Below are 110,827 nucleotides of genomic sequence, written 5' to 3' on the forward strand. Positions count from 1 at the left end.
TCGAAGTGAACCTCGCGGAGGGTGCCGGCGCAACGGTACCCTCCGTCATGGTTCCCGGATCTTCGTAACCGCAAACCGTCGGCGGCTATGCGCCAAACGGCGATCATCGTTGCGCACCCGGGCCGATTGAATCGCGAGCAAGCTCGCTCCTACAACTCCTCCGGCACGCCACCAGGGCCCGTCTGGCGGTGTAGGAGCGAGCTTGCTCGCGATCGCTTGATGGTGCCGTGGGACTCAATCACGGCACCGCCTCCGCTCCGCAACAAAACCGCCCCCCCCGTCATCGACGAGATCCGCCGGAACGGATCACATGTGGACGTAGAGGTCGTTCCCGTGGACGGAGACCTCGAAAGTCTTCGCCTTCATCTTCGGATCGGCCAACGCCTCGCCCGTACGGATATCGAACTCCCAGCCGTGCCACGCACAGCGGACCAGTTCGTTGCGACGCCCGTACTCGATACCGAAATCGCCGCCGTTCACGGCGGTCCCGCACTGCGGTCCTTCACAGAGCTGCCCGCCGCGGTGCGGGCAGATGTTCAGCATCGCGTGGTACTCGCCGTCGCCGATCTCGAAGATGCCGATCGGCATGTTGTTGATCCGGACAATCTTCTGCTGCCCGGGTGCGACATCGCTCGCCTTGCAGGCGTGAATACCCTGTCCATTCATCATCGATCTCCCCGCGGTCTCAGGCGGTTTCCACGGCGGCCGTCGTGTTGACGCCGGCGTTCTGAAGGCGCCGATACACCTGCATGGCGTTGTTGCCCAGAACGTCGCCCCGCCACTCCGGCGGGATGTGCAGCTTCTGCACATCGTCGTAATCCCAGTGCGGGTAGTCGGACGCGAACATCAGCGTCTCGCGGCCGTACATCGCATCGAGGATGCTCCACAGGTGCTCGACACCGGTCTCCGGCTGTTCCAGCGGCTGGGTCGTGAAGCGGATGTTGCGGCGGAAGTACTCGCTCGGGAGCATCTTCAGCCACGGCGTTTCCTTGCGCAGTGCCTTGTAGTCGGCGTCGAGCCGCCACAGGATCGGCGCCGCCCAGGCCACGCCACACTCGATCACGATGAAGTACAGCTCCGGCCACTTCTCGAACACGCCCTCGGCGATCATGCTGGCGACATGCGTCTGCGCCGACTGGCCGAGCAACGCGTGCGTCTCCCAGAAGTAGCGTGTAGGGCCGGCCGCGATCGGGTTGGTGTTGATGCCGCCCTGCCCGCCGAGATGGATCGCGAACGGCAGGCCAACCTCGGCACAGGCCTCGAAGATCGGGTGGTAGAACGGATTGCCGTAGGGGCGCTCCGTACCGTGCGAGGCGAGCACCTGCACCATGTCGCTGCGGTGGCCCAGCCGACGGATTTCCTGCGCCGCGAGGTCCGGGGCCTGCGGGGCGATCATGATCGAGCCCTTGAGCCGGCTGTCACGGGACAGCCACTCATCGATAAGCCAGTCGTTGTACGCCTTGACGAGCGCATGGGCATAAAACGGGTTCGCGATCGTGGACGCTTCCATCGCCTCGTCACCGGTCATGATGGCGTAGTCGATGTTGTACGCATCGAGATGCTTCTCTTTCATGATCCGGTACTGCTCGTCCTGGGTTTCCGGATTGATGTCCATCCGCTTGAACCCTTCCGGATGCAGCCACGGCCGGTTCGCATTCGGGAACGAACCGCGTGGGCCCGGCTGCTCGCCGCGCGTGAAATAGTCGCGGTGGTACTCGTCGAGGTACGGCAGCAGTACTTCCGCCGAACTCCAGTAGTTGTGGCAATCGCAGTCGACGATCACGGTTGATTCCTCCCGATTCGTGGGGTGTCCGGCGCGTCGCGGCCCCGGATGTGCGGGCTCGTCCCTTTGCGGGACTGTTCGCAGGTTAGGCGTGTGAGGTAGATCGGACAAACGAATGTGATGGCGTTATTGATCGGATTTTGCGATTGGGAGAAGAAACCGGGAAAGGCGGTCCATATAGGGGTCGGGGCCGGCAGTATCTGCCGACGTAGCCCGGATGGAGTGGAACGGAATCCGGGGAGTACGGGGAAAGGCGACAGCGGAGTTCTGGGCCGTGGGTCACGGAGGGATCGGTGTGGCGAGGGATTGATGGCGGCCTTCCATGGCCGCCACCCCTTCGGGGCGCCTCCCGTTGGTCGGCGTCCAAATCGGCTTTCCTGCCGATTTGTCGAACCGGGAGGGTTCGGCCCACCTCTCTCTCCGCCATGCATAAAAAAAGCCCCGCGATTGCGGGGCTTTTTTTATGCATGGCGGAGAGAGAGGGATTCGAACCCTCGAAGGGGCTATCAACCCCTTACTCCCTTAGCAGGGGAGCGCCTTCGACCACTCGGCCATCTCTCCGTTCTATCCGCTCGCGATCCGCTGAGCGGATCGGGAGCTTACAGACTATAGGGGCCCTCGGGCAACCGGGTGGCCCCTGGGATCATTCTCCGGGTACGGGATCCTGCTCGTTCTTGATGCGCTCGTAAATCTCTTCGCGATGTACGGCCACATCTTTCGGGGCATTCACTCCCAGTCGGACCTGGTTTCCCTTGACCCCCAGCACGGTCACGGACACTTCGTCCCCGACCATAAGGGTCTCGCCTACGCGGCGCGTAAGGATCAGCATGATTTCATACTCCTGTCAGTCTTCACCTCGAATCGGCAGGGACCCGACCTCCCAATCGGCCCCCATTCCGTTGCCCGCGCCGCCCCCTCTTCACGGGGGACTGATTGTTGTTCTCTGGCGCCAGGTAGCCCACCAGTGGCTAATTCAATTCTCCCACGGCCTTCGGCGGAGCGTCCAGCCCGAAAGCGGCATGCAGCGCCCGCACCCCAAGCTCCAGGTACTTCTCGTCAACCACGACCGAGATCTTGATCTCCGACGTCGAGATCATGTGGATATTGATCCCTTCATTCCCCAGCGCCTCGAACATCCGGGTCGCGATACCGGCATGGGAGCGCATCCCCACGCCCACGAGCGAGATCTTGACGATACTCTCGTCCCCGTCGACCCGTTCCGCCCCGATTTCCTCGGTGATGCCCCGGACCAGCTCCAGTGCCTGCTGGTAGTCGTTCCGGTGCACCGTGAACGTGAAGTTGGCGGTGCCGCCATCCGAGGCCACGTTCTGCAGGATCATGTCCACTTCGATATTGGCATCGGAGACCGCGCCGATGATCCGGCGGGCGATACCCGGCTGGTCCGGCGCGCCCGCGACGCGAATCTGCGCCTCGTCACGGTTGAAGGCGATGCCGGAAATGACGGCGTCTTCCATTTCGGGCTCCTCATAGGTAATCAGGGTGCCGGCGTTCTCCTGGAAGCTGGAGAGGACGCGCAGCGGCACATTGTACTTGCCGGCGAATTCGACCGAGCGGATCTGCAGCACCTTCGCGCCGAGACTCGCGAGCTCGAGCATCTCCTCGAACGTGATCCGATCGAGACGGCGAGCCCGGGGTTCGATCCGCGGGTCGGTCGTATAGATGCCGTCGACATCCGTGAAGATCTGGCACTCGTCGGCCTTGAGGGCGGCCGCCAGGGCGACCGCCGAGGTATCCGAACCGCCACGCCCGAGCGTGGTGATATTGCCGGCGGCATCGACGCCCTGGAATCCGGCCACGACCACCACGCGCCCGGCCGCGAGGTCGGAATCGATGCGTTCGCGGCCCACGTTCTTGATCCGCGCCTTGTTGTGCGTCTCGTCGGTCTGCACCGCCACCTGCCCGCCCGTATACGAGCGGGCCGGACAGCCGCGTTTCTCCAGGGCCATCGCGAGCAGGGCAATCGTGACCTGTTCCCCGGTCGACATCAGCACATCGAGTTCACGCGGCGTCGGCTTCGGCATCACCTGTTTCGCGAGATCGATCAGGCGATTCGTCTCACCGCTCATGGCGGAGACGACCACGACCACATCATCCCCCTGGTCACGCGACGCCTTCACCAGGTCGGCTACATGCTCGATCCGTTCGATGGTGCCGACGGACGTACCGCCAAATTTCTTTACATACAGGCTCATACCGCGGCGCGAACTCCCGTTTCAGCGGTTTCTGGGCTATCGAGGATAGATGGTTTTCGAGGCAACGGCGACGGTCAGCCCAGTTGTTCCCGGACCCAGCGGGCGACATCGGCCAGACCGTCGTCCAGTCCGGCGGGGTCATTCCCCCCGGCCTGTGCCATATCCGGACGGCCGCCGCCCTTGCCACCGACGAAGCCGGCGACGTGGTTCACGAGATCACCGGCGCGGATGCGGCCGGTCTCGCCGTTGGTGACACCGGCGACCAGCTGGACCTTGCCGTTCGCCACCGTGCCGAGTACGACGGCTGCGGCGCCCAGCCGCCCCTTCAGCCCATCCACGGTGTCTCGAAGGGTTTTGGAATCGGCGTCATCGAGTCGGGCCGCCAGCACGTGCAGGCCATCGATCTCGACCGCCTGGGCCGCAAGATCGCCGCCCGCCTGACTGGCCAGCCGCGCCTTGGCCTGTTCCAGTTCCTTTTCCAGCCGGCGGCTGCGGTCCGCGACCTGCTCGACCCGCTGCTCGACTTCATCGAGGCCGGCATTGACGGTCTCCGCGATGCGGCGCAGGCGCTCGTCCTGGGACTGCAGCGATTCGATCGCCTTCGCCCCGGTGACCGCCTCGATCCGGCGTACGCCGGCGGCCACGCCGGTCTCGGAGAGAATCCGGCACAGCCCGATGTCCCCGGTCCGATCGACGTGGGTGCCGCCACACAGTTCCAGGGACTCCGGCCCGATCCGCAGGACCCGCACCTGGTCGCCGTATTTTTCCCCGAAAAGCGCCATCGCGCCCTCGGCGACCGCATCTTCCATGCGCATCTCGCGCACCTCGGCCGGGCTGTTGCGGCGAATCTCGGCGTTGACGAAACGCTCGATCTCGGCGAGCTGGGCACGCGTAACCGGCTCGAAGTGCGAGAAATCGAAGCGCAGATAATCGGGATGGACCAGCGAGCCCTTCTGCTGAACATGCGTACCAAGCACGTGGCGCAGCGCTGCGTGCAGCAGATGGGTCGCCGAGTGATTGCGCCGCGTATCATTGCGCCGGTCGGCGTCGATGCCGGCCTGCACGGGCGTACCAATGGCGACTCGACCGGCAAGTACACGGCCGATGTGGGCACTGGCCTGCCCTTTCCTGCGGGTGTCCTCCACTTCGAACACCGTATCGCCTGCAGTAAGCCGGCCGCGATCACCGACCTGCCCACCCGCCTCGGCATAGAAAGGCGTGTTGTCCAGGAACACCATGCCGGCCTCGCCGGCCTCCAGCGCCTCGACTGCCTCGTTGTCGCGGTAGAGTGCGATGACCCGCCCTTCGTCCGCGTCGCGCTCGTAACCACTGAACGTGCTGTCCATGTTGACCTGGACATCCGACGACAGATCCGCGCCAAAACGACTCGCCGCGCGGGAGCGACGCTGCTGTTCTTCCATGCAGCGGTTGAAGCCGTCGCGGTCGACCCGCAAACCGTGCTCGCGTGCGATATCGGCGGTCAGATCCCAGGGGAAACCATAGGTGTCGTACAGACCGAACGCGACGTCCCCGGGTATGGTGGAGGCCGGATCCAGGGGCGTGTTTTCGTCGTCTTCGTCCGGCGGGGTCTCGCGATAATCTGCACGCGGCGTCAGGCCGGACATGGCATCGTCGAGCAGTTTCATGCCCTGCGAGAGCGTTTCCTGGAAACGACGCTCTTCCTTGAGCAGCATCCGCTCGACCAGTTCCCGCTTCTCGACCAGTTCGGGGAACGCGTCGCCCATCTCGTGGATCAACGGTTCCACAAGGCGATGAAAGAACGGCTCGCGCAGCCCCAGCTGGTAACCGTGGCGCGCGGCCCGGCGGATGATCCGGCGCAGCACGTAGCCGCGCCCCTCGTTCGACGGCAGAACGCCATCGACGATCAGGAACGCGCAGGACCGGATATGATCGGCGATCACCCGCAGCGAGGCGTTGTCGCGCTCCCCCGTCTGGGCCAGATCGGCGACCGCATCCAGCAGACGCCGGAACAGATCGATCTCGTAGTTGTCATGCACGCCCTGCATGACCGCGGCGATCCTCTCCAAACCCATGCCGGTATCGACACAGGGCGCGGGCAACGGGTTCATCGTCCCGTCCGCGTCCCGGTCGTACTGCATGAAGACGAGGTTCCAGATCTCGACGTAACGATCCCCGTCCTCTTCCGGCGTGCCCGGGGGACCGCCCTCAATGCCGGGGCCGTGGTCGTAGAAGATCTCGCTGCACGGGCCGCAGGGGCCGGTATCGCCCATCTGCCAGAAGTTGTCACTCCCCGAAATCCGGGCAAAGCGCTCTTCCGGAATCCCGATATGGTTCAGCCACAGATCGGCGGCTTCATCGTCGTCGACGTAGACCGTCACCCACAGACGCTCGGGGGGCAATCCGAACTCTTTGGTCAGCAGCCCCCAGGCATATTCGATCGCTTCCTTCTTGAAATAGTCGCCGAAACTGAAGTTGCCGAGCATTTCAAAGAAGGTGTGATGCCGCGCGGTGTAGCCGACATTCTCGAGATCGTTGTGCTTGCCGCCGGCGCGCACGCAGCGCTGGCTGGTGACCGCCCGCTTGTAGTCGCGTTCCTCCTTGCCGAGGAATACGTCCTTGAACTGCACCATACCGGCGTTGGTGAACAGCAGTGTCGGGTCGTTCGCGGGCACGAGCGATGCGGACGGCACGATGCGATGACCACGCTGTTCAAAGTACTCATGGAACCGTCGCCGCAGTTCGGCGCTGCCCATCCAGTTCCCGTCGTCACGGATCTCGGCATCTGCCACGTTCATGCCCCCGTCGCGGAATCGTCACTCATCCGCGTTGTCGTAATCGGTAACCCGCCGGACGATACCGGCGGGGAAGCCGCGTCCCTGCAGGAAACGCATCCGTTTTGACAGTTCAGCTCGGGTCGCCGGGGCGGAAACGCCAAAGCGCCGCTCCAGCGCCTCACGCGCGAGCGAGGTCCACTCCTCCTCGAAAGGCAGCAGCGCAGCGTCGATGATCTGACGATCGACCCCTCGCTCCCCCAGCGCCGAGCGGAGTTTGAGCGGCCCGTCACCGCGGGCCACCCGCTGCTCGACGAACAGGTTCGCGAACCGCTCGTCGCTCTGCAGCCCCTCGGCGGCGAGCCGCTCGATCTCGGCGTCGATCGCGGCGCGCCCGTAACCGCGCTGTTCGAGTTTCAGCGCCAGCTCGCCGGCCGCGTGCTCGCGCCGCGCAAGCAGTCGAATGGCCGCCTCATGCAGCTCGGGATCGCGCTCGTTATCCCTCTCCGGATCCGGCAGCTTCTGTCTCCTCGGCTTCTTTACCGGGCTTCGCCGGCTTGGTCAGGAGCAGTTCGCGCAGTTTCTGCTCGATCTCCTGCGCTGTGTCCGGGTGCTCTTTCAGATAGTTGCGGACATTCTCCTTGCCCTGCCCGATGCGCGTACCATTGTAGCTGTACCAGGCACCCGATTTGTCGACGATCGAGTTCTTCACCCCGAGGTCGATCAGTTCGCCCTCGACGGATACCCCCTCGCCATAGAGGATCTCGAACTCGGCCTGGCGGAACGGGGGCGCCATCTTGTTCTTGACGACCTTCACCCGGGTCTCGTTGCCGATCACCTCTTCGCCCTTCTTGATCGAGCCGATCCGGCGGATATCGAGGCGCACGGAGCTGTAGAACTTGAGCGCATTGCCGCCGGTGGTGGTCTCCGGGCTGCCAAACATGACGCCGATCTTCATCCGGATCTGGTTGATGAAGCAGACCATCGTGCCCGAGCGCTGGATATTGGCGGTCAGCTTGCGCAGGGCCTGCGACATCAGGCGGGCGTGCAGGCCGACATGGGAATCCCCCATCTCGCCCTCGATCTCCGCCTTCGGCGTCAGCGCGGCGACCGAGTCGACCACGACCATGTCGATCGCGCCGGAACGCACGAGCATGTCGGCGATCTCGAGTGCCTGATCGCCCGTGTCGGGCTGCGAGACCAGCAGCTCATCGACGTCGACCCCGAGCTTCTCCGCGTAGGTCGGATCGAGTGCGTGCTCGGCGTCGATGAAGGCACAGGTGCCGCCGTCCTTCTGACACTCGGCGATGACCTGGAGCATCATGGTGGTCTTACCGGAAGATTCCGGGCCATAGATTTCCACGACCCGCCCGCGGGGCAGCCCGCCGACTCCCAGCGCCACATCCAGCGACAGGGAGCCCGTGGAGACCACGGATACGTTGCGCACGGCGGAGTCGTCGCCCATGCGCATGACGGCGCCCTTGCCGAACTGCTTCTCGATCTGGCCGAGCGCTGCGTTCAGCGCCTTTTTGCGATCCTGATCCACGCGCAAACCTCCATCAACGTCCGGTCCCGGACCACGCCCGGGGCATCCGCCGGATTATCCCACACCGAGCGCCTCCATCGAACCCCGCATCGCCCATCGTTCCCGAGCGTGCGGGCCTCGGATCGGGGCTGAAAAGAACCGCGAATGAACTGGCCGGATAAGAACCACGAATGAACACGAATGGACACGAATAGGTCCTGGGGCTTCGAGCGGCTTCTGGAGCTTCGCTGTTGGACCTCGGGCGCTTCAACCGGATACTGAAGAACCACAGATAAACACATATGAACACAGATAAAACCGGGTCTGTGGAAGCGGGTACGGCGGGGTGATCGCTCCGATGGTCGAGTCGCCCGGACGGCGATCATTTTTGTCTTTATCCGTGTCTATCTGTGTTCATCCGTGGTTCCGCCTTTCCCGCACCGGGTGGCAACAAGGCGTCAGCGAAGCTCCTCAAGCGTGTGGCTGCCCCGGGACCCATTCGTGTCCATTCGTGTTCATTCGTGGTTCTTCCATGGCCAGCCCCGGCGGCCTGCCTAGCCGATCCCTACGTCCTCGAGTTCTTCGCCGTCGGCGGCGTCGGAGCGGGCGCCTTCGCCGCGGAGGAGTTCGAGCTGGCGGAGGTACTGGGGATTGACGTCGCCGGTGAGGTACTCGCCGGTGAAGCAGCAGCCCTCGAATTGCGTGAGCGAGGTGTTGCCGGCGCGCACGGCCTCGATCAGGTCCTCGATCGACTGGTAGATGATCCAGTCCGCCCCGATCTCGGTGCCGATCTCTTCCTCGGTGCGCTCGTGGCCGATCAGCTCGTCGGCGGCCGGCATGTCGATGCCGTAGACGTTGGGGTACCGCACGGGCGGGGCCGCCGAGGCCATGTAGACGCGCTTGGCGCCGGCATCGCGTGCCATCTGGATAATCTCGTGCGAGGTGGTGCCGCGCACGATCGAGTCGTCGACCAGCAGCACGTTCTTGCCCCGGAACTCCAGCTCGATCGCGTTCAGTTTCTGCCGCACCGATTTCCGGCGCTGTTGCTGGCCGGGCATGATGAAGGTGCGGCCGATATAGCGGTTCTTGATGAACCCCTCACGGTATTTCACGTTGAGCCGGTTGGCCATCTCCAGCGCGGCCGTGCGGCTGGTGTCGGGGATCGGGATGATGACGTCGATGTCATGTTCCGCCCACTCGCGCTGGATCTTGTCCGCCAGATGCTCGCCCATGCGCAGGCGCGACTTGTAGACGGACACGTCGTCGATGATCGAATCGGGGCGCGCGAAGTAGACATATTCGAACAGGCATGGGGCCTGGACGGTGTTCTCGGCGCAGACCCGGCTGTGGACGGTACCGTCGGACTCGATGTAGACCGCCTCCCCGGCACGCAGGTCCCGTTCGAGTTCGAAGCCCATTGCATCCAGCGCGACGCTCTCCGAGGCGATCATGTACTCGGGCCCCATGATCGTATCGCGGCGCCCGAGCACCACCGGGCGGATGCCCCAGGGGTCGCGGAACGCAAGGATACCGCGGCCGGCGATCATCGTGATCACCGCATATCCGCCCCGGGTCCGTTCGTGGACGCGCGAGACGGCGGCGAAGACATCGTCGGCCTCGAGCCGGGTCGAGGTCACGCGGTTCTGCAGTTCATGGGCGAAGACGTTGAGCAGGACTTCCGTGTCCGAGGAGGTATTGATGTGGCGCAGATCGGCTTCGAACAGCTGGCGTTTGAGTTCACCGGCGTTCGTGAGGTTGCCGTTATGGGCCATGGCGATGCCGTACGGTGAATTCACGTAGAACGGCTGGGCCTCGGCCGAGGACTGGGTGCCGGCCGTGGGATAGCGGCAGTGGCCGATTCCCATATCGCCCTGCAGGCGCATCATGTGCCGCGTATGGAAGACGTCGCGAACGAGCCCGACGCTCTTGCGCATGAACAGCTTGCCCTCGTGGCAGGTCATGATGCCGGCGGCATCCTGGCCCCGGTGCTGTTGCAGCGTCAGTCCGTCGTAGAGCGACTGATTGACCGGACCGCGACCGACGATTCCGATGATCCCGCACATTGCGTCAACCCCCTGGCGTCGCCGACCGGGCCAATCCCCGTGGGACGACACACAACCTGCAATGAAAAACTTTTCCCGTCAGTCTCCGCGACAGGCAACGCGGAAAGCGGGAATCTATGGACTCACTGTTGCGAAAGCAAGGATTCAGCCATGTCCGCGGGATAATGGGCCCGCATCCACCCTGCAACGGCGTCGAAAGAGGGCCGCAGACGCGATTCCACCCACCAGTTTTCTTCCCGCAGTGCGGTATCGCCCGCCACGAGGACCAGCAGCGCAACGATGGCCACACCGCGGAGCGCGCCGAAAACGACCCCGAGCGCCCGGTCGGTACCGGACAGCCCGGTCTTTTCGACCAGCGTGGAGATGAGGAAATTCGCCAGCCCCCCGACCAGCAGGGTCGCCATGAACAACGCCACCGCCGCCGCGCCCCAGCGCAGCGTCGGGCTCTCGAGCGATTCCGGCATCAGGAGCGCCAGCTTCGCGGCGAAGGCGAGCGCAACCCAGAAGGCGAGCACCCACGTCGCCAGCGAGATCGCTTCCTTGACGAAACCGCGGATGATGCTGATCCCGGCGGAGATCACGAGGATTCCGACGATGATCCAGTCCAGTATGGTCATGAAACGGGCCCAGCACCGCTGGCCGACAGGCGCGGACGCCCCGGCTACTCGGAATATTCCATCAGGAGCGCGTCGCTGCCCCGATGGTCCTCGATTCGTCTCTCCAGTGCTTCACCGGCCTCGCGCTCGCCAACCGGGCCGAGCCAGACCCGCCACAGTGTGCCATTATCGCCCGTGACCTGCTCGACGTTGGCATCGAAACCGTCCTCGCGGAGCCGATCGCGCAACACGATGGCGTTGGTCTCGCGCTGGAAACTCCCGACCTGGACGACCCAACCCGAAGACGGCGCCGGGTCGGCGTCCGCGTTATCCGCGGCATCGGCAGCGGTCGAGCCCTGGTCACTGCCGGACTCCTCCTCCGGGGCCGGCGCGTCGGCGCCCGCCTGCGGCTCCGTCTCGCGCTCGGGCTCGGTATCCACTTGCTCCCCGGCATCCGCGCCGCTGTCCGCCGCGCCGCTGAAATCATCGGTCGCGAGGGTTGCCGTCGTGGCATCGACATCATCGCCGGCACCGCTCTGCGACCCGGATCCGTTCTGCTGCAATCGGGATTCCGGGGCTTCGGGCTGCTCCGGGATGGCGATGTCCTCGTTCAGGCGCTCGCGGGCGCCGGAACCGTCGAGCAGCATCGGGAGGAAGATCACGGCCAGCGCCACCAGGACTACGGCACCGACCAGTCGCTGTTTCAGGCCTGAATCCAAGAGAAAAATGTCCCTGCGCGTGCCACCGCCACCGTTCGCGGTGGGGCGACGATTATAGGAAAAGCCCGCTCACCGGCGCCACAGTGGCGAACGAACCGAGAACGACGATCCGGTCGTCGGGCTCGGCCTCGGCCAGCGCCGCGCGGTACCCCGCGATCGGGTCGATGGCCGTGGTAGCGGTCTGTGCGTTCTCACCATGCAGCAAGCCGGCCAGTTCGTCACCTGGCAACCCACGCGGCAGCGGCAGCCCCACCGGGTACCAGCGATCCACGCGCGGCCCCAGCGCGGCAATGACCTCGCCGATCTCCTTGTCGCGGTACATGCCAAGTACCGCCAGTGTCCGCCCCCGGCGAGGCCGCTCGTCCAGCGCCGCCGCGAGCGTCTTGGCGGCGGCGGGATTGTGGGCGACATCGAGGACAACTTCCACACCGTTTACGTCGTGGCACTCGAATCGGCCCCGAACCGTCGCGGAGCGCACGCCATCCGCGATCACGGTCGTCGCCGGCAACCGGTCGATCGCGGCGAGTGCCGCCAGGGCGAGCGCGGCGTTGTCACGCTGATAGCCACCGGTCAAAGCGGGCGCCGGCAGCATCGGCCGGGTCTGGCCGAAGCCCTGCCATGTCCAGCAGCTCGGGTCCCCCTCGGGCCAGGCATCGAATCCCGCGCCCCGGCAGCACAGCTCGGCGCCGATCTCCCCGGCCCGTGCATGGAGGCCGGCGGGCGGCTCGCGCATGCCACACACGAGCGGGCGCCCCGGGCGCGCGATCCCGGCCTTCTCGCGGGCAATGCCGTCGATATCCGAACCGAGCCATTCCATGTGGTCCCGGGCAATCGAGGCGACCACCGATACATCGGCGTCGATGATATTGGTCGCATCGAGACGTCCACCCAGCCCGACCTCGAGCACGAGGATATCGGCGGCCTGCGCACGGAAGTGCGCGAGCGCAGCGAGGGTGGCGAACTCGAAGTACGTCAGGCTGGTTTCGGCGCGGGCGCGATCGACGGCGTCGAAGGCCTCGCAGAGGACGTCGTCCCCGGCCTCGACACCACCGACCCGGATACGTTCATTGAAGCGGACAAGGTGTGGGGAGGTGTACAAACCGACGCGATACCCATCCGCGGCGAGGATCGACTCGAGCAGGGCGCAAACCGAACCTTTGCCATTGGTGCCGGCCACCGTGATCACCGGTACCCCGGGGCGGTCCAGGCCCATGGCACGGGTGACACGGGCCGTACGATCGAGCCCCGGATCGATCGCTACGGGATGCAGGCCCTCGATCCACTCGAGCCAGCCCGCCAGGCAATCAAAGCGCATGCGATCGGCGGTCAGGCGGGCTCTTCGAGCATCTCGAGCGCGGGATCCGCGGGTTTCGGCGGGCGACCGGTCAGCATCGCGAGCACGCCGCCGAGACGGCTGCGCATCTCGCGACGGTCGACGATCAGATCCACCGCGCCGTGATCGACCAGGAACTCCGCGCGCTGGAAGCCCTCGGGCAGTTTCTCCCGCACGGTCTGCTCGATCACGCGGGGTCCGGCGAAGCCGATCAGCGCACCGGGTTCGGCCACATGCAGATCACCCAGCATAGCGAGACTGGCCGACACGCCGCCCATGGTCGGATCGGTCAGCACCGAGACATAGGGCAACTGGTGGCGGGACAGGCGCGCGAGCGCGGCGCTGGTCTTCGACATCTGGAACAGCGAGAACAGCGCCTCCTGCATGCGCGCGCCGCCGCTCGCGGAAAAACAGATCAGCGGCGCTTCGTTCTCGATCGCCGTGTCGACGGCCCGCACGAACTTCTCGCCGACCACCGAGCCCATCGAACCGCCCATGAAGCCGAATTCGAAGGCGCAGGCGACCACCGGGAGCTCGTCCACGCAGCCTTCCATGACGACGAGTGCGTCCTTTTCGCCGGTCGACCGCTGCGCCTGGGACAGCCGGTCCTTGTACTTCTTGCTGTCCCGGAAGCGCAGGATATCGACCGGCTCCACGCCCGCGCCGATTTCCCGCCTCGGGTCCTTGTCGAGGAACTGGTCGAGTCGAGTGCGGGCATCAATACGCCGGTGATGCGCGCACTTGGGACAGACATCGAGATTCCGCTCGAGCTCGGCGCGATACAGTACGGCCGCGCACTCGCCGCACTTGACCCACAACCCTTCGGGCACGTTGCCCTTGTTGCGCGTCTCGGTGCGGATGCGCGACGGCATCAGACGTCCAAACCAGCTCATCGCTCAATCTCCCTGCAGGAATTCGTCGACCGTCTCGATGCCGCCATCGTACTACACCACCCGATCATGCAACCCGGTCCAGTGCCGCACGCATGGAACCGACCAGCTCACCGACCGACGCGCGCATGGCCTCCGGGTCGTGCCGGTTGTCCGCGATTCGCGACACGATCGCCGAACCGACCACGACGGCGTCGGCAAACGCACCCAGCTTCGCCGCCGATTCCGCATCGCGGATGCCGAATCCCACGCCGACCGGCAGGCCGGTATGCCCGCGGATCGCGGCCACCTTCGCCTCCACCTCTTCGACAGGCATCGCCGCCGCGCCGGTCACGCCCTTGAGGGATACGTAGTAGACGAATCCGCGCGCGGTCGTGCAGATACGCTCCATGCGATCGTCCGCGGTCGTGGGTGCGACCAGGAAAATCGGATCGAGGTCGCGTTCCCGCAGCGCTTCAATGAGATCGCCACCCTCCTCGGGCGGTTCGTCGACCACGAGCACACCATCGACCCCGACCTCGGCGGCCCGGGTGGCGAACGCTTCCACGCCCATGGCCTCGATCGGGTTCCGATACCCCATCAGCACGACCGGGGTCGTGCCGTCGATGGTCCGGAACTCCGCGACCATGTCGAGGACGTCACGCAGCCGGACGTGGTGCTCAAGCGCGCGCTGACAGGCATCCTGGATCACCGGGCCGTCGGCCTGCGGATCCGAGAACGGCACTCCGAGTTCGAGCACATCGGCGCCCGCCTCGACCAGCGCGTGCAGCAGGCCGACGGTCTGCCCCGGATCCGGGTCACCCGCGGTGATATACGGAATCAGCGCCTTGCGGCCACTACCGCGAAGTTCATTGAAGCGCGCCTCGATGCGGCTCATTCCATTGTCTCCCCGCTGAATTTGGCCACCGTCGCCATGTCCTTGTCACCCCGGCCGGAGAGGTTGATCACGATCGTCTGGTCGGAACGCATGGTGGGTGCGAGTTTCTTCGTATACGCCACGGCATGCGCCGTTTCGAGTGCCGGCATAATGCCCTCGATCCGGGTCAGTTCATGGAACGCGGACAGCGCCTCATCGTCATCGATCGTGACGTAATCGACCCGGCCCATATCCTTCAGCCACGCGTGCTCGGGCCCGACCCCCGGATAATCCAGCCCCGCCGAGATCGAGTGCGTGGCCGTGATCTGTCCGCTCTCGTCGCTCATCAGGTACGTCCGGTTGCCGTGCAGCACGCCCGGACGGCCGCCCGCGAGGGGCGCCCCGTGATGGCCGGTTGCAAGCCCTTCGCCTCCGGCCTCGACACCGTACATGCGCACGTCGCTGTCGCAGAGAAACGGGTGGAACAGGCCGATGGCGTTCGATCCACCGCCAACGCAGGCCACGAGGGCATCAGGCAGTTTGCCCTCCTGTTCCTGCATCTGCTCGCGCGTTTCGTTGCCGATCACGCGGTGGAAGTCACGAACCATCGAGGGATACGGGTGCGGGCCGGCCACCGTACCGATGATGTAATACGTACTGTCGACATTGGCGACCCAGTCACGCATCGCTTCGTTCAGCGCATCCTTGAGGGTCTTTGACCCGGAGGTCACCGGCACGACCTCGGCCCCCAGCAGCTTCATCCGGAAGACGTTGGTCTTCTGCCGCTCGACGTCCTCGGCGCCCATGTACACCACGCACTCCATGCCAAGGCGCGCGGCGACCGTGGCGGAGGCGACGCCGTGCTGCCCCGCGCCGGTCTCGGCGATCACGCGCTTTTTGCCCATGTACTTGGCGACCAGCGCCTGCCCGACCGTGTTGTTGATTTTGTGCGCGCCGGTGTGATCCAGGTCCTCGCGCTTGAGGTAGACCTTCGCCCCACCCAGTTGCTGCGACCAGCGTTCGGCGTAATACAGCGGGCTCGGCCGGCCCACGAAATGCTTCAGCGTCCAGTCCAGTTCCCGCTGGAACTCGGGGTCCGAACGCAGATGGTCATAGGCCGCGCGCAGTTCGGCAAGCGGTGCCATCAGGGTTTCGGCGACGAATGTGCCGCCATAAGGGCCAAAGTGCCCGCGCTCGTCGGGCAGGAGCCCGTACTCAGGTTTCGTTGCGGTCGCCACGGCGAACCTCCTCGATGAAACGCTGGATTCGGGCCGCGTCCTTGCGGCCGGGGGATTGTTCAACACCGCTGCTGGCGTCGACCGCATCGGGGCGGACGGCGCGCACGGCGCTGCATACATTGTCGGGATCGAGACCGCCGGCCAGGATCAGGCGATAGTCGCGGTTGCCAGCCAACCGATCCCAGGCGAACGTCTTGCCGGTCCCGCCCGCCTCACCGGGGCGATGGCTGTCGGCCAGCAGCCCGGCGGCATCCGGCCACGCACGCGCCAGATCCGCCGGATCGGCCCCATCCGCCATGCCGACCGCCTTGATGTACGGCCGAGCAAAAAGGCGGCAGAACACCGCATCCTCATGACCATGGAACTGCAGAAGCCCAAGCGGAACCGACGCCAGAACAGACTCTATACGCTCGCGATCGGCGTCCAGAAACAGCCCGGTTGCCGTTACGAACGGCGGCAGCGCCGCGACCACGGCGCGGGCCGTGTCGATATCGACCGCACGCGGGCTGGGCGGATAAAACACCAGCCCGATCGCATCCGCCCCGGCCTCGGCCGCGGCCGCGGCATCGTCGGGTCGCGTTATCCCACAGATCTTGATGCGCGTGTGCGCCATGATTTCGTTCGCGACCCGGGTGCGGATTTACGGCGTAATCGCAGAGTCTCAGTTTAACACGGCGAAGCCGTCAGCCGACCGGCGGAAAGGCCTCCGTGACCCTTGGCACAGGCAGTCCGAAGCCTTCCGGGTATTGCGGTCCGAGGAAATACAACCCTTCGGCTTTGGCGGTCACCCCGGCGCGGCGTCGATCACCTTCGGCCAGGACCTCGCCGACCCATTCGGGGGCCCGCTCACCGCGTCCAACCGCGAGGAGCGTGCCGACGATGATCCGCACCATGTTGTGCAGGAATGCATTGCCGGTCACGTCGATCCGCACCCAGCCCGGCGCTGCGGTGACGGTGATGTCGTCGATGCGCCGCATCGGTGTACGCGACTGACAGTCCGCGGAACGGAATGCGCTGAAATCACGCTCGCCCAGTAGATAGTCCGCGCCGCGCTGCATAGCCGCGGCGTCGAGTGCGGCATGATTCCACCCGGCGCGGTCACGCCAGAGCGCCGGTCGGTCCGGACCCGCGGAGATCAGATAGCGATAGTGGCGACCGATCGCGGCATGGCGAGCGTGGAACTGCCGGGCGACCGGCAGCACGAAGCGTACCGCGACATCACCCGGCAGGTTGCTGTTGGTGCCCATCAGCCATGCCCGATCGGGCCGATCGGCGGCGGTATCGAAATGAACGACCTGACCCGTCGCGTGCACACCGGCGTCCGTGCGCCCGGCGCAGACGACCGTGACGGGCTCGTCGGCAACGCTGGAAAGGGCCCCCTCCAGCGCCCCCTGCACGGTCCGCCCCCGCCGCTGTGACTGCCAGCCACGGAAGCCGGAGCCGTCATACTCGACGACACAGGCAATACGCATCAGCGCGCGTTATGGGCGATGGGGCCCGCCCGCCGGAAACCGTGGCCACGACCACGGTCCGCGTTCGACGGGAACCCGCTCAGGTGGCGTGATTCCACACCTCAGCGGATGCTTTCGAGGAGGCTCTGGGCCTCGCTGCGCTGTTGCTCATTGCCCGAGGCCGCGACCTCCTCCAGCGCATTCGTGGCGCTCTCGGGGTCGCCCATATCGATATAGGCCCGTGCGAGATCGAGCATGGTGTCGAACTCCTCGTCCTCGGCCTCGACCCCGCTATCGGCGGTGGCCGCTCCGCCTGCGGCATCGGCGGACTCATCGACCTCGGGCCCCTGGGCCGGCGCGGCCTCGGCCGCATCCGTTTCCGTCGAATCCGGTTCCGCCGCGCCGAGATCGTCGAGGTTGAACGCGCCGTCGTCGTCCGCGCCACCCACGCTATCGAGATCACTCAGGTCAAACGCGTCATCGTCCCCGGTCGCATCATCCCCGGCCCCGGCGCCACCGGCCCCGGGTCCGGCGGGCGTGTCTCCCGCGGTCGGTTCTTCGCTGTCGGTCTGAAGATCCGACAGATCGAATTCGCCCGCGTCCGCCTCACCGTCATCGCCGCCCGCGGCGGTCTGTGGCTCGTGCGGCGACTCGACGTCACCAGCCCCCGCGTCCGTTTCGGACTCCGTATCCAGCGAATCGAGATCGCCGATCTCGAGATCACCGATTTCGAGCGGTTCATCGTCGGCGCTGCCGGCCGGTTCCGCCGGCGTCGAACGGTCCTCGGCCGTCGCCGACGTGTTCGAATCCGCAGACGTTTCCTCGAGATCGAAATCAAAATCCAGGCCGCCGTCGCCGCTGTCAGCACTCGCCGGTGCCTCGACTTCCCCGGAATCGCCTTCGTCGATTTCCGCCAACCCTTCCTTCGGGCTCTCCGGCTCCTCGAAATCGAGGTCGAAATCGAGTGCACCCTCATCGGCAGCGCCTTCCGACCCCTCACGCTCATCGGCAGCGCCTTCCGACCCCTCACGATCGCCGGACTCCGTCGCCGGGGCGTCCTCCAGGTCGAAATCGATCTCGTCCGAATCGCCAGCGGCCGTAGTCGGCTCCGCGGACGCCGGTGCCGGCGCACTCTCGTCCGCGGTCAGGCCATCAAGGTCCCCGAGGTCGAACTCGAGATCCTCGTCCGCGTCGCCCTCAGCGGCAGCGGTGGCCCCGGCGGTACCGCTATCAGACGCCCTGGTCTGATCGTCACCGGGCCCAACCAGCCCGCCGTCACCTTCAACCGCCTCAAAGTCTGCGGAATCCAGCATCATCGTGCTGCTGAACTCGTCGTCGTCCTCCTCGTCCGCCGAGCCGGAGCCACTCGCGGCAGCCGATTCCGGCTCATCATCGAACCCGAAGTCGATCTCCCCGTCGCTGTCATCCAGCTCGAGATCGGTACCCGCCGGCCGCGTCGGCTGCACATCCGCCGCCGTAAACTCCGTATCACCCTCGGCGAACAGCTCGTGTTGCGGTGCCAACTCGCGGCCCATGGTCAGAACACGCTGCCAGAGGCGGCTGTCCGGACCATCGACCATCCCGCGGAACGTCCCGGCCTCTTCGATGAATTCCTCGGTCTTGCCACTCGCATACAGCGTCTCGAGCAGCTTCTCGTGGTACATCGCGTTCCCGGGGTGCTCCCGCAGGGCCAGCCGCAGCAGGTCCTCGGACTGCTGATGCAGTCCATAAGCGAGGTACACGTCGGCCTCCGCGACCGTGTCGTCCTTCTCCGCTTCCTCGTCGTCAGCCCCACTCGACGGCTCATCGAGCGGGGTGCTCGCGGCGCGATCCGACGGCTCTTCCTCATCCAGAGAAGCGACGTCGAACTCCTCCTCCATCAGCGCCGACTGTGCTTCTTCGGCACTCGGCGAGCTTGTGCCCGTGTCCTCGGCGTCGATATCGCCCTCTGCAGCCGCGCCGTCGAAGCGTCCCGAGGAATCCGGGTCGAATGGCGCAAGGCCGCTGTTCGTGTCGTCCGGATCGAAGCCCTCCAGATCATCCGATTCCGCTGGCTCGCGCCGCCGACGCATGAGGATCAATCCACCGCCGAGCAATACGACCGCGGCGGCCAGACCCAGACCCATCGGACCACCGAGAAGCCCGCCGCCGCCCGCAAAGATGCCCGTCACCGCGGCGATCACGGCATTCACCTGATCGAGCCAGGTCTCCTCCGGTTCCTGCGTGCGCGTGGTTTGCAAGCCGCGATCCGCGTCGGTGACCCGCTTGTCTTCGGGGATGTAGTTCTCGTCGGCTTCGTCCCCTGCGCTCGCCGTCGTTTCGGCGGCGTCCGCCTCACCGGCCTCACCGGCCTCACCGGCCTCACCGGCCTCGGCAGCGTCGGCGGTCTCGGCGGTCTCGGCGGTCTCGGCGGTGTCGGCAGATGCCATCTGATCGGAGGCGGTCTCGCCGTCGCCCGCCCCGGTGGTGTCACCGTCGCCGGACCCGCCGTCGGTCGTGGTCGTGCCGGCTCCCGCGTCTTCGCCGCTATCGACGTCCGCGGCGGCTACCGTTTCGTCGTCGTCCCCGCTCGCGGCCACCGACTCCCCATCGGCGCTGGCCTGATCATCGTCGCTCGCACCCGCGTCCGTGTCATCGGCACTGGCGACGTCTGCCCCGCTTTCGTCCTCGGCGGCTGTCTCTGAACCTTCGTCCGCGTCCTGGCGACCCTCGAGTTTGCGCAGTTCTTCCTGCAGCGCGCTCAGGCGCTCATCACGCACCTCGAGCAGTTTTTCCATTTTGGAAACGGTCTGCTCGAGCTGGTCTACCCTGGATTCGAGTTCTTCCTTTTCGAGCCGTGTCGATTCCAGTTCTTCACGCGCCAGCTGGAGTTTCTCGCTCTCATCCTGCGAACTGCTGCCGGTCGCGGACGCGGCTTCGTCGCTGCTCGCGCCGCCATCGTCGGCCCCGACGATGGAGAGTTCGCCGTCATCCGCGCCGGTCGAAGTCTGCGCGGCGGCACCCGCGTCACCCGAACCCTGGTCGGATGCGGCCACAGCCGTCCGCGAACGTGTGCCTTCCTGCAGTTCCCGCCACACGCCGTTCTGTTCACGTACCCGTGCCAGTGCCCGCTGCGCCGAAACCTCGAGCACACGGTCGGCATTCGGCACGCGCAGGACATAGCCCTTCTTGAGCCGGTTGACGTTCTCGCCGCGGAAGGCATCCGGGTTGTAGCGCAGCAGCGCGATCATCATCTGCTGGACGGTCATATCGCCCGACTTCAGACGGCTCGCGATACTCCAGAGCGTCTCGCCGTCGCCCACCGGGCCATACTGCTCTCGCGCGCCGCTCGAGCGACTCGGCGAGGCGCCGGCTCCAGCGGCACGCTCGGCGTCCGCCTGCGCACGGGCGCGCTCTTCACGCTCCTCGACTTCGAGGAATACCGGCTTGTCTTCGCCACCGCCGGCGCTGCTCTGACCCGAGCCGGACGCGCTCCGCGCCTCGCCTTCCTGGGCATCGCCCTGTGCGCCCGAGGACTCGGCATCGCGTTCGATCTCGCCGGTAACGCCGGCATCATCGCTGGTCTCGGCCGTCCGGGCCGTGTCGGTGGTTCCGCCACCCGCACGATCCGACTCGTCTTCACTGGTGAAGACCGGGGGATCGAGCAGAACGGTGTACTCACGCAGGAGATTCCCACCCGCCCAATCGACCTCGACGAGGAAACTCAGGAAGGGCTCGACAATCGATTCGCGGCTGGTGATGTGGACATAGTGGTCGCCACCGTCACGCTGTTTGACGGTGAACTGCAGGCGGGTCAGCGAGTAGGGGCGGTCGAGACCGACGTTGCTGAAGGCCTCTTCGGACGCGAGGGATACCTCGATCCCCTCACTCTGCCCACTCGGCACACCCCGAAGCGGAATCTCGGCGTCGAGCCGCTGATTGAGCGCGGATTGGATTTCGATCTCGCCGAGACCCAGGGCATGGGCGCCGCCAGGCAGGAGCAAGGCGGCAATGAGGGTCGGTACCAGGGCCAGTCGTCGCACGGTGGTCGCCCCTTGATGTGCTGGATGCGGGATGCGGTCCCCGTCGACCGCGCCCGCTGAATTTGCCCGAGTATCTGGATACTTGGGAAGTTTTTCTGGAATATACTTTAAAGAAGTCACTTCAACAAAGTGATCTTAACTGGCCGCTATATATACTCTTTTATCAAAAGTTCCGCAATCTGGACGCTGTTGAGAGCCGCTCCCTTGCGCACATTATCCGACACCACCCAGAGATCGAGCCCTCGGTCATGCGAGATATCGTCGCGGATACGGCCGACGAATACGGGATCGTTACCGGCCCCCTCCGTGACCGCGGTCGGGTAACCACCGTCCACCTGCTCGTCGAGAACCTTAACCCCGGGCGCGACCGACAGCAACTCGCGTGCGGCCGCGGCGCCAAGCGGTTCACGCGTTTCGATGTGCACCGCCTCGGAGTGGCCGTAGAACACCGGAACACGAACGGTCGTCGGATTCACGCCGATGTCCTCACGCCCGAGGATACGGTGGGTTTCCCACACCATCTTCATTTCCTCACGCGTGTAGCCGTTATCCTGGAACGTATCGATGTGCGGCAGGCAATTGAACGCGATCTGTTTCGGGTAGACGGACGTTTCCGGCGGCCGACCATTGAGCAGGCTCGCGGTCTGCTGCGCCAGTTCGTCGATCGCCTCCTTGCCGGTCCCCGACACGGCCTGGTACGTGGCGACGTTGATCCGCTCGATCGTCGCCGCATCGTCCAGCGGCTTGAGCGCGACCACCATCTGGATGGTCGAACAGTTCGGGTTGGCGATGATCCCGCGATCGCGGTAGTTCGCCACATCCTGCGGGTTCACTTCCGGCACGATCAGCGGAATGTCGGGCTCGCGGCGGAAATGCGAGGTGTTGTCGACCACCACGCAGCCGGCCGCCGCCGCGCGCGGGGCATGCTCGGCCGAGATCGAACCGCCGGCGGAGAAAAGCGCGATATCCGTGTTCGAGAAATCGAACTCGTCCAGATCCTGGACGGTCAGCTTACGGCGGCCGAAGTCGACTTCCTTGCCCGCGGAGCGGCTGCTCGCCAGGGCGACGATTTCACCGATCGGGAAATCGCGTTCCGCCAGGATCGACAGCATTACTTCGCCGACGGCACCGGTGGCACCCACGACCGCTACATTGTACGTCTTCGCCATGAAACCGTGTCCTCAATACCTTGTCGGTCGGGGCTGATCCCCGACATGAATTAGGTCCTGCCGCCCGGTCTCCACGTTGCCCGGGCGCCCGCGGCCGTCACGCATCGAGTGCGGCCACGACGGCATCGCCCATCGCCGCGGTCGAGACCGCGGCCCCGCCGCCGGCGATATCGGCGGTCCGGGTACCGGCGGCAATCACGCTGGCCACTGCCTGTTCCACGCGGTCGGCCATCCCGGCCTCGTCGAGCGTGTAGCGCAGCATCATCGCCACGGACAGCAGTGTCGCCAGCGGATTCACTATGCCCTGCCCCGCGATATCCGGCGCGCTGCCGTGCACCGGCTCGTACAGGCCCTTGCCGTTTTCATCCAGCGAGGCCGACGGCAGCATGCCGATCGATCCGGTCAGCATCGCGGCACAATCCGAAAGGATATCGCCAAACATGTTGCCGGTGACAACCACATCGAACTGCCGCGGGTCCCTGACCAGCTGCATCGCGGCATTGTCGACATACATATGTGACAGCTCGATCCCGGAATACTCCGAATGCACCCGCTCGACCGTCTCACGCCAGAGTTGCGAAACCTCGAGGACATTGGCCTTGTCGACGGAACATACGCGCCCCTGCCGGCGGGCCGCGATCTCGAACGCCCGGCGGGCGATACGCTCCACCTCGCTCTCGCGGTACTCAAGCGTGTTGTACCCCCGCCGCTCGCCGGAATCCAGTGTCTCGATGCCGCGCGGCTCGCCGAAGTAGATGCCGCCGGTCAGTTCGCGCACGATCATGATATCGAGTCCGGCCACCAGTTCGGGTCGCAGGCTCGACGCCCCCGCGAGTTCGGGATACAGGATGGCCGGCCGCAGGTTGGCGAACAGCGCCAACTCCCGACGTATACCGAGAAGCCCGGTTTCGGGGCGGCGTTCGCGGGCTTCATTGTCCCACTTCGGCCCGCCGACGGCACCCAGCAGGACGGCATCGGCGCCCCGCGACAGCGCGAGCGTGGCCTCCGGCAACGGCGACCCCGTCGCATCCACGGCGGCGCCGCCGATCTCGCCCCGCTCGATCTCGACGTCCAGCCCGAAACGGTCCGCCAGCGCCCCCAGCAGTTTCTCGGCCTCGGCCACGATCTCCGTGCCGACCCCGTCACCCGGCAATACCGCGATCTTGTGCGTCATTGTTTTCCTCTGATCGGGGGCGCCGGCTTCGACACCCTGTATCCTTGACCCCGCCCCGTTTGCGGGTGTTCATGCACGTCCGGTTTTCTCGCGGAGAGCGCCAAGGATCGCGAAGAGCGCAGAGAATGACAGGGAATAACGCCCTGGATGAAGGACGCGCCTCGCAAAATCTCAATAAATGTCGCCAACCGCGCCTTTCTCCGAATTCTTGTTTTTCTCCGCGCCTCCGCGAACCTTCGCGTTCTCTGCGAGAAACCCGGACGGGCATCCAGTAACGGCACCGCCGCGATCGTTATCCAGCGAACAACCAGGGCGCCTCCGCTTTGCGTCGCTCCTCGTACGCCCGGATATCGTCGGAATACTGCAGCGTCAGTGCGATGTCATCCATGCCCTCGAGCAGGCACTCGCGCCGGAAGGGATCGATTTCGAAGCCGAAGGTGGTCCCATCAGGCGTGATCACCTCCTGCGTCTGCAGGTCCACCATCAGGCGATAGCCTTCGTTCGCCTCCGTTTCGTGGAACAGCCGATCCACCGTATCGGCGTCGAGCTGCACCGGCAGCAAGCCGTTCTTGAAGCTGTTGTTGTAGAAGATATCGGCGAAGCTCGGCGCGATCACCGCGCGGAATCCGTAATCCGTCAGTGCCCAGACCGCGTGCTCGCGCGATGAGCCGCAGGCGAAGTTCTCGCGCGCCAGCAGGATCCCGGCACCACGATAGCGCGGCTGATTGAGCACGAAATCAGTATTTTCCCGGCGTTCGGAGGCATCCATCCCCGGCTCTCCGGAGTCGAGGTAGCGCCAGTCATCGAACAGATTCGGCCCGAAGCCCGTGCGCTGCACGGATTTCAGGAACTGCTTGGGAATGATCGCGTCGGTGTCGACATTCGAGCGGTCCAGTGGCGCCACCAGTCCTTCAAAACGGGTAAACGGTTCCATTTCAGTGCCTCCGGTCCGCCATCGTGCGGACATCGACCAGATGGCCGGTGACCGCCGCCCCTGCGGCCATGGCCGGGCTCATCAGATGCGTGCGGCCGCCCTGCCCCTGGCGGCCTTCGAAATTGCGGTTCGAGGTCGAGGCGCAGCGCTCGCCCGGGGACAGGCGGTCGGTGTTCATGCCCAGACACATCGAGCAGCCGGGCTCGCGCCATTCGAAGCCCGCGGCCCTGAAGATCTCATCGAGGCCCTCGCTCTCGGCCTGGCGCTTCACCAGGCCCGATCCGGGCACGACCATCGCCAGCTTGATCGAATCGGCGATCCGCTGCCCCTGGACCACGCGCGCCGCGGCCCGCAGGTCCTCGATGCGGGCGTTGGTGCAGGAGCCGATGAAGATCTTGTCCGGGCGGATATCGGTCATCGGGATTCCGGGCTCCAGGCCCTGGTATTCGAGTGCCCGCTGCATGGCCTGCGCCTTGACCGCATCCGGTTCGTCGGCCGGATCCGGGATGCGCGCACCGATCGGGGCGACCATCTCGGGTGAAGTGCCCCAGGTGACCTGCGGCTCGATCTCGGCGGCGTCCAGCACGACTTCACGATCGAATACCGCATCCTCGTCGCTGACCAGACCGCGCCAGTCGGCGACCGCCTGTTCCCAGAGTTCGCCGCTCGGCGCGAACGGGCGTCCGGCGATGTATTCGATCGTGTGATCGTCTACCCCCATCAGACCCGCGCGGGCGCCGGCCTCGATCGCCATGTTGCAGATGGTCATGCGGCCTTCCATCGACAGCTGCCGGATGGTCGAGCCGGCGAACTCGATGGTGTGGCCGGTACCGCCCGCCGTCCCGATATGGCCGATGATCGCCAGCATCACATCCTTGGCGGTCACGCCCGGGCCGAGGTCGCCCTCCACCCGGACCCGCATGTTCTTCGCCTTGTACTGCACCAGGCACTGGGTCGCGAGCACGTGCTCGACCTCGGACGTGCCGATGCCGAAGGCCAGCGAGCCGAAGGCCCCGTGCGTCGCCGTATGCGAGTCGCCGCAGACGATGGTCATGCCCGGCAGGGTCGCGCCCTGCTCCGGGCCAATCACATGGACGATGCCCTGGCGGGCATCGCCCATGCCGAACAGCTGAATGCCGTATTCCTTCGAGTTCCGCGACAGCGTGTCCACCTGCGTGCGCGAAAGCGGGTCCTCGATCGGGCCGCTGTGCGCCGTCGTCGGCACGTTGTGGTCCGCCGTCGCCAGCACGGAGGACGTGCGCCACGGCTGGCGTCCGGCCAGCCGGAGCCCCTCGAACGCCTGCGGCGAGGTCACCTCGTGCACCATGTGGCGGTCAATATACAGCAGCACCGCGCCCTCACCCTGCTGGCGCACCACATGCTGATCCCAGATCTTGTCGTACAACGTCCTGGCGGTCATCGCTTTCCCCGGCTGCATACGCCTGCTGACTACTTGGTGTGCAGGATACGTCGCCTCAACCCATTACTCCAATTCATTCTTTTCATGGTATCCATTCCACTTTGGTATGATCTCACCCATGGAATTGACCGCACTCCAGGCCTTCGTCGCCGTTGCCGAAGCCGGCTCGTTCTCACGCGCGGCGGACACCCTGTTTCTGACGCAACCGGCGATCAGCAAGCGGATCGCGGCGCTCGAGGACGATCTGCGCGCGCGTCTGTTCGACCGCATGGCCCGCAGCGTCGAACTCACCGAGGCCGGGCGCGCCCTGCTACCGCATGCGAGGCGCGTACTCGGAGAACTCGAAACCAGCCGCCAGGTCGTCGCCGACCTCTCCGGAACCGTGGGCGGACGGCTGCGGATCGGTACCAGCCACCACGTCGGGCTGCACCGGCTGCCCCCCATACTGCGCCGCTACACCAGCCGCTATCCCGACGTCGAGCTTGATCTGCATTTCATGGATTCCGAGCAGGCCTGTCAGGCGGTCGACCGGGGCGAACTCGAACTGGCAGTCGTCACCCTGCCCGAGAACCCGCCGGAGACGCTGGCGATCGAGACCCTCTGGCCGGACGCGCTGGACTTCGTGGCGGCCCCGGACCACCCCCTTGCCGGGCAGACGCGGATCGAAGTGGCCGACCTGGCGCAATGGCCGGCCATCCTGCCGGCGGTGACCACCTTCACCCGGCGCATCGTCGCCGCCGCGCTGCGCCCATCCGGCGCGCATCTGCGCATTGCCCTGGAAACCAATTATCTGGAGACCATCAAGATGATGGTCTCGGTCGGCCTCGGCTGGTCCGCTCTGCCCCGCACGATGAATCACGGCGAACTCACGGTCCTGACGCTGGAGGGGGTGCAGCTCCAGCGCCGGCTCGGGCTTGTATCGCGGGTCGGCCGGACCCCGGCGAACGCCGCCGGGGCCTTTGTCGAGGTCGCGCGCGGGCAGGCGCGCAGCGATTCCGGCGACGATCTCCCGACCGGGGATTGAATCCATCGTGGTTCGCCCTCAGTGTTCACCCACTCCTTGCCGGACGCGGCGGCGGTCCGATCGACCGCCCGGGCGTCCGGCTACACAGCCACCACCCACCGAACGGAAGAAGGAGAAGCACCCATGGCGCACGAACTCCCCCCGCTGCCGTATGACTTCGACGCGCTCGAGCCCCATATCGATGCGAAGACGATGGAGATCCACCACGGCAAGCACCACAACACCTACGTCACCAAGCTCAACGGCGCCCTCGAGCAGCACCAGGAACTGGCCGACAAGCCGGTCGAGGCCCTGATCTCCGAGATCGGCGCGCTGCCGGGATCCATCCAGACCGCCGTGCGCAACAACGGCGGCGGCCACGCCAACCATGCGATGTTCTGGCAGCTGATGAGCCCCAACGGCGGCGGCGAGCCGAGCGGCGCCCTGGCCGATGCCATCAAGCAGGTCTGGGGTGACGTGGCCTCCTTCAAAGAGGCCTTCAAGAACGCCGCGCTGGGCCGTTTCGGTTCCGGCTGGGCCTGGCTGATCGTGGACCGCAGCGGCGGCCTCAAGATCACCGACACGCCCAACCAGGACACGCCCCTGATGCAGGACATCGCGCCCGAGCCGGGCACGCCGGTCCTCGGCATCGACGTCTGGGAGCACGCGTACTACCTGAACTACCAGAACCGCCGCCCGGACTACGTCGACGCGTTCTGGAACGTCGTCAACTGGGACGAAGTCGCCCGGCGTTTCGACGAAGCCAAGTAATAAATCACTTTAAGCAGTGATCATAAAGCCCCGCTTACGCGGGGCTTTTTTTTGGAACCACGAATGAACACGAATGGACACGGATGGGGTTGGGGCTACCGGCGGCTTCTGGAGCTTCGCTGTTCGGGGTTCAAGGGAAAGGCATAACCAAAATATGGACTAAAAATGAACGAAAAATGGCCTGGTTCGTGATTCGGGGCCTTTGACGACGTCTGAACCGAAGCGGCCCCCGCAGTCCTTGTTCTTATTGTGATGTGAACCGTAAGACCGATTTTTCGTCCATTTTTAGTCCATTTTTTGGTTATGCATTTCTCACAACCCGAACAGCGAAGCTCCAGAAGTCTCCGATAGCCCAGAGACCTATTCGTGTCCATTCGTGTTCATTCGTGGTTCTTCACGATCACTACCAAGGCGAGTGATTACTCCCGCTCCGGGCGCATCTGGGGGAAGAGGATGACGTCGCGGATCGAGGGCGAGTCGGTGAAGAGCATGGCGATGCGGTCGATGCCGAGCCCCGCGCCGGCCGTTGGCGGCATGCCGTATTCGAGGGCGCGGATGTAGTCGGCATCGTAGTGCATGGCCTCGGCATCGCCCGAGTCCTTCGCGTTGACCTGCTCGCGGAAGCGTTCGGCCTGGTCCTCCGGGTCGTTGAGCTCGGAGAAACCGTTGGCGAGTTCGCGGCCGCCGACGATCAGTTCGAAGCGGTCGGTCACGCTCGGGTCATGATCGCTGCGGCGGGCGAGCGGTGAGACCTCGGTCGGATAGCTCGTGACGAAAGTCGGGTCGTGCAGCCGGTGCTCCGCCGTCTCCTCGAAGATCTCCGCCTGGATCCGGCCCGTCCCCCAGCCCGGCTCCACCTTGATTCCCCGATCCTCGGCGGCCTGCGCGGCCCGCTCACGGTCATCAAGGATCGCGGTCGACAGATCCGGATTGAAGTGCAGTACGGCCTCGCGCATCGTCATGCGCGCGAACGCCTTCGAGAAGTCGTATTCCTCACCGCCACTAGTGAACTGCTCCTGGCCGAGTACCCGGGTCGCGATGCGTCGCAGCATCGACTCGATCCGGTCCATCGCGTCCCGGTAGTCGGCGTAGGCCTCGTAGAACTCCAGCATGGTGAACTCGGGGTTGTGCCGCGTGGACAGCCCCTCGTTGCGGAAGTTGCGGTTGATTTCGAAGACCTTTTCCATGCCCCCGACGACCAGCCGCTTGAGGTAGAGCTCCGGGGCGATGCGCAGGTAGAGATCGATATCGAGCGCATTGTGATGCGTGACGAACGGCCGCGCCGCGGCGCCGCCCGGGATCGGCTGCATCATCGGCGTCTCGACCTCGAGAAACCCGGCCTCGGTCAGGTCCGCGCGCATGGCGGAGATCATCGCGGAGCGGAACGCGAAGGTCTCGCGCACCGAGGGGTTCATGATCAGATCGACATAGCGCTGGCGATAGCGCTGTTCCTGGTCCGTCAGCCCGTGCCATTTCTCCGGCAGCGGCCGCAGCGACTTGGTCAGCAGACGGATCTCGTCGACACGAACCGACAACTCACCGGTCTTCGTGCGGAACAGCTGGCCACGCGCGCCCACGATATCGCCGACATCGAAGCCCTTGAACGCCTGATACGCGTCGACGCCGATGGCGTCGCGCTGGAGGAACAGCTGGATCCGGCCCGACTGGTCCTGAAGCTGGGCGAAACTCGCCTTGCCCATGACCCGCTTCGCCATCATCCGCCCGGCCACCGCGAAGGCGCGGCCATCCGCCTCCAGCGCGTCGTTATCGGCCTCGGCGAACTCGGCATGCAGATCGGCCGCGAACGAATCGCGCCGGAAATCATTCGGAAAGGCATCACCCTCCCCGCGCACCGCCTCCAGCTTCTGCCGACGCTGCGCGATCAGGCTGTTCTCGTCTTGTTCAGTCATCGACTTTTTCGCTTTCAGTTATTTCTGGGGCCGGCTGTTTGGAACCACGAATGAACACGAATGAACACGAATGATTCTGGGGAGCACAAGGCGTTGTGGAGCTTCGCTGTTGGCGAGTTCAGGCATCAAGGAGTTAATTCATAACCAAAAAATGGACTAAAAATGGACAAAAAATTGCTCTTACGATTTACATCACGATAAGAGCAAGCGCTGCTGGTGCCGCTTCGGTTCAGGCGCCGTCAAAGACACCGAATCCCGAACCGAGCCATTTTCGTTCATTTTTAGTCCATTTTTTGATTATGCATTTCTCACAACCCGAGCAGCGAAGCTCCAGAAGCCTCCGATAACCCCGAGACCTATTCGTGTCCATTCGTGTTCATTCGTGGTTCGCTTTTTTACTGCGTTCAGGCCTACACACCCGCCTTCAGGCTGGCCTCGATGAAGCGGTCGAGGCTGCCGTCGAGGACGGCCTGGGTGTTGCCGACTTCGACGCCGGTGCGCAGGTCCTTGATGCGGCCCGAGTCGAGGACATAGGAGCGGATCTGGCTGCCCCAGCCGATATCCGACTTCGACTCCTCCGCGGACTGGGCCTCCGCCCGGCGCTCCTGCATCTCGCGCTCGTAGAGCTTCGCCCGCAGCTGGTTCATCGCGGTCGCGCGGTTGGCGTGCTGGGAGCGGCTGTTCTGGCACTGCACGACGATGCCGGTCGGGTTGTGCGTGATACGCACCGCCGACTCGGTCGTGTTGACGTGCTGGCCGCCGGCGCCGCTCGCGCGGTAGACGTCGACGCGCAGGTCCGAGGGATCGACCTCCACCTCGAAGGATTCGTCGATCTCCGGTGACACGAAAACCGCGGCGAACGACGTATGGCGGCGATTACCCGAGTCGAACGGCGACTTGCGCACGAGCCGGTGCACGCCCGTCTCCGTGCGCAGCCAACCAAAGGCGTATTCGCCGCGCACGTGGACGGTCGCGCTTTTCAGGCCGGCCACATCGCCCTCCGAGGCCTCGACCAGTTCGGTCTCGAACCCGTGATGCTCGGCCCAGCGCAGGTACATACGCAGCAGCATCTCGGCCCAGTCCTGGGCCTCGGTGCCGCCGGAGCCGGCCTGGATGTCGAGGAAAGCACTGTTGGCGTCGAGTTCGCCGTTGAACATGCGCTGGAATTCGAGCTTCGCGATCCCCTTCTCGGTGGCCGCGAGATCCCGCTCGATGGTCGTGACAGTGCCGTCGTCTTCCTCCTCGACCGCCATGTCGAGCAGTTCGGCGCCGTCGCTCAGCGCATGGGCGAATCGATCCAGAGCGCCGACCGTCTCCGCGAGCCGGGTCCGCTCGCGGTTCAGCTCCTGGGCACGATCCGGCTCGTTCCAGACTTCCGGCTGCGCGAGTTCGCGTTCGAGTTCGTCGAGTCGTTCCGCTTTGCCAGGGTAGTCAAAGATACCCCCTCAGGTCGTCGAGGCGACCTTGCAGATCCTTTAGCTGTTCACGCAGGGCGTTGACTTCGGCCATGACCGGACTCCGGGGTGGCGGTTGCAAAGCGCGCCAGTGTACACGACGCGATACGCAGCGGGCACGGGCACTCAGCGATCCGCCGCGGCATCGCGATCCAGGCGCCCGAAATACTCGACATTCAGCTGGACATTGCGCCGTCCGCGGAACTCGTTGACCTCGAGGCGATAGACGACGCGCGCCGTCTCCCCGGGATCCGCGAGCAGCGCCGGATCGGCATTGAAATGGATGGCATCGAAGGTTGGGCCACCCGCCAGCGGCTGCAGCCGCAGCTTGAGATGGCGTTCGCCGACCACGCGCCCATCCATTACGCGGAAGTCGCCGTCGAAGTTCGGCTCGGGGAAACCGGCCCCCCAGGGGCCGGCGGCCGCCAGCGCTTCCGCAGTCGCGAGGTCCATTTCATCACTGGCGAGGTCGCCATCAGTGTGGATCTCGCGCAGCGGCGCGGCGCCGCCGAGGGCGCGCTCGACTTCGCGCCCGAAGGCCTCGCGAAAGGCGTCCAGATGCTCCGCCGCGAGCCCGAGACCGGCCGCCATCGCATGCCCGCCGAAGCGTTCGATCAGCTGCGGCTGGGCGGCGTCGATCGCGGCCAGTACGTCGCGGATATGCAGCCCGGCGACTGAGCGCGCCGAGCCCTTGAGCATGCCATCTCCCGCGTCGGCGAAGATCACGGTGGGGCGGTGGATAGCCTCGCGCACGCGCCCGGCCAGGATCCCGCTCACGCCCTGGTGCCAGCGCTCGTCGTAGAGCACCAGGCCGGCCGGCAGGGACTCGCCCGCCTCGAGCATGGTGCGCAGGCGTTCCAGTTCCGCATCCGCCTGGGTGCGCATTTCGGCCTCGATATCGCGTCGCTCGCGATTGAGGCCGTCGAGTTGGCGTGCACGAGTCCGAGCCTCCTCCACGTCATCCGCCAGCAGGGTCTGGATACCGACGGCCATATCGGAGAGTCGCCCCGCCGCATTCAGGCGCGGCCCCAGCGCAAACCCCAGATCGCCCGCCTGCAATGCCGTCGGGCTGCGCTTCGCCGCATCGATCAGGGCGCTGATGCCGGCGCAGCAGTGGCCCGCGCGGATCCGCCGCAGGCCCTGCTCGACCAGGATGCGGTTGCAGCGATCGAGCGGCACCACATCGGCGACCGTTCCCAGGGCCACCAGGTCAAGGAAATCCGCCATCGACGGGGACTGGATACCGCGTTCGGTGAACCATCCGGATCGTTCAAGCCGGGCGCGCAGGGCCACCATGAGATAGAACACGACGCCGACCCCGGCCAGTGACTTGACCGGAAAATCGCAGTCTTCCCGGTTCGGGTTCACGACCGCCACCGCGGGGGGCAGTGAATCGCCGGGCAGATGGTGGTCCGTCACGACCGTGTCGATCCCGCGCTCGGCGGCGGCCGCCACACCGGCATGACTGCTGATCCCGTTGTCCACCGTCAGGATCACTCCGGGCGCGTATTGCGACGCGGGTTCGACCAGTTCCGGCGTCAACCCGTAGCCGTACTCGAAGCGGTTGGGGACGAGATAATCAACCGCCTCATGGCCGAACGCCGCCAACGCCCGAAGTGCCAGCGCGACGCTGGTCGCACCGTCGGCGTCGAAATCGCCGATCACCAGGATTCTTTCACCGGCGCGCAGCGCGCGCTCGAGGCGCTCGGCAGCCGCCTCGATATCAGCCAGCGAGGGCGCCGGCAGATTACCCAGTGAGGGATCCAGTTCCTGATGCGATTGGACTCCCCGCGCCGCGTAGACGCGGGCAACCACCGGATGCAGGCCATCCAGCGGTTCCGCGGTGTGCGTGCGGCGACGGATCGCGGGCGCGTGTTCGCTCATGTATCCGTCCCCAGCCAATCGGTCCACGGGCGGTTGCGCCGCCAGAAACGGCGCAGGCCACGCCGTGTAGCCACCAATCGGCGGCCGTCGCCGGGGGCAATGGTCACGCTGTCCAGCTGCCCCTGGCGCAGGCCGCGGAGCACCGGTTCGATCCGGTCACGCTCGAGGGCGGCGAGGCACTCGAGCCAGGTCTCGATCTCCCCGTGAACGAGCGGATCCACGGCGCGCGCATCGACCGCCAGTGCGTGCCCGGCAGGCCATTGCCCGGTCCATGGCGCCGCGTCCACGGACTCGGCGGCGACGCCGGCCAGCCGCGCCAGGCCGACCGCGACCGGCTCGTCCGCGAAGACCTGCTCCGGGCCGCCGGACACGGCCGGGCATTGCCCGCCGCCCCACAGCCAGACGCTGTTGACCGGCAACGCGCCGCGCCGCTCGCGTTCCGTATTGACCGGCGCATCATGCAGCAGCATCTGCACCTCGTTCAGCCACGCACGCCACGCGCGGGCGTCGCTCCCTTCCGGCATGAAGGCGTCGACGTTGCGGCCGGCCACACGATCCGGGGTGACCGCGCGCAGATCGGAGGCCCGGGGGCAGCCGATATACCAGCGATCCGGCGCGGGCGCCTCGAACACCAGCCCGTCATCCGCGTAGAGCGCATTCAGGCGTTCGATCAGCGCCGCGCTCTCGTCCGCCTGCAGATCGAGCGACCAGGCACCGAACAGGCGCGCGTGCGTGGTATCCACGCGCAGATGCACGGGATCCGCCCGCACCCACCAGCGCTCGCCCAGCCGAACGGTGTCACCATCGGCTTCACCGAGTCGCGAGGGAGCGGCGGCGGGCCAGTCGGGTCCGGATATACCGAAGGCGTCGAATACCGGTGCGAGCGATTGCGCCACCGTTGTGCGGCCCGGATCGGCCCGCGCCAGCAGCCAGGCAAGCGCCGGCAATTCCAGGCCCAGGCGGGCGACGGCATCGGTGTCGGTCACGGGCCCGAGCAGGCCGGGCACGACCAGTTCCAGATGCCTCGCTGCGGCCATCGATCGATATCTCCGGGGAACGTCTCGGCGGGTTCACGGTCACAGCACCACATCGCGCGGTGCGGGATGCATGATAACGGACCGGCAAGGGGCCTGTCCGTGAAATCTGTGCCGTAGCGAGCGCCCGGCGCAGCAGGCACATGGTTTCTCGGGCAGGCCCCAGGGCGGGTCATGGCCGCAATCGATATACTCGAAAGAAAGCAAGAAAAAGGAAGCCCACGATGCGCACCAGCAAAATCCTGATCGTCATCGCGATCGTCGCCGCGATCGCGGCCTTCTTCGCGTTCGATCTCGGCCAGTACCTGAGCCTCGATTATTTCAAGTCGCGCCAGGCGGCGATCGACGATTACTTCCAGGCCAATCCCTTCACCACGGTCGCGATCTATGCAGCGGTCTACATCACGGTGACCGCATTGTCGCTGCCGGGCGCGGCCGTCATGACGCTTGCCGGCGGGGCCATCTTCGGGCTCCTGTGGGGCACGATCATCGTCTCGTTCGCCTCGACGATCGGCGCCACCCTCGCCTTCCTGGCCGCGCGTTTCCTGCTCCGCGACACGGTCCAGCGGCGTTTCGGCGAGAGCATGAAATCGATCAATGCCGGTATCAAACGCGACGGCGCGCTGTACCTGTTCATGCTGCGGCTCGTGCCGGCATTCCCCTTCTTCGTGATCAATCTGGTCATGGCGCTGACGCCGATCCGCACGCTGGTGTTCTTTTTCGTCAGCCAGGTCGGCATGCTCGCCGGCACCGTCGTCTACGTGAACGCCGGCACCCAGCTCGCGCAGATCGACTCGCTCGGCGGCATCCTCTCGCCGGAGCTGATCGGCGCATTTGTCCTGCTGGGCGTGTTCCCGCTGATCGCCAAGGCGATCGTACGCATGATCAAGGCCCGGCGCGCGCTGCGCGGCTGGACCAAACCGCAGAAGTTCGACCGCAACCTGGTCGTCATCGGCGCGGGTTCCGCCGGGCTCGTGTCCGCCTACATCGCCGCTGCGGTCAAGGCTAAGGTCACCCTGATCGAGAAACACGAGATGGGCGGCGATTGCCTGAACACCGGCTGTGTGCCCTCCAAAGCCCTGATCCGTTCCGGCAAGTTCCTGTCGCAGGTGCGCCGCCATGAGGAATACGGCATCCGCGACGCCAACGCCGATTTCGCGTTAGGCGACGTCATGGCGCGGGTCCACAAGATCATCGCGAAGATCGCGCCGCACGATTCGGTCGAGCGATTCACCGGCCTCGGTGTCGACGTCATCCAGGGCGAGGCCCGCATCACCGGTCCCTGGACCGTCGAGGTCAACGGCGAGCAGCTCACCACGCGCCATATCGTCGTCGCGACCGGCGCGCGGCCGTTCGTCCCGCCGGTGCCGGGCATCGAGGAGGTCGGCTATTACACCTCGGACAACATCTGGTCGCTGGAGGAATCACCCGGGCGGATGGTCGTGCTGGGCGGTGGACCGATCGGCTGCGAGCTGTCGCAGGCCTTCCATCGGCTCGGCGCCGAGGTCACCCAGGTCGAGATGCTGCCGCGCATCATGGCGGTAGAGGACCACGACATCGGGCGCTATGTCGAAGACCGGTTCCGCAGCGAGGGCATCAACGTCCTGACGGACCACAAGGCGACCGAATTCCGCGTCGAGGATGGCGAAAAGATCCTCATCTGCGACCACGAGGGCGAGGAAGTGCGCGTGGCCTTCGACACGCTGCTGGTCGCCGTCGGCCGCGCCGCCAACGTCAAGGGCTTCGGTCTCGAGGAGGTCGGCGTCAAACTCGACGAACGCGGCCGGATCGATACCGACGAATACCTGCAGACCGCCGTACCGACCATCTACGCCTGCGGCGACTGCGTGGGCCCGTATCAGTTCACCCACGCCGCCGCCCACCAGGCCTGGCACGCGACCGTCAATTCGCTGTTCGGCATCTTCAAGCGCTTCCGGGTGGACTACTCGGCCCTGCCCTGGTCGACCTTCACCGACCCCGAGGTGGCCCGCGTGGGCTATTCCGAGGAATCGGCGGACCGCGAGGGGGTCGAATACGAGGTCACGCGCTACGACCTCGGCGAACTCGACCGCGCGGTCACCGACGGCGACGACCATGGCGTGGTCAAGGTCCTGACCGTCCCCGGCAAGGACCGCATACTCGGCGCGGCCGTGGTCGGCGAACACGCCGGCGACCTGATCGCCGAATTCACGCTTGCGATCCGCCATGGAATCGGCCTGAACAAGATCCTCGGCACCATCCACGCCTATCCCACGCTCATGGAGGCGAACAAGTTCGCTGCCGGTGAATGGAAACGTGCCCATGCCCCCCAGGGCGCCCTGCGCTGGCTGCAGCGCTTCCACGGCTGGCTACGGGGGTAATGTCTGGCGGACCATGCGGGCTGGTAGGCTTGGGCCCATGAACGGCGCAGCCTCACCCGCCCGATCCGGCCGGACCGCCGATGTCGCCGCCTGGGCGACCGGTCTCCGCTGTGAGGATATCCCGCCCGAGGTCCGTCGGCGCGCGCTCGATCTGCTGCTCGATACACTCGGCGTCGGGATCGCCGCCGGGCGGACGCCCGCCGCCGGCATCGCCTACGATCTCGCCTGCTCCCAGTTCGCGGCCGGCGACACTGCGGCCCATCTGCCGTTCGATGGACGCAGGGTCAGCCCGGCCGGGGCCGCCTACGCCTTCGCGACAAGGATCGACAACCTTGATGGCCATGATGGCTATCAACCCGCCAAAGGGCATGCCGGAGTGGCTCTGGTCCCGGCGCTGCTGGCGGTCGGAGCGTTATACGGAACGTCAAAAAATGGTCATAAGGCACTGACTGATCTGGTTGTTGGTTACGAGATCGCCTGCCGTGCCGCCGTCGCACTGCACGGCTCGGCGGGCGACTATCACAGTTCAGGTGCCTGGAATGCCCTCGGCGTGGCCGCACTCGCCGCCCGCCTGCGGGGTTTCGACGCCGAACGCCTTGCGGCCGCACTCGGCATCGCCGAGTACCATGCCCCGCGCGCACCCATGATGCGCGAGATCGACTCGCCCTCCATGCTGCACGACAGTTCCGGCTGGGGCGCGCTGGCCGGCGTCACGGGAGCAGATCTGGCCGCGCGCGGCTTCGCCGCCTCACCGGCTGCCCTGCCGGGCATCGGCGATGCGTGGTCGTCGCTGGGGAATGAGTGGCTGGTGCTGGATCAATACGTCAAACCGCATCCGGTCTGCTTCTGGGCGCAACCGGCCATCACCGCGGCATTGCAGCTGCGCGAACGCCATGGCGTGGATCCCGCGCGCATCGTCTCGGTGCGGATCGATACGTTCGATGAAGCGAGGCGTCTCTATGCCGGCATCCCGGACAACACCCAGACGGCACAGTACGCGCTCGCGTTTCCGGTCGCCGCCGCGCTGGTCCATGGCCGGCTGGGCCCGGCCGAGATCACGCCGCCCGGGCTTGATGACCCCGCCGTCGCGGCGCTCACCCGGCAGGTCGAGGTCCGCTCAAGCGATGCCTTCAGCAGGCGTTTCCCGAAGCAGCGACTCGCTGCCGTATCCATTCGCCTCACCGATGGCACGGAATACGCATCGGACCCCACCGAACCGCGCGGCACGCCCGGCGATCCCATGGACCACACGGCGATCGAGGAGAAATTCACGGACTACGCCGAGCCGCTGCTCGGCCTGGACCGGGCCCGCTCGCTGACCGCCTGTGTGGCGGAACTCGATTCGGACACACGTTCGCTGGCGGACCTGGTCGCCCTGACCGCGTCACCGATCCAGACCATCAGGTAACCTCTGATTATCGGGAGTCCTGTCGGTCGGGCTTCGCGAGATGCACGACTGTAATCAGAGTGTCCTTGGCGGCTGGTCCCCGAAGCTCAGCGCCGGGTGCTGCTCGCCTTGAGCTCCTGGAGCCGCCGCTCGAGATCCTCGCGCTCGCGGCGCAGCTGTTCCAGCTGATCGGAATTCGACTGCTGATCCCGTCGATTCGCATCGATCCCGGAATGCAGCCGTTGGCGCTCCCGCTCAAGCCCATCGGTCCGGTCACCGCGCTCGATCCGGTCGCCCAGACGCCGCGACTGGTGATCCATATCCGATACGGCTTCCTCCAGTTCACGCTGGGCGTCCTGGACGCGGTCAACGTGGGCCTGCAGATCCTTCAGTCGTTGTTCCAGGTCTTTTTCCTGTTCCGCCATTGCATCCACCTCCCGAAAACGCCGACGCTCAGGACCCTGCCGCTCAGGTTTCCGGTTCCCGATGGCCTGCCGCCCAGGTCCGCACCCACCACGACACGCCCGATCATGTTGGGTTTCGCTGCGCTCAACACCAACCTACGCGTTTTCATGCAGGATTACATACTCGGGTTTTCGTGGCGCTGGACTACGCCTCGTTCAACCCGACCCGCGATCCGGGGAATCACAGGTTGGTGTTCAGCGCAGCGAAACCCAACAGCTGCACGCCATCCATCAATCGCCATTCTCGGGCGATTCGCTACACACCACCCGGTTGCGACCCGCGTGTTTCGCCCGGTAAAGCGCGAAGTCGACCTCGGTGTACACCGTTTCCGGATCCGTGCTCTCGCCACTGGAAAATATTCCAACGCCGACCGAGACCGTCAGCCGCCCACCAGGGCCCTCCGGTGCATCGATGGCCAGATCCTCGACCGCGGCACGCGCCGTTTCCCCCTGCGCGGCGGCCTCGGCCCGGTTCCGCGCGTGGCAGATCACACCGAACTCTTCACCGCCGAGCCGAAACACGAAATCGTTGGCACGGCGGAACGCGCCGTTGAGTGCCTCCGCGATCGCAATCAGTGCCCGATCCCCGACCGGATGCCCGAAGTGGTCGTTGTACGCCTTGAAGTGGTCCACATCGATCACGAGCAGCACCAGATCCCGTTGCTCGCGCGAAACCCGGGCCAGCTCCTGCTTCAGCATCACATTGAACCAGCGCCGGTTGTAGAGCCCGGTCAGTCCGTCACGGATCGAGAGGTTCTCGAGATCCCGCCGGATCATCCCGACCCGCGTCTGCGCCTTATGCTGGGCGCCGTGATAAATCGCGACAATGCCGGTCAGCGCGAGGATGGCGCCCGCCAGATTGCTGACCGCGACCGCATTGAGATTACCGTGATTCCAGACACCGAGGTTGGTCAGGGCGAGCGTCACCAGGACCACGAAAAACACTGCGACATGCAGCAAACCACGCCGCATACCGACCAGCATGAACGCCAGTGGTGGATACACCATGGCCCATGCGGAGAAGTACTCACCGCCTTCCTGCGAGATCACGAGGACGAGGAAGGCCACAAAACAGCCGTAGTCCGCAGCCCGCGCGCTGCGCTCGATATCGTGGGTACGCCAGAGATACAGGCCGATGGCGGCGGCCATGGCGAACGCGGCCAGGTCGAACAGGATCAGCGGCAATACCGCGGCTGTCCCGATGATCAGGCTATTGAAAAGCGCGAACGCCAGCCCGGCCACGCCAAGCAGGATCAACGCCGCATTCAGGCCGCTGACGCGAACAAAGTCGGGATCCCCGGGATCGAGGTGCTCCGCGCACAGCATGAAGGCCCGAAGGACTCGGGAAGCTTTGGTGGCGGACGTCCTGGTCATGGGAGCGGAGGGTAACCCCGACGACAGGAAAAGCGACACCCCGCCGCGTCAATCACAGCTGGAGAGTGGATCACCCGATTTTGGGTAGGGGGAGTCGTAATGGGGAAAGATGGTCGGGGCGGCAGGATTTGAACCTGCGACCTCGTGCGCCCCATGCACGTGCGCTACCAGGCTGCGCTACGCCCCGACAGGTGCGAGAGAATATCGGACGAATCGGTCCGAGGGAACCCGGCCGACCGACTGATTCGCGAAAATTCAGCTCTTCAGGATCTTCAGCAGTCCTTCGAGCTCGGTCCGCAGCTGCTTGATGACCTGCTGGCTCTGGGAAACGTCTTCGCGTGCGCTCTCCCCGGACAGCTGCTGCCGCGCCCCGCCGATCGTGAAGCCCTGCTCGTACAGCAGGCTGCGGATCTGGCGGATCAGCATCACGTCATGGCGCTGATAATAGCGGCGGTTCCCCCGCCGTTTTACCGGCTTGAGGTCGGGGAACTCCTGCTCCCAGTAGCGCAGCACGTGCGGCTTGACCGCACAGAGCTCGCTCACCTCCCCGATCGTGAAATACCGTTTGCTCGGTATCGCGGGGAGTTCACTGTTATTGCTGGGTTCCAGCATAAGCCTCGACCCGCGCCTTGAGTTTTTGCCCAGGACGGAACGTTACCACGCGCCGGGCCGAAATGGGGATTTCTTCCCCGGTCTTGGGATTGCGACCGGGGCGCTGATTCTTCGTCCGCAGCACGAAATTGCCGAACCCGGAGAGCTTTACATCGTCCCCGGAGGCCAGCGTGTCGCGGATTTCCTCGAAGAACAGTTCAACCAGTTCCTTGGCTTCCCGCTTGTTCAGTCCGAGCTCGTCGAACAGCGTCTCTGCCATTCGCGCCTTGGTCAGCGCCATGAGCTACTCCCGCAACGTCGCTCCGTGGGTAGATCGAAGGTGGGCGAGCACGTCATTGCTCGCGTCATCGACCTCACTGTCGGTAAGCGTGCGTGACAACCCCTGCAAAATCAAGCCTAAAGCGAGGCTTTTTCGACCGGAATCGATGCCCTTGCCCCGATAGACGTCGAACACGAAGGCGTTCCGCAGTTCGGCCGGTGCCGCCTCGCGCACGCTCGCCAAAACCGACTCGGATGTGACCTGTTCATCGACGATGATCGCCAGATCACGACGTATTCCGGGGTATTTCGACACGGGCCGGAAGGCCGCCAGGGGCTGATCGAGGAGTGGATCGAGATCGATCTCGAACAGCACCGGCGCCCGCGCGAGGTCGAACCACTCCTGCAGACGCGGGTGCAGCGTCCCGATCCAGCCGACCTGCAAGCCATCGCGCTCGATCCGGGCCGACTGCCCTGGATGCAGCGCCGGATGCGCGGCCGCCACGAAGCGGAACCGTTCGTGACCGACCGGCGCCAGCAGCGCCTCGATATCGCCTTTGACATCGAAAAAGTCGACCTCGCGGGCGGGGGCGGACCACTGCTCGGGCCACCAGGGGCCCACGGCCAGGCCCGCGACGCCATCGGTCTGGCTGAGCCCGCCATCGCTGTCCGGGCGGAACCGCTTGCCGATCTCGAACAGCCGTACGCGCTCCTGCTGGCGATTCAGATTGTGGACGGCGGTCTGGAGCAGGCCCGGCCAGATCGAAGTGCGCATCACGCCCATGTCGGACGAGAGCGGGTTCGCGAGCGCGAGTGCATCCGTATCCGGATCGATCGCTCCCTGTATTTCGGCGTCGACGAAGCTGTAGGTCACGGCCTCGTGCCAGCCGCGTTCCACCAGCCCATCGCGCACGCTGTCCACGGCCCGGCGGGTTTCCGGCTGCGCGGCGATGCGCACCGCCTGCCGCGGGTGGGTGCGCGGGGCGCGGTTGTAGCCATACAGCCGGGCCACCTCCTCGATCAGATCCGCCTCGATCGCGAGATCGAAGCGCCAGCTCGGGACCTCGGCACGCCAGCCCGCGGCCGTCGGTTCGACGGTCAGGCCGAGGCGTTCGAGCATCGCCCCGACTTCGTCCGCCTCGGGCGCATAGCCCAGCAGCCGGCGCAGGCGCTCCGCGCGCAGTTCGATCGTCGGGCGCTGCGGCAGGTGCTCGCGATCGACCCGATCTTCCACCGGCCCCGCCCGGCCACCGCAGATCGACTGGATCAGCGCCGTGGCCCGTTCGATCGCGACCGGCGCGAGTTCCGGATCGACGCCGCGTTCGAAGCGGTGCGAGGAATCCGTATGGGTCGCGTAACGCCGCGCCCGGCCCGCCATCGCATGCGGGAGGAAACACGCGCTTTCGAGGAATACGTCCACGGTGTCTTCGGACACCGCCGTCCGGCTACCGCCCATGATCCCGGCCAGGGCGACCGGACCGCGCTCATCGGCGATCACGAGGGTCTCGCCGTCGACCGTCACCCTGCGTTCGTCCAGCAGATCGATGTCTTCGTCCGGGCGGCCCATGCGGACATCGATACCGCCCGTGAGCTTCGCCAGATCGAACGCGTGCATCGGCTGACCGAGTTCGAGCATCACCAGATTGGTGATGTCGACCAGCGGCTGGATCGGGCGCACCCCGGACTGTTCCAGACGCCGCCGCAGCCAGCGCGGCGATGCGGCCTGCGGATCCACGCCGCGGATCACGCGGCCCGCATAGCGGGGACAGGCCGCGGGGGCCGAGAGCGTCACCGGGAAGCGGTCTTCCAGTTCCGCCGGCACCGGCTCCGGACTCGGGGCGCTGATCGACTCACCGGTGGCAGCGGCGAGTTCACGCGCCAACCCGCGCAGCGACAGACAGTCTCCGCGATTCGGCGTGAGATCGATCTCGAAAATCGAAGCATCGAGCTCGGCATGGGCGCGCAGATCCGCCCCAACGGGGGCATCGTCGCCGAGATCCCAGAGTCCGTCGGCCGCCTCGCCGGCCCCGAGTTCGACCGCTGAACACAGCATGCCGGAAGACTCGACGCCGCGCAGTTCCGCCGCCCGGATCTTTGTGCCGTCCGGCAGCACGGCGCCGACGCGCGCGAACGGTGCGTGCAGGTCGACGGCGGCATTGGGCGCGCCACAGACGACCTGATGGGTCTCACCACTGCCGTCTTCGACCCGGCAGACGCGCAGTTTGTCCGCCTCCGGATGCGGCTCGACCGCCTCGATGCGCCCGACCACCACGCCGGAGAACGGCGGGGCGACCGGCTCGACACTGTCGACCTCCAGCCCGAGGAGCGTCAGCCGCTCGGACAGGGCCTCCGTGTCGAGCTCGGTGGCCACCCACTCGCGCAACCAGGATTCGGGGAATCTCATATCAGTCGGCTGTCCGTGGAATCGGTGTCGTCATCGGCTGCAGCGTGATCATCCGAACTGCTTCAGGAAACGCAGATCGTTATCGAAGAACAGACGCAGATCGTTGACCCCATAGCGCAGCATCGCGAGGCGCTCGACGCCCATGCCGAACGCGTACCCGGTCCACGCCTCGGCATCGATGCCGACGGCGCCGTATACCTCCGGATGAACCATGCCGCACCCGAGGACCTCGAGCCAGCCGCTGTGCCCGCAGACGCGGCAACCCTCGCCGCCGCACATCACGCAGCCGATATCGACCTCGGCGGAGGGCTCGGTGAACGGGAAGTAGGACGGCCGAAAGCGGATCGGCAGATCCTCGCGTTCGAAAAACCGGTTCAGGAACTCCTCGAGATGCCCCATGAGATCGCTGAAGGCCACGTCGGTATCGACGAGCAGCCCCTCGACCTGATGGAACATCGGCGTGTGCGTCAGATCGGAGTCGCAGCGATACACCCGGCCGGGCGCGATCACCCGCAGCGGCGGTCCCTGCTCCTCCATCACCCGGATCTGCACGGGCGAAGTATGCGTGCGCAGCAGCCGTCCGTCCGGGAAATAGAACGTATCGTGCATCGCCCGCGCCGGATGATCGGCCGGGATATTGAGGGCCTCGAAGTTGTGGTAATCGTCCTCGACTTCGGGGCCGCTGACGCTGCGGAAGCCGAGATCGCCGAGCAGCGATTCGATGCGGCGGATCGTGCGCGTGACCGGATGGATCGAGCCGCGGTCGATACCGCGCCCCGGCAGGGTCACGTCGAGTGCTTCCCGTTCCAGCCGCGCGTTCAGCGCGGCCTCCGCGAGCGTGCTTCGCCGCGCCTCGATGCGCTCGTTGAGCCGCTGTTTCGCCTGATTGATCTTCTGGCCGGCGGCGGGACGCTCATCGGCCGGCAGCTGCCCCAGCGCCTTCAGCTGTTGGGTGAGGACGCCTTTCTTGCCGAGGTAGTCGACGCGTACGCGTTCGAGCGCGTCCAGATCGGTCGCCTCGTCGATGGCCTGTTCGGCCGTCGCGATCCGTTCGTCGAGATCCAGCGCCACGGTCGTGTCGATATCCCGATGTCGATGCCCGGAGGAGCGGGCGGGGAGGAATGTCGTCCGGGCCGCCGCAGCGGCCCGGACAACGGTCTATCAGCCTTCGAGGTTGGCCTTCGCCTTCTCGGCGAGCGCGCCGAAGGCCGGCTTGTCGTGCACCGCCATATCGGCCAGCACCTTGCGGTCGACCTCGACCTCGGCGTTCTTCAGGCCGTTGATCATGCGGCTGTACGACAGACCGAATTCCCGCGCCGCGGCGTTGATGCGCGCGATCCACAGGCGCCGGAACTGGCGCTTGCGCTGACGGCGGTCCCGATAGGCGTACTGCCCAGCCTTGATGACCGCCTGGTTCGCGGTGCGGTACGTCCGGCTGCGCGCGCCGTAATACCCCTTCGCCTTGTCGAGAACCTTCTTGTGCTTCGCGTGGGCGGTAACGCCCCGTTTTACTCGTGCCATCGTCGATTCTCCTTAGAGGTAGGGCAGCAGCCGGCGCAGATGGCCGGAATCCTGCGGTTCGACGATGTCACGCTTACCCAGATTGCGCTTCCGCTTCGTATCCTTCTTGGTGAGGATATGGCGCAGATGCGACTGCTTGTGCGTGTACTTGCCGCTGGCGGTACGCCCGAAGCGTTTCGCCGCCCCACGGTTGGTCTTCATTTTCGGCATGTTGCACTCCCGTTCGTGGATAAGATCCCCCGGCCGAGTCGGAGAGCCACTGCAGCTCGGGGCGGGATGCCCTGTGCATCCCGTTTTGGTCTCGCCGGCCCGCGGGCCGACGAAACGGCTCCGACAGTCTATCCAGTCGGGGCCCGCGTTCCCGGATTACGCTTCGCTTCATCCGGGCTACGACACATCAGTTGTTACCGGTTCTTGCGCGGCGCCAGCACCATGATCATCTGGCGGCCTTCCATCTTCGGAAACTGCTCCACCGTCGCGATCTCCTCGAGATCGTTGCGGACCCGCTCGAGCAGCCGCGAGCCGATCTCGCGGTGCGCCATTTCACGGCCGCGGAAGCGAAGCGTCACCTTGGCCTTGTCCCCCTGTTCGAGGAACTTGGTCAGATTCTTCATCTTGACCCGGTAATCGCCCTCTTCCGTGCCCGGACGGAACTTCACTTCCTTGATCTGGATCTGCTTCGCCTTCTTGCGGGCGGCATTCTTTTTCTTGCTCTGCTCGAACCGGAATCTGCCGTAATCCATGATCCGGCAGACCGGCGGCTCGGCATTCGGGACAACCTCGACCAGGTCCAGGTTCTCCTCTTTGGCCGCCTCGATTGCTTCCTCGACGTTGACGATACCGACCTGCTCACCGTCCGAGCCGATCAGCCGCACCTGCGGCGTATCGATCTGCTCGTTGCGCCGGTTCTTCTTTTCCTGAGCGATATTAAGACCCCTCCAAAACGAAACGACCGTGGCTGGCATCCTCTTCGGCCAGGCCGGCGGCCACTTCCTCGAAGGGACGGCTGCCGAGATCCTGGCCGTCGCGGGTGCGTACCGCCACGGCCCCGGTTTCCAGCTCCCGTTGGCCGATCACCAGCATGTACGGGATACGCTGGAGCGTGTGCTCGCGGATTTTATAGCCGATCTTCTCGTTCCTCAAGTCGGCAAACGCGCGAATTCCCTGCTTTTTCAGGGATTTTTCGATTTCCCTGGCCCTTTCGGCCTGGTCATCGGTGATATTGAGCACCACCGCCTGCGCAGGGGCGAGCCAGGTCGGCAGCCGGCCCTCGAAGTGCTCGATCAGGATCCCGATGAACCGCTCCATGGAACCGAGGATGGCGCGGTGGATCATCACCGGCACTTTCTTCTCGCCGTGCTCGTCCACGTACTGGGCACCGAGACGACCCGGCATCGAGAAATCGAGCTGGATCGTGCCGCATTGCCATGCCCGGTTCAGGCAGTCCTTGAGGACGAACTCGATCTTCGGCCCGTAGAAAGCGCCTTCGCCGGGCTGCACCACATAATCGAGCCCACGCGCATCCAGCGCCTCTTTCAGCGCCTGCTCGGAGCGATCCCAGGCCGCGTCCGACCCGACCCTTTCCGGCGGCCGCAGCGACAGCGCGATATCGATGTCGTCGAAGCCGAAATCGCCATACACCTGGAGCGTCATATCGATCAGCTCGGCGATCTCCGCCTGCAGCTGATCCTCGGTGCAGAACACGTGGGCATCGTCCTGGGTGAAGCGCCGCGCGCGCATCAGGCCGTGCAGCGTACCCGAGGCCTCGTTGCGGTGAACGACACCGAATTCCGCAATCTTTTCAGGGAGATCGCGATAACTCTTCAAGCCTTGATTGAAGAGCTGGACATGCCCCGGGCAGTTCATCGGCTTGATCGCGTAGTCATGATCCTCGATCGAAGTCGAGAACATGTTGTCGCGGAACTTGTCCCAGTGCCCCGAGCGCTTCCAGAGATCGCGGTCGAGGATCTGCGGCGTGTGCACCTCCTCGTAGCCGTACTCCAGCTGGCGCGCGCGCATGTAGTCTTCGAGCACCCGATACAGCGCCCAGCCCCGCTCGTGCCAGAAGACCATGCCCGGCGCGTCTTCCTGGAAGTGGAACAGGTCGAGCTGCCGGCCCAGCTTGCGGTGGTCGCGCTTCGCGGCCTCTTCCAGCCGGTGCAGGTACTGTTTGAGCTGCTTTTTGTCGGGCCAGGCGGTGCCGTAGATGCGCTGCAACATCTCGTTGTTCGAGTCGCCGCGCCAGTAGGCGCCCGCCACCTTGGTCAGCTTGAACGCGCCGAGACGCCCGGTACTCGGCACGTGCGGCCCCCGGCACAGGTCGATGAAATCGTCCTGGCGGTAGAGCGAGATGGTCTCGCCCTGCGGGATCTCGCGGATGATCTCGGCCTTGTACTTCTCGCCCTTCTCCAGGAAGAACGCGATCGCCTCGTCGCGATCCATCACCGAACGCTCGACCGGGATATCGGCCTGCGCCAGCTCCGTCATGCGCGCCTCGATGGCCTCGAGGTCCTCCGGCGTAAAGGATCGCTCATACGCGAAGTCGTAATAGAACCCGTCCTCGATCACCGGCCCGATCGTCACCTGCGCCTCGGGATAGAGCTGCTGTACGGCCTGCGCCATCAGGTGCGCGGTCGAGTGACGGATCATGTGCAGGCCGTCCTCGTCTTTCGGCGTGACGATGGCGAGTTCGGCGTCGTGATCGACCGTGCAATCGGTATCGACGAGTTCGCCATCGACCCGGCCGCCGACGGCGGCCTTCGCGAGCCCAGGGCCGATATCGGCCGCGACATCCGCGACGGTGACGGGCTGATCGAAGTGACGGCGGCTGCCGTCCGGGAGGGTGATTTCCGGCATATCTTTCCCCATCAGTGGTGACCCCTACGCCGGGCCACGTGATCGCGGGCTCCCGTTTCCGGGACCCCGAAAAACAAACGGGCCAGCGTGAAAATCACGGCTGGCCCGGGATTCGTGGTAGGCGCGATTGGACTCGAACCAACGACCCCCACCATGTCAAGGTGGTGCTCTAACCAGCTGAGCTACGCGCCTTTCGTGCTCGGCGCGGATTGTACAGCGTTGCGCCGCTGATTCAATAGTTCGCTCGTGCCTCCGTCCATAATCACAGTGCACGCGGGCACGAATCGCCCACCGGACGAGCATCCGCTCCATGAGTTCGATCGGCAGACTCGCCTCGGGGCGATCAGACGGTATCCTGCTCGACGCATCGACCACATCGCCGCAAGGAGCTGCCGTTGACACCCGAATCGATCACCCTGCTGATCGCCGTCGCTGGATTGCTCGCCGCGCTTGGACTGTATGTAGCAGTCGGGCGTTGGCCGACCGCCGATGCGGCGACCAACGCCCGGACCGCGGCCATCCGACACGGCGCGCGCCTGTTCCTGACCCACGAGTACATCAGGCTGGCGCCCATCGCCGTCGCGGCCAGTATCGCGCTCGGTTGGACACTGGGCCCCGCCGCCGGTGCCGCGTTCCTTGCCGGCGCCCTGCTGTCGGGCCTGGCCAGTGCGATCGGCATGGCGGCCGCCACGCGCGCCAATGTCCGCACGGCCGTAGCGGCCCGCGACCGCGGGCGCGGGCCTGCGCTGTCGGCCGCCTTTTCAGGCGGTGCAGTCATGGGGGTCACGGTGTCCTCACTCGGCCTGCTCGGACTGGCGTCCCTGATCCTCTTGCTCGGGCGCGACGGGGCGGGTACCTCGACCCTGAGCGCGTTCGGCATGGGCGCGTCGGCGGTCGCGCTGTTCGCACGTGTCGGTGGCGGCATCTTCACCAAAGGTGCGGACATCGGCGCGGACCTCGTGGGCAAGATCGAGACCGGCCTCGAGGAGGACGACGCCCGCAACCCCGGCGTGATCGCCGATAACGTCGGCGACAACGTCGGTGACGTGGCCGGGATGGGTGCCGATCTGTTCGAGTCGTACTGCGGCGCAATCATCGCGGCCAGCGCGATCGCGCTCGTACTCCCGCAGGCCGAGGCCACCGCGCTCGGCGGCCGGGCGAGCCTGCTGGCGCTGCCGCTCGCACTGTGCGCAGCCGGGCTCGTCGCATCACTGCTGGCCCTGGGACTGGTGTACATGACCGCTGGCCGGCGGCCGGACCTCGCCCTCGGCCTCGGGGTGGGCGGCGCCACCACGCTGTTTCTGGTGACCGCCCTCGTGGGCGTTCACCTGGCTGCGCTCCCGATGGCGCTGTGGCTCGCCGTGCTGGCGGGCAGCGTCGCCGGCATCGTGATCGGCGGGGTCACCGAGCTCTACACCCGCGGACGCCCCGTCAGCGGTCTGGCCGAAGCGGCGGAGACCGGCGCGGCCACCGTGGTGATCCGCGGCATCGCGCTCGGCATGGAATCGGCCGCCCTGCCCGTGATCGCCGTCGGCGTCGCGCTCTATGCGGCAACGGAACTCGCTGGCCTCTACGGCGTCGCACTGGCCGCCACGGGCATGCTGGCGACGACCGGCATGGTGATGGCTATCGACGCCTACGGCCCGATCGCCGACAACGCAGGGGGGCTGGCCCAGATGGGCGATATGGGCAGCGAGACCCGCGCGATCACGGATGAGCTGGACGCCATCGGCAACACCACCGCGGCGATCGGCAAGGGCTACGCGATCGGCGCGGCCGCGTTGACGGCGCTGGCATTGATGAGCGCGTATGTGGAGACCGTGCGCCAGGCGCAGCCCGGCTTCGTCCTGGACCTGGCCGACCCCATGGTACTGCTGGGCGGATTCATCGGCGCCCTGCTGCCTTTCCTTTTCAGTGCGATGACGATGACCGCGGTGGGACGCACCGCCCAGCAGATGATCGTCGAGATCCGACGCCAGCTCCGCGAGATCCCGGGCCTGCGCGAGGGCAAGGTCCCACCCGACAGCGATCGCTGTACCGACATCGCCTCGAACGCCGCGCTGACGCGCATGCTGCTGCCGGGCGGGACCGCACTCGCCGTCCCCATCCTGGTGGGCGTCGTACTCGGCCCGGGAGCGGTCGGCGGCATGCTGGGCGTGGCGTTGCCCACCGGTGTGGTCCTCGCGCTGTTCCTGGCCAACGCCGGCGGCGCGTGGGACAACGCGAAGAAGCTGATCGAGAGGGGCGCGCACGGCGGCAAGGGCTCGGCCGCCCACGATGCCGCGGTGATCGGCGATACCGTGGGCGACCCCTTCAAGGACACGGCGGGGCCTTCAATGAACATCCTGATCAAGCTGCTCGGGATCGTCAGCCTGACGATCGCGCCCCTGCTACTGTAATCGGCGGACCGGTCTGGGGCCCTGCCGGCGCCCCCGGAGGGACCGGGATCAGTCCTCCGCATGCTCGGCCACCTGCAGGGACAACCGGTCGAGCACTTCCCGCGAAGCGAACCCGTCCGCGATCATCCCCTGCTCTTTCTGGAACCGGCGTATGGCCGCGCGCGTCTTGGGCCCCGGGATGCCGTCGGCCGGACCCGCCTCGAACCCGCGCTGGTTCAATCGTTCCTGCAGGGCGATGACATCATCGCGCGTCATCCGCGGGGCATTGTCCGGTGGCGGATTCATCAGCCCGGAGGCGCCCGCCAGCCGATCGGCCAGATGGCCCACCGAAAGCGCGTAGAACTCGGACTGGTTCCAGCGCATGATGACCTTGAAGTTGTCGTAGACCAGGAACTTCGGTCCCTCGTGACCCGAGGGCACGATCAGGGCCGCTTTGGCGTCTGCCGCTGAAAGGGGACGATCATAGGCGGTGCGAACCCCAAGCTCCTTCCATTCGTGCATGGCGCGACGATTGTCATAGCCCGACAGTTCGTACGGGAAATCCGCCGGCAGTGTCACCTCCCGCCCCCAGCGCCAGCCCGGTTTCCAACCGATCCCCCGCAGGAAATTCGCCGCCGAGGCCATCGCGTCCGGCACGCTGTTCCACAGGTCGCGCCGCCCGTCGCCGTCGTAGTCGACCGCATACTCCGCGAACACCGACGGCATGAACTGCACGTGTCCGAGCGCGCCCGCCCAGGAGCCCTCCATGCGATCCGCCGGGATTGCGCCCTCGTCGACGATGCGCAGGGCCGCCATCAGCTGCTCGGTGAAATAACCGCTGCGCCGCTCGTCACAGGCGAGCGTCGCGAGCGCATCCAGCGTCGATACGCCGCCGAAGTAGCTGCCGAAATTGGTTTCCATGCCCCAGAACGCGACCAGGTAGCGCGGTGGCACACCATATTCGCGGTAGATGTCGCGCAGCAGATCCTCATGGCGATCAAGCAGTTCGCGGCCGCGCTCCACCCGCGTATCCGTGACCCGGCGCCCCAGGTACTCGCTGAATGGCGTGGTGAATTCCGGCTGGGACCGGTCAAGCTCGACCACGCGTTCGACACGCTCCACCTGCGCCAGACTCTCTTCGATGACGGCGGTGGAGATATCCTGGCGGGCGGCCTCTTCGCGGAGGTCCGAGACGCAGGCGGCGAATGCATCGACCGTCGCCGCCTGGGCGCTGCCGGCGAACGGGAGCAGGCACAGGACGACACGGAACAGCTGTCTGGGGGCGATCATCAAAGTGGCCGTGGCAGCAGGGATGCTGCGGTAATGGGTACGGGAGCTTACTTATGGAGCGCACTGTAACGCGTGCAACGCTGCCAGTGTAGCGCCACACGGCCCCGATTTTCGTCCGATCATCGTCCCTTCACTACCGGTGGCGCGCATGGCCGCGAATCCGCGCATTCGGGGGCGGGCCCGGGCCCGGAAAATCGGGTAGGGTACGCCCTCCGTCGAGGCTGTACCATGCGGTCGCCCGTACGGCGATTGGGCCAGGGAATGGATACCCGAACCTATACAGTGAGCGCGGCAAACATGCCAACGAATACGAGTCAGGGAATACTCGACCGCCTGCAGGTGCGGCCGTTCGAAGAATCGATCGTACTCCTCTTCTCCGGGCTGGCCATCGTTTTCATCGTCCCCTTCGGCCTCATCCGGATGGCCGAGGGGAGTTGGGCGCACGGGACACTGGACCTGACGATCGCCGGCATCGCGCTTGCGATCGGCTGTTTCGTCTGGCGGACCGGCCGCACCGAACATGCGGCACCGGTGCTCGTCGCCGTCTTCGCTCTCACCCTGGTCGCGATCACCTGGCTGTTCGGCACCAACATGCTGTTCTGGGCCTACCCGGTTACCACGGCGACGTTTTTTCTGCTTCGCCCGGCAAGCGCGCTGCGGGTCAACGCGGCGACCTTCCTCGCCATTGCCCCCCAGGCCCTGTCCCTTGGCGCCTGGCCGGAGATCGCCGGATTCATCGCACCACTGGCCGCCAACAACGTACTGGCCCTCATCTTCGCCGCTGGCATGCGTCACAGCCGCGCGAACCTGCGCCTGATGGCCGAACGCGATGCCCTCACCGGCATCGGTAATCGTCATGCCTTCGAGCCGGCGCTGATGAACGCCCTGCGCAAACGGCTCGAAGTGGGCACGCCGATCGCCCTGCTCGCGATCGATATCGACCACTTCAAGCGGGTCAACGACCGCCACGGCCACGAGGCCGGCGACCGCGTGCTGATCGAAGTGGCCCGTCTGATCGAGCACTCGGTGCGTGCGGGGGACAGCGTGTTCCGCTACGGCGGCGAGGAACTGGTCGTGATCGCGGACGGCGCCGGCAATGAAGCCGCGGGCCGCATGGCCGAGAAGATCCGTCGTTGGATCCGCCGCACACCCATTCGGGGTATCGGCCCGGTCGCCGTTTCCATCGGCGTCTCTGAGGCGCGACCGGACGATACACCGAAAGCCTGGTTCCAGCGCACGGACGGGCTCTTGTACAAAGCCAAAGCCGGCGGGCGGAATCGGGTCTGCGTGGATACGGATTGCGCCTGACAGGCCAGCACCACGACCGCGCGACTTGGCGGGCGCAGGCATATAGCCAATGGCCGGGGCACGAGAACTTGCGTTGCCATCTATGATCGTCTGGACACGACGCCACTAAATCCGCGCCACAGGCCGGTTCAGCTCAAGGGGATTTCAGATGTCCGGGACCGGTACCGATAACGTTGAAAAACCTCCGGTCCACGCCCTGGATACGGCGCGCGCCCTGCGCGATCTCGATGCACGGGGTAACGGGCTGTCGGCGGACGAGGCGGCGCAGCGCCGTGAACGCTACGGCGAGAATCGATTACCGGAGCCGGCATCGAGGGGGCCGCTGTCGCGCTTCGCCGCACAATTCAACGACACCCTCGTCTACGTCCTTCTGGTGGCCGGAGCGGTAACCGCACTGCTCGAAAAGTGGGTCGACACCGGCGCCATCCTCGGCATCGTCGTCATCAACGCCATCATCGGCGTCTTCCAGGAAGGCCGAGCGGAGCACGCGCTGGCCGCAATCCGGAACATGCTCACGCCGACGGCCACCGTGCGCCGGGATGGCCGGCGGACCACGATCGACGCGGCGTCACTGGTACCGGGAGATATCGTGATACTCGGTCCCGGCGACAAAGTTCCCGCGGACCTGCGCCTGACGCGGGTACGCGAACTGCGCATCGACGAATCGCCGCTCACCGGCGAATCCGAACCGGTCGACAAGATCACGGACCCGGTGGCGCCGGACGCGGCGCTTGGTGATCGTCGCAACCTCGCCTTCTCGGGCAGCCTGGTCAGTAGCGGCGATGGCGAGGGGGTTGTCTGCGCCACGGGCAGTCGCACCGAACTGGGCGCCATGACGACCATGCTGGCGGGCGTCGAACACGTCGCGACACCGCTGACCCGCCAGATGCGACGCTTCGGCAAGCGCCTGACTGTCGCGATCATCGGTATCGCGGCGGCGGTCTTCCTGATGGCCACGGTCGTACGTGCCTGGCCATGGACGGACGCCTTCCTGGCCGCGGTGGGCCTCGCGGTAGCGGCGATTCCACAGGGGCTGCCGGCGATCATGACCATCACGCTGGCCGTCGGTATCCAGGCAATGGCCCGCCGCAATGCCGTGGTTCGGCGCATGCACGCGGCCGAGACGCTCGGTTCGGTCAACACGATCTGCTCCGACAAGACTGGCACCCTGACCCGCAACGAGATGACCGCGGTCACGCTGGCACCAGACGGCGATACGCTGAATGTCACGGGCACGGGCTATGCGCCCGAGGGCGAATTCCGCAGTGGCGAGAAGACGGTGGCTCCGCTCGATGATGAGCGTCTGACCGACCTGCTTCGCGCCTGCCTGCTCTGCAACGATGCGAGCATCGAAGCCGACACGACCGGTCAGTGGCAATTGCAGGGCGATCCGACCGAGGGCGCACTGATCACGGTGGCCCGTAAGGCGGGCCTGGATCCGGATGCGGAAGCCGCGCGGCAGCCCCGGATCGACGCCGTGCCGTTCGCCTCCGAACACCGCTACATGGCGACGCTGCACGGCGGCGAGAACGACCGAACGCGTGTTTACGTCAAAGGCGCGCCCGAACAGATCCTCGGCATGTGCGACCGCAGGGTCACGGCTCGCGGGGTTGAGCGCCTGGACCGGGAGGTCTGGCATGAACGGGCCGAGGCGATCGCGGCCGAGGGCCAACGCGTGCTCGCACTCGCCCGGACCACCCTGCCCGCGGATCAGGAACATCTCGACCACGACGACGTCGCGGGCGATCTGGAGCTGCTCGGCCTGGTCGGGTTGATCGATCCACCCCGCGAGGACGCGCTCACGGCGGTCGCCGAATGCCAGCAGGCTGGAATCCGCGTGAAGATGATCACCGGCGATCACGCGACGACGGCCGCCGCCGTGGCGAAACGCATGGGGATCCATAACGATGACGTCGCCGTACTGACCGGCAATGATCTGGACGCCATGGATGACCAGCGCCTGGCGACCGAAGTCGTGCGCGTTGACGTCTTCGCGCGGGTCAGTCCGCAGCACAAGCTGCGCCTGGTAAAGGCCCTGCAGGCACAGGGCCAAGTGGTCGCGATGACCGGCGACGGCGTCAACGACGCCGCCGCGCTCAAGCGGGCCGACGTCGGTGTGGCCATGGGCCGCAAGGGCACCGAAGTCGCCAGGGAAGCGGCCGACATCGTGCTCACGGACGACAACTTCACGTCCATAGCGGCTGCCGTGCGCTATGGGCGCACCGCCTACGACAACATCAAGCGCTCGGTGCTCTTTCTGCTGCCGACGAACGGCGGCGAGGCGCTCGCCATCATCGCCGCGGTCATCGCCGGGATGCAGCTGCCGGTCACACCGGTGCAGATTCTCTGGGTCAACATGGTCACGGCCGCCACGCTCGGCCTGTCACTGGCATTCGAGCCGGCAGCGCGCGAGGTCATGCGCCGCCCGCCCCGCCCGCCCGGAGAATCGATGATCGAGGCCGCTCTGGTCGGGCGCATCGCACTGGTCGCGCTCACCATGCTCGTCGGCACATTCGGGTTGTACGGTCTGTTGCGTCACGCCGGCGTCGAGCTGGAGGTCGCCCGCACCGCGGCGGTCAATACGCTGGTCCTGTTCGAGGCCTTTTATCTGTTCAATGCCCGCCTGCTCAACAGGCCACTGCGCCACTGGCGGGATCTCGGCGGCAACGTGGCGGTGTGGTATTCCGTCGGCATCGTGGTGCTGTTGCAGCTCGCGTTCACGTACATCCCGCCGATGCAGCTGCTGTTCGGTTCGGCGGCGCTGCCTCCCCTGTACTGGCTGGTGCTGATCCCGCTCACGTTCCTCGTGGTGCCCATCGTCGAATTGGAGAAATACTTCATCGAAAAACGCCGCCGCCGACCGGGTACCGGATTGCCGGCCGGCGCGTGATCCTTACACTGGCCGCTCGTTCACCCTGACGGACTTTCCCTTGTCCTCGACGGATCCCGGTGCCGCGCCGAGCGGAGCCACCACGGCCTCCGGGCGTCTGCGCACCGGACTCGTCCTGCGTCTGTTCATGCCGTTTGCGGCGGGATACTACCTGTCCTACGTATTCCGTACGGTCAACGCGGTCGCCGCCCCGAACCTCGTCGCGGACACCGGCCTCGGGGCCGATGCGCTCGGCTTTCTCACCAGCATGTACCTGGCCGCCTTCGCGCTCCTGCAGCTGCCGCTCGGCATCCTGCTCGACCGCTTCGGGCCACGCCGGGTCGAGGCGGTACTGCTTACGATCGCCGCTGCCGGATCGATCGTGTTCGCGCTCTCGGACGGACTGGTGGGTCTATCGATCGGCCGCGCGCTGATCGGCGTCGGCGTCTCCTGCTGCATGATGGCCTCGTTCAAGGCCTTCGCCATGTGGTTCGCCCCGCACCGCCTGCCGTCGATCTACGCGTGCCTGCTTGCCTTCGGCGCGCTGGGGGCGATCAGCGCGACGGTGCCGGTCGAGTGGTTCCTCGGAATGCTCGGCTGGCGACCGCTCTTTATCGGTCTCGGGCTGTTCGCCCTGGTCGTATCGCTCGCGGTGTTCGCGATCGTGCCCGATCATCACGAACCGCCCGGCCACACGACCTTCGCCGATCAGTTGCGCGGTCTCCGGTTCGTATTCCGCGACCGGTTTTTCCTCGGTATCGCCCCGCTGGCGGCGGTGTCATCGGGGACGTCTCTCGCAATCAACGGCCTCTGGGCCGGCCCGTGGTTGCGCGACGTGGCCGGCCTCGAGCGCGGCGCCGTCGCAACCCATCTGCTGATCATCTCCGCCAGCATGGGCATCGGTTTTCTCGTGCTGGGACTGCTCACCGAACGGCTTACCCGTCTCGGGCTGCGCCCAGTGACGATCGCGGCCGGCGGCATGACGGCATTCATGATCATGGTCACGCTCCTCGCCGTCGGCATGACCGGTCCCATGCTCTGGCTGCTGCTTCTGGGGCTCGGCTTCCTCGCCACCTCGGGCAGCCTCAGCTATTCACTGGTGTCGCGCCACTTCGGCCGGCATCTCGCCGGTCGGGCGAACACCGCCCTGAACGTGCTGGTATTCGTGGCGGCATTCACCATCCAGTGGGCGATCGGCGGGGTATTGAGCGGCTGGGAAGATCCGGCCACGCGCCAATACGACCCGACCGGCTACCGGATCGCCTTCGCCGCAACCGTCGTCCTGCAGGCGATCGCACTGGTCTGGTTTCTGCGGCAATACGCGGTTTATGGACAGCGCGACCCCGGAGAACCGCCACTATCCGGGACAAGAGTAGCGGCGAAAACGGGCGAAGCCGAGTCGATCCCGGTCACGGAGTCCGAGCCCCGCCCGGAACCGCCCCGGCATTGATAACGGTGGATCGGACGGCATCCCGTAGCAGGTCTCAGCCCGGGTCTCCGTCGGGGCCGCCGCCGTGCCGGTCGACGAACCGCTCCGTGACGGCCCGCAGACGCGGGTCGAGGCGCTCCAGGGCACCCGTGCGGATCTCGGCGGGCACGCCGCCGTACCACGCCTCCGCGATCCCGCCGGCGATACAGGCCATGGTGTCGGCATCTCCGCCGAGCGAGATGGCGTTGCGGATGGTGGACTCATAATCATCCGCCTCGAGAAACGCGATGATCGACTCCGGCACGGACCCCTGGCTGGAGACGTCGAAGCGGTAGCGCGGGCGGATCTCGTCCAGGGTGCGGCCGAGATCATAGTCGAACAGCTCTTCCAGCCGTGCCCGGATGGCGGGTTTCTCCTCGCCCTGGCGGGCAAGGAAGATCGCCGTCGCCGTGGCCTGTGCGCCGCGGATCCCCTCCGGATGATCGTGCGAGACGGCGGCGCTGCGCTCGGCTTCGCGCAGCACTTCCTCCAGCGTCCCGCACGCGAACCCGACCGGGCTCACCCGCATCGCTGCCCCGTTGCCATAGCTGTAATACGGCTGCCGATCGCGCGCCGCGGCCCACTGGAAGAAATTCCCGCCAAAGCCGGCATCGGGCCATGCGTGGAAGTAGTCATGGTAGTAATCGGTGTAATCCCCGCCATCCAGAAGGCAGGCGGCGCTCGCGACCGTCAGCACGCTGTCATCCGTGAAACGACAGCGGCGATGGAACAACGGGAAATCCAGCGTCTTCGTGCCCGCGCCTTCGTGGACGGAACCGATGATATCGCCTGCGATCGCGCCGATCATGTCGACCTCCCCGGGCCATGCCCGACACCATGATCGTGCACCACGGCCGTACTTGTCCACGCGGGCCGCGCGACTTGGCACCGCACATCGGCCGGGCCTATCCTCTGTGTAGCGGTGACCGGGCGAGCACCGGGTGCATACCGCCCGTGTAATCGCAGGGGCAAAACGACGGGACAGACCATCATGGCCAAGGGCTTCGGCGACGAAGACGACGTCCACGAGCAGATCGAGAGTACCATCAACGATGAGGTCCAGCGGGCGCGCTCGGCCCTGCCCGAGGGCGAGAGCCTGACCCATTGCGAGGAGTGCGATCGCCCGATCCCGGAGGCCCGCCGTCAGGCCCTTCCCGGCGTGCGGCTGTGTGTCGCCTGCCAGGAGGAACACGACCGGGAACACGGCCGCGACAGCCTGTACAACCGCCGCGGCAGCAAGGACAGCCAGCTGCGGTGATCTGGAGAGCCCTGTAGGAGCGAGCTTGCTCGCGATCGTGCCCGCACACGCCTGGCGGCAATGCCCGGCGTGAATGAAAACCCGTCGGTGCAATCCGCGCATCTTCCGGGCGTGTGAACGTGGCAGCTGTCATCACACGATCGCGAGCAAGCTCGCTCCTACAGGGAACGCGATCGGCTGATGACCAGTCCGCCCGCGGCGCATCGACGCGCCGAACCTTGACGCCGGGATCGGTCGAAGAGTATCTCTGAAACCACGCACCATTGGGGAATATCTTGCGCCTGCTGCGAATACTGCGACTCGACGACTCGGATGCAGAGGTCTACCTGCCCGCCGCCAGGGCCGGCGAACTCGCGGTGCCGGGCACCTTCATGTTCACCTTCGACGACGTGCCGCCAGAGCGCCTCGGCGGCAGTTCGGCCGAGGCGTTCCGCCGCGGCTTCCTCGGGCTCGATTCCCTCGGCTGGGGCACGCTGGTCACGATCGCCGAGGTCAACGACGCCGACCGGCAGGCCGCCCTCGACCGGCTGACCGCCGTGTTCATCGATCGATTCGGCGCGCCCGACGAGGCGGCCGCACGCGCCCAGGCGGAAGAGGAACTCGCATTCGTCGACCGTCTCTGCGAGCGCCCCGTCAATACGATCCTGTCGCTGGAACGTTCGATCGGCGAGGACGACAACGTCGAGGAACAGTTCCATACCCATGAACAGCCACAGGCGAGCTGGGAAAACCCGCATCCGGTGGTCCGTATCATCCCGGAGGCCTGAGGCATGACCGCAACGAAAGCCAGGTGGCAGCGATGAACGGCCGCACCGGTCAGGGCCGGCCGGAGAAGATCCGGCCGGTACGCGTACTCATGCGCCGCAGCGAGAACCCCGACTCGCCCTGGGGCATCCCGCGCTGGGAACTGCTGGCGGTGCTGCCGGATACGGACCCGCCCGAGCAGCGCGAACGCCGTCTCGTCCACCAGTCGGAGGGACAACACGATTTCGAGTGGGCCGGTCTGCGCGTGTTCATGTTCCGCGATGCCGCCGAGAGCTATTGGTACAACCTCGTGGGCCGCGATCCTTCGCTGTGCGTGATCTGCCGTCCCGGGCACGACATCGACCTCGAACCCTTCGTCGTGACCGCGAACTACGACGAAGCCGGCGCGCACATGGAAACCGACGACACCGTGTTTTCCGCACCGCTGCCGGCCGAACTGGTCACCGAACTGGAAGAGTTCGTGATGAAGCACTACCGGCCCGTCAAACCCCACAAACGCCAGCGTCGCAACTGGGCCGCGGAGGCCGAAGATGCCCAGCGACGGAAATAGCCGCCGCTCCAGGCGTACCCGGAGCGAGGATTCCTTCCTCGCACGCTGGTCCCGGCGCAAACACGAGGCCGAACACGGCCGCCCGGCGGAAGAGGCCGAAGCGACAGAAGCGCCGGTCGACACGGATGCGCAGGCGCCCGCTGCCGACAACGGGGACGTTGACGACCCCGAAGCGAGCGGATCCGCCCAGCAGACGGCAGCGGCGGACGCGGAGGCGGATCTCCCCCACCCGGACACGCTCGACCGCGACAGCGACTTCAGCGTCTACCTCACGAAGCGCGTTTCCAGCGCGTTCCGCCGCGCCGCCATGCGCCGGCTGTTCTCGGCGCCCGAATTCAATGTGCGCGACGGCCTCGATGATTACGACGAGGACTACACCCAGTTCCAGTCGCTCGGCAACACCGTGACCGCTCATATGCGCCACCACACCGAGCGCCTGCGCCAGCGCGAACAGGACAAGGCCGAGCAGGCCGAGCGCGATGCCGAGGCGGAGCGTGCGCGGACCGCCGAAGGGGACGAGGCCGAGCACGCCCCGGACGAGTATACGGACGCCACGCCGGCAACGGACGCGCAGCAGGCAGAGACGACGGATGACCAGACACCCGCCGACGATGCGCCGGAGGCCACCGGCACGGCGCGAACGGCAACCAACCGGGATACCGATGACACCACCTGATGCGATACCGGCACTGCCGGCGGACTCGACCGACGGGCAGGCCCGGGCGGCCGCATGCAACACCCCACACGGGCACGGCGCGACGCCGGAACCCATCGCCTTCGTGACCTATAACGCGGGCAACCGCGTACTCGTAAAAGGCCCGCTCGAGACCGCCACCGCGGCCGCGCGCCGGATCGACGGATCGCTCGATGTGCGTGTACTCGCGACCGATCCCGACAGCGACCGGCTCGAACGCCCGGATATCGAGGATTTCGGGCCGCGCCTGCTGCGTGCGCGGCCCGAGGGGGTAGACGGCTATCTGGGCGCGTTCCGCATCTCGATCCACGATGGCGAGCAGAGCCTGGACCTGTGCAAAGGCTTTGGCCTCGACCCGGCCGAGACCTTCGATCTGGTGGTCGACCTGGACCGGCCGGCGGCGATCCGGCGCCAGAAGTTGCCCCTGGGGTATTTCGCGCCCGGTGACGAGACCGCGCTCGCCGAAGTGCTGGACGGTCTGCCGGACCTCGTCGGTGATTTCGACAAGCCACGCTATTTCGATTACGACCCGAACCTCTGCGTCCATGGCAGCCGCGGCCAGAGCGGCTGCACGAACTGCCTCGACAGCTGCGCCACGGAAGCCATCCACTCGCTCGGCGAGCGGATCGAGGTGGACCCGTTCCTGTGCCTAGGCTGCGGCAGCTGCGCGACCGCCTGCCCGACCGGCGCGATCACCTACACGGCGCCCTCGGGCGAGCAGATCGTCGACGAACTGCGCCGGCTGCTGCGCCGCTACCGCGAGGCCGGCGGCAGCAATCCGGTCGTCCTGTTCCACGACGCCGAGGCCGGCGCGAGCGCGCTGGCCGCATGGCGCACGGACCTGCCGGAGTCGGTCCTGCCGGTGGAAGTGGAAGACACGGGCGGCATCGGCCCCGACGCCTGGCTGGCCGCGCTGGCCTTCGGCGCCGGTCGCGTCGTCCTGGCGATGCCGGGCGACACGCCGCCATCGGAACGGGCGGCGACCGCCGACCAGATGGAAGTCGCACAGGCTGTTCTCGCCGGTCTGGCCATTCCCGCCGAGCGACTCGGGATCGTCGACATCGGCGGCGACGAAAGCGCCCTCACCGGTGACGCCGCCCCCGTGATCGGAGAACCCGCTACGTTCGCCGGGCTCGGCGACAAGCGTGCACGCATGCGCCGGGCCATCGAACACCTGTATCGGCAGACCGGCGCGACCGCGACCGTCCAGGCGCTGCCCGCCGCGTCACCGCTTGGCACGATCGAAGTGGACCAGGACGCCTGCACCCTGTGCATGGCCTGCGTCTCCGTCTGCCCGACCCAGGCCGTACTTGGCGGCGGTGACGAACCGAAGCTCAAGTTCCGCGAGGATCGCTGCGTACAGTGCGGCATGTGCGAGACCACCTGCCCCGAAGACGCGATCGTCCTGCAGCCACGGATCGATTTCGCCGCCCAGGTCGAACCGGAAGAGCGCGTACTCAATGAAGAAGAGATGCACCAGTGCCCCGGCTGTGGCAAGGCGTTTGCGCCGGTCAAGGTCATCCAGCGCATGGAGGAACGCCTCGCCCAGCACTGGATGTTCGCCGACGAGGCGGCCCGCCGCCGCCTCTGGCTCTGCGAAGACTGCCGCGTGAAGGCGATGATGCGCGATCAGGGCTCGATCAACGTCAACAACTAATGAGCGCGAATTTTTGTTCCAGAATGTTTTTTTTACATATTCGGATCGGTGATCGTGAAGGGAACATATACACGTTTTACACGATGCGAATAACTCCTATTTGCAAAAACCGATTGTGGCCAATCCATTTGCCAGGCCGTTACAAACGTTTTATGTTTGAACCATCAGTTCGCTGGAAATGCGATGACGTTCAGTCAGACCATCAGTGAAGTAGAGGCACCTCCACCGGGCAGTTCGGTCCCCGTGTTCCGCTCGGTGACCTGGTTTGCCCTCGCCGCTGCGCTCCGAAGTACGCCCGATCCCTCCTTACTCACGCATCTCGCCCAGACCGGCTCGTCCTCCGTGGACGAGGACTCCGACCCCGGGGAACTGGGCCAGGCCTGGTCGGCCGTCGCCACCGCCGCCAGCCACGTCGAGCAAGGCCCGCTCGACGACGAATTCCACGACCTTTTCATCGGTATCGGGCGCGGCGAACTCGTCCCCTATGCCTCCTGGTATCGCACCGGCTTCCTGATGGACCGCCCCCTCGTCGCCCTGCGCCGCGACCTGGCCCTGCTCGGTTTCGAGCGCCAGCAGAGCGTGAGCGAGCCCGAGGATCACGCCGCCGCGATCGCCGAGGTGATGGGCCTGCTGGCGGACCCCTCGGAGGGGCAGGACGAGTCCACGCAGCGGATTTTCTTCAGCGAGCATATCGATTCCTGGATGCCGGACTTCTTTGCCGACATGCAGACGGCACACAGTGCCGATTTCTACCGTTCAGTCGGCCGCCTGGGTGCGGCCTTCGTCGAGTTCGAGCGCGGTTGGCTCGGGGCCGAGGCGCCCCGCACGACCGCATCTCACAGCGGAGTATCGAAGTCATGAAAGAGCGACAGAAGCAGGTCCGTGGCTCCCGCAGAGCATTCTTTCGCAGCGTCGCCGGGCTCGGCGTCGCCGCCGGCACCGGCGCACTGATTCTGCGGTACGGCTCCGAAGCACAGGCCCAGACGACGGCGGTGGAAGTCCCGTCGAGTCAGGGCTACGTCGAGACGGATCACATCCGCAAGTACTACGAGACGGCGCGCGGCTGAGCCGGCCCGAGGGGAGAAGGTCACCATGAAACTGATCCGCAAGCGCAGCGTCCCGGGCGCCGAAGAGATCGCCAACACCACGCCTGACGGCGGTGCGGGCATCAACCGGCGCGAATTCCTCCGCCGCTCGGGCATCACCGCCGGTGGCGTCGCCATGGCCGCCGGGCTCGGCCCGGGCATGATGCGTCGGGCCGAAGCCGAACGCATGGACACCGCACCCAAGGCCGGCGTCGAGACGGAAGTCCGCCGCTCGGTCTGCACCCACTGTTCCGTGGGCTGCGGTGTGATGGCCGAAGTGCAGAACGGCGTGTGGACCGGTCAGGAACCGGACTTCGAATCGCCGCTCAACCTCGGCGCGCACTGCGCCAAGGGCGCCTCGGTGCGTGAGCACGGCCACGGCGAGAAACGCGTCAAATATCCGATGAAACTGGTCGACGGCAAATGGAAGCGCCTGTCCTGGGATCAGGCGGTCAGCGAGATCGGCGACAAGCTGCTCGAGATCCGCGAGAAATCCGGACCCGACTCGGTGTTCTGGTGCGGTTCCTCCAAGGCCAGCAACGAAGGCTCCTACCTGCAGCGCAAGTTCGCCGCCTTTTGGGGAACGAACAACATCGACCACCAGGCGCGCATCTGCCACTCGACCACGGTCGCGGGCGTAGCCAACACCTGGGGCTATGGCGCGATGACGAACTCCTACAACGACATGCATAACTGCAAGTCGATGATCTTCGTCGGCTCGAACGCCGCCGAAGCGCACCCGGTCGCGATGCAGCACATCCTCCGGGCCAAGGAGAACGGCGCCCGCATGATCGTCGTCGACCCGCGCTTCACGCGCACCGCGGCGCACGCAGATCAGTACATGCGCCTGCGCCCGGGCAGCGACGTCGCCTTCATCTGGGGCCTGCTCTGGCACGTGTTCGAGAACGAGTGGGAAGATCGCGAGTACATCAACGCCCGCGTCTTCGGCCTCGATGATATCCGCGAGGAAGTCGCGAAGTGGACCCCGGACGTCGTCGAAGACGTTACCGGCGTCCCCGAGGAAGAGATGTTCCAGGCGGCGAAGACGCTCGCCGAGAACCGCCCCGGCACGATCGTGTGGTGCATGGGCGGCACGCAGCATCACATCGGCAACAACAACACCCGCGCCTACTGCGTCCTGCAGCTCGCGCTGGGCAACATCGGCAAGGAAGGCGGCGGTGCCAACATCTTCCGCGGCCACGACAACGTCCAGGGCGCGACCGACGTCGGCCCGAACTGCCATACCCTGCCCGGCTATTACGGCCTCTCCGAGGGCGCATGGCGACACTGGTCCCGGGTTTGGGATGTGGACTACGAGTACATCCGCGGCCGCTTCGATACCGAGCAGCAGTACGATTCCGGTGGCGGCCAGATGGCCTACACCATGAACATCCCGGGCATGCCGGTGTCGCGCTGGATCGACGGCATCCTCGAGGACCGCGAGAACCTGTCGCAGAAGGACAAGTTCCACGCGATCTTCTTCCAGGGGCACGCCGTGAACAGCCAGACCCGCGGGCCGGAGATGAAGAAGGCGCTCGAAGAGGTCGAGCTGGTGGTGGTCTCGGACCCCTACCCGACGCACCTGGCCGTCATGAGCGAGCGCAAGAACGACACCTACCTGCTGCCGACCTGCACGCAGTTCGAGCAGGCCGGCTCGGTCACGGCGTCGAACCGCTCGCTGCAGTGGCGCGAGAAGGTCGTGGACCCGCTGTTCGAGTCCAAGACCGACGCCGAGGTGCTGTACCTCTTCGCGCAGAAGTTCGGCTTCGCCGATCAGATGTTCAAGAACATCAAGATCGAAGACGGCATGCCGAGCCCCGAGGACACACTCCGCGAGATCAATCGCGGCACCTGGACCATCGGCTACACCGGCCAGAGCCCGGAACGGCTCAAGGCCCACATGGCCAATCGCGGTGCTTTCAACACGACAACGCTGCGGGCCGAAGGTACGGATCTCGACGGCGAGGTTTACGGCCTCCCCTGGCCCTGCTGGGGACCGCCGGAGATGCGTCACCCGGGCACACCGGTCCTCTACGACACCTCGAAGCCCGTATCGCAGGGCGGCCTCACCTTCCGCGCCCGTTTCGGCACGGAATACCAGGGCCAGAACCTGCTGGCCGAGGGCGCGTACTCGAAGGACTCCGACCTCGATGACGGCTATCCGGAGTTCACGTTCAAGATGCTGCGCGAGCTCGGATGGCACACGGAACTCACCAGTGAGGAAATCCAGACCATCAAGTCCGTTGCCGGCGTCGACGACGAGTCGAATTTCGAGGAGATGAGCTTCGACCCGGGCACCGCGGGCGCCAAACTCGACGGCGTCAACTGGAAGACCGACCTCTCCGGCGGTATCCAGCGGGTCGCCATCAAGCACGAATGTGCGCCCTTCGGTAACGCCAAGGCGCGCTGCATCGTGTGGCAGTTCCCCGACCCCGTGCCGGTGCACCGGGAGCCGCTGTACACGCAGCGCTACGACCTGGTCGAGCAGTACCCGACCTACGAGGACCGCAAGGCCTTCTGGCGGCTGCCGACGGCTTACGCCTCGATCCAGTCCACCGACTACTCGGGCGACTATCCGCTGGCCTTCATCAGCGGGCGTCTGACCGAGTACGAAGGCGGCGGCGAGGAAACCCGCTCCAACCCCTGGTTGGCCGAGCTGCAGCAGGAGATGTTCGTCGAGATCAACCCGGCGGACGCCAACGACCGCGGCGTCAAGAACGGCCAATGGGTCTGGCTCGAGGGTCCTGAAGGCGGCCGCATCAAGGTCCACGCGATGGTCACACCGCGTGTCGGCCGGGGCGTGGTCTGGACGCCGTTCCACTTTGGCGGCTGGTTCCAGGGGCAGGATCTGGTCGATCGCTACCCCGAGGGCACCGCGCCGATCATCCGCGGCGAGGCCTGCAACACCGCGACCACATACGGGTACGACTCGGTCACTCAGATGCAGGAGACCAAGGCGACCCTTTGCGAGATCACGACGGCGTAACGCGCCGCTGGCAGGAGTATCGACATGGCACGAATGAAGTTTCTCTGTGACGTCGAACGCTGCATCGAATGCAACGCGTGCGTCACCGCCTGCAAGAACGAGAACGAGGTCCCCTGGGGTGTCAATCGCCGGCGCGTGATCACCCTCGATGACGGTGAACCCGGCGAGAAATCGGTATCGGTGGCATGCATGCACTGCACCGACGCGCCCTGTGCCGCGGTCTGCCCGGTGGACTGCTTCTACACCACCACCGACGGTCTGGTCCTGCACGACAAGGACCTGTGCATCGGCTGCGGGTACTGCTTCTACGCCTGCCCGTTCGGGGCGCCGCAGTTCCCGGAGGAGTCGGCGTTCAGTCAGCGCGGCAAGATGGACAAGTGCACGTTCTGCGCCGGCGGTCCGGAAGAAGACGACAGCAACGCGGAATACGAGAAGTACGGCTCCAACCGCGTCGCGGAAGGCAAGCTGCCGGCCTGCGCCGAGATGTGCTCGACCAAGGCCCTGCTCGCCGGCGATGGCGAACTGGTCGCCGATATCTATCTCAAGCGCGTAATGCAGCGTTCCGGCCGTCCCGATACGTGGGGTTGGCAGAAGGCCTATGGCGCGGGCGTCTGAGTGACGCCCAAAAGGGGGAGGACCATGAGCCGCTACGCAATATTTGCGTTGGCCCTGGCGGCGCCGCTCGCCTTGGCCGGCTGTTACGAAGACGTGACGCCGAACCAATACGAGCCCGGTGTCTACAAGGGCGATAAGGACCCGCTGCTCGATAAACTCGAGTCCGGGGATCTCCGCGAAGAACTCGACCAGCGTTTCGAGACCGCGGCCACCGACCGGTAAAGCACGGGAGGACACGCGCCATGACGCACAACCTCGCACGCGCCGCCGGGATCGGGATCGCCATTCTGATGCTGGCGGGCTGTTCCGGCTCAATATCCGAACCATGGGTTTCGGGCAGCCAGGCGGAGAAACTCGAGTCCGAGCGCACCCGCAGCGCCGAACAGAAACAGGCACTGCGCGACCGGCTCGAAAACTACGCTGGTGCCTACCAGTAAGGGGATACGGTTATGACCACTGCATCACCCCAGCCGACCGGACGGGCGAAAAAAGCGCATCGCCGCGCCATGATCTGGAGTCTCGTCCTGATCCTGGTGGGTGCGATGACCGCCCCGCTCAGCGGTTACGTATACGTGGCCTACGCCCAGGACGAGGCCGCGTGGGAAACCAATCCACGCGGCGAGACCTGGAGTAACGTCCGCGAGGGCTCCGAAGGCTATACATCGGCCTCGGGCCCCTATGTCACCAACAGCCTGATCCAGAACGGCGGCGAGAACTGGCGCAACCTGCGCAACGGGCCGATCGCCGGCATCCTGCCGTGGCTCATGGCCATCTCATTGCTGGCGATCGGTGGTTTCCACGCCGTCCACGGCCGCAATCGCATCGATCAGCCACTGTCCGGCAAGAAGATCCTGCGCTGGCGGGCCTGGGAGCGCGTACTGCACTGGGTTACGGCGATCTCGTTCATCATCCTCGCGATCACCGGTCTCAGCCTGCTGTTCGGCCGCGCCGTCCTGATCCCCCTGATGGGTCACGCCGGCTTCGCGGTCTGGGCCGATTTCTCGAAGCTGCTGCACAACTTCATCGGCCCCGTGTTCACCGCCGCCGTGCTGGTGATGATCATCGCCTGGGTGCGACACAACATCCCCAACAAGGTGGATCTGGACTGGTTCCGCAAGGCCGGTGGCATGGGCAAGCAGCACGCATCGGCCGGGCGCATGAATGGCGGTGAGAAGGTCTGGTTCTGGTTCATCGTCGTCGGCGGCGGCGCCGTGTGCATCACCGGCCTGATCCTCGACTTCCCGGGCTTCGGCCAGGACCGCGGCACCATGCAGCTCGCGAACCTGATCCACGCCGGGGTCGGCATCGCCTGGATCGCCCTCGCCTTCGGCCACATCTACATCGGCACCGCCGGCACCGAGGGCGCCTTCGAAGGCATGGCCACCGGCTACGTCAGCGAAGAATGGGCCGCGGAACACCACGACCTGTGGCTCGAGCAACTCCGCAAGGAGAACCGCATCGAACGCCCACCGTCCCAGGCCAGCCCCGGACCGGTCACCAGCGGCGCCACAAGACCCCGCTCTTCATAAAACGGAAGAAAAAGAAAAAACATCCCGGCCGAGGATCCCATCCCGGCCGGGATTTTTTTGTGCTCGGCCAACAACGTACGTCGCCCTCGGGCGTAGGCCGGCCTTGCGCGCTCCATGAGAATACAGACCGGCCCAAAGAATTTCACCGCACAATGCCGGCATTCCCCGGCACCCAATAACAATGTATACCTGACACGCAACGGGCGCCGGGGAAGGCCGCCCCATACGTAGGCCGGCTTTGCGCGGTCCACGACGATACAAACCGGCCCGAAAGATCCCACCGCGCAACGCCGGCATTCCCCGGCGGCCGATAATGATGGATGCCTGACGCCCAAAAGGCGCCGGGAAAAGCCGGCCTACATGGGATACCCGAATCCGCGCACGCCCGGAACGCACATCTCCCGTACGCACGCTTTCCCTGTAGAAGCGAGCTTGCTCGCGATCGCACCGGCAACCACGGTTCAGAATTCGCCGCGTAGGCGCGTCCCGGCGATAGATTCCGCGCAGAAACATAACCGCGCGCGTTCGCCTTCGGCGAAAACGCGCCTACGAACGGCTCCGCCCTTAGCCCTTAGCCCTTAGCCCTTAGCCCTGCCATCCGTCCCCGCTAAAACGTCTGCTCGAAAACGAACGCCTTCTCCCGCCGCTCACTCGCAAACCGATACAGATCCACGCACAGATCAATCAATCCGACCTCGAAATCGAAACTGTACGCATCCGACATCACCTTCAGTTCACGGATCTCGTCCGCGCTCAACGCCACACGAACGACGGCATCATCAGGGCCCGATTCCAGCCGCCCCAGGTTGAACAGCTCCGGAATATCGTCCAGCGCGTAATCGCCGCCCTGGTCACGATGGATCGGCACGTCTCCCAGATCCGGTTCCACGCAACGCACACCCGGCTCCACACTCATACCGTCTCCGTCGGCAACCCGTAGAAGTCGTTCAAAGCCAGCGACCGCTCACCATCTGCTGTGCGCAACACCAGCCCGCCATGTTCGTCGATCCGCTCCACGACACCCTCGACGCGCTCACCATCATGCAATTCCACCGCGGTCGAATCCCCCACGGGAATCCGCACGCTCCACTGCCGTAACACCGGCTCGAATCCCGTCTGATCCCAGGTCGTGATCGAGGCCACGAACTCCCGGGCGATGGCGCGCACGATCTCACCCGGATCAAACGTCTCCGCAGCCCCCTCAACGGCAATCGAGGCCGCATCGTGGCCCAGAGAGTCCGGCGACGACGCCGTATTCAACACCCAGGAGATCACCAGCCAGTCCAGCGACTCCGGCGACCCGCCGGCATCCATCCACACGCCGGCCGCCTTGCCCGCATTCAGCAGGACATCGTTGGGCCAGCGGTAATGCAGCTCCGTCATCGGCTGCACGAACTCGCTCACGGCCGATCCCAGCGCCACCGCCGCCACCGTGGCCAGCTCCACGCATTCCGTGGCGGGCAGCTCCGGCCGCAGCACGAACGCGCCATGCAGCCCCGGATCGTCCGGCAGGAGCCATTCCCGGCCGTGCCGGGCGTACGCCCGCGACGGCGACTCCACGACCACGAACATGCCCTCGGCCGCGCCCTCGCGCGCCCGCCGAATGGCCTCCTCCCGCACACTCTCCCCCCGCTCGAGCTGCACCAGCTCGATCCCGGACGGCAACGCCGGCACCTCCATCACATCACTCCACGCCAAACCAACACCACGCAACCTTAACGCATTCGCCCGCCCGTTCACCCCGCATCCGCACCACACGTAGGCCGGCTTTTGCCGAAGGCAACAGCCGGCAGCCCGGTGTCACCATGGCGAAATCGCCGGCTGGCTCCCTACGGTCGCAAACCGGCCTACGCACTCGACTCGACCGGCCCGTCGTTGCGAGGGAGCGAAGCGACCGCGGCAACCCAGCAATTGCACCGCATGTAACCGTGCGTGGCGCCTCACGGCAGTCCCGGCCAAATCCGCAAGACACCCTTATCCGGCGACACGCGCCCAACGCCCTGCAGGCGCTGGATTGCTTTACTTCGCTCGCAATGATGATCACGCCGGAGGAAACCAACGTAGACCGGCTTTGCCCGGCGTCCCCTCCCGCTCGAATCCGTTCCGCGCCCTGGCGCCGGGCAATGCCGGCACCTCCACCCCCACCAACGCGCCCGCAGCCCCATACCGCCGAGACTGGTACCATGTGCGCAATCAATCCCCGGCCCCCTCCATGTCCCGAGGCCCGGAGCGGCACAACCGCGACCATCACCGCACAACACCATCACGGAGGCCACCCGCAGTGAGCGAACCCGACCGCAACCAGATCGAGAAGGCCATCGCCGGCTTCACGGACCCGGATCTCGACCAGAACTACGTCGACGGCGGCTGCGTCGACGCCATCGACATCTACGGCGACAACGTCCGCGTCGAGATCAGCGTCGGCTTCCCGATGAACACCGTGCGTGAAGAGCGCACCGCCGCCCTGCGCGAGCACATCGAGGCGGTCGAGGGCGTCTCCAAAGCCGACATCCGCTTCAGTTCGACGATCGTCGCGGGTGAAGTCCAGACCGAATCCAACAGCCTCGAGAAGATCAAGAACGTCATCGCCGTGGCCTCCGCCAAAGGCGGCGTCGGCAAATCGACCACCGCCGCGAACCTGGCCCTTGCCCTGCGCGCGGAAGGCGCCAGTGTCGGCGTACTCGATGCCGACATCTACGGCCCCAGCCAGCCGCAGATGCTCGGCATCTCGGGCAAGCCGGAGAGCACCGACGGCAAGATCCTCAAACCGATGGAAAACCACGGCGTCAAAGCCATGTCGATCGGCTTTCTGGTCGATACCGAGAGCCCGATGATCTGGCGCGGCCCGATGGTCACCCAGGCCCTCGAGCAGATGCTCTACAGCACCAACTGGGGCGACCTCGACTACCTGATCGTCGACCTGCCCCCGGGTACCGGCGACATCCAGCTCACGCTGGCGCAGAAGGTCCCGCTGGCCGGCGCCGTGATCGTCACCACGCCCCAGGACATCGCCGTCCTCGACGCCCGCAAGGGCTTCAAGATGTTCGAGAAGGTCTCGGTGCCCGTCCTCGGCATCGTCGAGAACATGAGCATGCACATCTGCAGCAACTGCGGACACGCCGAAGCGATCTTCGGCGAGGAAGGCGGCGCGCAGATGGCGAAGGATTACGGCGTGCGGCTGCTCGGCCAGCTGCCGATCCAGAGCGCCATCCGCATCCAGGCGGACAGCGGCGAGCCGACGGTCATCGCGGACCCGGACAGCCAGACGGCAATCACGTACCGCGAGATCGCCCGCCGGACCGCAGCCGGCCTGACGCGCAAGGACGCACTGCCGACCGGCTTCCCGAACATCCGCTTCGCGGACGACTGAGCACGACCACCGCGGCGCCCGGCAACGGACACCAGCCACCGGCGGAACGGAAGCCGGGCGCACGCGGGACAACACGCGCGGGAGGGACATCATGGCCAAGCTCGAACGCCGGACCAACGCCCTGGACCGGAAACTCCACAGCACTTCCGACACCGTCGGCAACTTCCTGGTCGATGGCTTCCACTATCTCGCCCTGTTCGCCATCGGCGGCACCATCGTCTGGTCCGCGGTCATGGCCTTCCTCGACATGGCCTTCGCGGGCGGCGCCTCGATCCACGACATCCTGCTGTTGTTCATCTACCTCGAACTCGGCGCGATGGTCGGCATCTACTTCAAGACCCAGCACATGCCGGTGCGCTTCCTGATCTACGTCGCCATCACCGCCCTCGTGCGCATGCTGCTGGACGATGTCCAGCAAAGCCACGATCCCAGCATGGACATCCTGTACGTCTGCGGCGCCATCCTGATGCTCGCCCTGGCGAACCTCGTCGTGCGCTACAGTTCGTTCCAATTCCCCAATCCCGCACCCCGTTCGGAATCCAGCTCGGAACACGACTGACCCCGTAGCCCGGCCCACGTTCTTGCAAAACCGCTTGGCGACCGGCCGCGGATCGTAGGCGCGTCTTCGACCGGCGCCACCGCACCGGTCGAATGCGCGCGGCACGCCGGAAGCGCTTGAGAGTCCGAAAACGCGCAATGCGCGCGTTCGCCTTCGGCGAAAACGCGCCTACCTGAGGTTTTCCCCGCGCTCGCGTGATCCACATTTCCGACCCGACCGCCGATACCAGAACCACATCAATCGCCGACTCCGCATGACTGGCGGGCACAACACCACCATCAACATCGTCAGAAGATGCTGCGCCGGCGAAAACCACTCCGCCTTGCGTGACGAGGTCGCCACCGGTGGGTCGTCGATAACCACGAACGGCCGTCCATGCATCCGCCCCCAACGCCGCAGCCGCCGCGAAAGAATCACCTCATCGCCCGCGAAATACCGCGTATCGAACCCACCCACCGCCTCGAACGCATCACGCCGGACAAACACGAAACACCCGGCCGCCAGGTCCATCCACCGCGCCAGGCGATTCCAGGCCACAACACCCCATCGATAGACGCGGTTCGGCAGCGCATCCATCGCCACGATCGCGCCGCCGCCACAGGCCCCCTCATCCAGAAGGCGCAACGCGGTTTCGAGCAATGCCCGCGACGGCCACGTATCCGCATCCACGAACAGCAGCCACTCACCCAACCCCTCCGCCGCGCCGGTATTCCGCGCCCGGCTGATCTGTCGATATGGCTCATGCACCACCCGCGCCCCGGCCTCCACAGCCACACCGGCCGTTTCATCCGTCGACGCGTTATCGACCACGAGGATCTCGTACCCGACACCGGCCGCGACCAACCCGGCGTGCAATCCTGCGAGCGTGGCCGGAAGTTCTTCCGCCTCATCATGCGCCGGCACGACCACGCTCAAACGCACATCAACCGTCATGGAATTCCGGGGACAAAATGCCGGCCGTCCCCCGCCGGAAAAGCCGCCCTACGCGCCTCCACAACCCGCGAGATGACCGCCCCACCGTAGGCGCGTTTTCGGGCTCCGTCCGAACGCGCGCAGCCGCTGTACCGCATCTCCAGGTCCACGGATCGCCCCGAAACCCGGCTACCCCAACCACGGCGGATTCGCCAAGCGCTCGACAAACCGCGCCAACAACCGCGGCTCCAGAGCCAGCATGAACACGACACCCCACGCCGCACCCGCCATGTGCGCCCCATGATTCACATTGTCACCGGCCCGCCGATCCGCCCACACGGAATACCAGACATACCCCACCGCAAACACGATCGCCGGCATCGGCACGACCATCACGATCAGCATCGACCAGGGCTGCAACAGGATGTAGGCGAACAGCATCGCCGAAACCGCCCCCGAAGCGCCCAGGCTGCGATAGGAAGAATCCCGCATATGCCGGAAATGCGTCGGCAGGATCGCCACCACGATCCCGCCCAGATAGAACAGGGCGTACCCGACCGACCCGATCGGCCCGGTCAGTACCCGCTCCATGGTCGAGCCGAAGAAGAACAGCACCAGCATATTCACGAACAGATGCGCGCCATCCGCGTGAATAAACCCGTGCGTCAGCAACCGCCACCACTCCCCTCGATTCACCGCCGGTGGCCAGTAAATCAATCGCTGCATCCAGCCCGGCTGCTGCCATGCAAACAGCGAAATCCCGACCGTGATGGCGATCAGTCCCAACGTGACGGGCAACACCTGCATACCGGCAATCTCCAATCCAGAATGGCCCCGATCGAACGATCAGGGGGAACGCGCGTCAGTCCGGGGACGGCGATCGAAGCGCGCAGCGGGTGCGCCTGGCGACCGGCAGGACGCCCGCGAGGAGAACACGACGCGACAACACCGATTATGCCCGTCGTGCGCAACCGATACAGGAGGGGAAAAAGCGGGGGCGAGAACCGCCCCCCCAAGCTAAACGAATCAGCTTCTGCCCAAAGCTGATCCCAGGGTACGCCCTATGCCGGCCTCGCGGTATCCGGATTCCCCCGTAAGCGGAATCACGTACTCGACGACTCCACGAACAGATCCCGCACATCCACCTCCGCGCGCGCCCGCAACCGCTCCACGATCAACGTGCGATGGCAATGCGCCGGATCCCGCTCATAGCACATGAGGCACGGCCGATCGACGGCCATCCGTTCAAGCAGCGCATCCAGCGCCGTCCTTGCAGCCCCACTGGCAAGCTGTTCCTCGAATATCCGCGCAAAACCCGCCATATCCCCCCGCTTCGCCGCGGCCCGGCCCTCCGCCGGCGTACCCAGCTCCGGCCAGCTCTCGTAGCCGATCCCGTATTCCGCCAGCTCCGGCCCCAGGTGCTTGAACGCGAACTCGCGCCGGCGGGAATGCGGCGCCGCGCGTACGTCGATTACCGACGTCACGCCTGCAGCAACCAGCGTCGCCGCAAAATCTTCGAAGGCGGCCCGCTCATAGCCGATCGTACAGATCCGCATCGTCACTCATCCCGTTCGATGTCCAGGCAACCCACACGCTCCGTAGGCCGGCTTTTGCCGAAGGCAACAGCCGGCAACCCGCATCTCCGTGCCCTCACCGCCGGCTGGCTCCCTTCGGTCGCAAGCCGACCTACCTGGGGGCCATGTCGATCCGCTGCGCCGAGGCTCAACCTCGCGCCTCGAACCGCTCCGACAACGCCTCGAGCGTATCGCGGAAGCCGCCGTACTCCAGCTCCTTATAGGGCAGCATCGCCGGCCCGGACCAGCCCTGGTCGCGCATCTCGAAGGCCTTCTGCTGCGCCTTGTGCCGCGTGGTCTCCCACGCCGGGTTGTCGAAGAAGTCCGCGGCCTCGTGCGAGAAGCGGCCCTCGGCATCCAGCGAGAACCCGAGGCAGCTCACCACGGGCAGGCAGTACGGACCGGTCACGGGCGTATTCGTCGGCACCGGCATCAGCGGCATGTTGTGCGAACCGCGTGCATCGCCGCCGACGTAGTGGGCCTTGCCATAGGGCAGCAATAACTCCTCCGGAGCCGGGAAGATACCCTGGTTGCGTACGATGGCGACCGGATCATCCTTACCCGTGTACTCACCGGCGATCGCGTGCAGCCGCTGCGCCGAGACGCTCACCGCCTTGGCGTCATACGTCCGCGAATGGATGCTCTCGATCGCGTAGCGCTCGTTGTCCCGTAAGAGCGCCGCGATGTGGTAGGCGTCCTCGGGCGCATTGAGCTCGATTACCCAGTCCGCGTCCGTGCGCTCCATATCGATAATGCGGAACGTGAAGCCCTTGATCATCTTGGGCAGCATGAGCCCGGCGCAATACATCGGGTCGGCGAACGTGAAATACAGCGGCAGGTTGTAGGCACCGGGGCCGCACTTGTCCGCGGCGAACACCATGAACGACTCCGCCGGCCGCGGCTTCTCCAGCGTGTGCTCGAACTCGAGTTCGGCGACGCCTGGCCCGGCACCGCGCACGTTGCCCGAAGGCGCGTCCGTCAGCAGATCCTGCCCGGCGCCATAGAGACCCGCCTCGCGGGCCCGCTCGGTCGCGGACAGGAAGGCATTCCAGGCGAACTCGTGGATTTCCGGGGCGTTCTCGCCCCGGGTGTGACTCATCAGGATGGCGATGTCATCCCCGGTGCAGGACACGAAGCCATCGAGCAGCATGCCGGACTGGACGGCTCCGTCCACCGCTTCGCGCACCGCCGTGAGCATGGGCCCGGACGGCTGCGTGTGCCCACCGATCGATCCCACATCGGCCTTGATCAGTGAGAGGGTGATACGCACGTCGACCTCCTTCCCCGAATCGGGGTTGTCGGGAGAAGTGTTCCTCCAGCTTCGATCCTGGGTCGGAACCCCGCCGCTGCCAAGTACCGGTGCACCCTGCCCCGTCCCACGTAGCCCGGATGCAACTGCAGGCGGAATCCGGGACATCGACATCCCGCATGCCCCGCGGCGCCACACGGCGGGCCAACGGTCGACACAAACCCCGCACCCACCACAACATGAGGGGCGAACACGCGAAGCAACCGAACCGACGCAACACCATGACCGAATTCACCATTCCGGGCCCGATCGAGGCCAACAGCACGGTCGGGCTGCTCCGAGCCGCCTGCCCGCAGGCCTGGCAGGCGTACACCGAGCATGCCTTCGTCGACCAGATCGCGAAGGGCACGCTGCCCGCGCCGTGCTTCCGCCACTACCTGATTCAGGACTACCTCTTCCTCGCGCAGTACACGCGCGCCTTCGCCCTCGCCGTCTACAAGAGCGAGACGCTCGCCGACATGCGCGAGGCGGCCGGCGCGGTCGACGCCCTGCTCAACACCGAGATGAAGCTGCACGTCGACTACTGCGAGAAGTGGGGCCTGAGCGAGGACGACATGCTGGCGACACCCGAGGACCCGGCGAACCTCAACTACACGCGCTACGTGCTGGATACGGGCATGGCCGGCGACCAGCTCGATCTGCTCGTGGCCCTCGCCCCGTGCTCCTGCGGCTATGGCGAGATCGGCGCGCGGCTGCTCGCCGACCCGAACACCGTGCTCGAAGGCAACCCGTACCGCGACTGGATCGAGATGTACGGCGGCGAGGAATTCCAGGAGGTCAGCCGCGCCGCGATGCGTTATATCGACCGCGTCGCCGCGCGCCGCATCGGCGACGACCCGGCGCAGTCACCCCGGTGGCCACAACTCAAGGGCATCTTCACCAAGGCCGTACAGCTCGAAGCCGCCTTCTGGCAGATGGGGCTCCACGCCAGCAGTTGACGGCCCGCGCGGAGCGGATGGCTCAGGACCCGGGCCCGATACGGCGTGATACTTGCGGCTGTACCGTCGAGTCTCACTGCGAGTCAGATCGCCGAATATGTACCATTGCAGGATACTTTGCTATTCTGCCATCAGGCCTTATCCACAGGGATCGCCACGATGGCCCGTGCAGCCGCCCTCGACCAGCCGACCCGGTCACCGACCGACGAAGACCGCCGCGCCGAAGCCGGCCTTCGGACCGTGTTCAATATCTTCGACAAGCTCCGGATCACCGTCGACGAGGGCCGGATCCTGCTGGGCGGCGTATCGCGCTCCACCTATCATCGGTGGAAGAAGGCGCCCGGCAGCGCGACGGTAAGCCGTGACCTGGAAGAACGCCTGTCCTACATCCTGGGCATCTACAAGGCGCTGCAGATCCTGGTACCGGACGAACGCCAGCGGCGCCTGTTCCTGCGCCGGGAGAACACCTCCCCGCTCTGCCACGGCGCCACGCCGCTCGACGTCATGCTGCGCGGCCGCGTCTCCGACCTCTACCGGGTCCGCCGCTGGCTCGACGGAGAGCGTGGCTGGTAAACGTGTCGATCCCGTCCCCGAGCGAACTGCCGCTCAGCCTTGTCGACTGGACGCAGTCAGTACGGATCGTCTCCAGTCGTTATCCCCCCGTGGGCGTCTTCGACGACGTGGCCTCGCCCGAAGACCTCGAATGGGTGCTCGAACTCGAATCGCAGACCAACGAGCGACTGACCGACGAGGCGGGAGATCTCGATCTCGTCCATCCGGAAGACCGCATCGCCGGACCGGGCACGACACCGATCATGGCGGCCTTCACCCATCCCGGCATATCACGTTTCAGCGCTGGCGAGGTCGGGGTCTATTACTGCACCGCCAGCCCCGCCACCGCGATCGCCGAGACCGTCTACCATCGCGAACGTTTCCTGCGCCAGGGCGGGTTCGAACCGATCGACCTCGAGATGCGCGAGTACCTCGCACCGCTCCACGCCCATCTCCACGATCTGCGCGGACAGCAGTCGCAATGGCCCGCGGTCTACGACCCGCACGATTACACGGCGCCACAGGCACTCGGCGACCTCCTCCGAGCGGAATCGAGCTGGGGCGTGGTCTACAACAGCGTCCGCGACCACGCCGGTGGCGAGTGCGCGGGCGTGTTCCGGCCACCGGCGCTCGTCGGCCCCTGCGTACAGGGCCGCCACTTCTACTATCGCTGGGACGGAGAAAAGATCGCGGCCGTTCTCGAAGTATCGGAAGTTCCCCGCTGAACGACGAACGAGACGAGAGATCGCTACCCACGGGCGCAAGGGACTGGCCGGTAGCCCGAATGCAGGGGAAGCCGGAGGCGATGCGCCAAGAGCGCATCACCGCGCCAGCCACCGACAGGCGGCCAGGCCCTGCCCAGAACCCACCACGAACACCCGAAAAGAACCGTAGGTCGGGCTTCCAGCCCGACAGATCAGCGCCCCGAGAATCTACAGTTGCGCCAACACGACATCACTCCCCATCACCAGATCACCCCTTCCCGCAATCCGCCCCAACGCCCCTGCATGTCGATGGCTCCCCCACGATGTACCATGCAGCAGCCTGATCCGGGAGTGTCCGTTTGCCGCGAAGTGAGACCGTTTCCATCGGAGACTGGCTGCTGGCCGAGACCGTTCGCCTCGGCGAGGAGCGCGATGGTCGCCGCCGCGACGACCACGTGGCCACGCGCGCCGGCGCATCCACGGAAGCAGGCCTCGCCCGGAGAATCGCGCTCCGGGCCCGCGCGCTGCCGGGCGCCGATGCCGTGCGTGCGGATATCGCGCGTCTCGGCCGCCTCTCACGCCTGTTCGCCGCCGGACTGCTGCTCCTCGCCGCTGCCACCGGCGTGCTCGCCGCGAGCGCAAGCGTGGACGCGCGACAGATCGACTTCCTGCTGGCAGCCGCCGCACTGCTGCTGATGCCGACCCTGATGCTGGCGGGCTGGCTCGCGGTGGTCATAACCGGTGCCGGCCGCGGGGCCTCCGGGAGCATTGCCGGCGCGCTGCTGGCCACCGCCTGCCGCCGCCTCGGCCCGCGCGTACTGACCAGCGCGCATGCCGGCGACGTGCTCGAGGCCGCCGGTGGCTTCCTGCGCACCACCCCGGGCCGCTGGCTGCTGGGCTGCCTCGCGCATGCATTCTGGATCGCCTACCTGCTCACGGCACTGGTCACGCTGGTGCTGTACTTCAGCGTCGTTCAGTACGACCTCGTCTGGGGCACGACCCTGCTCAACGACACCACGATGGTGACCCTGTTCAACGGCCTGGCCGATCCACTCGTCGCCCTCGGCCTCATGCAGCCCGTCGAACCGGACTGGCTGCTGGCGGCGCGCGAGGGTACGGGACCGGGCGACGGGCGCGGCCGCTGGGCGTGGTTCCTGCTCGCGGTCATCGGCGTCTACGGCCTCGGGCCACGGATCCTCGGCCTGATCGCGAGCGCGGCCGCGGCCACAATCGGCTGGTGGCGCCTGACGCTCGACACCGCCCAACCCGGTTATCTGCGCCTGTCGGGCTCACTCGCACCGACGACCACGCCGGAATCCACCGAGCAAGCGCCAGCACGCTCACATCGTGCGCCGCGGAGCCGGCCGACCAACCCGCAGGGTCGCGCCCTGCTGGTCGGCATCGAACTGGAACACGAACCCTGGCCACCAACGATCGCCGGCATCGACGTGCAGGTGGTCGGCCGGGTCGACGACCGCGCCGGCCGCGAACAGATCCTCGCCGCCCTGCAGGCGCTGGACGCGCCGCCACCCGCACTGCTGGTGCTGTGCTCGCTCCTGCGCACGCCGGACCAGGGCCACGAACGCTTCATCGACCGCGCCGCCGATGCCGCCGGGACACTCCCCCTGCTGGTGCTCACCGACGGCGCCGCACTGACACGCCGCGAAGGCAACATCGATGCGCGCCGGGCGGACTGGCAGGCGCTGGCCGCCCGCGTCGGCGGCAAGGCGGTCGAGTTCGACCCCGAATACCCGGACGCCGCGGCGATCGCCCAACTGCAGCGCTGGATCGCGGGGCACGACGAATGACTACGGACGTAACGCCACTGCAGATGGCCGTCGTCGGCCACACCAACGCCGGCAAGACCTCGCTCGTGCGGACCCTGCTGCGCAGCAACGACTTCGGCGAGGTCGATGACCGCGGCGGCACGACCCGCGCCGTCCTGAGCGCCCCGCTGACCGCCGGCGGCCAGACACTGATCCTGCTGCACGACTCCCCGGGCCTCGAGAACGCCCCGGAACTGCTCGACTGGCTCGAACAGCGCCGCGCGAATCGCCACGACGGCCCGGCACGCATCCGCGAACTGCTGGACGACCCACGCGCAAGGACACGGTTCGATCAGGAAGCCCACGTACTCGAACTGATGGAGAAGATCGACGTCGCGCTCTACGTCCTCGACGCGCGTGAACCCGTACTCGAGAAATACCGCGATGAACTCGCCATTCTCGGCGACTGCGCCCGACCGATCGTGGTCGTGCTCAACTTCACCGCATCACCCGAGAGCCGCGAGCAGGAATGGCGTACGGCACTCGCCGGACTGGGGCTGCACACCGTGGTCGACTTCGATGCCGCCGTGCGCGACCCGGCGACCGAGTGGCGCCTGTACCGCAAACTCCGCGCCCAGCTCGACGCCTTCGCGCCCCTGCTCGACCAGTGGCTCGACCACCGCAAACACGAAGAAGCCGAGCGCAGAAAGGCCGCCCTCACCGCGATCGCCGAACTGCTCATCGATGCCGCCGCCTGCAGCCGCACGGTACCCGTGCACGAAAGCGAGCAGGCACTGGAAGAGATCCAGACCGCGGTCCGCCGCCGCGAACAGGGCTGTGTCGAGACCCTCCTCGACCTCTACCGCTTTGGCGACACCGACTATCGCGGCGACAACCTCCCCCTCAGCGGCGGCGAGTGGCGCCAAGACCCGTTCGACCCCGAAACCCTGCGCCACTACGGCATCCGCACCGGCGGCTACCTCGGCGCCGGCGTCGGCGGCGGCGCCGCATTCGATCTCACCACCGGCGGACTCTCACTGGGCGCCGGAACACTCGCGGGCACACTGGCCGGCGCCGGCGCCAGCCTCGTCCACGGCCTCGGCCCCCGCACATACAACCGCCTGCGCGGCTACCGCCATCTCGGCATCGACGACGCCGCCCTGCAACTCCTCGCACGCCGCCAGACCGACCTGCTCACCGCCCTCATCAAACGCGGTCACGCCAACCGCACCGCACTGACCACGACAACAACAGAACGCACCGAACCCACACGCCTCCCCCACGCCCTGCGCCGCGCCCGCCACCACTCCATGTGGTCGTCCCTCAACCGCAACACCCACCACGACGCCACCCGAGCCGCCGCCGTAACCTCCCTCAGCCGCGAACTCGGCTGCAGCGTCCCCGAACCAGACGCCCCAACAGCCGACCCGTAATCGAGAACAAAGCGCAGCTACCCACGTAGGTTGGGTTGACGAAGGAAACCCAACAAGCCGGCCGATCCGACAGGGAGACACGAGGCTCTTGCCGGCAAGCTGACCGTAAACACGCTGGAACCAATCAAGCCCACGTTGCCGCAGGGGGCCGTGCCATAATCCACTCCCCCGCAGCCAAGAGCCCAACAGCGAGGCCGGAGATATATTCAAGAGAAGACAAAGATCCGAAACACCCACCTACAGCGCAACGACCACTCCCACCGCCACAACCGCCAGCAAAAGCCCACCCATATTCAGCAACACCGAAAACAGATGAAGCCGAGCAAACGAGGAATCCCCACGATCCTTCGCCGCATTGATCGCCGGCACCAACCCCCGCGCCGCAACAAAGCAGAGCCCATCCAGCCCCAGAAGCGCGGCAGCAGCCAAATGGTCACCAAACACCGCCGCCACCGACGCAATCAACCCAAGGACCGCCGCAGTCACGAAATACCGCGGGAAAAGCCGCCGCAGGAAAGCCCCCGCCGCACTCGCTTCCAACGCCTTGAACACAATCGGCGCGACCAGGCCCGAAACCGCCCCAATCACACCGATCTGAATCCCGATCAATACCAGCGTCAAAATATCCATAACATTCACACTAACCAAGCCAGAAGTAACAGGCTTCGCCGCTCCCCTCGCACAGGTTGCACGCGGCACCGGCGTCCACCCCACACGCCAAGGAACCTTTGATCAAAAATATACGTAGCAGGTCGACAAAAGATGTAGGTCGGGCTTCCAGCCCGACAGATCAGAGCCTCCCCTGAACGCCCAACCCATCACAGCAATACCGCATCCTCGCACTCCTTCGCCAATGCGTAAGCACGGCAAAGCTGCTCCGGCGGCAAAGCGAAATCCTCATACCCCTGCCGCAGCGTCTCGTAATAACCGCGAGGCGGGACACCATAGCCGCCCTCCTTCATCCTGTAACAAAGCACCTCGCCACCACCCTCACGCTCGAAGAACCAGTGATCGTAGTGCGTCGGATAGCCTTCAAAGATATCCAGTGCCCGCAGGCACGCGGGCGTAATGTGCCAGAGCATGCCATGAACGCCTTCGCCACCCACCGGCTCGATATCTGCAACGGTGCGAAAAACGAGCCGAAAGCCTTCCAGATAATACGCGCCGAACGGAACAGCTGCCGGGCAACGCTCGCGCATGTTGGTCCGATTGAGGTTCGCCCCATAGGCGAAATACAGCGTAGAAAGATAGCCATCCTCGCGCAGTGCCCAATTGTCCGAATGCATAAAATCTCCCTGGTTCGGTCCCGCACAGCCCTCTCCCCGCCACAGCGACGGCGGGTTAAGCAGCATTTCACTCCCCGGCGGACAGCGGGTGACTCTATCTCGCGCTCGCGACAGCAGCTGTCGGGCCCGGACAACACCCCATCCCCCTGGCAGCGAGCAACTCAGAGAATCACGGTTTGACGCCTATACCTCGGATGTCCAGTATCGACGAGTAATCGCGCGCAGACTCCCCGGCAAACCGAGCGCATCACCTCAACGGCCCCTACCGCCATGGCGGACATCTACTCCGAACACGCGGAGCGCTTCTTCGCGCAGTATCACGGGCTCGATTTCGAGGACCTCCACCGTGCGTGGCTGCTACATCTGCCCGAACGCCCCGGATTCGCCCTCGATGTAGGCGCAGGCACCGGGCGCGACGCGATTGCACTGGCCGAGCGTGGATGGGAAGTGCTGGCGGCGGAGCCTGCGGACAGGCTGCGCGCCATGGGCGAGCAGGCGACCACCGGATATGGGATCCAATGGGCTGCCGACCGGCTTCCGGAGCTGGCCATGGTGCGCGCGCACAGTTACCGCTTCGACCTCATACTGGTCTCGGCGGTATGGATGCACGTGGCGCCCGCGCAGCGCGAACGCGCCTTTCGCGTACTTGCCGACCTGCTCGCGCCGGGCGGTACGCTCGTAATCACACTGCGCCACGGTCCCAGTCACGACGAACGGAGCTTCCACGAAACCGACCGCGACGAACTCGAAACGCTCGCGCGCCGGCGTGCACTGGTCACGCTGCACGCCGAACGCGAGGACGACCAACTCGGGCGCGACGACGTATGGTGGGAGACGCTCGTTTTCCGCCTCCCGGACGATGGCACCGGCGGGCTCCCGCTTTTGCGCCACATCATCGTCAACGATGACAAATCATCCACCTACAAGCTCGGACTCCTGCGGGCGGTTACCCGCATAGCCGACAGCGTGCCCGGCATGGTACTCAAGCGCACGGACGAGTGGGTCGAGATCCCCCTCGGCCTGGTCGGCCTCTACTGGATCAAGCTCTACCAGCCGCTGATCCTCCGGCACGAGCTGCGCCAGTTACCCGGAAGAGCGAACTACGCCTTCGCGAGCGACGACTTCCACGCCCTCGCCGATGTCTCACCGCTCGACCTGAGCGCCGGTCGACCTGTAAAGGGAGAATTCGCCGCCACCGTGCTGCGCGCCGTGCGCGACGCCTGTCGCACCATCACCAATATGCCGGCCCACTACATCACCCACCCGGGCAGCGAGCGCCAGATTTTCCAGACGGATCCAAAACCGGTCCGTATCAAACCCGGATCGTTCATGCTCGACCGCGAGACCTTGACACGATTCGGCCGCTTCCGTGTGCCCGCCGCACTCTGGGACTGCTGCAGCCGTTACGCCTGCTGGCTTGATCCAGCCATCGTAAACGAATGGTCCGAACTCATGCAGGGCTACAACGGAGTCCGCTACAACAGCGATGTATTCCAGAACGCCCTGCGATGGGAAGAAGGCCGCCGCGATACAACACCCGTGCGCCGCTTGGTCGAACAGCGCGTGCAAGACCGCCAAGACGTTCGCTGCATCTGGAGCGACAGCAGCCTGTTACGACGCGCGTATGACGTGGACCACTGCTTCCCGTGGTCCCGCTGGAGCAATAACGACCTCTGGAATCTGCTGCCCGCGACAACCGAGGCCAACGCGCGCAAAGGCGAAAAGATTCCGGCAGCCCCGCTGTTGCAGTCCTCGCGAGCCCGAATGCTGCAATGGTGGAATGACGCCTTCATCGGCACAGAGCGTGAAGAACAGTTCTTTACCGAGGCCGAAGCGGCACTACCGATGGTGACGAAGAGTCAGAATCTGGAGTCGCTGTTCGAAGGGCTCGCACACCAGCGAATGCGACTCAAAATGAATCAACAGTTGGCGGAGTGGTATGGCCTGCGTTGAGCTGCTCTTCGAACATGCGCTTAAGGGAAAAAGCACCGCCCAGTCGAATGATTGCTAGATAATCAATTGTCCTGATGACAGATTGACACAGGCCTAATGTCTGAAAACCGGCGGTTTCACCTCCCGCTCTTGGCCTTCGCGGACTACCAAGGCAAGCTGCGCGAGCATCCATCGGAATAAAGCTTCTGTGAAACTCCTCTGCATCGCCGACATCCACCTTGGCCGCCAGCCGTCCCGGGTGCCCTCCCCGGTCGTCGAGCGGCTTGGTGGGCATGAGCTGGGCCCGGCCGGTGCCTGGGCGCGGGCGATCGAGTTTGCCGTTGCACAGGGCGTGGACGCGGTGCTGCTGGCCGGGGATGTGGTCGAGCAGGAGGATGACTTCCACGAGGCCTATCCGGATCTGCGGCGGGGCGTGGAGCAGCTTACGGATGCCGGTATCCGGGTGCTGGGGGTTACCGGCAACCATGATGTGAAGGTGTTGCCGCGGCTGGCCGAGGGGGTGCCTTCGTTCGAGTTGCTCGGTGCCAGTGGGACTTGGCAGGCGGAGGTACTTACCGGTGGTGATGGCAGCCGGGTGCGGGTTCTGGGCTGGTCGTTCCCCGATCGAATCGTGCGCACGAGTCCGCTCGGTTCAGGGCTGCCCGAACGCGATGCGATGCCGACCATCGGGCTGCTGCACTGCGAGCGGGACCAGCTGGACAGCAGCTATGCACCGGTACGCACTTCGGAGCTGCGCGAGGCGCCCGTGGATGCCTGGCTGCTGGGTCATATCCATAAGCCCGATGATCTGTCGGGTCAGCGGCCGAGCGGTTATCTGGGTTCGCTGACCGGACTGGATCCGGGCGAGCCCGGTACTCACGGGCCGTGGTTGCTGGAGGTTGCTGGCGATGGGCAACTCTCCATGGAGCAGGTGGCGCTGGCGCCGCTGCGCTGGACGGAGCTGGATGTGCCGGTGGACGGGCTGGAGGCTGCCGAGGATGTGCACCGGTTGATTACCGAGGCGATCGAGCAGTGCCACGCGGAGGTGGGTGCCGCTTCGCATCGCCCGGACGCGGTCGGTTGCCGGCTCCGGTTGACCGGGCGCTCGGATCTGCGCGCGGCGATCGAGCGCAGCCTGAACGCCGACGATCCGCGGGCGGGCGTACACGAGCGCGACGGCATCGTGTACTTCGTGCACGACTGGCGACTGGAGGTGCTGCCCGCGATCGATCTGGAAGCGGCGGCCGAGGGGACTGATCCGGTCGCGTTGCTGGCGCGCCGCCTGATCCTGCTGCGCGGCGAGGATACGGAAGGCCGTCGGGAACTGATCGCGGCCGCGCGTGAGCGGATGGTCGCCGTGCCGCGAGAGCGGCCTTACAACACGCTCGGCGCGGAACCGCCCGACGATGAGCGGATCGCGGCGACGCTGGAGGCGGCCGCGCTGCAGGCCTTGGACAGCCTGCTGCAGCAGCAGGAGTCGCGCCCGTGAGGCTGCGTTCCCTGCACATCGCCCGCCTGCCCGGCATCCGCCCCGGGTTCACGCTCGACGACTTCGCGCCGGGCGTGAACGTCGTCGTCGGGCCCAATGCCTCGGGCAAGAGCAGCCTGGTGCGGGCCCTGCGCGCCGCGCTTTACCGTGAAGAGTCACGCCATGCCGGCGTGCACGTGGAAGCGACATTCGACGACGAGGATGCCGGCGGCTCGTTGGCCGCGCTGCGCGTCGGCGACGATCTGCACTGGCAGCGCGACGGCAGCGCCGCCGAGGCCCCCGCCCTGCCGGAGCGCCGGTTCCTGTCCTGCTACACGCTCGGCGTGGAAGACCTGCTGGACGACGCGCACGAGACCGACACGGAGATCGCCGAGCGCCTGGCCCGCGAACTGGCCGGCGGCTACGACCTGCGGGGCGTGCGCGAGTCCGAACCGTTCCGGCTCAAGTCGACGCACGGCCGCAAAGAGGCCAACGAGCTGGCCGAGGCGGATCAGGAACTGCGCAGACGCCAGCAGGCGCAGCAGCAACTGCAGCGGGACGAGGCTCGGCTCGAGACGCTGCGGGCGCAGAAGGCGGAGGCCGAGACGGCGGGCCGTGAGGCCGATCTTCATGATCGTGCGCTCGATCTGCTCGAGAAGCGCCGCCAGCGCCGCGTGCTCGAGCAACAACTGCAGGCGTTCCCCGAGGGGATGGAGCGGCTGCGGGGCGATGAGCCGGACACGCTTGCGGAACTGCGCGAGCGCCTGCAGCAGCTGGAGACGGATCGCCAGGAGGCCGCAGACCGACGCGCCTCGGCGGAGGCAGCGCTGCATCAGTCCGGGCTGGCCGATGCCGAACTCGATGAGGGCACGCTCGGCGATCATCGCCCTGCCCTGAACCGACTCCAGAAAATCGAGACACAGCTGGAGCAGAAGGAATCGGAATGGGCGCAAGCGGAAGCGACGCTTGCGCAGGCGGTCGAGGCGCTTGGGGGCGAGCCCGGTCAGACGGTCCGGTTGGAGCCGGCGACGATCGGGAAAGTCGAGCAGGCGCTCGAGGAGAAGCGGCAACTCGATTCGGCCCTGCGCGGCCTCGCGCACGAGCTGGATCAGTTGCCCACCGGCGATGCGCCCGATCCGGACCCGGGGCAACTGCGCACGGCCCGCGGCGAACTGCTGCGCTGGCTCGCCGCGCCGCGCAAGCCGGCATGGACAGCGACGCGGATCCTGGCGGTGCTGGCGACACTCGGTGCGGCCATCGCCGGCATCACACTTGCCGGTCTAGAAGTGCACCGCTGGCTGTTCGGCCTTTTCCTGCCGCTGGCCTTCGGCGGATACATCCTCATCCTGCGCCCGGCCGCCGGCGACACCCGGCGCCGCGAGGCCGAAGCACGGTTCCGGGAGAGCGGAGAGGCGCCGCCGGAGGAATGGGATCCGGTACGGGTCGAGGAACGGCTCGCGGCGCTGGACCGTGCCGTGGTCGAGGCCGAGCAGGAGGATCGCGGTATCGAGCGCCGCCGCGTGGTCGCCCGGGATCGGGACGCCAGGCGTGAAGCGCTGGCGGCAGTCGATGAGCGCCTGCGCGGGATCGCCGCCAGGGTCGGGCACGACCCGGAAAAGTTGGATGCATCCCTGCAGCGGTGGCTGAAACTGGTCGCGGATTGGGATCAGGCGCGGCGCAACGTGGAGGCGCTGCGGGCCGAACACGAACGTCTTGCGGCGGACGCGGAGCGGTTTCGCGAGCAGCTGCTGACGTTCCTCACGCAACACGGTGAGGCCCCGGACATCGAACAGCCGGGTGCCGACGCGCTCGCGGACCGGCTTGATCGCCTCGCCGCCCGGTTGCGCCAGCGCGAACAGGCACGGCAGGACATCGATCAGGCCGATCGGGAGATGCAGGGGCTGGATCACGAAATCGAAAGGATCCGACCGAAGATCCGAAGCGTGTTCGAGGGCGCTGGGCTGAAGCCGGGTGATGACGACGCGCTGCGCCAGCGCATGGAACGGCTGGAGGACTGGCAGGCGTTGACGAAGGAACTGAATAATACCCGCAGACTGGAAATCGACCGGCAGGAGCATCTCACTGAGCGTGACGATCTTCTGCAGCAGGTCGATGACGAAGACGAAAACGCGTTGTGCAGTCGGCGGGACACGCTGCGCGAACAGGCCGACAGTCTGGAAGGACTGATCCAGGAGATCACGCGGATTACCGGTGATCTCGAACGCGCCGGCCATGAACGGGCGCTGGAAGCGGCCCGGGCCCAGCATCAGCAGGCGCGGGAGCGTCTGAAAGATCGCCTGGACGAGGCGCTGTACGCCGAGGCGGGCCAGTTCCTGCTCGAGGGTGTCGAGGCGGAGCACGAGCAGGCGGTGCAGCCGGCAGCGCTGCGGCAGGCGCGGGAGTGGTTCAAGCGGTTCACGCATTACCAGTATGAGCTGATCTTCGCGGGTGATGGTGGGACGCGGTTCGCGGCGCGGGAGACCACTTCCGGTGAGCATCGGCGGCTGTCGGAACTGTCCAGTGGTACGCGCATGCAGTTGCTGCTCGCGGTGCGGATCGCCTTTGCGTTGAGTGCGGAGCGTGGGACCACGCGGCTGCCGTTGATTCTGGATGAGGCGTTGACCACGGCGGATCCGGAACGCTTCCGGGCGGTTGCCGAGAGCCTGACCGTGCTGGCGCGGGACGATCGGCGGCAGGTGTTCTACCTGACGGCGCAGCCCGATGATGCGCGGTACTGGGCGGAGTTTGATCCGGAGGCGCACTGTATCTATCTGGCAGAGCGGCGTGGGCGCGAGCGTGCGATTGATGCGGCGGAGGCGTTGGCGCCGGCGAAGCGGCCGGTTGTGCCCTCGCCAGACGGTTACTCGCCGGAGGCGTACGCGGTGGAAATCGGTGTGCCGCCGATCGATCCCTGGAGTGAGGCCGAGGGCATCCATGTGTTCTTTCTGCTGCGGGATGATCTTCAGCTTCTGCAGCGATTGATTGAGCTGGGCGTGAATCGTGTCGGCCAGCTTGAGACGCTGCTTGCGTCCGATGCCGCGGATACCGTGTTGCGTGATGAGCAGCGTGCGTGGCTGCGCGCGCGGGTTGAGGGCGTGAAGGCGTGGGTCCATGCATGGCGGCATGGGCGTGGGCGACCGGTGGATCGGGCGGCGCTGGAGGCTTCGGAGGCGGTCAGTGCGACGTTCATGGATCGGGTCGTCGACCTCAATGCCAAGTTGGGTGGTAACGGCGAAGCGTTGATCGAGCGCCTTGCTGCCGGTGATGTGGCTCGCTTTCAGTCCGACAAGCGTGAGGCGTTGGATCGGTGGTTGCGGGAGAACGGGTATATCAGTGGTGATGAGCCGTTGTCGGAGCTTGAGGTCGAGTTGCGGGTGGCGAGTGCGATGCGAGGCTGGGTGGGTGATGAGGGCGATGTGACCGGGCAGGCTCGTGAAATCGTCTGGAGTCTTTTGGCGGGGGCGGAACGCTGAAACGAGTTTGGTGCCGATGCGCCGTGCGGGGACGATCGCGAGCAAGCTCGCTCCTACAGTGACTGCGTGATACGTGGTGGGCCCGTCTCGCAAGCGCGTTCAATGAGTTCGTGCGCCCGGGGTCGGATCTGGCAGGCGCGTTTTCGCCACAGGCGAACGCGCGCGGATTGTCGGGGGTACGTAGGCCGGTTTTGCGCGGTCCGCGGCAACGGATAAGGGCCCGGCATATAACCACGCAATGCCGGCATTCCCCGGCGGAAGGGTGGCCTGCGAGTCGGAACGGCCAAGGCGCCGGAGAAACCCGACCTACCCAGTGTCCCCGGGGCGGCGTTTCTTTCTTACTTTGTTCGTAATTCCTGTTCGGCATCGCTGCACGCCCTTCGACTTCATCGAGGGGAACCAAAAGACGACGCGGCGATCCAGCTCAGTCGTCAGGTTTGTGCGACGGTGTGGTTGCGGCCCTGGCGCTTGGCTTCGTAGAGGGCGCGGTCCGCCGCTACATAGAGCGGCTCGAATGAGGTTTCGGCATCCACTGTGACGGTCGTAACGCCGACGCTCAGCGTGAGGTTTTTCACCTCGCTCGTCATCGGCAGCTCCATTTCCTCGATCCGCTGGCGGATGCGTTCGCAGAGATGGTAGGCGCCTTCTTCTCCTGTTTCCGGCATTAACAGGCCGAACTCCTCGCCGCCCAGCCGCGCGAGCATGTCGGTGGCGCGTACGGATTGCGCGATCTCTCCGGCGATGTGCTGCAACACGGCGTCGCCTTTCGGATGACCCTCGTGATCGTTAACGATCTTGAAATGGTCGAGATCGAGCAGCGCGAGGCTTACCGGCCGGCCATTGCGACGGTGTTGCGCCAGGGTCTGCTCAACGCGCTGGAGCAGACCGCGGCGATTCGGCAAATCGGTGAGGACATCGGTCAGGCTCAGACGTTTGAGCGCTTTGTTCTTGCCGAACACGGCGTCTACGGCCCAAAGCAGCGCCGCGATGATGACCAGCAGCAGCCCACCCAGCGCGATCACGGCCCAGGCCAGCCAGGTGGTCAGGCGCTGCTGCGCAGCCGACGCGGCGTGGGTCTGCCGGTGCAGGGAGCTGTAGACGAAGGCGAGGCTGTTCTCGACTTCCATGGCCACTTCGCGGAATTCCTCCCGCGCGGCCGGATCATCGAGGGCTTGCCGGCTAAGTTCCCGCGCACGTGGCAGCAACGCGATTACGCGCTCGAATTCCGCGACCACGGTCTCGCGCGTACCGGTATCCAGGCCCAGTAGATCGAAGGAGTTGCGGGTCGTACCCTCGCGGCTTTCGATCGTGTTGAACGTGCGCAATATGCGGTCGCGGAGCGCTGGCCCGGGATTGGCGAGGTAGCGTTCGGTCGCGTGGCGCAGCTTGGCGGCTTCGTGCTGGCCACGGACGATGTTACTGGCGGCCGCGGTGTAATCGCTCCCGATATGCTGGTTGATGGCCGCAACGAACTGCGTCATCGCGACGGCCGTCGCCAGGAACAGACCGAGATATCCCGCCAGAAGCAGGACACGGAAACGCCGCTGGGTCATTGAATCCGGATCTCGATGATGGACCACATCCACTCGGTGGGTGAGATTTCACCGGCAAGCACCGCCTCTTCCTCATCCGGCACCACGAGCATCAGGGGGCCGAGCTGCGTGGGTGGAACGGGCTCGCCATCGAAGCGCGTGACCAGCAGAAAGCCGCGCTCGCGCACTTCTTCGGGTGTCAGGAAAATGGTGTAGTCATCGGCGGCGATGAAGCGCAGACGCCGGGCGTCGCTCAAGCCGAATTCATCGATGAATTCTTCCAGGCGAACGCCGGTGAACAGTCCGGTCAGGCCCTCGAAGTGCTCCAGCTCGGCCTCGTAGAGCGGGAGGCGTTCGATGTCCCGCAGGGAAAGCTCACGGGTATTGCCGTCGTCGACAACGGTGAGAATGGGGGTTGTATCGTCTGAGGGCTCCGCATCGCTGGGCGACATTGCGAATGCGGGGGTGCCGACAAGCCCGAGCAGGATGCCCAGACAGAATGCGGCCAACGGGTGCCCTGTACCCAGCATACTCGCTCCCCCCGGGATCTCGCGCTTCTGCGTGCGCGTTATTGCATGCTACCTGTACGCCTCTGGCCTTGGAAGCCGCGCGGATGTCCTACCTTCAGCCCTCGCCACCGACTCACGCTGTCATCGCGAGGAGCCGACAGGCTACGCGGCGATCCAGCGGTTGCGCCTCACCCGAAACGCCCCGCCCTGTTATCTCGGCCGGCCCGGGATCCTGGTCTGGTGGACTTCGTGTCGGCGGGCCGGGCATGTAACGGCTCTGCAGGCGCTGGACTGCTTCACTTCGTTCGCAATGACGTGTGGGGCGGTTGGCGCGGTGCGAACCGGGCGCCGGCTGTTGTCTTCGATAAACGCCGGCCTACGCGACTCGCCACGGCGTAGGCCGGCTTGCGACCGAAGGGAGCCAGCCGGCGGGGCCACGGTCCGGAAGATCGCAGCGCGGCGAGCACGGTATTCGGATCGCCGAACTCACAGCCCGGCCAATCCACCCGCGATGACCGGCAACGGCACGCACAGCGCTATCCGGCAAGCCGTGAACCGGCCGCCCAGCAGGGGGATCTCGAACATCATGCTGCGGTGAACGGCGATGAGGGACCAGGCGGTGATCAGGGCCACGAGCGCTTCCGGGCCGGCGCCCGCGCGCTGGAGCGCGATCGCCAAGGGGAAGGCGAGCATGGGGCCGCCGGGCAGGCCCGCGCCGACGGCGGAGGCGATGAGCACGCCGGCCAGGCCCGAGCCGGAGCCGATCCACCCGGAAACGATGTCCGCGGGAAGCAGTCGCCCGAGGCACTCGGCGGTGACGAGCGCGAACGGCAGGCGCGGGGCGATGCTCTTGAGGTAGCCGAGGCCGGCCGCGCGCGCTTCCCCGTGCGCCTCGGGACGGCGCACGCTCGCGAAAACGGCCAGACCGGTGATGACCGCGGCGACGAACACGAATGCGGCGATGAAGGTCATCGGTTCACCCGTCGCGCGATGGTGCCGGCGAGCAGACCGGCGACGATCGGTAGCGGCAGTGACGCGAGTACGCGCAGGCTCACGAAATCAAAACCGAGGAACGGCAGTTCCCAGACGACGATCCGCTGCAGGCCGAGCGTGGCCCAGGCGGTGATGTAGACGACGCAGACCGGGAACCCCGCCCCGGCAGCGCGCAGACCCACCAGGATCGGGAACACCGCGAACGGTCCGGCGGGCGTGACGATGCCGCCGAGCATCGCGAGGCCATACCCGCGCAGGCCGCTGCCCGGCCCGAGCCAATGGGCGACCTTGTCGTGCGGGAGCAGCGCCTGGATGTACCCGCCCAGCAGCAGCGCGGCGCCGATGACGGGCGCGATATACAGGAACAGTTCGCCGGCGTGGAGCAGCGCGTCGCGCAGTTCCGGGAGGCCGTCACGCCATGCGAGGCCTGTCGCGGAAACGGCCGCGAGAATAATGAAGAAGGTGGTGGTACGGGTGACGCGGCGGCGTGGTTCACCCTGGTGCGGATCGAATGCGGGTGGTTGGGTCATGCGGCGTCAGGAGATTTGTCAGTGGGCGGACCGCGCATGATACGTGATGGATGGAGGATTCGGCGTATTGCGGGTGGATGGCCGGTGAGCATGGTAGATACCGCGGCTTCGACATTGTCGGGTTAAAACCCGACCTACACTTTTTCGGGGAGTACGAGCCGGTGCGTTTCATCGGCGCCACGGACCGCGTTGAGGGGAACGTTCCGGTCGAATGTTACGAAGCGTCCGCCTCGGTGCACGGCCAATGCGAGCAGATACGCATCGGTAATCTGGCGGTGTCCGAGTATGTGGTCCCAATCGAGGGTCCCGTGCTCGAGCGAATTTCGATCGGCAGGCCAGAATTCATGCGAGGAATCCGCTGCCGCCTCAGCGAGCCGAGCCGCAACCTCCGCAGCCGTGAAGGCACCGGGATACCCCGGCTGCGCCATGATGCGGATGCATCCGTTCTGGGTGAGCGGGCAGGACGCCCAACCGTGGCCGCTCTCGCGCTGCAGCCAGTCCATTGCATCGCGATGGTGCACATGCGCCGAATCCAGGAGCGCGATCAGGACATTCACATCCAGCAGCGCGCGCAACTCAGACACCCTCTTCGTCGCGCAGACGATCGATCAACGCATTGTCTACCGGTGTGTCGCGACCGGTGAAAGGACGGAAGCCAGCGACCCGGTAGTCCGCGGACTCCTCTGCGCTTCTGCTCGACGTCTCACCGGTCATCGCCCGGCGAAGGAGGCGCGATACGACAACGCCTGTCGGAAGGTTCTGTTGTCGTGCCATCTCACGCGCGGCCCGCAGGACCTCGTCATCGATGTTCAGCGTGGTTCGCATAGCACTTCTCCGGAAGGCGCATCATGATGTTAGCACATCAACGCATCACCGACACGATCTCCGACAAGGCGCCCTCCCCGCGATCCGCCCATACCGGCGGCAAATACATTGCGTGAGGAGTGTCCGCGGATGTGGCATCTTGGCGCCTCCTCGCACCCTGAGCACCCTATGCTTCACCTCTACCAGCACCATGATCTAATGCGCCTCGCCGAGGTGCTTGCGGTACTTCGGGCGCAGACCGGCGCGGGCTCGCCGCTGATGCCGGACACGATCCTCGTGCCCAACCGCGGGACCGGGCGCTGGCTGCAGGCGGAGTTGGCGGAGTCCGAAGGGACGGCCGCGAATCTCGATCTGCCCGTGCCGGGGTTGTTTGTCTGGCGGATGCTGCGTGACACGCGAGAGGACCGGCCGGACAGTTCCGACTACGAGCGCGGCCGGCTGGTGTGGCATCTGTATGCCCTGCTCCCGGAACTGGATGTCCCCGAGGTTCAGCGTTATCTGGCGGCCGAGCCTCGCGAGCGACACCGGTATCAGCTGGCGCAGCAGCTGGCGGATGTGTTCGACCAGTATCTGATCCATCGGCGCGATGTGCTGGCGGCCTGGGAGGCCGTTGACGAGACGCGGACGCCGCCGGCTTCGTGGCAGGCGCCGGTTTGGCGGGCGGTGGTCGAGCGCATCGGGCAGGCGCATCGGGCGCAGTTGCTGACGGAATTTCTGGAACGGGCGCAGCGCGGAACGCTCGATCTCACACGAGTACCCGATCCGATCTATGCGTTCGCGCTGGCGGATCTGCCGGCGGATTATCTTCGGTTGCTGTATGCACTCGGTGAATACGTCGACGTGCATTTCATGCTGCCCAATCCTTCGGCGGCCTATTGGGGCGATGTGCCGACGCGGCGGATCGGTCGGGTGGATGTGGAGGCGTTGCATGCCGGCATTGCCCGGCGCGGTGGTGGTGCACCCGACGATGATGGTGGCGCCGGGCAAGACCGGCCTACCGATGATGTAGCCCGGATGGAGCCGGCGGCGGAATCCGGGGAGCCGGCGTCCCGGATTCCCGCTTCGCCTTCATCCGGGCTACATGAGGAACCGATCGGCGCTACGGGGCACCCCCTGCTCGCCTCGCTTGGGCGCGCCGGCCGGGATTTTCTGCGCGTGCTGTACTCGGACGAGTTCGTGGACGTGCGCGAACCGCTTGCCGAGGCGCTGGCCTACGAACCGCCGGGCACGGATTCTCTCCTGCATCGGGTGCAGTCCGGGGTGATCGAGGGCGCGGCCGAGGTGGTGGATGCCGGCGGCGTCGATGCGGATGGCTCGATCCAGGTGCACGCCTGCCACGGGCCGGTGCGCGAGATGCAGGTGTTGCACGACCAACTGCTGGATCTGCTGGCGCGGGATCCGGAACTGGAACCGCGGAATATCCTCGTGCTCGTGCCGGACAACGCCCGCTACGCGCCGGCGGTGCATGGTGTGTTCGGCGCGGCCGCGGGCGGCCGCCGGATCCCCTACAGCGTGGCCGACCGGCCGCGGCTCGATACGCACCCGATCGTGCAGACCTTTCAGCAGCTGATCGAGCTGCCGTTGTCGCGCTGGACGGCGAGCGAGGTCCTGGCCCTGGCCGGCGTGCCGGCGGTGATGCGGCGCTTCGGGCTCGACGACAGCGATCTGGAACTGCTGCACCAGTGGGTGTCGTCAGCCGGCGTTCGCTGGGGTCTCGATCGAGAGACGCGCGTGGCCACCGGCGCGGCCGGGTTCGAGCAGAATACCTGGCGCTTCGGCCTCGACCGGCTGCTGCTCGGTCTCGCCCAGCGCGATGACACGGCCCTGGTCGACGGCGTCGCGCCCTGGAGCGACCTGGAGGGCGGCTCGGCCACGGCCGTCGGCCGCCTCTGGCTGCTGGTGGACCGGCTGCGTGGCTGGCGCGATGCGCTGACCGAGGCGACCACTGCTGCTGCCTGGCAGGAGCGCCTGAACGGGATGGCCCGGGATCTGTTCGTGGTCGATCCGGAGGACAGCCACGAGTCGGGCGCGCTCGACACGGTGATCGAGGCCAGCGCGGCGCTCGAAGAGGCCGCGCAGTCACTGAACGACGAGGTCCTCAGCTGGGAGGCGGTCCGCGAGGCCCTGCTCGGTGCGCTGGCCGGCGGATCGCAGCGGCAACCGCTGGTAACCGGGGCCGTCACCTTCTCGGGGCTGGAGCCGTTGCGCGGCGTGCCGTTCGACGTGATCTGCATGGTCGGCATGGACGACGGCATCTTCCCGCGTCAGGACGGTCAGCGCGAGTTCAACCTCGTGCAGCAGCAGCCGCGGACCGGTGATCTGAGCGTGCGCGACGGTGATCGCATGACGTTCCTGCAGGCCTTGATGGCCGCGCGCCGAGGCTTCTATGTCAGCTACACCGGGCGCGACGTCGCCGACGGTTCGGAGCTGCAGCCCTCGACGGTGGTGGGCGAGTTCCTCGACTTTCTGCACGGGTATTGTTTCGCCGCGTGGTCACGCGGGGACTTCCGGGCGGCGCTGGTCATGGAACAGCCGATGCACCCGTTCAGTCCGCGCTATTTCATGCCGGACAACCCGAATCTCTTCACCTTCGATGATGACTGGCGTCTGGCCGCGCAGGCTCAATGCGGCGAGCGCGTCGAGCATGCACCGTTCATCGATGGCACGGCGCTTTCCGGTCCCGAACCGGGCGAGCCGGTCGAGCTCCTTGAGCTGCAGCGCTTCTTCCGGCATCCGGCGCGCTGGTTCTTCCAGGAGCGCCTGCGGCTGGAACTGGAGGAGCCGGATACCGCGCTTGAAGACGAGGAGCCGCGCGCGCTTGGTGGGCTGGAGAAACACCTGCTGCGCGATCGGCTCTTCCATGTGGCGAAAACCAATGGCCTGAAAGAGATCGCTCCAGAACCGTCGGCACTGGAACGCGCGCGCGGCGATCTTCCGCCACCGCCACTGGGTGGCGCGGAGTATGCGGAAGCGGCGGCGGAGGTGAACACGGTTCTGCCGCTGTACTGGCAGTGGCAGCAGGACGCCGACTCCGAAGCGGATATCGATATCGATCTGACGCTCGAAGATGGTACGCGCCTGCTCGGCCGTGTCCCGGCCGTTGGCCCCGGCGAAATGCGACGGCTGCGGCCGGGCACATTGCGGTTGAACCATTTGCTGCCATGGTGGCTGGCCTACCAAGCCGTGGTCGCCAGCGGCCATGATGTCGCGCTGCGGGTGGCGGGCACCGGTGAAGACGAGGCCACCCAGCTTGTCGGTCGTATCGACCGCGATGGGGCATCCCGTAACCTGGCCGCCGCGATCGATCATTACCGCAGCGGCCACGCACGCCCCCTGCTCTTCGAGCCATACATCGCCGAGCACTACCTGGATCAACGCGAGAAAAAGAGCCGGGATACCGGCGAAGTAAAGACGCCGGCCCAGGCGCTGGACAGCACCAACGGCTGGCTCAGCAATACCTGGCAGCCGCCGCATCCACGCCGCGATCCGTGGCTGCAGCCGCTGTTCGAACCGACGGTGACGCCGCTGGGCGCCGATGCCGACGCATCCGGTTTCGTGCGGGTCACCGAGGCGGTCGCGGCACCGTTGCGCCAGGTTCTCGGTGAGCCGGAGGAAGACACGTGAGCGGCAAGGATACCCATACCATCGAGTCCTTCGACCCGGCCACGATGCCGCTCGATGGCATCCGCCTGATCGAGGCGAGCGCCGGCACGGGCAAGACCTTCAGTCTCGCGGGGCTGTATCTGCGGTTGATCGTCGAGAAACAGCTCGACGTGCGCGAGATCCTGGTGATGACCTTCACGCGCGCCGCGACCCAGGAACTGCGTGAGCGCCTGCGGGCACGGCTGGCGATGGCGACCCGGGTCGCCGCCGAAGCGCCGCGGGCCGATCGCACCGATGCCGCCGAGGATTTCGCGGAGCGCGTCATCGCGAACGCCGATGCCGACCGGGCGACCGTCGCGGCCCGTCTGCGGGACGCGGCCACGCGTGTCGACCAGGCGACGATCACGACCATCCACGGCTTTGCCCAGCGCGCCGCGGGTGAGAACGCATTCGAGAGCGCCCTGCCCTTCGATCGCGGCGAGCAGGTCGAGGACGCCGAGATCCAGCGGGAAGCGGCGGCGGATTACTGGCGGGCGCGCGTGTTCGGGCAGCCGGCCCAGCAGGCGGGTGCGTTCGTCTCGCTGTGGGCCTCGCCGGAAGCGCTCTATCAGGACATCCGCGATGTGCTGGGCAAGCCCCATGCACACCTCATCCGCCCGGACGGCGCGGCGGTCGAGCGCGATCGGAAACAGGCGCTCAAGCAGTGGACCAACGAGCGCGACGCGTTTATCGCAACGTTGGACGAGGCGCTCGAACACGGTGGGCTTCTGGCAGGATCCAGCCTGAAGACACAGCTGGAGGCGGAAGGATCAGAGGCCATCGCGGCAGCGATTGATGCCGGACTCGCGGGGACCAGCGATGGTTTCCCGGCACTGCCGGCGGTACTCGCCGATCTGGGCGATGAAGAGGGCGTCCGCAAGCACGCGAAGAAAGCGGCAATGAAGTGGCTGCGTCCGCAGGATCTCGGGATTGTCCCGATACTGGCCCGGTTACAGATCAACGGCCGGATGGCGGCGGTAACGGCGGCCATCGACGCGATTCGCACGTTGACCGCCCAACGTAAACGCGAACGGCGCCTGTTCAGTTACAACGACATGATCCTCGGGCTCCACCAGGCGGTGACCGACCCGGAGGGCGGCCCTGCCCTCGCCGCGGCATTGCGACGGACCTGGCCGTGGGCGCTGGTCGATGAGTTCCAGGATACCGATCCGCTGCAGTACGAGATCCTGCAGCGGATTTATGGCGACGAAGCGTTGGGTATCGCTTCGCTCAACCCAACCTACGATGCGGATTCAAGCGATCAAGATCCCGTAGGTTGGGTTGACGAAGGAAACCCAACAAAAAGTCCCGCCGACACGACCGCGCAGACACCGCGATCCGGCGGCCTGATCCTGATCGGCGATCCCAAACAGGCGATTTACGGCTTCCGCGGGGGCGACGTCTTCGCCTACCTCGATGCGGCGAACGATGCCCACGGCCGGTACGGCATGGACACCAACTTCCGCTCGACCGGTGCGGTCCTCAACGGCGTCGGCGCCGTATTCGAGGCCGGTGGCGAAGACGCCTTCGTGCTCGAGGGGATCGATTTTCGCCCCGTGAAGCCCGGGCGCAACGAGGGCGATCTACGCCTCGAACACGACGGTGCCGAACTCCCCGGCGTGACCGCGTGGTCCATTCCGGAAGACGCCGGCACCAGCAAGGGCGAGGTACAGAAACGCATCGAGCGCGCGACTGTCGAGCGCATCGTCACCCTTCTCGAGGAAGGCGCTTTCGTAACGGCAGAAGGTCAAAGCCGTGACATCCGGCCGAGCGAGATCGCGGTACTCGTGAACAGCAACCGCGAAGCGGCCACGATGCAGTCCGCGCTCGGCGAAGCCAACGTGCCCGCCGTCTGTATCCACCAGGACAGCGTATTCACCCATGAAGCCGCGCATGACCTGCTGCAACTCCTGCGCGCCGCCGCGAGCCCATTCGACGCCCAGCGATTGCGGGTGGCGCTGACGACCGCCCTGTTCGGCTACCGAATGGGCGACCTGGTCGCACTCGACGAGGACGAGCACGCCTGGTCCGAGGCCACCCATCGCTTCCAGGAGGCCCACGTACGCTGGTCGCAGACCGGCGTGCAGGCCATGCTCGAACCGTTGCTGCAGGAGGCGGCGGCACGCGTGGTCGCATTGACCGACGGCGATCGCCGGATCACCGACTTCCTGCACGTCGCCGACCTGCTCCAGCGCGCCGAACATGAAGTGTTCGGCATGGAGGGGCTCGTCCACTGGCTCGAAAACGCGATCCGCCGGGCCGACGACGGCGAGGTCGGTGATACGGATCGGGTGCGCCTCGCGGACGATGCCGAGCTCGTGCAAGTCACGACCGTGCACAAGGCCAAGGGGCTGCAGTTTCCCGTCGTGTTCGTCCCCTACTCGCCTTGGCTGGGGACCGGCGGCGCGAAGCCGACCGAGCCGCCGCTCGCCTTCCATGACGAAAACAATCAGGCCGTGGTCGATCTCGGCTCCGATACGATCGACGAACACACCGGCCAGGCCGTGCGTGAACGGCGTGCGGAACAGGTCCGCTCGCTCTACGTGGCCCTGACCCGCGCGGAACAGGCCTGCTTCTTCGTCCATGGCGCCGCCAACAATGCGATCGACGGCCCGCTCGCCTGGTTGCTGCATAAGGACGACGGCGTTACGGCCGACGGTTGGCACGGTGGCAAGAAACTGCCTGAATGGTTCAACGCGGCGAGCACGAATAAACGCCTCGGGGAATTGGCAAAGAAAAGCCATGGCACATTGAAGGTGGAACCACTGCCTGATCCGCCCAGGAACACGCCGCTGCAGACGTCGACGGCCACGCGGAAACTCGGGCCGGCACGCAGCGACCTGCCCGCACCCCGCACAGCGTGGTCCGTTTTCAGCTTCTCGCGGTTGGCCGGGCGTATGACCGCGCCGACGGAGCCCACCGCCGGAGCGGATGACGAGACCACCACCGCGACACTGCCGGTTGGCCTTGATGAATCGGGCGATATCGCGGACGAGGTGATTACCTATCCACGCGGCGCCGGGTTCGGGAAGGCGTTCCACGATATCGTCGAAGCGACGTCGTTCGACGCCTGGCCGAAGCCCGCTGCCGAGTTGGATGGAAAAACCCGTGACGCCGTGCGCGAGAAGCTTCGGCGCAATGGCGTGGCGACCGTGGACGCGGACAATGCCGAAACGCCGGTCGATGATACGGCACGGATGATCGCGGCCGCGCTGCATGCACCGCTGCCGGAAATCGGCCCGCTCGCTGCGATACCCGAGACGCGTCGCCGCAATGAAATGGAGTTTTTCATGCGCCTGGGCGGGAGCCAGGCCGGTGCCGTTTTGGAGGCGATGGCGGCCGCCGGCTATGAAGGGGCCCGCGGGACGAGCGCCATCACGTCACTGCGTGGTCTCATGCACGGCTTCATCGATCTGGTCGTGGAGCACGAGGGGCGGTACTGGATTCTCGACTACAAGACCAACGCGCTTGGGCGCCTGCGTGCGGATTACGCGCACGAGCGCCTGGCCGAGGCTATGGCCGAACATCATTACGACCTGCAGTACCTCATCTACACCGTCGCGCTGCACCGCCATCTTCGACAGCGCCTGCCGGGATACGACCCGCACGAGCACCTCGGGGGCGTGCAGTATCTCTTCGTGCGGGCGCTCGATGAGAACGGTGAAAACGGCGTATTCAGTGATCAGCCGGATCCAACGTTGGTCGAGCGCCTCGATGCCCTGTTCGACGGGAGCGCTGCGGCATGAGGCGTGAGATGGGCAATGTAGACGTTTTCGATGTCGGGTTAAAACCCGACCTACAGAGGTTGGCGCCCTTTCCAGACGTGGGTCGGACTCCAGTCCGACAAACGGTGTCGGCGTGCACTGTACGAGGAACTGCTCAAACCACGTCGGGTGTTTGTGGCGTGCCGCCGGCTGGCTCCCTCCGGTCGCAAGCCGGCCTACGTCGGGTTGCATCGCGTAGGCCGGCTTTTGCCGAAGGCAACAGCCGGCGTTCACCTCCCTCCCCGCCTCATACTACGGCGCGCATCGTCCCAACCGGGAGCCACCACTCATGAGCGCTCTACCCGCCGCACTCCGGGAATCCCTCGAAGGCGAAGGCCTCCGCCCGGTGGACATCGCGCTGGCCGACTGGGGTTGGCGCCACGGCGGTGAGCGCGCGGGGGCGCTCGGTCTCGCGCTGGCGAGCCACGCCATCGGACTCGGTCATACCTGCCTGCCGCTGAATGCCCTGCGCGAAGCGATCGGTTCCGCGTCCCGGCTGGTGAATGCCGATCGCTTCACGGAGGAGCTAGGCACGAACGCACTGGTCGCGCTCCCTGACGCGGATGCACCCTTGCCGCTCGTCCTCGATGGCAGACACCTTTACCTGCAGCGCTACTGGATCTACGAACGCCGCCTCGCCACGCGTCTGCGGGAACTGCTTGCTGCGCCACCGATGCCGGTCGATACCCAACGCCTCGGGCCGGATGGTGAACTGTTTTCCTGGGACTGGACCGGGGCCGGCGAAACCAACTGGCAGGCCGTTGCCGCGTTCGTCGCGCAACGCCATCGCTTCGCCGTGATCTCCGGCGGCCCGGGCACAGGCAAGACCTACACGATCGTGCGCCTGATGCTGCAGTTGATCGAATCCGCACTCGCGAATGACGAGCCGCCGCCCGTATTCCGTCTGGCGGCACCGACCGGCAAGGCCGCCGCGCGCATGATCGCGTCCGTCCGTGCGGGTCTGTCCCAACTGCATGCGTCAGCGGAAGCTGCGCAACACCTGCCGCACGACGCCACCACGCTGCATCGCCTGCTGCGGCTGCGAAGGGGCAGCACGGAACCGGGCCATGACCGTGAACGACCGATCCCGGCGGACGTCGTGATCGTCGACGAGGCCTCGATGGTCGATCTGCCGATGATGGCCAAACTCGCCGATGCCGTTCCGGATCACGCTCGCCTGATTCTGCTCGGCGACCGCTATCAGCTGGCCTCGGTCGAGAGCGGCGCGGTACTCGCGGACCTTTGCGCACCGGCTGGCGTCAACGACTTCTCGAAGGAACAACGCGCCGAGGCCGGCGCACTGTTGCCACAGGAGGATAGCAGCACGAGCCCACCCGCACTCGCCGATCACGTGGTCACCCTGCAGACCAGCCACCGCTTCCACGCCGACAGCCCCATCGGCCGCCTCGCCGCCGCCATCAACGCCGGTGATGCCGAGGCCGTCGCGGACGTCCTCAACGATCGCACGGGCGAAGTCCGGGCGACCTTCGATACCGAGTCCACCAGCATCCAGCGACTCGTTACCGGCCTCGCCGATGCCTACTCGGCCCTGCACGAAGCGGCAAATCCTGGCGACGCGATCGACGCGCTGGAAGACATCCGACTGCTGACGGCCACGCGCGTTGGCCCGCTCGGCAGTGAGACCATGAACCGGCGGATCGGCGCTACCCTGGGCGAACGCTACGGGTTCGATCCGGATACCCAGTGGTATCACGGGCGCCCGATCATGATCGTGCAGAACGAACCGCGTGCCGGATTGTTCAATGGCGATGTGGGCGTGGTCTGGCATGACGCCGACGGTCACACCCGCGCATGGTTCCGCACCGAGGACGGCCTGCGCTCGTTCCATCCATCGGTATTGCCGGGCCATAGCACGGTCTACGCCATGACGATCCACAAGAGCCAAGGCTCGGAGTTCGAGGCCGTGTATCTGCTCCTGCCTCAGGGGCAGTCCCGCGTGCTCACCCGGGAGCTGCTCTATACGGCCGTCACCCGCGCCCGGAACGTGCTCGAGGCGTATGGATCACGCGAGGCGTGGCAGGCCGGTGTGCAACACCGGATCCAGCGGTATTCAGGGATTGGTGAGCGGTTGGCTGCGGCGGATTGACGCTGCCCGATGTGAGATTGCATCAGAGCGACGCGCGCGTTCGCCTTCGGCGAAAACGCGCCTACGGACGTGGAAGATCCGACGCGATGCCATGGATTGGCGTAGGGGCGTTTTCGGCGAAGCCGAACGCGCCGGTTTTTGCGCGGCTCAGGCGCGGCGGTCGAGGACGCCGGTTACCGCGATCGCCATACCGATGAACAGGGCGATGTAGCCGGCGAGGCTGAGCGGTAGGTGCGCTTCCAGCAGGCCGATGACCATCGCGAACTGGAGGCCGATCGCTGCGAGCATGATGAACGCGCCGGCCACCATGCGGGTAACCGGGGTGTTGATCCTGGCGCGCGGCATCAGCGATGAAGCCAGCATGCGCTGTAGTGGCCCGGTCGCGGTTCGAAGTCCGGCGGGTCTTCGACGTCACAGGTGCCGGCCATGGCGTGTGGGCAGCGCGGGTGGAAGCGGCATCCGGGGGGCGGCGTGAGCAGGCTCGGGGCCTCGCCACCGGGTACCGGGCGCTCGTGCAGGGCGTTGTCGGCGTCCGGATCGGCGAGCGCCGTAAGCAGGGCCTGGCTGTACGGGTGCTGCGGGTTTTCGAGCAGATCGTCGACCTGGGCGGCCTCGACGATGCGACCGGCATACATCACGAAGATCCGGTCCGTGAAATGGCGCACGGTGGACAGGTCATGCGTAATGAACACGAGCGTCAGGTTGTGCTCTTCACGGATCCGGCGCAGGAGCTGCAGGATCTCGACGCGCACCGAGGCATCGAGCATGGATACGGGCTCGTCGGCGACCAGCATCGCCGGTTCGAGTACCAGGGCGCGGGCAATAACGACGCGCTGTTGCTGACCGCCGCTCAGCATATGCGGGAACTTGCCCATGTACGCGCTCGCCGGTGACAGGCGGACTTCCTCGAGCGCGGCCTCGATCCGGCGCTCGCGTTCGGCACGGTCACGCACGCCCTGCACCTTGAGCGGCTCAGCGAGGATGCGACCAATATCCATGAAGGGCGGCAGTGCACCGTAGGGATCCTGCTGGACGTAACCGATGCGCGCGCGGTAGGCCTTGAGTTCTTTCGCGGTCAGATCGCCGAGTGAGCGGCCCTCGAAATGCACGCTGCCATGCGACGGGCGATGCAGCCCGAGCAGCGTGCGCGCCAGTGAGCTCTTGCCGCAGCCGCTCTCGCCCACGAATGCGACCGACTCGCCACGCTGCAGATCGAACGACACCCCGTCGACCGCCCGAACGGAACCGACCCGCAGGAAGCCCCACTGGCGCAGTTCGAACCAGGTATGCAGATCCTGGACTGACAGGATCGGGCCGCTCTGTTCCGTTGCCGGCCTGGTCGCTGCGGTTGCGGTCATGAGCGGCCTCCTCCGGGCGCGTGCAGCCAGCAGCGCACCTGTTGGCCCTCGTTCGGTTCGTACATGCCGGGCGGTTGATCGCATTTCCCGAAACGGGACGGGCAGCGATCCGCGAAGCGGCAGCCGGTGGGCGGGTCCGCGAGGCTGGGTGGTTCACCCGGGATATGTTCGGGGCGTTCGCGCTGGTGCAGTCGCGGTACGCTCGCCATCAGCATCCTGGAGTACGGGTGCGCCGGATCGCTGAAGAACGAGCGCGCGTCCGCCAGCTCGACGATCTGGCCCGCGTACATCAGGGCCACACGATCGGCGAGTTCGCTGGACGTGGCGACGTCGTGGGTGATCAGGATGAAGCTGGTGTCGAGTTCGCGCTTGATCCGCTTGAGCCGGTTCATGATGCTCGCCTGGGTGAGGACGTCGAGCGCGGAGGTCGGTTCGTCCATGACGACGAGATCCGGTTCGGTCACCAGTGCCATGGCGAGCACCACGCGCTGGCGCATGCCGCCGGAGAGTTCGAACGGATAGCGTTCGAGGAAGTCGCTGGATACGCCGACCAGATCGAACGCCTCGCGCGCGCGTGTCGCGGCCGCCTGTCTGGACCAGCCGAGATGGGTGCGCAGCGGCTCGGCCACCTGCTCCCCTACCCGCACGACCGGGTTGAGGGCGTTCATGGCGGCCTGCATGACCAGCGCGATCCGCTGCCAGCGGATCTCGCGGCGGAACAGCTCTTCGCTGTAGTTCATGGTCTCGACGCCATCGACCTGCACGCTGCCGCCGAACTGATGCACGTTGCGCGGCAGCACGCGCAGCAGCGCCTTGGCCAGTGAGCTCTTGCCGCAGCCGGACTCGCCGAGGATGACCAGCGCTTCGTTGCGCCCGACGTCGAAATCGACACCGTCGACCGCGCTGACCGTGCCACCGCGGATGCGGTACTGCAGTGTGAGGTCGCGGACGCGCAGTAGTGGAGGCCGACTCATCGTCAGATGCTCCGCAGGCGTGGGTTGAAGACTCGATCGAGCGCGAAACCGAGCATGGCGAATCCAAGGCCGGTCAGCATCAGGAGCAGGGCCGGTTCCAGCACCCAGTAGAAGAACCCGTGATAGAGCGCGCTCTGGTCCTGTGCGTCGTTGAGGATCTTGCCCCAGGTCGGCAGCGATGGGTCGCCGAGCCCGAGCAGCGCCAGTGAGGCCTCCAGGAACACGAACGTCGGGATCAGCGTGACGAAGTTCGGAATCAGCACCGGCAGCACGCGCGGGATCATGTAACGCATTACGATCCGACCATTACTGGCGCCATACGAGCGCGCCGCCTCGATATAGGGCGCCTCGCGTATGGGCAGCAGCATGGCCCGGTACATCTTGATTCCGGCACTGAAGATCCCGAGCAGGATCACGACCCCGAGCATGATCCAGATACTGGTCGAATACAGCGTGCCGACCATGACCAGGATCGGCAGCAGCGGCAGGATCATGTTCACTTCGGTCAGGCGCTGGATGACGGCATCGACCCAGCCGCGGTACCAGACGCCTACGGCCGCGATCACGAGGGTAGTCACGGTCGTTCCGACGGTTGCCAGGAGCCCGAACGCCAGCGCGATCGGCGTCCCCCAGAGGAGGGCCAGCAGCAGGCTGCGGCGCTGATGGTCGGTTCCAGCGATACCGTGGACCTGGCCGTAGACGACCAGTTCGGCGTCCAGTTCGGCATCATCCTCGAACAGGATGGCATCCACCTGGAGCCGGTATGTGCCCGCCTGGACTTCGCGCTGCGACGCCGCGGCCGTGGGCTCTTCTGCGAACAGGCCGACATGCGGAAGCGCACCGAGGCGCCGCTGCAGGTCCCAGTCCTGGGATATCGAAATGCGTCGGTCGCCGGTGATCTGATGATTGCCGAGCGGGATCGTCCGGCCGTCCGGCGTGTGCCAGGTCAGGCGGATGAACGGCGCGGTGTTTTCGTAATCGGCCGACAGGAACAGATTGAGTTCGCTCGGGAAACCATCGGCCGTGTAGTCGAACGTCAGCGGCATGGAAACGCGCTGACCGCCCTTGAAGGGCTGACTCTCAACCGCTTCATCCCGGGGCTCGACGGTGAACGTGGCGGGGGCGTTGCCACCCGTCAGACGATCCGCCCAGACGGGACCGGCGTTGACCGGGTTGCGCTCCCAGATCTCACCGCCCCGCCACTGCTCGATCGCCTGCGAATACGGGATCGTGATGACGGTGTACAGGGACAGCAGCACCAGGAACAGGATCAGCAGTGCGCCGGCAATCGCGGACGGATACTGCCGCAGCTGATAGAGGCCCTCCGTCCAGCGGTTCATGGCCTGGCTCCTGGGACAAGTCTATTAGAACCACGAATGAACACGAATGAACACGAATGAAAGTCAAAACCGCTTTGTGTCGCAGGCTGGATGGAGTGGAACGGAATCCGGCGTATGCCCGCCAGAACCATGTGCACGACCGAGAACGTTTCCGTGATATACGCGGATTCCACCTTCGGCTTCATCCGAGCTACGGAATGAAACGGTTTTGACTTACATTCGTGTTCATTCGTGTTCATTCGTGGTTCTAAGATTTCCCTGAACATCATTCCGGCCCCACCCGCACGCGTGGATCGAGGATGGCGTAGAGGATGTCGAGGATGAAGACGGTCAGGGCCAGCAGATAGGCGAAGATGACGACGCCGCCGATGATGACCGGGGTATCGCGGTGCCCGATGGCCTGGAACAGGAGCGTGCCGAGGCCGGGCCAGTTGAATACCTGCTCCAGGATGATGGCACCGCTCCACAGGCCGATCAGCATGAGCAGGAAGCTGGTCACGATCGGCGCCAGCGTGGGGCGCAGGATATAGCGGCGTTCGACGCGGCCTTCCGGCAGGCCCTTGGCGCGTGCCATCTCGACGTAGTCCTCGCTCGAGTGGATCAGGAAGAACGTCCGCCATGAGTAGATCGAGATGAAGATCTGCGACATGAACATCGCCAGTACCGGCAGCACCATGTGCTTGAGCACCGACAGGCCATACGCGGTCATGCTCTGCGGTGGCGGCACGTCGACCATGCCGCCGGCCGGAAGGATCGGCGCGATGAACGCGAAGAACAGGATCAGGAAGATGCCGTAAAACCAGGCCGGGGCCGCCGAGGTCGGTGCGAGGCCGATCACGGCCCGGTCGGCGGGGCTGCCGTAGCGGCGCGAAAGCCGCAGCGCGATGAACACCGAACTGAAGAAGATCAGCAGGTTCGCCGTACCGAACAGCAGAATCGTTGCCGGCAGGCGCTCGCCGATGATGTCGTAGACGTCGCGTGAGCCGCGGTCGCTGGACATCTGCTCGGCGCGGCCGAGGTTCAGCCAGATGGCCTGGTTGAGGTAATCGAAACTGCGCCAGATGAACGGCTCGTCGAGGTTCAGCCGCTCGACCTCGAGCTGCACCCGTTCATTGATCAGCTCGTTGCGTTCCTGCGACGACATGTCGTTGAAGTCCGGATTCGCGCGGACCTCTTCGGCAACGGTGCTTTCGATCTGGATGCGCCGCAGCTCGTCGACCTTGCCGCCCATGTTGGCCACGAGGATGGTGAGATACACGCCCACAACGACCGTCAGGAACAGCGCGACGATGCGCTTGGTCATGAACACCGCGAGCCGCCGCAGGTCCCGCAGGAGGCCGCGGCCCGGAACGACCGGATGCTCGGCGGACACGGCCATCAGCTGCCCTCCCCGTTCGACGCCGGCAGGGTCGCGAACGCGTGTGAGCCGAAGCGCGGCAGCGCCACCCGGTTCGATTTCACGGTGACTTCCAGCCGGTTGGCACCGCTGCCGAGTGCGGCGACGTCCTCGCGGGAGATGGATACCTGCCACATCCCGGCCTCGTTCTCGACCACCGTCGCCTCTCCGCGCGTCTGGACACCGCCGTTGCCGTCCAGCAGCAGGTATTCGACGCTGTCGATGCCGGCGCGCGGATAGGCCTCGCCCGCATGACGGATATCGATGCGGAACCGGGCGTCTTCGTCGCCGGCCACCGTCATCGGGCCATCCACGGACACGACCGGAATCTGCGGTTCGGTGAAACGCAGCCATTTGTCACTGCGATCCGGGAAGTCCTCATTGCGGCGCATCACCAGCGAGCCTTCCACGGGGTGCACCGAGTGGAGATAGAACGGCCCGTCGCCGATCCAGTAGTGGCCGCGCCTGTCCCGCCAGTCGGCGATCGCGGCGTAACGCTGAGCCGGCCCGTCCTCGCGGGTCATGTCACCGAGGGTCTCGGCGAACGGCACCCATCCGGCCGCCGCCGCTTCCCGGCGGTGGCGATCGAGCACCGGCATGCTCGGGCCGGACACCAGACTCAGCCAGGTCTCATTGGTCTGGTCGGCTTTATCGGAGGAGAACATCAACTCGCCGTTCTGCTCGGCGCGGACCCCGAGGGCCAGCGTGTGCCAGGGCTGGGTCGACGGGGTGCGGGCGGCGACGATCGTTTCGGCATCCGGGTAGATCTGATCACTGTAGACCTCGACGACCAGCGGATCCCGGGACACGATCCGCCAGCCACGGAAGTGCCGTTGGAAGGTCTGGAAAGCCGGGACGTGACTGCGGTCATACAGCCGGCTGTCCTCGTCCGCCCGTTCGAACAGGAGGATGTACGGCAGTACGACATCGGCCAGCGACATCCGCGAACCATCGTGCCAGCGGCGGTCGAGATAGCCGTCCTCGAAGCGGATGCGGGTCCGGGTACGCGCGGTGAGGCCGTCGGGATGCCGCTCGTCGACACGTACGAAGCGGTTGGCCTCGGAATCCCAGTCGATCCATACATCGCCCGGTACCTCGATCGTCTCGGCGCGCTCGAGCGTCAGCCAATCCAGATTGCGCTGAACCGGTGCGTCCTCGACCACCGTCACCTCGGCGCCTTCGATGCGCTGGGGCCAGTACAGGCCGGTAAAGGGATCCGGCATGACCGGCGCGTCCTCCGTAGCCCGGATCATCATCGTGTCGTAGAGCCAGTTCGTGCCCGCCACGGGATTCCAGGGCTCGGTCAGCACGGTCGGCGAAGAGACGATCATCTCGCCGCCCACCTTCCCCTCGAATCGCAGCGTGTACGGCCACAGGCGCGACCCCGCGAGCCCGCCGGCCAGGTCCATGGCGAGTTCCACGTCGGCGGCGTAGGGCCAGACATTCAGTCCGTCCGCGAGCCAGATGCGCGCCGAGTTCTCCATGGACATCCGCAGTGCCCGGGCCATCAGCTTCTGACGCTGTTCCACCGTCGAATAATCGCGGCGGGAGAGGCGCTGGGCGATCTCCTGGAATTCCTTCGACGGATCGTACGCCTGCCAGAGCGGGGACGGACGCCCCTCCGGGGTATAGAAATCGGCGAAGTTCTGGGCCTGGTCGCGGTTGATGACGGTCGAGACCCAGCCGCCCGTGTAGATATGCCATTGGCCGGCGGCCGGATCGCTGGCGAGCCAGATCGGTCCCGCCTGCTCGGCCGTCCGGTACATGCGCTCGGTCACGAAGCCGAGTTCCTCGAGCTGGTTGGCGACGTAATCGCCCACCTGCTTGCGCGCATCCTCGGTGCGGATCAGGAGTTTGATCCGCACCGGGGTGCCCTCGTACATCCAGCGGCCGTCGCTGCGGGTAGCGCCGAGCGCCTCCATCTCGCGCGTGATGACTTCGCGGGCGCGGGCCGGCTGGTGGCCATACTGCACCTCCAGTTCCCGGGCCACATCCGCGAGCCGCGCGTAATCGGGGAATGCGGTCGATAACGGCAGGTACCGGGCCGCGGCCAGACCGCCGTAGAGTTCGTTGGCGATGTAATCCCGGTCCACGAGCCAGTTCATCGCCTCGCGAATCGCCGGCACCGCGAACGGATTGAACTGGCCATCGCCGAACTCGGGTCCGGCGGGATTGAGAGTCAGTTCGACCGATGAGCCATACGACAGATCGAACTCGGCGTGTTCCGACTGGCGCAGCTGGTGATAGACCGTCTTGTTGGTCACCCCTTGGGCGAACACGTGGCGGCTGCCGGATTCGATCCGGCCGACCGCCTTGCCGGGATTGCCCTCCTCCGTGAACACGACCTGGTCGATCAGCGCGCCCCGCCGCTCGGATGGATCGCCCTCCACGGCCCCTTCGCGTTCCGGCGCCGCTTCCGCTGCCGGCCCCTCGGCGGGCTCCGGCCAGAGCGCCACGATGAGGGCGATCACGAGCAGCACAAGCGCCCCGATCAGATACTGGAACCAGCGTCTCACCGTCAGTCAGTCCTTGCCTGCAGAAACGTGGACCGCCGCCGCACACGGCGGATACGAAGGCCCTGATGCTACCGGTATTTGGACGCTTATGCCGAGAGGAATATCGGGATCGTAATTTGGGCGGGCTGAGGGCCAAGGGCGCAGGCGGCAGGCGGCAAGCGGCAAGCGGCAAGCGGCAGAAT

At 66.0% G+C, this 110,827-nt stretch carries 90 protein-coding genes and 3 tRNA genes; 33 read left to right on the plus strand and 60 right to left on the minus strand.

Translation table 11 applies throughout. The annotated features are described in order from the left end of the window. Positions 1-306: 306 nt before the first annotated feature. From A0W70_RS14595 to leuC, 22 genes are all read right to left on the minus strand, one after another. The gene (locus tag A0W70_RS14595) at positions 307-666 is read right to left on the minus strand and encodes a Rieske (2Fe-2S) protein (protein ID WP_217495452.1); all 360 of its coding nucleotides are present in this window, start codon (positions 664-666) and stop codon (positions 307-309) included. A gap of 19 nt (positions 667-685) precedes the next feature. Further along, positions 686-1,783 carry an amidohydrolase family protein gene (locus A0W70_RS14600; protein WP_070989758.1) on the minus strand — a complete coding sequence of 366 codons (1,098 nt, stop codon included), beginning with the start codon at positions 1,781-1,783 and terminating at the stop codon, positions 686-688. Between the two features lie 468 nt (positions 1,784-2,251). Next, positions 2,252-2,344: transfer RNA gene (locus A0W70_RS14605), tRNA-Ser, on the minus strand. An 82-nt stretch (positions 2,345-2,426) separates the two neighbouring features. Beyond that, positions 2,427-2,612, minus strand: coding sequence for a carbon storage regulator CsrA (gene csrA, locus A0W70_RS14610; RefSeq protein ID WP_070989760.1), 186 nt, complete (start codon positions 2,610-2,612; stop codon positions 2,427-2,429). Between the two features lie 139 nt (positions 2,613-2,751). Beyond that, positions 2,752-3,996, minus strand: coding sequence for an aspartate kinase (locus A0W70_RS14615; protein WP_070989762.1), 1,245 nt, complete (start codon positions 3,994-3,996; stop codon positions 2,752-2,754). Positions 3,997-4,070: 74 nt separating this feature from the next. After that, positions 4,071-6,731 carry an alanine--tRNA ligase gene (alaS, locus tag A0W70_RS14620; protein ID WP_070989924.1) on the minus strand — a complete coding sequence of 887 codons (2,661 nt, stop codon included), beginning with the start codon at positions 6,729-6,731 and terminating at the stop codon, positions 4,071-4,073. A 60-nt stretch (positions 6,732-6,791) separates the two neighbouring features. After that, positions 6,792-7,268: a RecX family transcriptional regulator gene (locus tag A0W70_RS14625; protein WP_083331046.1), complete on the minus strand. Its 477-nt coding sequence runs from the start codon at positions 7,266-7,268 to the stop codon at positions 6,792-6,794. Then, positions 7,246-8,295, minus strand: a complete 1,050-nt coding sequence (recA, locus tag A0W70_RS14630) for a recombinase RecA (protein WP_070989766.1) — start codon at positions 8,293-8,295, stop codon at positions 7,246-7,248. Before recA ends, A0W70_RS14625 begins: the two co-directional genes overlap by 23 nt. Before the next feature lie 533 nt (positions 8,296-8,828). Next, positions 8,829-10,337 carry an amidophosphoribosyltransferase gene (purF, locus tag A0W70_RS14635; protein ID WP_070989768.1) on the minus strand — a complete coding sequence of 503 codons (1,509 nt, stop codon included), beginning with the start codon at positions 10,335-10,337 and terminating at the stop codon, positions 8,829-8,831. Between the two features lie 122 nt (positions 10,338-10,459). After that, positions 10,460-10,954 carry a CvpA family protein gene (locus A0W70_RS14640; RefSeq protein ID WP_070989770.1) on the minus strand — a complete coding sequence of 165 codons (495 nt, stop codon included), beginning with the start codon at positions 10,952-10,954 and terminating at the stop codon, positions 10,460-10,462. Positions 10,955-10,998: 44 nt separating this feature from the next. Beyond that, positions 10,999-11,652, minus strand: coding sequence for an SPOR domain-containing protein (locus tag A0W70_RS14645; protein WP_070989772.1), 654 nt, complete (start codon positions 11,650-11,652; stop codon positions 10,999-11,001). Positions 11,653-11,704: 52 nt separating this feature from the next. Continuing rightward, positions 11,705-12,967: a bifunctional tetrahydrofolate synthase/dihydrofolate synthase gene (folC, locus tag A0W70_RS14650; RefSeq protein WP_070989774.1), complete on the minus strand. Its 1,263-nt coding sequence runs from the start codon at positions 12,965-12,967 to the stop codon at positions 11,705-11,707. Between the two features lie 11 nt (positions 12,968-12,978). Next, positions 12,979-13,878 carry an acetyl-CoA carboxylase, carboxyltransferase subunit beta gene (gene accD / locus A0W70_RS14655; RefSeq protein ID WP_070989776.1) on the minus strand — a complete coding sequence of 300 codons (900 nt, stop codon included), beginning with the start codon at positions 13,876-13,878 and terminating at the stop codon, positions 12,979-12,981. A 64-nt stretch (positions 13,879-13,942) separates the two neighbouring features. Continuing rightward, positions 13,943-14,752, minus strand: a complete 810-nt coding sequence (trpA, locus tag A0W70_RS14660) for a tryptophan synthase subunit alpha (RefSeq protein WP_070989778.1) — start codon at positions 14,750-14,752, stop codon at positions 13,943-13,945. Then, complete coding sequence (gene trpB, locus A0W70_RS14665; protein WP_070989780.1) at positions 14,749-15,969, minus strand: tryptophan synthase subunit beta; 1,221 nt, start codon at positions 15,967-15,969, stop codon at positions 14,749-14,751. The genes trpA and trpB overlap by 4 nt, the downstream gene beginning before the upstream one ends. Further along, the gene (locus tag A0W70_RS14670; RefSeq protein WP_070989782.1) at positions 15,947-16,582 is read right to left on the minus strand and encodes a phosphoribosylanthranilate isomerase; all 636 of its coding nucleotides are present in this window, start codon (positions 16,580-16,582) and stop codon (positions 15,947-15,949) included. Before A0W70_RS14670 ends, trpB begins: the two co-directional genes overlap by 23 nt. 70 nt (positions 16,583-16,652) lie before the next feature. Then, positions 16,653-17,441 (minus strand): tRNA pseudouridine(38-40) synthase TruA, encoded by a 789-nt coding sequence (truA, locus tag A0W70_RS14675; RefSeq protein WP_070989785.1) that lies wholly within the window; start codon positions 17,439-17,441, stop codon positions 16,653-16,655. Positions 17,442-17,542: 101 nt separating this feature from the next. Continuing rightward, complete coding sequence (locus tag A0W70_RS14680; protein ID WP_070989788.1) at positions 17,543-21,442, minus strand: FimV/HubP family polar landmark protein; 3,900 nt, start codon at positions 21,440-21,442, stop codon at positions 17,543-17,545. A gap of 146 nt (positions 21,443-21,588) precedes the next feature. Further along, positions 21,589-22,611 (minus strand): aspartate-semialdehyde dehydrogenase, encoded by a 1,023-nt coding sequence (locus A0W70_RS14685; RefSeq protein WP_070989790.1) that lies wholly within the window; start codon positions 22,609-22,611, stop codon positions 21,589-21,591. Positions 22,612-22,708: 97 nt separating this feature from the next. Then, positions 22,709-23,785: a 3-isopropylmalate dehydrogenase gene (gene leuB / locus A0W70_RS14690; protein ID WP_070989792.1), complete on the minus strand. Its 1,077-nt coding sequence runs from the start codon at positions 23,783-23,785 to the stop codon at positions 22,709-22,711. A gap of 292 nt (positions 23,786-24,077) precedes the next feature. Next, positions 24,078-24,719, minus strand: a complete 642-nt coding sequence (gene leuD, locus A0W70_RS14695; protein ID WP_070989794.1) for a 3-isopropylmalate dehydratase small subunit — start codon at positions 24,717-24,719, stop codon at positions 24,078-24,080. 1 nt (position 24,720) lies between these two features. Continuing rightward, positions 24,721-26,139 (minus strand): 3-isopropylmalate dehydratase large subunit, encoded by a 1,419-nt coding sequence (leuC, locus tag A0W70_RS14700; RefSeq protein WP_070989926.1) that lies wholly within the window; start codon positions 26,137-26,139, stop codon positions 24,721-24,723. Between the two features lie 118 nt (positions 26,140-26,257). Here leuC and A0W70_RS14705 point away from each other — a divergent pair, with 118 nt between their 5' ends. Together A0W70_RS14705 and A0W70_RS14710 are read left to right on the plus strand one after the other, a co-directional pair. Further along, positions 26,258-27,163, plus strand: a complete 906-nt coding sequence (locus A0W70_RS14705; protein ID WP_070989796.1) for a LysR family transcriptional regulator — start codon at positions 26,258-26,260, stop codon at positions 27,161-27,163. Positions 27,164-27,286: 123 nt separating this feature from the next. Next, on the plus strand, positions 27,287-27,913 hold the full coding sequence (locus tag A0W70_RS14710) for a superoxide dismutase (protein ID WP_070989798.1): 627 nt from the start codon (positions 27,287-27,289) through the stop codon (positions 27,911-27,913). Between the two features lie 419 nt (positions 27,914-28,332). Here A0W70_RS14710 and lysS read toward each other — a convergent pair whose 3' ends face one another. The 4 genes from lysS to A0W70_RS14735 form a co-directional block, all read right to left on the minus strand. Next, complete coding sequence (lysS, locus tag A0W70_RS14715; protein WP_070989800.1) at positions 28,333-29,823, minus strand: lysine--tRNA ligase; 1,491 nt, start codon at positions 29,821-29,823, stop codon at positions 28,333-28,335. Between the two features lie 410 nt (positions 29,824-30,233). Next, positions 30,234-31,332 (minus strand): peptide chain release factor 2 gene (gene prfB, locus A0W70_RS14720; protein ID WP_139150892.1). Its coding sequence is split into 2 segments (ribosomal slippage): positions 30,234-31,256 and positions 31,258-31,332, totalling 1,098 coding nucleotides; the frame shifts between segments, so codons are not numbered across the junction. Positions 31,333-31,403: 71 nt separating this feature from the next. Continuing rightward, on the minus strand, positions 31,404-33,161 hold the full coding sequence (gene recJ / locus A0W70_RS14730) for a single-stranded-DNA-specific exonuclease RecJ (RefSeq protein ID WP_070989805.1): 1,758 nt from the start codon (positions 33,159-33,161) through the stop codon (positions 31,404-31,406). Beyond that, a complete protein-coding gene (locus A0W70_RS14735; RefSeq protein ID WP_070989808.1) occupies positions 33,158-34,198 on the minus strand; it encodes a hypothetical protein in 1,041 nt (346 codons plus the stop codon). The genes recJ and A0W70_RS14735 overlap by 4 nt, the downstream gene beginning before the upstream one ends. Before the next feature lie 221 nt (positions 34,199-34,419). Between A0W70_RS14735 and A0W70_RS14740 the strand changes: the two genes are divergently transcribed. Both A0W70_RS14740 and A0W70_RS14745 read left to right on the plus strand, forming a co-directional pair. Then, positions 34,420-36,555 carry an FAD-dependent oxidoreductase gene (locus A0W70_RS14740; RefSeq protein WP_070989810.1) on the plus strand — a complete coding sequence of 712 codons (2,136 nt, stop codon included), beginning with the start codon at positions 34,420-34,422 and terminating at the stop codon, positions 36,553-36,555. A gap of 37 nt (positions 36,556-36,592) precedes the next feature. After that, entirely contained in the window at positions 36,593-37,963 is a 1,371-nt protein-coding gene (locus A0W70_RS14745) for an MmgE/PrpD family protein (protein WP_070989812.1), read from the plus strand. Positions 37,964-38,049: 86 nt separating this feature from the next. On the opposite strand, the gene A0W70_RS14750 is transcribed toward A0W70_RS14745, so the two are convergent. From A0W70_RS14750 to A0W70_RS14805, 12 genes are all read right to left on the minus strand, one after another. After that, positions 38,050-38,367: a hypothetical protein gene (locus tag A0W70_RS14750; protein WP_070989814.1), complete on the minus strand. Its 318-nt coding sequence runs from the start codon at positions 38,365-38,367 to the stop codon at positions 38,050-38,052. A gap of 270 nt (positions 38,368-38,637) precedes the next feature. Beyond that, positions 38,638-39,732, minus strand: coding sequence for a GGDEF domain-containing protein (locus A0W70_RS14755; protein ID WP_070989816.1), 1,095 nt, complete (start codon positions 39,730-39,732; stop codon positions 38,638-38,640). A gap of 158 nt (positions 39,733-39,890) precedes the next feature. Then, positions 39,891-39,967, minus strand: a tRNA-Pro gene (locus A0W70_RS14760). Between the two features lie 68 nt (positions 39,968-40,035). Continuing rightward, positions 40,036-40,392 carry a MerR family transcriptional regulator gene (locus tag A0W70_RS14765; protein WP_070989818.1) on the minus strand — a complete coding sequence of 119 codons (357 nt, stop codon included), beginning with the start codon at positions 40,390-40,392 and terminating at the stop codon, positions 40,036-40,038. After that, complete coding sequence (ihfA, locus tag A0W70_RS14770) at positions 40,373-40,672, minus strand: integration host factor subunit alpha (RefSeq protein ID WP_070989820.1); 300 nt, start codon at positions 40,670-40,672, stop codon at positions 40,373-40,375. The genes A0W70_RS14765 and ihfA overlap by 20 nt, the downstream gene beginning before the upstream one ends. Positions 40,673-40,675: 3 nt before the next feature. Then, positions 40,676-43,054, minus strand: coding sequence for a phenylalanine--tRNA ligase subunit beta (pheT, locus tag A0W70_RS14775; protein WP_070989822.1), 2,379 nt, complete (start codon positions 43,052-43,054; stop codon positions 40,676-40,678). Positions 43,055-43,102: 48 nt separating this feature from the next. Further along, positions 43,103-44,119 carry a phenylalanine--tRNA ligase subunit alpha gene (pheS, locus tag A0W70_RS14780; RefSeq protein WP_070989929.1) on the minus strand — a complete coding sequence of 339 codons (1,017 nt, stop codon included), beginning with the start codon at positions 44,117-44,119 and terminating at the stop codon, positions 43,103-43,105. Positions 44,120-44,215: 96 nt separating this feature from the next. After that, on the minus strand, positions 44,216-44,575 hold the full coding sequence (rplT, locus tag A0W70_RS14785) for a 50S ribosomal protein L20 (RefSeq protein WP_070989824.1): 360 nt from the start codon (positions 44,573-44,575) through the stop codon (positions 44,216-44,218). A 12-nt stretch (positions 44,576-44,587) separates the two neighbouring features. Further along, complete coding sequence (gene rpmI / locus A0W70_RS14790) at positions 44,588-44,785, minus strand: 50S ribosomal protein L35 (RefSeq protein WP_070989826.1); 198 nt, start codon at positions 44,783-44,785, stop codon at positions 44,588-44,590. Positions 44,786-44,979: 194 nt separating this feature from the next. Next, positions 44,980-45,540 carry a translation initiation factor IF-3 gene (gene infC, locus A0W70_RS14795; RefSeq protein ID WP_075109888.1) on the minus strand — a complete coding sequence of 187 codons (561 nt, stop codon included), beginning with the start codon at positions 45,538-45,540 and terminating at the stop codon, positions 44,980-44,982. Then, a complete protein-coding gene (gene thrS / locus A0W70_RS14800; protein WP_070989933.1) occupies positions 45,503-47,431 on the minus strand; it encodes a threonine--tRNA ligase in 1,929 nt (642 codons plus the stop codon). Before thrS ends, infC begins: the two co-directional genes overlap by 38 nt. 115 nt (positions 47,432-47,546) lie before the next feature. Next, a tRNA-Val gene (locus A0W70_RS14805) sits at positions 47,547-47,623 on the minus strand. Between the two features lie 203 nt (positions 47,624-47,826). On the opposite strand from A0W70_RS14805, the gene A0W70_RS14810 reads away from it, so the two are divergent. Continuing rightward, complete coding sequence (locus tag A0W70_RS14810) at positions 47,827-49,830, plus strand: sodium-translocating pyrophosphatase (RefSeq protein WP_070989828.1); 2,004 nt, start codon at positions 47,827-47,829, stop codon at positions 49,828-49,830. Between the two features lie 48 nt (positions 49,831-49,878). Here the strand turns inward: A0W70_RS14810 and A0W70_RS14815 are convergent, their stop codons facing one another. Beyond that, entirely contained in the window at positions 49,879-51,099 is a 1,221-nt protein-coding gene (locus tag A0W70_RS14815) for a lytic murein transglycosylase (protein WP_070989830.1), read from the minus strand. A 297-nt stretch (positions 51,100-51,396) separates the two neighbouring features. On the opposite strand from A0W70_RS14815, the gene A0W70_RS14820 reads away from it, so the two are divergent. From A0W70_RS14820 to A0W70_RS14830, 3 genes are all read left to right on the plus strand, one after another. Continuing rightward, positions 51,397-52,407, plus strand: coding sequence for a GGDEF domain-containing protein (locus A0W70_RS14820; protein WP_070989832.1), 1,011 nt, complete (start codon positions 51,397-51,399; stop codon positions 52,405-52,407). Between the two features lie 148 nt (positions 52,408-52,555). After that, on the plus strand, positions 52,556-55,297 hold the full coding sequence (locus tag A0W70_RS14825) for a cation-translocating P-type ATPase (protein ID WP_070989834.1): 2,742 nt from the start codon (positions 52,556-52,558) through the stop codon (positions 55,295-55,297). 40 nt (positions 55,298-55,337) lie between these two features. Further along, positions 55,338-56,726 (plus strand): MFS transporter, encoded by a 1,389-nt coding sequence (locus tag A0W70_RS14830; RefSeq protein ID WP_070989836.1) that lies wholly within the window; start codon positions 55,338-55,340, stop codon positions 56,724-56,726. A gap of 34 nt (positions 56,727-56,760) precedes the next feature. On the opposite strand, the gene A0W70_RS14835 is transcribed toward A0W70_RS14830, so the two are convergent. Next, a complete protein-coding gene (locus tag A0W70_RS14835; RefSeq protein WP_070989839.1) occupies positions 56,761-57,552 on the minus strand; it encodes an ADP-ribosylglycohydrolase family protein in 792 nt (263 codons plus the stop codon). A gap of 183 nt (positions 57,553-57,735) precedes the next feature. Between A0W70_RS14835 and A0W70_RS14840 the strand changes: the two genes are divergently transcribed. From A0W70_RS14840 to A0W70_RS14890, 12 genes are all read left to right on the plus strand, one after another. Next, a complete protein-coding gene (locus tag A0W70_RS14840) occupies positions 57,736-58,002 on the plus strand; it encodes a DksA/TraR family C4-type zinc finger protein (protein WP_070989845.1) in 267 nt (88 codons plus the stop codon). 275 nt (positions 58,003-58,277) lie between these two features. Beyond that, complete coding sequence (locus A0W70_RS14845) at positions 58,278-58,769, plus strand: DUF6505 family protein (protein ID WP_139150894.1); 492 nt, start codon at positions 58,278-58,280, stop codon at positions 58,767-58,769. Positions 58,770-58,801: 32 nt separating this feature from the next. After that, positions 58,802-59,317: a DUF3305 domain-containing protein gene (locus tag A0W70_RS14850; RefSeq protein ID WP_070989849.1), complete on the plus strand. Its 516-nt coding sequence runs from the start codon at positions 58,802-58,804 to the stop codon at positions 59,315-59,317. Beyond that, complete coding sequence (locus A0W70_RS14855) at positions 59,298-59,993, plus strand: DUF3306 domain-containing protein (RefSeq protein WP_070989852.1); 696 nt, start codon at positions 59,298-59,300, stop codon at positions 59,991-59,993. The genes A0W70_RS14850 and A0W70_RS14855 overlap by 20 nt, the downstream gene beginning before the upstream one ends. After that, positions 59,980-61,668: a 4Fe-4S binding protein gene (locus tag A0W70_RS14860; protein ID WP_070989854.1), complete on the plus strand. Its 1,689-nt coding sequence runs from the start codon at positions 59,980-59,982 to the stop codon at positions 61,666-61,668. Before A0W70_RS14855 ends, A0W70_RS14860 begins: the two co-directional genes overlap by 14 nt. A 183-nt stretch (positions 61,669-61,851) precedes the next feature. Next, complete coding sequence (locus tag A0W70_RS14865; RefSeq protein ID WP_083331051.1) at positions 61,852-62,529, plus strand: TorD/DmsD family molecular chaperone; 678 nt, start codon at positions 61,852-61,854, stop codon at positions 62,527-62,529. Continuing rightward, positions 62,526-62,735 (plus strand): hypothetical protein, encoded by a 210-nt coding sequence (locus tag A0W70_RS14870; protein WP_070989856.1) that lies wholly within the window; start codon positions 62,526-62,528, stop codon positions 62,733-62,735. Before A0W70_RS14865 ends, A0W70_RS14870 begins: the two co-directional genes overlap by 4 nt. 25 nt (positions 62,736-62,760) lie before the next feature. Continuing rightward, complete coding sequence (locus A0W70_RS14875) at positions 62,761-65,739, plus strand: formate dehydrogenase subunit alpha (RefSeq protein WP_070989858.1); 2,979 nt, start codon at positions 62,761-62,763, stop codon at positions 65,737-65,739. 24 nt (positions 65,740-65,763) lie between these two features. Continuing rightward, positions 65,764-66,354 carry a formate dehydrogenase FDH3 subunit beta gene (gene fdh3B / locus A0W70_RS14880; RefSeq protein WP_070989860.1) on the plus strand — a complete coding sequence of 197 codons (591 nt, stop codon included), beginning with the start codon at positions 65,764-65,766 and terminating at the stop codon, positions 66,352-66,354. Positions 66,355-66,378: 24 nt separating this feature from the next. After that, the gene (locus tag A0W70_RS16835; RefSeq protein ID WP_139150895.1) at positions 66,379-66,576 is read left to right on the plus strand and encodes a hypothetical protein; all 198 of its coding nucleotides are present in this window, start codon (positions 66,379-66,381) and stop codon (positions 66,574-66,576) included. Between the two features lie 20 nt (positions 66,577-66,596). Continuing rightward, positions 66,597-66,791, plus strand: coding sequence for a hypothetical protein (locus A0W70_RS14885; protein ID WP_070989862.1), 195 nt, complete (start codon positions 66,597-66,599; stop codon positions 66,789-66,791). A gap of 12 nt (positions 66,792-66,803) precedes the next feature. Then, positions 66,804-67,883 (plus strand): formate dehydrogenase subunit gamma, encoded by a 1,080-nt coding sequence (locus tag A0W70_RS14890; protein WP_070989864.1) that lies wholly within the window; start codon positions 66,804-66,806, stop codon positions 67,881-67,883. A 607-nt stretch (positions 67,884-68,490) separates the two neighbouring features. Here A0W70_RS14890 and A0W70_RS14895 read toward each other — a convergent pair. Next, entirely contained in the window at positions 68,491-68,799 is a 309-nt protein-coding gene (locus A0W70_RS14895) for a hypothetical protein (protein ID WP_070989865.1), read from the minus strand. Next, the gene (locus A0W70_RS14900) at positions 68,796-69,563 is read right to left on the minus strand and encodes a biotin--[acetyl-CoA-carboxylase] ligase (RefSeq protein ID WP_070989866.1); all 768 of its coding nucleotides are present in this window, start codon (positions 69,561-69,563) and stop codon (positions 68,796-68,798) included. The genes A0W70_RS14895 and A0W70_RS14900 overlap by 4 nt, the downstream gene beginning before the upstream one ends. 601 nt (positions 69,564-70,164) lie before the next feature. Here A0W70_RS14900 and apbC point away from each other — a divergent pair. After that, a complete protein-coding gene (apbC, locus tag A0W70_RS14905) occupies positions 70,165-71,253 on the plus strand; it encodes an iron-sulfur cluster carrier protein ApbC (RefSeq protein WP_070989867.1) in 1,089 nt (362 codons plus the stop codon). 91 nt (positions 71,254-71,344) lie between these two features. Next, a complete protein-coding gene (locus A0W70_RS14910) occupies positions 71,345-71,812 on the plus strand; it encodes a phosphate-starvation-inducible protein PsiE (protein ID WP_070989870.1) in 468 nt (155 codons plus the stop codon). Between the two features lie 168 nt (positions 71,813-71,980). Here A0W70_RS14910 and A0W70_RS14915 read toward each other — a convergent pair whose 3' ends face one another. The 4 genes from A0W70_RS14915 to A0W70_RS14930 all read right to left on the minus strand — a co-directional run bounded on the left by A0W70_RS14915 (position 71,981) and on the right by A0W70_RS14930 (position 75,568). Continuing rightward, a complete protein-coding gene (locus A0W70_RS14915) occupies positions 71,981-72,745 on the minus strand; it encodes a glycosyltransferase (RefSeq protein WP_070989872.1) in 765 nt (254 codons plus the stop codon). A gap of 168 nt (positions 72,746-72,913) precedes the next feature. Beyond that, positions 72,914-73,531 carry a rhomboid family intramembrane serine protease gene (locus tag A0W70_RS14920; RefSeq protein WP_070989874.1) on the minus strand — a complete coding sequence of 206 codons (618 nt, stop codon included), beginning with the start codon at positions 73,529-73,531 and terminating at the stop codon, positions 72,914-72,916. A gap of 296 nt (positions 73,532-73,827) precedes the next feature. Further along, positions 73,828-74,280, minus strand: a complete 453-nt coding sequence (locus A0W70_RS14925; RefSeq protein WP_070989875.1) for a DUF488 domain-containing protein — start codon at positions 74,278-74,280, stop codon at positions 73,828-73,830. 166 nt (positions 74,281-74,446) lie between these two features. Next, positions 74,447-75,568, minus strand: a complete 1,122-nt coding sequence (locus tag A0W70_RS14930; RefSeq protein WP_070989876.1) for a fructose-1,6-bisphosphatase — start codon at positions 75,566-75,568, stop codon at positions 74,447-74,449. Positions 75,569-75,828: 260 nt separating this feature from the next. On the opposite strand from A0W70_RS14930, the gene tenA reads away from it, so the two are divergent. The 5 genes from tenA (at position 75,829) to A0W70_RS14955 (ending at position 81,000) form a co-directional block, all read left to right on the plus strand. Continuing rightward, on the plus strand, positions 75,829-76,545 hold the full coding sequence (gene tenA / locus A0W70_RS14935) for a thiaminase II (RefSeq protein WP_083331052.1): 717 nt from the start codon (positions 75,829-75,831) through the stop codon (positions 76,543-76,545). 159 nt (positions 76,546-76,704) lie between these two features. Then, positions 76,705-77,118 carry an antitoxin Xre-like helix-turn-helix domain-containing protein gene (locus A0W70_RS14940; protein WP_083331053.1) on the plus strand — a complete coding sequence of 138 codons (414 nt, stop codon included), beginning with the start codon at positions 76,705-76,707 and terminating at the stop codon, positions 77,116-77,118. Between the two features lie 2 nt (positions 77,119-77,120). After that, on the plus strand, positions 77,121-77,822 hold the full coding sequence (locus A0W70_RS14945; protein ID WP_245675896.1) for an RES family NAD+ phosphorylase: 702 nt from the start codon (positions 77,121-77,123) through the stop codon (positions 77,820-77,822). Positions 77,823-78,160: 338 nt separating this feature from the next. Continuing rightward, positions 78,161-79,609 (plus strand): DUF2868 domain-containing protein, encoded by a 1,449-nt coding sequence (locus tag A0W70_RS14950; RefSeq protein WP_070989877.1) that lies wholly within the window; start codon positions 78,161-78,163, stop codon positions 79,607-79,609. After that, positions 79,606-81,000 (plus strand): GTPase/DUF3482 domain-containing protein, encoded by a 1,395-nt coding sequence (locus A0W70_RS14955; protein WP_070989878.1) that lies wholly within the window; start codon positions 79,606-79,608, stop codon positions 80,998-81,000. The genes A0W70_RS14950 and A0W70_RS14955 overlap by 4 nt, the downstream gene beginning before the upstream one ends. 237 nt (positions 81,001-81,237) lie before the next feature. Here the strand turns inward: A0W70_RS14955 and A0W70_RS14960 are convergent, their stop codons facing one another. Both A0W70_RS14960 and A0W70_RS14965 read right to left on the minus strand, forming a co-directional pair. Beyond that, positions 81,238-81,630 (minus strand): DUF4149 domain-containing protein, encoded by a 393-nt coding sequence (locus A0W70_RS14960; protein WP_070989880.1) that lies wholly within the window; start codon positions 81,628-81,630, stop codon positions 81,238-81,240. A 188-nt stretch (positions 81,631-81,818) separates the two neighbouring features. Next, the gene (locus A0W70_RS14965; RefSeq protein ID WP_070989882.1) at positions 81,819-82,286 is read right to left on the minus strand and encodes a gamma-glutamylcyclotransferase family protein; all 468 of its coding nucleotides are present in this window, start codon (positions 82,284-82,286) and stop codon (positions 81,819-81,821) included. A 270-nt stretch (positions 82,287-82,556) separates the two neighbouring features. Here A0W70_RS14965 and A0W70_RS14970 point away from each other — a divergent pair, with 270 nt between their 5' ends. The 3 genes from A0W70_RS14970 (at position 82,557) to A0W70_RS14980 (ending at position 89,159) form a co-directional block, all read left to right on the plus strand. Next, the gene (locus A0W70_RS14970) at positions 82,557-84,239 is read left to right on the plus strand and encodes a class I SAM-dependent methyltransferase (RefSeq protein WP_070989885.1); all 1,683 of its coding nucleotides are present in this window, start codon (positions 82,557-82,559) and stop codon (positions 84,237-84,239) included. Between the two features lie 187 nt (positions 84,240-84,426). Then, the gene (locus tag A0W70_RS14975) at positions 84,427-85,707 is read left to right on the plus strand and encodes a metallophosphoesterase family protein (RefSeq protein WP_070989890.1); all 1,281 of its coding nucleotides are present in this window, start codon (positions 84,427-84,429) and stop codon (positions 85,705-85,707) included. Further along, entirely contained in the window at positions 85,704-89,159 is a 3,456-nt protein-coding gene (locus A0W70_RS14980) for an AAA family ATPase (RefSeq protein WP_070989892.1), read from the plus strand. Before A0W70_RS14975 ends, A0W70_RS14980 begins: the two co-directional genes overlap by 4 nt. 431 nt (positions 89,160-89,590) lie before the next feature. On the opposite strand, the gene A0W70_RS14985 is transcribed toward A0W70_RS14980, so the two are convergent. The 6 genes from A0W70_RS14985 to A0W70_RS15010 form a co-directional block, all read right to left on the minus strand. Beyond that, a complete protein-coding gene (locus tag A0W70_RS14985; RefSeq protein WP_070989894.1) occupies positions 89,591-90,712 on the minus strand; it encodes a GGDEF domain-containing protein in 1,122 nt (373 codons plus the stop codon). Continuing rightward, positions 90,709-91,221: a molybdopterin-dependent oxidoreductase gene (locus tag A0W70_RS14990; RefSeq protein ID WP_070989896.1), complete on the minus strand. Its 513-nt coding sequence runs from the start codon at positions 91,219-91,221 to the stop codon at positions 90,709-90,711. The genes A0W70_RS14985 and A0W70_RS14990 overlap by 4 nt, the downstream gene beginning before the upstream one ends. 465 nt (positions 91,222-91,686) lie before the next feature. Continuing rightward, positions 91,687-92,172, minus strand: a complete 486-nt coding sequence (locus A0W70_RS14995) for a hypothetical protein (protein WP_070989898.1) — start codon at positions 92,170-92,172, stop codon at positions 91,687-91,689. Beyond that, the gene (locus tag A0W70_RS15000) at positions 92,169-92,723 is read right to left on the minus strand and encodes a permease (protein WP_070989900.1); all 555 of its coding nucleotides are present in this window, start codon (positions 92,721-92,723) and stop codon (positions 92,169-92,171) included. Before A0W70_RS15000 ends, A0W70_RS14995 begins: the two co-directional genes overlap by 4 nt. Before the next feature lie 134 nt (positions 92,724-92,857). Next, complete coding sequence (locus tag A0W70_RS15005; RefSeq protein WP_245675897.1) at positions 92,858-93,307, minus strand: TA system VapC family ribonuclease toxin; 450 nt, start codon at positions 93,305-93,307, stop codon at positions 92,858-92,860. Continuing rightward, a complete protein-coding gene (locus tag A0W70_RS15010; RefSeq protein WP_070989904.1) occupies positions 93,300-93,548 on the minus strand; it encodes a hypothetical protein in 249 nt (82 codons plus the stop codon). The genes A0W70_RS15005 and A0W70_RS15010 overlap by 8 nt, the downstream gene beginning before the upstream one ends. Before the next feature lie 168 nt (positions 93,549-93,716). Between A0W70_RS15010 and recC the strand changes: the two genes are divergently transcribed. From recC to recD, 3 genes are all read left to right on the plus strand, one after another. Then, positions 93,717-97,172, plus strand: a complete 3,456-nt coding sequence (gene recC, locus A0W70_RS15015; protein WP_175443133.1) for an exodeoxyribonuclease V subunit gamma — start codon at positions 93,717-93,719, stop codon at positions 97,170-97,172. Then, positions 97,169-100,936: a UvrD-helicase domain-containing protein gene (locus A0W70_RS15020; protein WP_070989908.1), complete on the plus strand. Its 3,768-nt coding sequence runs from the start codon at positions 97,169-97,171 to the stop codon at positions 100,934-100,936. Before recC ends, A0W70_RS15020 begins: the two co-directional genes overlap by 4 nt. A gap of 307 nt (positions 100,937-101,243) precedes the next feature. Continuing rightward, positions 101,244-103,061 (plus strand): exodeoxyribonuclease V subunit alpha, encoded by a 1,818-nt coding sequence (gene recD, locus A0W70_RS15025; RefSeq protein WP_070989910.1) that lies wholly within the window; start codon positions 101,244-101,246, stop codon positions 103,059-103,061. Positions 103,062-103,208: 147 nt separating this feature from the next. On the opposite strand, the gene A0W70_RS15030 is transcribed toward recD, so the two are convergent. The 6 genes from A0W70_RS15030 to A0W70_RS15055 all read right to left on the minus strand — a co-directional run bounded on the left by A0W70_RS15030 (position 103,209) and on the right by A0W70_RS15055 (position 110,645). After that, a complete protein-coding gene (locus A0W70_RS15030; RefSeq protein WP_175443134.1) occupies positions 103,209-103,406 on the minus strand; it encodes a hypothetical protein in 198 nt (65 codons plus the stop codon). Continuing rightward, entirely contained in the window at positions 103,406-104,419 is a 1,014-nt protein-coding gene (locus A0W70_RS15035; RefSeq protein WP_070989914.1) for an ABC transporter ATP-binding protein, read from the minus strand. The genes A0W70_RS15030 and A0W70_RS15035 overlap by 1 nt, the downstream gene beginning before the upstream one ends. After that, entirely contained in the window at positions 104,416-105,393 is a 978-nt protein-coding gene (locus tag A0W70_RS15040) for an ABC transporter ATP-binding protein (RefSeq protein WP_139150896.1), read from the minus strand. The genes A0W70_RS15035 and A0W70_RS15040 overlap by 4 nt, the downstream gene beginning before the upstream one ends. Before the next feature lie 2 nt (positions 105,394-105,395). Further along, positions 105,396-106,733 (minus strand): ABC transporter permease, encoded by a 1,338-nt coding sequence (locus A0W70_RS15045; RefSeq protein WP_070989918.1) that lies wholly within the window; start codon positions 106,731-106,733, stop codon positions 105,396-105,398. A 265-nt stretch (positions 106,734-106,998) separates the two neighbouring features. Beyond that, positions 106,999-108,111, minus strand: coding sequence for an ABC transporter permease (locus A0W70_RS15050; RefSeq protein ID WP_070989920.1), 1,113 nt, complete (start codon positions 108,109-108,111; stop codon positions 106,999-107,001). Beyond that, the gene (locus tag A0W70_RS15055; RefSeq protein ID WP_075109889.1) at positions 108,111-110,645 is read right to left on the minus strand and encodes an ABC transporter substrate-binding protein; all 2,535 of its coding nucleotides are present in this window, start codon (positions 110,643-110,645) and stop codon (positions 108,111-108,113) included. Before A0W70_RS15055 ends, A0W70_RS15050 begins: the two co-directional genes overlap by 1 nt. Positions 110,646-110,827 lie beyond the last annotated feature (182 nt).

Origin of the sequence: Halofilum ochraceum (assembly GCF_001614315.2) — a bacterium.
Lineage (GTDB): Bacteria > Pseudomonadota > Gammaproteobacteria > XJ16 > Halofilaceae > Halofilum > Halofilum ochraceum.

What these genes read in the sequence shown, in the direction of transcription:
- A0W70_RS14710 (WP_070989798.1), top strand. Translation starts at nt 27,287, where the DNA reads ATGGCGCACGAACTCCCCCCGCTGCCGTATGACTTCGACGCGCTCGAG.
- A0W70_RS14685 (WP_070989790.1), bottom strand. Translation starts at nt 22,611, where the DNA reads ATGGCGAAGACGTACAATGTAGCGGTCGTGGGTGCCACCGGTGCCGTC.
- fdh3B (WP_070989860.1), top strand. Translation starts at nt 65,764, where the DNA reads ATGGCACGAATGAAGTTTCTCTGTGACGTCGAACGCTGCATCGAATGC.
- leuB (WP_070989792.1), bottom strand. Translation starts at nt 23,785, where the DNA reads ATGACGCACAAGATCGCGGTATTGCCGGGTGACGGGGTCGGCACGGAG.
- A0W70_RS14815 (WP_070989830.1), bottom strand. Translation starts at nt 51,099, where the DNA reads ATGATCGCCCCCAGACAGCTGTTCCGTGTCGTCCTGTGCCTGCTCCCG.
- A0W70_RS15030 (WP_175443134.1), bottom strand. Translation starts at nt 103,406, where the DNA reads ATGCCGCGCGCCAGGATCAACACCCCGGTTACCCGCATGGTGGCCGGC.
- A0W70_RS14960 (WP_070989880.1), bottom strand. Translation starts at nt 81,630, where the DNA reads ATGGATATTTTGACGCTGGTATTGATCGGGATTCAGATCGGTGTGATT.
- A0W70_RS14735 (WP_070989808.1), bottom strand. Translation starts at nt 34,198, where the DNA reads ATGGCCGCAGCGAGGCATCTGGAACTGGTCGTGCCCGGCCTGCTCGGG.
- ihfA (WP_070989820.1), bottom strand. Translation starts at nt 40,672, where the DNA reads ATGGCGCTGACCAAGGCGCGAATGGCAGAGACGCTGTTCGACGAGCTC.
- rpmI (WP_070989826.1), bottom strand. Translation starts at nt 44,785, where the DNA reads ATGCCGAAAATGAAGACCAACCGTGGGGCGGCGAAACGCTTCGGGCGT.
- A0W70_RS14840 (WP_070989845.1), top strand. Translation starts at nt 57,736, where the DNA reads ATGGCCAAGGGCTTCGGCGACGAAGACGACGTCCACGAGCAGATCGAG.
- A0W70_RS15035 (WP_070989914.1), bottom strand. Translation starts at nt 104,419, where the DNA reads ATGACCGCAACCGCAGCGACCAGGCCGGCAACGGAACAGAGCGGCCCG.
- A0W70_RS14970 (WP_070989885.1), top strand. Translation starts at nt 82,557, where the DNA reads ATGGCGGACATCTACTCCGAACACGCGGAGCGCTTCTTCGCGCAGTAT.
- A0W70_RS16835 (WP_139150895.1), top strand. Translation starts at nt 66,379, where the DNA reads ATGAGCCGCTACGCAATATTTGCGTTGGCCCTGGCGGCGCCGCTCGCC.
- A0W70_RS14885 (WP_070989862.1), top strand. Translation starts at nt 66,597, where the DNA reads ATGACGCACAACCTCGCACGCGCCGCCGGGATCGGGATCGCCATTCTG.
- A0W70_RS14910 (WP_070989870.1), top strand. Translation starts at nt 71,345, where the DNA reads ATGGCCAAGCTCGAACGCCGGACCAACGCCCTGGACCGGAAACTCCAC.
- A0W70_RS14745 (WP_070989812.1), top strand. Translation starts at nt 36,593, where the DNA reads ATGAACGGCGCAGCCTCACCCGCCCGATCCGGCCGGACCGCCGATGTC.
- A0W70_RS14925 (WP_070989875.1), bottom strand. Translation starts at nt 74,280, where the DNA reads ATGCGGATCTGTACGATCGGCTATGAGCGGGCCGCCTTCGAAGATTTT.
- infC (WP_075109888.1), bottom strand. Translation starts at nt 45,540, where the DNA reads ATGCCAGCCACGGTCGTTTCGTTTTGGAGGGGTCTTAATATCGCTCAG.
- A0W70_RS15040 (WP_139150896.1), bottom strand. Translation starts at nt 105,393, where the DNA reads ATGAGTCGGCCTCCACTACTGCGCGTCCGCGACCTCACACTGCAGTAC.
- A0W70_RS14865 (WP_083331051.1), top strand. Translation starts at nt 61,852, where the DNA reads ATGACGTTCAGTCAGACCATCAGTGAAGTAGAGGCACCTCCACCGGGC.
- recJ (WP_070989805.1), bottom strand. Translation starts at nt 33,161, where the DNA reads ATGAGCGAACACGCGCCCGCGATCCGTCGCCGCACGCACACCGCGGAA.
- A0W70_RS14915 (WP_070989872.1), bottom strand. Translation starts at nt 72,745, where the DNA reads ATGACGGTTGATGTGCGTTTGAGCGTGGTCGTGCCGGCGCATGATGAG.
- pheT (WP_070989822.1), bottom strand. Translation starts at nt 43,054, where the DNA reads ATGAGATTCCCCGAATCCTGGTTGCGCGAGTGGGTGGCCACCGAGCTC.
- truA (WP_070989785.1), bottom strand. Translation starts at nt 17,441, where the DNA reads ATGCGTATTGCCTGTGTCGTCGAGTATGACGGCTCCGGCTTCCGTGGC.
- A0W70_RS14890 (WP_070989864.1), top strand. Translation starts at nt 66,804, where the DNA reads ATGACCACTGCATCACCCCAGCCGACCGGACGGGCGAAAAAAGCGCAT.
- A0W70_RS14640 (WP_070989770.1), bottom strand. Translation starts at nt 10,954, where the DNA reads ATGACCATACTGGACTGGATCATCGTCGGAATCCTCGTGATCTCCGCC.
- A0W70_RS14820 (WP_070989832.1), top strand. Translation starts at nt 51,397, where the DNA reads ATGCCAACGAATACGAGTCAGGGAATACTCGACCGCCTGCAGGTGCGG.
- A0W70_RS14615 (WP_070989762.1), bottom strand. Translation starts at nt 3,996, where the DNA reads ATGAGCCTGTATGTAAAGAAATTTGGCGGTACGTCCGTCGGCACCATC.
- A0W70_RS14920 (WP_070989874.1), bottom strand. Translation starts at nt 73,531, where the DNA reads ATGCAGGTGTTGCCCGTCACGTTGGGACTGATCGCCATCACGGTCGGG.
- alaS (WP_070989924.1), bottom strand. Translation starts at nt 6,731, where the DNA reads ATGGGCAGCGCCGAACTGCGGCGACGGTTCCATGAGTACTTTGAACAG.
- tenA (WP_083331052.1), top strand. Translation starts at nt 75,829, where the DNA reads ATGACCGAATTCACCATTCCGGGCCCGATCGAGGCCAACAGCACGGTC.
- A0W70_RS14990 (WP_070989896.1), bottom strand. Translation starts at nt 91,221, where the DNA reads ATGCTGGGTACAGGGCACCCGTTGGCCGCATTCTGTCTGGGCATCCTG.
- folC (WP_070989774.1), bottom strand. Translation starts at nt 12,967, where the DNA reads ATGCGCTTTGATTGCCTGGCGGGCTGGCTCGAGTGGATCGAGGGCCTG.
- trpA (WP_070989778.1), bottom strand. Translation starts at nt 14,752, where the DNA reads ATGAGCCGCATCGAGGCGCGCTTCAATGAACTTCGCGGTAGTGGCCGC.
- leuC (WP_070989926.1), bottom strand. Translation starts at nt 26,139, where the DNA reads ATGACCGCCAGGACGTTGTACGACAAGATCTGGGATCAGCATGTGGTG.
- A0W70_RS14825 (WP_070989834.1), top strand. Translation starts at nt 52,556, where the DNA reads ATGTCCGGGACCGGTACCGATAACGTTGAAAAACCTCCGGTCCACGCC.
- A0W70_RS14995 (WP_070989898.1), bottom strand. Translation starts at nt 92,172, where the DNA reads ATGACCTTCATCGCCGCATTCGTGTTCGTCGCCGCGGTCATCACCGGT.
- recD (WP_070989910.1), top strand. Translation starts at nt 101,244, where the DNA reads ATGAGCGCTCTACCCGCCGCACTCCGGGAATCCCTCGAAGGCGAAGGC.
- A0W70_RS14750 (WP_070989814.1), bottom strand. Translation starts at nt 38,367, where the DNA reads ATGGCGGAACAGGAAAAAGACCTGGAACAACGACTGAAGGATCTGCAG.
- A0W70_RS14870 (WP_070989856.1), top strand. Translation starts at nt 62,526, where the DNA reads ATGAAAGAGCGACAGAAGCAGGTCCGTGGCTCCCGCAGAGCATTCTTT.
- A0W70_RS14965 (WP_070989882.1), bottom strand. Translation starts at nt 82,286, where the DNA reads ATGCATTCGGACAATTGGGCACTGCGCGAGGATGGCTATCTTTCTACG.
- rplT (WP_070989824.1), bottom strand. Translation starts at nt 44,575, where the DNA reads ATGGCACGAGTAAAACGGGGCGTTACCGCCCACGCGAAGCACAAGAAG.
- A0W70_RS14895 (WP_070989865.1), bottom strand. Translation starts at nt 68,799, where the DNA reads ATGAGTGTGGAGCCGGGTGTGCGTTGCGTGGAACCGGATCTGGGAGAC.
- A0W70_RS14855 (WP_070989852.1), top strand. Translation starts at nt 59,298, where the DNA reads ATGCCCAGCGACGGAAATAGCCGCCGCTCCAGGCGTACCCGGAGCGAG.
- A0W70_RS14985 (WP_070989894.1), bottom strand. Translation starts at nt 90,712, where the DNA reads ATGACCCAGCGGCGTTTCCGTGTCCTGCTTCTGGCGGGATATCTCGGT.
- A0W70_RS14705 (WP_070989796.1), top strand. Translation starts at nt 26,258, where the DNA reads ATGGAATTGACCGCACTCCAGGCCTTCGTCGCCGTTGCCGAAGCCGGC.
- A0W70_RS14835 (WP_070989839.1), bottom strand. Translation starts at nt 57,552, where the DNA reads ATGATCGGCGCGATCGCAGGCGATATCATCGGTTCCGTCCACGAAGGC.
- A0W70_RS14875 (WP_070989858.1), top strand. Translation starts at nt 62,761, where the DNA reads ATGAAACTGATCCGCAAGCGCAGCGTCCCGGGCGCCGAAGAGATCGCC.
- A0W70_RS14670 (WP_070989782.1), bottom strand. Translation starts at nt 16,582, where the DNA reads ATGGCGCACACGCGCATCAAGATCTGTGGGATAACGCGACCCGACGAT.
- lysS (WP_070989800.1), bottom strand. Translation starts at nt 29,823, where the DNA reads ATGACTGAACAAGACGAGAACAGCCTGATCGCGCAGCGTCGGCAGAAG.
- A0W70_RS14595 (WP_217495452.1), bottom strand. Translation starts at nt 666, where the DNA reads ATGAATGGACAGGGTATTCACGCCTGCAAGGCGAGCGATGTCGCACCC.
- leuD (WP_070989794.1), bottom strand. Translation starts at nt 24,719, where the DNA reads ATGGAACCGTTTACCCGTTTTGAAGGACTGGTGGCGCCACTGGACCGC.
- A0W70_RS14900 (WP_070989866.1), bottom strand. Translation starts at nt 69,563, where the DNA reads ATGGAGGTGCCGGCGTTGCCGTCCGGGATCGAGCTGGTGCAGCTCGAG.
- A0W70_RS14860 (WP_070989854.1), top strand. Translation starts at nt 59,980, where the DNA reads ATGACACCACCTGATGCGATACCGGCACTGCCGGCGGACTCGACCGAC.
- A0W70_RS14755 (WP_070989816.1), bottom strand. Translation starts at nt 39,732, where the DNA reads ATGCTGTGCGCGGAGCACCTCGATCCCGGGGATCCCGACTTTGTTCGC.
- purF (WP_070989768.1), bottom strand. Translation starts at nt 10,337, where the DNA reads ATGTGCGGGATCATCGGAATCGTCGGTCGCGGTCCGGTCAATCAGTCG.
- A0W70_RS14940 (WP_083331053.1), top strand. Translation starts at nt 76,705, where the DNA reads ATGGCCCGTGCAGCCGCCCTCGACCAGCCGACCCGGTCACCGACCGAC.
- accD (WP_070989776.1), bottom strand. Translation starts at nt 13,878, where the DNA reads ATGAGCTGGTTTGGACGTCTGATGCCGTCGCGCATCCGCACCGAGACG.
- A0W70_RS15010 (WP_070989904.1), bottom strand. Translation starts at nt 93,548, where the DNA reads ATGCGAACCACGCTGAACATCGATGACGAGGTCCTGCGGGCCGCGCGT.
- A0W70_RS14850 (WP_070989849.1), top strand. Translation starts at nt 58,802, where the DNA reads ATGAACGGCCGCACCGGTCAGGGCCGGCCGGAGAAGATCCGGCCGGTA.
- csrA (WP_070989760.1), bottom strand. Translation starts at nt 2,612, where the DNA reads ATGCTGATCCTTACGCGCCGCGTAGGCGAGACCCTTATGGTCGGGGAC.
- recC (WP_175443133.1), top strand. Translation starts at nt 93,717, where the DNA reads ATGCTTCACCTCTACCAGCACCATGATCTAATGCGCCTCGCCGAGGTG.
- A0W70_RS14740 (WP_070989810.1), top strand. Translation starts at nt 34,420, where the DNA reads ATGCGCACCAGCAAAATCCTGATCGTCATCGCGATCGTCGCCGCGATC.
- A0W70_RS14955 (WP_070989878.1), top strand. Translation starts at nt 79,606, where the DNA reads ATGACTACGGACGTAACGCCACTGCAGATGGCCGTCGTCGGCCACACC.
- A0W70_RS15045 (WP_070989918.1), bottom strand. Translation starts at nt 106,733, where the DNA reads ATGAACCGCTGGACGGAGGGCCTCTATCAGCTGCGGCAGTATCCGTCC.
- A0W70_RS15050 (WP_070989920.1), bottom strand. Translation starts at nt 108,111, where the DNA reads ATGGCCGTGTCCGCCGAGCATCCGGTCGTTCCGGGCCGCGGCCTCCTG.
- A0W70_RS15000 (WP_070989900.1), bottom strand. Translation starts at nt 92,723, where the DNA reads ATGACCCAACCACCCGCATTCGATCCGCACCAGGGTGAACCACGCCGC.
- A0W70_RS14765 (WP_070989818.1), bottom strand. Translation starts at nt 40,392, where the DNA reads ATGCTGGAACCCAGCAATAACAGTGAACTCCCCGCGATACCGAGCAAA.
- thrS (WP_070989933.1), bottom strand. Translation starts at nt 47,431, where the DNA reads ATGCCGGAAATCACCCTCCCGGACGGCAGCCGCCGTCACTTCGATCAG.